The organism is Moellerella wisconsensis, assembly GCF_022592395.1.
GTDB lineage: Bacteria > Pseudomonadota > Gammaproteobacteria > Enterobacterales > Enterobacteriaceae > Moellerella > Moellerella wisconsensis.
In genome coordinates, this window is the sequence record NZ_CP093242.1 from 3,114,255 (window position 1) to 3,229,597 (window position 115,343).

General features: G+C 39.5%; 88 protein-coding genes (2 of these 88 cut by a window edge). 23 read left to right on the forward strand and 65 right to left on the reverse strand.

Going from position 1 to position 115,343, the window contains the following annotated elements:
- From MNY66_RS13640 to udp, 3 genes are all read right to left on the reverse strand, one after another.
- A protein-coding gene (locus tag MNY66_RS13640) for a DedA family protein (RefSeq protein ID WP_414738763.1) crosses the window boundary here: on the reverse strand, positions 1-373 show its 5' portion. The gene continues 188 nt to the left of window position 1, outside the view; the window shows 373 of its 561 coding nt (coding positions 1-373); it begins with the start codon at positions 371-373; its stop codon lies beyond the left edge, outside the window.
- A gap of 203 nt (positions 374-576) precedes the next feature.
- Complete coding sequence (locus MNY66_RS13645; RefSeq protein WP_241501077.1) at positions 577-1,359, reverse strand: tyrosine-protein phosphatase; 783 nt, start codon at positions 1,357-1,359, stop codon at positions 577-579.
- Positions 1,360-1,552: 193 nt separating this feature from the next.
- The gene (gene udp, locus MNY66_RS13650; RefSeq protein ID WP_047254674.1) at positions 1,553-2,311 is read right to left on the reverse strand and encodes a uridine phosphorylase; all 759 of its coding nucleotides are present in this window, start codon (positions 2,309-2,311) and stop codon (positions 1,553-1,555) included.
- Positions 2,312-2,656: 345 nt separating this feature from the next.
- Between udp and MNY66_RS13655 the strand changes: the two genes are divergently transcribed.
- The gene (locus MNY66_RS13655) at positions 2,657-3,046 is read left to right on the forward strand and encodes a YidB family protein (protein WP_053907539.1); all 390 of its coding nucleotides are present in this window, start codon (positions 2,657-2,659) and stop codon (positions 3,044-3,046) included.
- A gap of 263 nt (positions 3,047-3,309) precedes the next feature.
- On the opposite strand, the gene fdnI is transcribed toward MNY66_RS13655, so the two are convergent.
- The 4 genes from fdnI to metE all read right to left on the reverse strand — a co-directional run bounded on the left by fdnI (position 3,310) and on the right by metE (position 10,665).
- On the reverse strand, positions 3,310-3,975 hold the full coding sequence (gene fdnI, locus MNY66_RS13660) for a formate dehydrogenase-N subunit gamma (protein ID WP_047254672.1): 666 nt from the start codon (positions 3,973-3,975) through the stop codon (positions 3,310-3,312).
- On the reverse strand, positions 3,968-4,858 hold the full coding sequence (gene fdxH, locus MNY66_RS13665; RefSeq protein ID WP_167308876.1) for a formate dehydrogenase subunit beta: 891 nt from the start codon (positions 4,856-4,858) through the stop codon (positions 3,968-3,970). Before fdxH ends, fdnI begins: the two co-directional genes overlap by 8 nt.
- A gap of 11 nt (positions 4,859-4,869) precedes the next feature.
- A complete protein-coding gene (gene fdnG / locus MNY66_RS13670; RefSeq protein ID WP_241501078.1) occupies positions 4,870-7,917 on the reverse strand; it encodes a formate dehydrogenase-N subunit alpha in 3,048 nt (1,015 codons plus the stop codon).
- A gap of 468 nt (positions 7,918-8,385) precedes the next feature.
- Positions 8,386-10,665, reverse strand: coding sequence for a 5-methyltetrahydropteroyltriglutamate--homocysteine S-methyltransferase (metE, locus tag MNY66_RS13675; RefSeq protein ID WP_241501079.1), 2,280 nt, complete (start codon positions 10,663-10,665; stop codon positions 8,386-8,388).
- 108 nt (positions 10,666-10,773) lie between these two features.
- Between metE and metR the strand changes: the two genes are divergently transcribed.
- Positions 10,774-11,730 carry an HTH-type transcriptional regulator MetR gene (gene metR / locus MNY66_RS13680; protein ID WP_241501080.1) on the forward strand — a complete coding sequence of 319 codons (957 nt, stop codon included), beginning with the start codon at positions 10,774-10,776 and terminating at the stop codon, positions 11,728-11,730.
- Here the strand turns inward: metR and MNY66_RS13685 are convergent.
- The 3 genes from MNY66_RS13685 to MNY66_RS13695 form a co-directional block, all read right to left on the reverse strand.
- The gene (locus MNY66_RS13685) at positions 11,615-12,514 is read right to left on the reverse strand and encodes a carboxylate/amino acid/amine transporter (protein WP_072057317.1); all 900 of its coding nucleotides are present in this window, start codon (positions 12,512-12,514) and stop codon (positions 11,615-11,617) included. The genes metR and MNY66_RS13685 overlap by 116 nt on opposite strands.
- A gap of 17 nt (positions 12,515-12,531) precedes the next feature.
- Positions 12,532-14,181 (reverse strand): Na+/H+ antiporter, encoded by a 1,650-nt coding sequence (locus MNY66_RS13690; RefSeq protein WP_047254998.1) that lies wholly within the window; start codon positions 14,179-14,181, stop codon positions 12,532-12,534.
- Between the two features lie 261 nt (positions 14,182-14,442).
- Positions 14,443-15,789 (reverse strand): NCS2 family permease, encoded by a 1,347-nt coding sequence (locus MNY66_RS13695; protein ID WP_047254997.1) that lies wholly within the window; start codon positions 15,787-15,789, stop codon positions 14,443-14,445.
- 594 nt (positions 15,790-16,383) lie between these two features.
- Between MNY66_RS13695 and MNY66_RS13700 the strand changes: the two genes are divergently transcribed.
- Positions 16,384-18,069 (forward strand): ArnT family glycosyltransferase, encoded by a 1,686-nt coding sequence (locus tag MNY66_RS13700; protein WP_241501081.1) that lies wholly within the window; start codon positions 16,384-16,386, stop codon positions 18,067-18,069.
- Between the two features lie 98 nt (positions 18,070-18,167).
- Here MNY66_RS13700 and MNY66_RS13705 read toward each other — a convergent pair whose 3' ends face one another.
- From MNY66_RS13705 to MNY66_RS13730, 6 genes are all read right to left on the reverse strand, one after another.
- Complete coding sequence (locus MNY66_RS13705) at positions 18,168-19,358, reverse strand: MFS transporter (protein ID WP_241501082.1); 1,191 nt, start codon at positions 19,356-19,358, stop codon at positions 18,168-18,170.
- Between the two features lie 339 nt (positions 19,359-19,697).
- Positions 19,698-20,006 (reverse strand): acetolactate synthase small subunit, encoded by a 309-nt coding sequence (gene ilvN, locus MNY66_RS13710; protein ID WP_241501891.1) that lies wholly within the window; start codon positions 20,004-20,006, stop codon positions 19,698-19,700.
- A gap of 41 nt (positions 20,007-20,047) precedes the next feature.
- On the reverse strand, positions 20,048-21,745 hold the full coding sequence (ilvB, locus tag MNY66_RS13715) for an acetolactate synthase large subunit (RefSeq protein WP_241501083.1): 1,698 nt from the start codon (positions 21,743-21,745) through the stop codon (positions 20,048-20,050).
- A 108-nt stretch (positions 21,746-21,853) separates the two neighbouring features.
- Positions 21,854-21,949: an ilvB operon leader peptide IvbL gene (gene ivbL, locus MNY66_RS13720; RefSeq protein WP_134473623.1), complete on the reverse strand. Its 96-nt coding sequence runs from the start codon at positions 21,947-21,949 to the stop codon at positions 21,854-21,856.
- Between the two features lie 201 nt (positions 21,950-22,150).
- Positions 22,151-22,498 (reverse strand): N(4)-acetylcytidine aminohydrolase, encoded by a 348-nt coding sequence (gene yqfB / locus MNY66_RS13725; protein ID WP_082120768.1) that lies wholly within the window; start codon positions 22,496-22,498, stop codon positions 22,151-22,153.
- A gap of 329 nt (positions 22,499-22,827) precedes the next feature.
- On the reverse strand, positions 22,828-23,358 hold the full coding sequence (locus tag MNY66_RS13730) for a single-stranded DNA-binding protein (protein WP_047254992.1): 531 nt from the start codon (positions 23,356-23,358) through the stop codon (positions 22,828-22,830).
- Positions 23,359-23,907: 549 nt separating this feature from the next.
- On the opposite strand from MNY66_RS13730, the gene uvrA reads away from it, so the two are divergent.
- Positions 23,908-26,742, forward strand: a complete 2,835-nt coding sequence (gene uvrA, locus MNY66_RS13735) for an excinuclease ABC subunit UvrA (protein WP_047254991.1) — start codon at positions 23,908-23,910, stop codon at positions 26,740-26,742.
- A gap of 96 nt (positions 26,743-26,838) precedes the next feature.
- Here uvrA and MNY66_RS13740 read toward each other — a convergent pair whose 3' ends face one another.
- From MNY66_RS13740 to dnaB, 3 genes are all read right to left on the reverse strand, one after another.
- Positions 26,839-28,032 (reverse strand): amino acid aminotransferase, encoded by a 1,194-nt coding sequence (locus MNY66_RS13740; protein ID WP_047254990.1) that lies wholly within the window; start codon positions 28,030-28,032, stop codon positions 26,839-26,841.
- Between the two features lie 58 nt (positions 28,033-28,090).
- Positions 28,091-29,173: an alanine racemase gene (gene alr / locus MNY66_RS13745; protein WP_241501084.1), complete on the reverse strand. Its 1,083-nt coding sequence runs from the start codon at positions 29,171-29,173 to the stop codon at positions 28,091-28,093.
- A gap of 251 nt (positions 29,174-29,424) precedes the next feature.
- Positions 29,425-30,834 carry a replicative DNA helicase gene (dnaB, locus tag MNY66_RS13750; RefSeq protein ID WP_047254988.1) on the reverse strand — a complete coding sequence of 470 codons (1,410 nt, stop codon included), beginning with the start codon at positions 30,832-30,834 and terminating at the stop codon, positions 29,425-29,427.
- A 201-nt stretch (positions 30,835-31,035) separates the two neighbouring features.
- On the opposite strand from dnaB, the gene MNY66_RS13755 reads away from it, so the two are divergent.
- Both MNY66_RS13755 and MNY66_RS13760 read left to right on the forward strand, forming a co-directional pair.
- Positions 31,036-32,019: a quinone oxidoreductase gene (locus tag MNY66_RS13755; protein ID WP_241501085.1), complete on the forward strand. Its 984-nt coding sequence runs from the start codon at positions 31,036-31,038 to the stop codon at positions 32,017-32,019.
- A gap of 183 nt (positions 32,020-32,202) precedes the next feature.
- Positions 32,203-32,550: a hypothetical protein gene (locus MNY66_RS13760; RefSeq protein WP_047254986.1), complete on the forward strand. Its 348-nt coding sequence runs from the start codon at positions 32,203-32,205 to the stop codon at positions 32,548-32,550.
- Positions 32,551-32,665: 115 nt separating this feature from the next.
- Here the strand turns inward: MNY66_RS13760 and dusA are convergent, their stop codons facing one another.
- On the reverse strand, positions 32,666-33,700 hold the full coding sequence (gene dusA / locus MNY66_RS13765; RefSeq protein WP_047254985.1) for a tRNA dihydrouridine(20/20a) synthase DusA: 1,035 nt from the start codon (positions 33,698-33,700) through the stop codon (positions 32,666-32,668).
- A gap of 96 nt (positions 33,701-33,796) precedes the next feature.
- Between dusA and MNY66_RS13770 the strand changes: the two genes are divergently transcribed.
- Positions 33,797-33,961, forward strand: a complete 165-nt coding sequence (locus MNY66_RS13770; protein WP_156170977.1) for a hypothetical protein — start codon at positions 33,797-33,799, stop codon at positions 33,959-33,961.
- A 358-nt stretch (positions 33,962-34,319) separates the two neighbouring features.
- Here the strand turns inward: MNY66_RS13770 and MNY66_RS13775 are convergent, their stop codons facing one another.
- The 6 genes from MNY66_RS13775 to rbsK all read right to left on the reverse strand — a co-directional run bounded on the left by MNY66_RS13775 (position 34,320) and on the right by rbsK (position 56,643).
- Complete coding sequence (locus tag MNY66_RS13775; RefSeq protein ID WP_047254984.1) at positions 34,320-35,333, reverse strand: mechanosensitive ion channel family protein; 1,014 nt, start codon at positions 35,331-35,333, stop codon at positions 34,320-34,322.
- 363 nt (positions 35,334-35,696) lie between these two features.
- Positions 35,697-43,601, reverse strand: a complete 7,905-nt coding sequence (locus tag MNY66_RS13780) for a C80 family cysteine peptidase (protein WP_241501086.1) — start codon at positions 43,599-43,601, stop codon at positions 35,697-35,699.
- A 222-nt stretch (positions 43,602-43,823) separates the two neighbouring features.
- A complete protein-coding gene (locus tag MNY66_RS13785) occupies positions 43,824-52,793 on the reverse strand; it encodes a C80 family cysteine peptidase (protein ID WP_241501087.1) in 8,970 nt (2,989 codons plus the stop codon).
- Positions 52,794-53,077: 284 nt separating this feature from the next.
- Positions 53,078-54,091 carry an aldose 1-epimerase family protein gene (locus tag MNY66_RS13790; protein WP_047257115.1) on the reverse strand — a complete coding sequence of 338 codons (1,014 nt, stop codon included), beginning with the start codon at positions 54,089-54,091 and terminating at the stop codon, positions 53,078-53,080.
- A gap of 117 nt (positions 54,092-54,208) precedes the next feature.
- Positions 54,209-55,537 carry an L-fucose:H+ symporter permease gene (fucP, locus tag MNY66_RS13795; protein ID WP_047257114.1) on the reverse strand — a complete coding sequence of 443 codons (1,329 nt, stop codon included), beginning with the start codon at positions 55,535-55,537 and terminating at the stop codon, positions 54,209-54,211.
- Between the two features lie 185 nt (positions 55,538-55,722).
- Positions 55,723-56,643 (reverse strand): ribokinase, encoded by a 921-nt coding sequence (gene rbsK / locus MNY66_RS13800; protein WP_047257113.1) that lies wholly within the window; start codon positions 56,641-56,643, stop codon positions 55,723-55,725.
- Between the two features lie 322 nt (positions 56,644-56,965).
- On the opposite strand from rbsK, the gene deoC reads away from it, so the two are divergent.
- Together deoC and deoR are read left to right on the forward strand one after the other, a co-directional pair.
- Positions 56,966-57,634, forward strand: a complete 669-nt coding sequence (deoC, locus tag MNY66_RS13805; RefSeq protein WP_241501088.1) for a deoxyribose-phosphate aldolase — start codon at positions 56,966-56,968, stop codon at positions 57,632-57,634.
- 49 nt (positions 57,635-57,683) lie between these two features.
- Positions 57,684-58,463: a DNA-binding transcriptional repressor DeoR gene (gene deoR / locus MNY66_RS13810; protein ID WP_414738795.1), complete on the forward strand. Its 780-nt coding sequence runs from the start codon at positions 57,684-57,686 to the stop codon at positions 58,461-58,463.
- Positions 58,464-58,602: 139 nt separating this feature from the next.
- On the opposite strand, the gene rnz is transcribed toward deoR, so the two are convergent.
- Both rnz and rtcR read right to left on the reverse strand, forming a co-directional pair.
- Positions 58,603-59,517, reverse strand: coding sequence for a ribonuclease Z (rnz, locus tag MNY66_RS13815; protein WP_047257110.1), 915 nt, complete (start codon positions 59,515-59,517; stop codon positions 58,603-58,605).
- A gap of 29 nt (positions 59,518-59,546) precedes the next feature.
- Positions 59,547-61,148 (reverse strand): RNA repair transcriptional activator RtcR, encoded by a 1,602-nt coding sequence (rtcR, locus tag MNY66_RS13820; RefSeq protein ID WP_241501089.1) that lies wholly within the window; start codon positions 61,146-61,148, stop codon positions 59,547-59,549.
- A 283-nt stretch (positions 61,149-61,431) separates the two neighbouring features.
- On the opposite strand from rtcR, the gene MNY66_RS13825 reads away from it, so the two are divergent.
- Both MNY66_RS13825 and MNY66_RS13830 read left to right on the forward strand, forming a co-directional pair.
- Positions 61,432-61,647 carry a hypothetical protein gene (locus MNY66_RS13825; protein ID WP_047257108.1) on the forward strand — a complete coding sequence of 72 codons (216 nt, stop codon included), beginning with the start codon at positions 61,432-61,434 and terminating at the stop codon, positions 61,645-61,647.
- A gap of 18 nt (positions 61,648-61,665) precedes the next feature.
- Complete coding sequence (locus MNY66_RS13830; RefSeq protein WP_414738794.1) at positions 61,666-62,796, forward strand: slipin family protein; 1,131 nt, start codon at positions 61,666-61,668, stop codon at positions 62,794-62,796.
- Positions 62,797-62,960: 164 nt separating this feature from the next.
- Here the strand turns inward: MNY66_RS13830 and MNY66_RS18080 are convergent, their stop codons facing one another.
- The 3 genes from MNY66_RS18080 to relB form a co-directional block, all read right to left on the reverse strand.
- A complete protein-coding gene (locus MNY66_RS18080; RefSeq protein WP_420915526.1) occupies positions 62,961-63,167 on the reverse strand; it encodes a DUF7079 family protein in 207 nt (68 codons plus the stop codon).
- Positions 63,168-63,283: 116 nt separating this feature from the next.
- Positions 63,284-63,550 (reverse strand): type II toxin-antitoxin system RelE family toxin, encoded by a 267-nt coding sequence (locus tag MNY66_RS13835; RefSeq protein WP_047257106.1) that lies wholly within the window; start codon positions 63,548-63,550, stop codon positions 63,284-63,286.
- The gene (gene relB / locus MNY66_RS13840; protein WP_047257105.1) at positions 63,534-63,758 is read right to left on the reverse strand and encodes a type II toxin-antitoxin system RelB family antitoxin; all 225 of its coding nucleotides are present in this window, start codon (positions 63,756-63,758) and stop codon (positions 63,534-63,536) included. The genes MNY66_RS13835 and relB overlap by 17 nt, the downstream gene beginning before the upstream one ends.
- Before the next feature lie 189 nt (positions 63,759-63,947).
- Here relB and MNY66_RS17945 point away from each other — a divergent pair, with 189 nt between their 5' ends.
- Positions 63,948-64,076, forward strand: a complete 129-nt coding sequence (locus tag MNY66_RS17945) for a hypothetical protein (RefSeq protein WP_269430907.1) — start codon at positions 63,948-63,950, stop codon at positions 64,074-64,076.
- Between the two features lie 149 nt (positions 64,077-64,225).
- On the opposite strand, the gene MNY66_RS13845 is transcribed toward MNY66_RS17945, so the two are convergent.
- The 15 genes from MNY66_RS13845 to MNY66_RS13915 form a co-directional block, all read right to left on the reverse strand.
- Positions 64,226-64,603, reverse strand: a complete 378-nt coding sequence (locus MNY66_RS13845) for a hypothetical protein (protein WP_241501090.1) — start codon at positions 64,601-64,603, stop codon at positions 64,226-64,228.
- A complete protein-coding gene (locus MNY66_RS13850) occupies positions 64,581-64,919 on the reverse strand; it encodes a hypothetical protein (protein ID WP_241501091.1) in 339 nt (112 codons plus the stop codon). Before MNY66_RS13850 ends, MNY66_RS13845 begins: the two co-directional genes overlap by 23 nt.
- A 24-nt stretch (positions 64,920-64,943) precedes the next feature.
- Positions 64,944-65,630 (reverse strand): PAAR domain-containing protein, encoded by a 687-nt coding sequence (locus MNY66_RS13855; RefSeq protein WP_241501092.1) that lies wholly within the window; start codon positions 65,628-65,630, stop codon positions 64,944-64,946.
- Between the two features lie 311 nt (positions 65,631-65,941).
- Positions 65,942-66,160 carry a hypothetical protein gene (locus MNY66_RS13860; protein ID WP_241501093.1) on the reverse strand — a complete coding sequence of 73 codons (219 nt, stop codon included), beginning with the start codon at positions 66,158-66,160 and terminating at the stop codon, positions 65,942-65,944.
- Between the two features lie 237 nt (positions 66,161-66,397).
- Positions 66,398-67,168, reverse strand: coding sequence for a hypothetical protein (locus MNY66_RS13865; protein ID WP_241501094.1), 771 nt, complete (start codon positions 67,166-67,168; stop codon positions 66,398-66,400).
- Between the two features lie 202 nt (positions 67,169-67,370).
- Positions 67,371-67,589 (reverse strand): hypothetical protein, encoded by a 219-nt coding sequence (locus tag MNY66_RS13870; protein ID WP_053907512.1) that lies wholly within the window; start codon positions 67,587-67,589, stop codon positions 67,371-67,373.
- Between the two features lie 237 nt (positions 67,590-67,826).
- Positions 67,827-68,591 (reverse strand): hypothetical protein, encoded by a 765-nt coding sequence (locus tag MNY66_RS13875; protein WP_241501095.1) that lies wholly within the window; start codon positions 68,589-68,591, stop codon positions 67,827-67,829.
- Between the two features lie 202 nt (positions 68,592-68,793).
- The gene (locus MNY66_RS13880) at positions 68,794-69,012 is read right to left on the reverse strand and encodes a hypothetical protein (protein WP_053907512.1); all 219 of its coding nucleotides are present in this window, start codon (positions 69,010-69,012) and stop codon (positions 68,794-68,796) included.
- A 237-nt stretch (positions 69,013-69,249) separates the two neighbouring features.
- Complete coding sequence (locus tag MNY66_RS13885; RefSeq protein WP_241501096.1) at positions 69,250-70,026, reverse strand: hypothetical protein; 777 nt, start codon at positions 70,024-70,026, stop codon at positions 69,250-69,252.
- A complete protein-coding gene (locus MNY66_RS13890) occupies positions 70,007-72,241 on the reverse strand; it encodes a lipase family protein (protein ID WP_241501097.1) in 2,235 nt (744 codons plus the stop codon). The genes MNY66_RS13885 and MNY66_RS13890 overlap by 20 nt, the downstream gene beginning before the upstream one ends.
- A gap of 442 nt (positions 72,242-72,683) precedes the next feature.
- A complete protein-coding gene (gene arnT, locus MNY66_RS13895; protein WP_047256546.1) occupies positions 72,684-74,318 on the reverse strand; it encodes a lipid IV(A) 4-amino-4-deoxy-L-arabinosyltransferase in 1,635 nt (544 codons plus the stop codon).
- A gap of 374 nt (positions 74,319-74,692) precedes the next feature.
- Positions 74,693-75,967 (reverse strand): bifunctional O-acetylhomoserine aminocarboxypropyltransferase/cysteine synthase, encoded by a 1,275-nt coding sequence (locus tag MNY66_RS13900; protein WP_241501098.1) that lies wholly within the window; start codon positions 75,965-75,967, stop codon positions 74,693-74,695.
- A 559-nt stretch (positions 75,968-76,526) separates the two neighbouring features.
- Entirely contained in the window at positions 76,527-77,885 is a 1,359-nt protein-coding gene (gene dcuC, locus MNY66_RS13905; protein ID WP_047256548.1) for an anaerobic C4-dicarboxylate transporter DcuC, read from the reverse strand.
- Positions 77,886-78,419: 534 nt separating this feature from the next.
- Positions 78,420-79,838 carry a carbohydrate porin gene (locus MNY66_RS13910; RefSeq protein WP_241501099.1) on the reverse strand — a complete coding sequence of 473 codons (1,419 nt, stop codon included), beginning with the start codon at positions 79,836-79,838 and terminating at the stop codon, positions 78,420-78,422.
- A 492-nt stretch (positions 79,839-80,330) separates the two neighbouring features.
- Entirely contained in the window at positions 80,331-80,801 is a 471-nt protein-coding gene (locus MNY66_RS13915; protein ID WP_047256550.1) for a regulatory protein RecX, read from the reverse strand.
- Between the two features lie 159 nt (positions 80,802-80,960).
- Between MNY66_RS13915 and MNY66_RS13920 the strand changes: the two genes are divergently transcribed.
- The 6 genes from MNY66_RS13920 (at position 80,961) to MNY66_RS13945 (ending at position 87,566) form a co-directional block, all read left to right on the forward strand.
- Positions 80,961-81,158 carry a DNA polymerase III subunit theta gene (locus MNY66_RS13920; protein WP_241501100.1) on the forward strand — a complete coding sequence of 66 codons (198 nt, stop codon included), beginning with the start codon at positions 80,961-80,963 and terminating at the stop codon, positions 81,156-81,158.
- Between the two features lie 552 nt (positions 81,159-81,710).
- Positions 81,711-82,505 carry a protein bax gene (locus tag MNY66_RS13925; RefSeq protein WP_047256552.1) on the forward strand — a complete coding sequence of 265 codons (795 nt, stop codon included), beginning with the start codon at positions 81,711-81,713 and terminating at the stop codon, positions 82,503-82,505.
- A 145-nt stretch (positions 82,506-82,650) separates the two neighbouring features.
- Positions 82,651-84,069: an MBOAT family O-acyltransferase gene (locus MNY66_RS13930; RefSeq protein WP_241501101.1), complete on the forward strand. Its 1,419-nt coding sequence runs from the start codon at positions 82,651-82,653 to the stop codon at positions 84,067-84,069.
- Positions 84,056-85,228: an SGNH/GDSL hydrolase family protein gene (locus tag MNY66_RS13935; protein ID WP_241501102.1), complete on the forward strand. Its 1,173-nt coding sequence runs from the start codon at positions 84,056-84,058 to the stop codon at positions 85,226-85,228. The genes MNY66_RS13930 and MNY66_RS13935 overlap by 14 nt, the downstream gene beginning before the upstream one ends.
- The gene (locus MNY66_RS13940; RefSeq protein WP_047256555.1) at positions 85,200-86,423 is read left to right on the forward strand and encodes an SGNH/GDSL hydrolase family protein; all 1,224 of its coding nucleotides are present in this window, start codon (positions 85,200-85,202) and stop codon (positions 86,421-86,423) included. The genes MNY66_RS13935 and MNY66_RS13940 overlap by 29 nt, the downstream gene beginning before the upstream one ends.
- Before the next feature lie 855 nt (positions 86,424-87,278).
- Entirely contained in the window at positions 87,279-87,566 is a 288-nt protein-coding gene (locus tag MNY66_RS13945) for a hypothetical protein (RefSeq protein ID WP_241501103.1), read from the forward strand.
- A gap of 2,155 nt (positions 87,567-89,721) precedes the next feature.
- Here MNY66_RS13945 and MNY66_RS13950 read toward each other — a convergent pair.
- Entirely contained in the window at positions 89,722-90,687 is a 966-nt protein-coding gene (locus MNY66_RS13950) for an IS256 family transposase (RefSeq protein WP_241501104.1), read from the reverse strand.
- 477 nt (positions 90,688-91,164) lie between these two features.
- Here MNY66_RS13950 and MNY66_RS13955 point away from each other — a divergent pair, with 477 nt between their 5' ends.
- The gene (locus MNY66_RS13955; RefSeq protein ID WP_241501105.1) at positions 91,165-91,443 is read left to right on the forward strand and encodes a hypothetical protein; all 279 of its coding nucleotides are present in this window, start codon (positions 91,165-91,167) and stop codon (positions 91,441-91,443) included.
- 394 nt (positions 91,444-91,837) lie between these two features.
- Here MNY66_RS13955 and fghA read toward each other — a convergent pair whose 3' ends face one another.
- From fghA to gntR, 6 genes are all read right to left on the reverse strand, one after another.
- Positions 91,838-92,671, reverse strand: a complete 834-nt coding sequence (gene fghA, locus MNY66_RS13960; RefSeq protein WP_241501106.1) for an S-formylglutathione hydrolase — start codon at positions 92,669-92,671, stop codon at positions 91,838-91,840.
- Positions 92,672-92,802: 131 nt separating this feature from the next.
- Positions 92,803-93,921: an S-(hydroxymethyl)glutathione dehydrogenase/class III alcohol dehydrogenase gene (locus MNY66_RS13965; RefSeq protein ID WP_047256240.1), complete on the reverse strand. Its 1,119-nt coding sequence runs from the start codon at positions 93,919-93,921 to the stop codon at positions 92,803-92,805.
- Positions 93,922-94,190: 269 nt separating this feature from the next.
- On the reverse strand, positions 94,191-94,466 hold the full coding sequence (gene frmR, locus MNY66_RS13970; protein WP_047256241.1) for a formaldehyde-responsive transcriptional repressor FrmR: 276 nt from the start codon (positions 94,464-94,466) through the stop codon (positions 94,191-94,193).
- A 297-nt stretch (positions 94,467-94,763) separates the two neighbouring features.
- Entirely contained in the window at positions 94,764-96,101 is a 1,338-nt protein-coding gene (gene gntU / locus MNY66_RS13975) for a gluconate transporter (protein WP_167308877.1), read from the reverse strand.
- Positions 96,102-96,127: 26 nt separating this feature from the next.
- Positions 96,128-96,664 carry a gluconokinase gene (gene gntK / locus MNY66_RS13980; RefSeq protein WP_047256243.1) on the reverse strand — a complete coding sequence of 179 codons (537 nt, stop codon included), beginning with the start codon at positions 96,662-96,664 and terminating at the stop codon, positions 96,128-96,130.
- A 310-nt stretch (positions 96,665-96,974) separates the two neighbouring features.
- Positions 96,975-97,970, reverse strand: a complete 996-nt coding sequence (gene gntR, locus MNY66_RS13985) for a gluconate operon transcriptional repressor GntR (protein WP_047256244.1) — start codon at positions 97,968-97,970, stop codon at positions 96,975-96,977.
- A 1,756-nt stretch (positions 97,971-99,726) separates the two neighbouring features.
- Here gntR and MNY66_RS13990 point away from each other — a divergent pair.
- Both MNY66_RS13990 and MNY66_RS13995 read left to right on the forward strand, forming a co-directional pair.
- Positions 99,727-100,731 carry a winged helix-turn-helix domain-containing protein gene (locus tag MNY66_RS13990; protein ID WP_241501107.1) on the forward strand — a complete coding sequence of 335 codons (1,005 nt, stop codon included), beginning with the start codon at positions 99,727-99,729 and terminating at the stop codon, positions 100,729-100,731.
- Between the two features lie 2 nt (positions 100,732-100,733).
- A complete protein-coding gene (locus MNY66_RS13995; RefSeq protein ID WP_241501108.1) occupies positions 100,734-101,210 on the forward strand; it encodes a hypothetical protein in 477 nt (158 codons plus the stop codon).
- A gap of 68 nt (positions 101,211-101,278) precedes the next feature.
- On the opposite strand, the gene MNY66_RS14000 is transcribed toward MNY66_RS13995, so the two are convergent.
- From MNY66_RS14000 to MNY66_RS14030, 7 genes are all read right to left on the reverse strand, one after another.
- Positions 101,279-102,127: an MrpH family fimbial adhesin gene (locus MNY66_RS14000; RefSeq protein WP_047256247.1), complete on the reverse strand. Its 849-nt coding sequence runs from the start codon at positions 102,125-102,127 to the stop codon at positions 101,279-101,281.
- A gap of 7 nt (positions 102,128-102,134) precedes the next feature.
- The gene (locus tag MNY66_RS14005) at positions 102,135-102,674 is read right to left on the reverse strand and encodes a fimbrial protein (protein ID WP_241501109.1); all 540 of its coding nucleotides are present in this window, start codon (positions 102,672-102,674) and stop codon (positions 102,135-102,137) included.
- Positions 102,674-103,168 carry a fimbrial protein gene (locus tag MNY66_RS14010; RefSeq protein WP_241501110.1) on the reverse strand — a complete coding sequence of 165 codons (495 nt, stop codon included), beginning with the start codon at positions 103,166-103,168 and terminating at the stop codon, positions 102,674-102,676. Before MNY66_RS14010 ends, MNY66_RS14005 begins: the two co-directional genes overlap by 1 nt.
- Positions 103,169-103,186: 18 nt before the next feature.
- Positions 103,187-103,672 (reverse strand): fimbrial protein, encoded by a 486-nt coding sequence (locus MNY66_RS14015; RefSeq protein ID WP_241501111.1) that lies wholly within the window; start codon positions 103,670-103,672, stop codon positions 103,187-103,189.
- A 16-nt stretch (positions 103,673-103,688) separates the two neighbouring features.
- Positions 103,689-104,423, reverse strand: coding sequence for a fimbrial biogenesis chaperone (locus MNY66_RS14020; RefSeq protein WP_047256251.1), 735 nt, complete (start codon positions 104,421-104,423; stop codon positions 103,689-103,691).
- A 19-nt stretch (positions 104,424-104,442) separates the two neighbouring features.
- The gene (locus MNY66_RS14025; RefSeq protein WP_241501112.1) at positions 104,443-106,926 is read right to left on the reverse strand and encodes a fimbria/pilus outer membrane usher protein; all 2,484 of its coding nucleotides are present in this window, start codon (positions 106,924-106,926) and stop codon (positions 104,443-104,445) included.
- Positions 106,927-107,016: 90 nt separating this feature from the next.
- The gene (locus MNY66_RS14030; RefSeq protein ID WP_047256252.1) at positions 107,017-107,610 is read right to left on the reverse strand and encodes a fimbrial protein; all 594 of its coding nucleotides are present in this window, start codon (positions 107,608-107,610) and stop codon (positions 107,017-107,019) included.
- A gap of 1,084 nt (positions 107,611-108,694) precedes the next feature.
- On the opposite strand from MNY66_RS14030, the gene zur reads away from it, so the two are divergent.
- Positions 108,695-109,222, forward strand: a complete 528-nt coding sequence (gene zur, locus MNY66_RS14035) for a zinc uptake transcriptional repressor Zur (protein ID WP_053907475.1) — start codon at positions 108,695-108,697, stop codon at positions 109,220-109,222.
- 168 nt (positions 109,223-109,390) lie between these two features.
- Here zur and lexA read toward each other — a convergent pair whose 3' ends face one another.
- Both lexA and MNY66_RS14045 read right to left on the reverse strand, forming a co-directional pair.
- Positions 109,391-110,008 (reverse strand): transcriptional repressor LexA, encoded by a 618-nt coding sequence (gene lexA, locus MNY66_RS14040; protein ID WP_047257458.1) that lies wholly within the window; start codon positions 110,006-110,008, stop codon positions 109,391-109,393.
- Between the two features lie 148 nt (positions 110,009-110,156).
- Positions 110,157-110,534 (reverse strand): diacylglycerol kinase, encoded by a 378-nt coding sequence (locus MNY66_RS14045; protein ID WP_047257459.1) that lies wholly within the window; start codon positions 110,532-110,534, stop codon positions 110,157-110,159.
- A gap of 131 nt (positions 110,535-110,665) precedes the next feature.
- On the opposite strand from MNY66_RS14045, the gene plsB reads away from it, so the two are divergent.
- A complete protein-coding gene (gene plsB, locus MNY66_RS14050) occupies positions 110,666-113,170 on the forward strand; it encodes a glycerol-3-phosphate 1-O-acyltransferase PlsB (RefSeq protein WP_241501113.1) in 2,505 nt (834 codons plus the stop codon).
- Between the two features lie 125 nt (positions 113,171-113,295).
- On the opposite strand, the gene ubiA is transcribed toward plsB, so the two are convergent.
- The 3 genes from ubiA to pgi all read right to left on the reverse strand — a co-directional run.
- Positions 113,296-114,150 (reverse strand): 4-hydroxybenzoate octaprenyltransferase, encoded by an 855-nt coding sequence (gene ubiA / locus MNY66_RS14055; RefSeq protein ID WP_047257461.1) that lies wholly within the window; start codon positions 114,148-114,150, stop codon positions 113,296-113,298.
- Positions 114,151-114,185: 35 nt separating this feature from the next.
- Entirely contained in the window at positions 114,186-114,692 is a 507-nt protein-coding gene (gene ubiC, locus MNY66_RS14060) for a chorismate lyase (protein WP_420915489.1), read from the reverse strand.
- A gap of 391 nt (positions 114,693-115,083) precedes the next feature.
- Positions 115,084-115,343 carry the 3' end of a glucose-6-phosphate isomerase gene (gene pgi, locus MNY66_RS14065; RefSeq protein WP_047257462.1) on the reverse strand. Its footprint extends 1,387 nt past the window's final position, so only the last 260 of its 1,647 coding nucleotides appear in the window; the start codon falls outside the window, past its right edge; it ends in the stop codon at positions 115,084-115,086.

The window sequence follows — 115,343 nt, forward strand, 5'->3', positions numbered from 1 at the left end:
CCCATTTATCGAAAAAACGGTGTCCTCGATCAATCATTTGCGGCTTACGAGAAATCGGCCACATCCCCCGAACATTATCTTTATAGTGAAATCCAAACCAATAAGACAGCCAATCACCAAAGAAAGCACCAAGCGCAGCCACCAGCCAAATAGGCCAAAACGCTAGGCCACTTTCACCAATCAGCGCCCCCATGCCCAACAAAATGACCGTTGCAGGTAATAATAGTGAGATAAAAGCTAATGATTCACCGAAAGCGAGTAGAAATACAATCGGTAACGCCCATATTTCATGTTGCCGAGTAAAATCAGTGATTAGGGTAACTATATCGTGTAGCGTCAACGGATCTCTCCCAATGATAGGTAAATCATTCATTTGAATCAGCATAATTACTGGAAGTTAAATACGAGGAATAATTTATATTATTGATTAATAATTGGTTTATTCTAATTAATAGATTAATTAAACCTAATAGGCTACGCCAGCAATTTATATTGCATGGCGATAATCCTAACTTAACCTCAATGAACTAAGAATAAACAATCACATAATCCAAGAAAATATTATTCAAGAAAATATTATTCAAGAAAATAATCTTGCAGTGACTGTCTGGCAGCGGTATCGAGGGCAAAATCTGTCGCTAACCAAGTATCAATACTGCCGTAATGCCGATTAATGCTTTCTAGTGCGGTTAGCAAAAAATCTTCACGAACTGAATAAACATATTCGAATTTTTTTACGATACTTGCGCTCATCGTTTCGGCATGCTGTTCAAGTAAATGTTGACGATAAGATGCTAGGGTTTGATGAGTTAGCAAATAATCTTCCATCACTGTATCCAAATCCGCCCCTAGCGCCAATAAAACCAACGCTGAACCCACGCCTGTTCGGTCTTTACCCACCGCGCAATGTTGAACAATTCCCCCTTTTTCCGGCTGTTTAAGCAAGCTCACCAATTGATGATAGGCCGGGTTATTTAAAGGCAGTAATTCATATAATTTAAACATAAAAGCTTGGGGATCAAATTGTTCTAAAATATCCGGCGTGAGTTTTTCTAAGTTAGCACTCACTTTTTTAGCTAAAGGATTGGCCGGCGCATGAAAATAAGCCGCGCCGTCCCAAATCTTATCGGGTTTATCTTTGGTCTCTACCGCATCACGATAATCTAGAATTTGGTACAAATTTTGTGCCTGTAAGAAAACTAAATCATCGGAGGTCAATTGGTCTAAAGCTCCCGCGCGAAATAGTAAACCCGGCTTAATCTTCGTCCCATTGGCCAGAGTTTTGCCGCCTAAGTCACGAAAGTTAATTCCGCCTTGCAGAGGTAAGACCGATGAATGTAGCTCAGTTAATGTAGACATAATTCCTCTTATAAGATTTTATCAGAAATAATGACATTAACAGATTTTCTGCAGAAAAAAACGAGTGAGCGAGAGATAGAAAACAACAGATAGACAATAAATATTGAGGAGGATAGTTTCTTTTAATCAGGAATGTTACTGGCGACAAACTGAGCACAGTTAACCACCAGTAACCTAACCCGCTAAAAATTATTTATTTCAATAAACGACGAGCGGCGTCAACCACAATGCCTAACACATTGCTTTCGGTTTTTTTCAATAATTCTTCGTTGGGTATTTCTTGTTGTGTACGATTAACAATAACACCCGCAACCATACCTGAGCGTAAGCCTTGGCTCGAGCACATAGTTAATAATGTGGCTGATTCCATTTCGTAGTTCATAACACCCATTTGTTGCCATTCTTTCATTGAACCTTTGAAACGGCTAACAACACGACCAGTATAAGTGTCGTAACGTTCTTGTCCTGGATAGAAGGTATCTGAAGATGCAGTTACACCGACATGAACCACGGCACCGGCATCTTTTGCGGCAGCATACAACGCGTTAGTACATTCAAAATCAGCAACCGCCGGATATTCTAATGGAGCAAAATGTTGGCTAGCACCGTCTAAACGGACTGATGCGGTCGTAACTAACACATCACCAACATTGATATTTTCTTGAATTGCACCGGTAGTACCAATACGCAGGAAGGTATTAATCCCCAATTGTGCTAACTCTTCAACAGCGATAGAGGTTGATGGACCTCCGATACCGGTTGAGCAAACAATGACCGCTTTACCGTCAACTTCGCCACGCCATGAAGTAAATTCACGTAATGAAGCCAGATGAACAGGGTTATCCATCAAACGAGCAATTTTCTCAACACGTTTTGGATCTCCCGGAACTATCGCCAGTGTTGCACCTTGTAAGTCGCTTTTTTTCAAACCCAAGTGGAAAACATCAGACATTTCAGACTCCTTAACGCAGTAAATTCATAAAATTACATCTCATGTGGATAATATAACGTCACTCAGCCATAAAGTTAGTGACGCCCGTCACTAATTATAAAAAGTAATAAGTAACATTTTCATAAATATGAGATCTAAATCACCATAGTTCAGCTATCGTTCAGATTTAATTCAACTTTAGCTACAGAGAGTATAACCAGTTAAATCTCAAAATAAGTGTATATAAGTAAAAACAGTAAAAATTCAGTTTTCTGATTGACGCCAGCCAGAAATTGCTGAAAATAGCCCACTCTTTGACTCATTATTTAACATTTGAGTCACTCATTGCTTTAATAAGGAGTCAACATGGGCTTATTTGATCAGCTAGTCACCATGGTTGCTGGCGATAAAATGAACCAATTTCAATCAGTAATTAGTTGGATTGAAAAACAAGGTGGGATCCAAGGTCTGATTGAGAAATTTAATCAACAAGGATTGGGAGAATTAATTCAGTCATGGATTGGTAATTCAGAAAACTTACCTGTCAGTGTCAGCCAGCTAACACAAATCTTTGGGAATGTTGATATTCAGCAACTGGCGGATAAAGTCGGTATCGACACTACCGAAGCGACATCTTTAGTTGCAAAATATTTACCCCGCTTGATTGATAACGCCACCCCTAATGGTGAAGTTCCCGCTGATCTCGATTTATCCACAATTGGCATGAATATGCTGAAAGAAAAACTGTTCGGTTAACCTTGTGGCCTAAGTATTTTTGGGCTTAATAATATACTGATAGGGTAAATCGATAAAAAACAGAAACAGAATAGAGCTGAAAATCAATCCCATCGATTGAATAGCAATTACGTTAATGGTCGGTAATCTTCAGCCTATTCTGCACCACCGCTTGATTCTTGCTGGCCTGCCATCAGGCTCAGCGCAAAATAAAAAATCCGCCATAACCTTACTCGATAGAGCGTGAACAGCGGATCAATTATTAGCGGTTTAAAACATTCGATCTATTCTGCTTTTTCCTGCTGAGCTTCTTTAGCTTCGGCTTCGTTAGCTTCGACTTCTTTATACCAGCGCGGATGATGTTTTTTCGCCCATCGACGGCTCACTTTTCCTTCTACCATGCCTTTTATCGATCCCTTGACCCAGAAAGCCATATACATATGGATTAATATGGCGTGGATCAAAATGATCGCGGCGGCCGCGTGGATAAACAGGCTCCAGCGAACTGTCCACATAGGGAAGAAATCAGCAAAATATGGACGCCAGATAATCACACCGGTGATCAGCAAGACAAAAATCATGCTCATGATGCTCCAGAACATCATTTTTTGCCCGGCATTGTATTTCCCGACATAGGCAACGTGATGCTCATTGCCTTTAAGGACTTCCACAATATTTTTTATCCACGGTACATCTTGTTTATCGGGAATATTGTGTTTCACAAAGCGTGCAAACATGAACATCAGTACAATAAAAATCAATACACCAAAGAAAGGATGCAGGATCCTCCCCATTTGTGGCGTACCAAAAGTTTCAGTTAGCCATTGTAATGTCGGAAAAAACAGCGCCAATCCCGATAAGGCAACCAAGAAAAAGCAGATCACCACCAGCCAGTGACAGGCTCGGTCGATAAACTTCGTCCGAACAATCATTTTGCTCTGTTTAGTCATGATTATCGTCCTCCTCGTCTTCATCGCTGACTTCTTTATTCGGGCCAATGCCTACATAGTGGAAAATCAGCCCGGCAAAAGTCGCAATAAACCCGACGACTGAGAGTGGCTTCAAGATGCCTTTCCATAAATCAATCGGAGTATCAATGTGTGGATCTTTAGGTAACCCGTGATAAAGCTGAGGCTTATCGGCATGTTGTAGCACATACATAACATGCGTACCCCCGACACTGGAGGGATTATAAACACCTGCTTGCGCAAAACCGCGTTTTTTCAGCTTATCGACTCGTTCCTCTGCGATATCAAGCATATCCCGTTTAGTTCCGAAATGAATTGCACCGGTCGGGCAGGTTTTAACACACGCAGGCTCTTGCCCTACGCTCACCCTGTCGACACATAAGGTGCATTTATATACGCGATTATCTTTGGGATTAAGGCGTGGAATATTGAAAGGACAACCAGCAATACAATAACCGCAGCCAATACAATGCGCTGATTGGAAATCAACTATCCCGTTGGCATATTGGATTATCGCTCCCGCCGATGGGCATGCTTTTAAACAACCCGGTTCTGCACAGTGCATACAGCCATCTTTGCGGATCAGCCACTCTAATTTACCGTTTTCTTTGGTTTCACTAAAACGCATTACCGTCCATGATTTCGCACTTAGATCCGTCGGATTATCATAAACCCCGGTACAATGACCGACGTCGTCACGGATATCATTCCATTCAGAGCAAGCTACCTGGCACGCTTTGCAGCCAATACAGGTAGATACGTCGATCAGCTTAGCGACTTCAAATTTATCGTCTCGCACCTGAGGAGGAGGCGTAATGCTATTGGTCGCAGAACGTTTAATAATGTCTTGAGATTGCATGGACATAATTTCCTCCTCTACGCCTTCTCAATGTTAACTAAAAACGCTTTATACTCAGGTGTCTGAGAATTTGCGTCACCCACTGATGGCGTTAATGTGTTAGCAATAAATCCTTTTTGCGCCTGACCTTCAAAGCCCCAGTGAATAGGAATACCGATAGTTTCAATCGATTTTCCATCCACGTGCAAAGCTTGCAAGCGCGCGGTAACAACGGCAATAGCACGAATAAAGCCGCGTTTACTGCTAACCGTGACTTTATCGCCGTTATTGATACCTTTTTGTTGTGCTAACGTTTGGCTAATTTCAACAAATTGTTCTGGCTGAGCAATCGCGTTTAAGCGCGCATGCTTGGTCCAAGTATGGAAATGTTCAGTTAATCGATAAGTGGTTCCCACATAAGGATAATCTTGGTGGTTCCCCAAGCGTTGTTGATCTTCTAAGAAAATACGCGCGGCCGGGTTAGAGACTACATTAGGATGCAGTGGATTAGTCCCTAAAGGCGTTTCAACCGGTTCATAATGTTCAGGGAACGGCCCTTCAGCCATTTTATCAATGGCAAATAATCGTCCCAACCCTTCAGGTTGCATAATAAAAGGTGAAGTTCCTACATCTGGTGCAGAGGTATTAAAATCAGGAACGTCATTGCCGACCCATTTGTTACCCTTCCACTCGATAACAACCCGATTTTTATCCCAGGGTTTTCCTTGAGGATCCGCAGAGGCACGGTTATAAATAATTCGGCGATTCAATGGCCATGCCCAAGCCCAACCGAGAGTATTCCCCAGCCCCGATGGATCACTATTATCGCGTTTGGCCATTTGATTGCCCTGCTCGGTCCAGCAACCGCTATAAATCCAGCACGAAGAAGCGGTAGAACCGTCATCCCGTAATAAAGCAAAAGAATTCAATAACTGGCCTTTTTTAGCTTGTAAATTGCCATCGGCATCATACAAATCAACTAACGCTATTCCATTATTTTCTTTAGCCATTTCTTCTGATTCTGGATGAAATGGCTGTTTATAATCCCAACGCATACGCATTAACGGCTCAGTCCCTTTACCGCCTTCTGAAGCATACAATTGACGAATTTTGTCCAGTAATCCCGCTAATATTTGTCCGTCGTTACGCGCTTCGCCCGGGGCATCCGCAGCTTTCCAATGCCATTGCAACCAACGTCCAGAGTTAGCGATAGAGCCGTCTTCTTCAGCAAAGCAAGTCGATGGAAGACGGAAAACTTCAGTCTGAATGGTAGCAGGATCGACGTCGTTCATTTCGCCGTGATGCTGCCAAAAAGTCGAGGTTTCAGTGACTAAAGGATCAATAATGACCAAATATTTTAACTTACTGAGGCAACTAACCACCTTATTTTTATCCGGGAACGATGCGACGGGATTAAAGCCCTGACAAATATAACCGGTTACTTGGCCTTTACTCATCATGTCAAAATATTTAATCACATCGTAAGATTGATCCCATTTTGGCAACCAATCAAAACCCCATTGATTGTCTTTTTGCGCCGCATCCCCATAAAATGACTTCATTAAACTGACGAAAAATTTGGGGTAATTACTCCAGTAGTTAACCTGATTCGGTAAAGTAGCTACAGGGGTATTGGCCTGCAAATAGCTTTCAATGTTAGTTTGTTTTTCAGAAGGCAGGCTTAAATAGCCCGGTAGACTCGTGGAAAGTAATCCTAAATCGGTTAATCCCTGAATATTTGAGTGACCGCGCAAAGCATTAATACCGCCTCCCGCCATACCCATATTGCCAAGCAATAATTGGATCATTGCCATAGTACGGATATTTTGCGAGCCGACGGTATGTTGCGTCCAACCCAGTGCATATAAAAAGGTTGTTGTGCGATCAGCACTTGACGTTGTCGCAAGGATTTCACAGACTTTCAGAAAATCAGCTTGTGATGTTCCACAAATATTTTCAACAATTTCAGGAGTATAACGAGAGATATGCTGCTTTAATAAATTCCATACACAGCGAGGATGCTGCCAACTGTCATCGCGTTTGGCAAAACCGTTCTCGTCAAATTGATAATTCCAACTGGTTTTATCATACTGGCGTTTTTCTGCATCATAGCCGCTAAATAGCCCGTCATCGAAACTGAAATCGTCTCGAACCAACAAAGAGGCGTTGGTATAGTGCTTGACATACTCTACATTTATTTTGTTATTTTCAATGAGATAACGCAAAACGCCAGATAAAAAGGTAATATCTGTTCCGGAGCGAATAGGCACGTAATGATCGGCGACTGATGCCGTACGCGTAAAACGCGGATCGACGACAATTAATGTTGCATCATTGTTATTTTTCGCTTCCATGGCCCAGCGGAATCCGACAGGATGTGCCTCTGCGGCATTCCCACCCATCACCATGATAACGTTGGCATTTTTAATATCAACCCAGTGGTTGGTCATCGCACCGCGACCAAATGTTGGAGCAAGACTTGCTACCGTTGGTCCGTGTCAGACACGCGCTTGGTTATCAACCGCTAGCATACCGAGCGAGCGAGTAAATTTTTGAGTTAATATGCCTGTTTCATTACTGGCGGCAGAAGCACACAGCATACCGGTAGATAACCAACGGTTTACCGGGGTTCCTTGGCTATTTTTTTCAATAAAATTAGCATCGCGATCGTCTTTCATTAAACGAGCAATACGGGAAAAGGCATCATCCCAGCTAATACGCTGCCATTTATTAGACCCTGGAGCGCGATATTCAGGATAACGTAAGCGCCCTTCACTATGAATATAATCGATAAGCCCTGCCCCTTTTGGACATAATGCGCCACGGTTAACAGGGTGATCAGCATCACCTTCAATATGAAAAATAGACGATTTTGCATTCATCGCGCCATCGCCCATACTATAAATTAATAATCCACAGCCAACAGAACAATAAGTACAAGTATTGCGGGTTTCTTTCGATCTCAGTAATTTATATTCTCGAACATTGGCCATCGCCAAGCCGGGCATAAAACCTAGAGCTGCAATTGTGGTACTCGCCATTCCGCCGGCACAGATTTTAAAAAACTGTCTGCGGCTGAAATTCATTGCTTCCTCTTTTATTATTTTTGTAAAAATTGACCAGCAGAATATCAGCCTAGATCGCTTATATATTGTTTAAAATCAAAAAAAGTAACATTAGATATTTAATTATTATTAATAAAAATAAAACAGTCATAGGAATAAACTCAACCAATTGAAATAAAAGGGTTTTATAAGGATTAAGAAAAAACCTAAAATTCAAAAAATAAATTAAAAATAATATGAAAAAATAGAATTAATTATAATAAACAGCTCACTTTAATTATTAAACATATTAGAGCAATTAATAATACCACTAAAGTATTACATTAAACTCAACATACACAATATACATTTATATATAAAGTAAATTTTATTATTTAATATATAAAATAATGCCCATCAATAATATTGATGGGCATTGGGATAAACATATTAATTGTTACATGTCTCTATTATTAACCATTAATTCTATATTTAACTTTAATGTAAACTTCAAACTTTAGTTTCACTGCGCAATTGTTTTGCCGCTGCCACCATGTTAGCCAGTGCTTGACGCGTCTCTGTCCAACCACGAGTTTTCAAACCACAATCAGGATTTACCCACAACCGTTCAACCGCAATGCGATCAGAGGCTTTTCTCAATAATGCCACAATCCATTCTACGCTCGGGACATTGGGCGAGTGGATATCATATACGCCGGGGCCAATTTCATTTGGATAATCAAAGTGTTCAAACGATTCCAGTAATTCCATATCTGAACGCGAGGTTTCAATGGTTATCACATCTGCATCCAGCGCGGCAATCGAATCCATGATGTCATTGAACTCGCAATAACACATATGAGTGTGAATTTGAGTATTATCTTCAGCAATAGCGGCACTCAGTTTAAACGCATCAACCGCCCATTTAAGATAATCTTGCCATTCGTCCTGGCGCAGCGGTAACCCTTCGCGTAATGCAGGTTCATCGATTTGAATAATGCCAATGCCCGCTTTTTGTAAATCATCCACTTCATCACGCAGCGCTAAAGCAATTTGTTTAGCAATGGTTTCACGGCTAACGTCTTCACGTGGGAATGACCAACAAAGAATGGTCACCGGGCCGGTAAGCATGCCTTTAACCGGTTTTTCAGTCAGTGATTGAGCATACTTCGCCCATTCAACCGTAATCGCTTCAGGACGACTAATATCCCCGATAATAACTGGCGGCTTAACACAACGCGATCCATAACTTTGAACCCAACCATTTTGAGTAAATACATAGCCATCGAAATGCTCACCAAAATATTCGACCATGTCGTTACGTTCAGCTTCACCATGCACCAAAACATCAATATCCAGCAATTCCTGCTCTCTAATCGCCTGCTTAATATGTTCACTAATGCAGGTACGATAGCTTGGAATATCAACATTACCTTTTTTAAAATCTAAGCGCAGTGTACGAATATCAGTCGTTTGCGGGAATGAGCCAATCGTCGTGGTTGGCCATAATGGGAGATTAAAACGCGCGCGTTGTTGCTTCGCGCGTTCAACGTATGCACTATTACGCTCTACATCACCGACCTTTATCGCCGCTAAACGCGCGGCAACCGCCGCATTATTAACCCGTGTTGAGGTTTTTCTAGCACGAATCGGTGCGCTGTAAGCCTCTAATTTAGCAATATTTTCAGCATTATCATTATTTAATGCGGCCGTCAATAATGCTAATTCCTCACATTTTTGTAATGCGAAAGCAAACCAACTTTTTACTTCTTTATCTAAACTAGTTTCATCATTTAAATCAATCGGGCTGTGCAGTAACGAACATGACGTTCCGATCCAAATTTGACGCTTACCCAGCAATGTTTTAGCTTTTTCTCGTTTTTCGCTTAAATCTGCGCGCCAAACATTACGTCCATTTATCAAACCCAGTGATAGCAGCCATTCTGCGGGTAATGCTTTATTCACCTTCTGCAAGTCATCTTTACCGGCAACTAAATCAATATGTAGCCCTTGAACCGGTAATGATTTAATTAAATCAAGATGATGCCCAATGCTATCAAAATATGTGGTCAGCAATAATTTGGTTTTGCCTTCTAATGCAGCATAAGCCGTTGAATAAGCCGCTTGCCATTCTGGTGGCAAATCTAACACTAATGCCGGCTCATCAATTTGTACCCATTCAATACCTTTGGCGGCCAGTTTTTCCAACACTTGTTGATATACAGGCAGCAGTTTCTCTAACAGACTTAGGCGATCAAAAGCCACGCCTTTTACTTTTCCTAACCATAAATAGGTAACCGGGCCAATTAATACTGGTTTTACTTTATGACCCAACGCTAGAGCTTCATCGACTTCATCAAATAGCTGAGTCCACGACACGCTAAATTCTTGGCCTTGCTGGAATTCTGGCACGATATAATGATAGTTAGTATTAAACCACTTAGTCATTTCAGCCGCTGCTGCTGGCTCGCCTGTCGGCGCACGACCACGAGCAATACGGAACAATGTATCGAGGTCAATACTTCCATCTTGATTTGCATGGCGTGGTGGTACATTGCCGACCAATAAACTGGTGGTTAATACTTGGTCGTACCAAGCGAAATCACCCACCGGAAGTAAATCCACGCCAGCATCGTGCTGTTGTTGCCAGTGACGTGCACGTAATTCACGTCCAGTTTCAATTAATTGTTGTTGATTTATTTTACCGGCCCAATAGCTCTCTTGTGCTTTTTTTAGTTCTCTTTTCAAACCGATACGTGGAAAACCTAGTGTGTGATTAATAACTGACATAGTGACCCCTTAGAATATTTAGCCGTCTAGATGTTTACACATCTATAATCAACAGGTAGTGTATAAAGCTCAAGCGCAAATTATTCATTGTCACCGTGAAGGTTTCTCATGATCGAATTAAAACACTTAAAAACATTGCATGCGCTCAGCCAACACGGCTCATTAGCAGCAACAGCAATCCACCTGCATCAGACGCAGTCGGCTCTATCACATCAATTCAGTGATTTAGAGCATCGTCTCGGATTTAAATTATTTGTACGTAAAAGCCAGCCACTGCGTTTTACGCCACAAGGTGAAGTTTTATTACAGCTCGCACAACAGATTTTACCGCTGGTCAAAGATGCGATGAGAACCTGCAACGAGCCCGGTGTCTCAACACTGCGCATAGCGATTGAATGCCACAGTTGTATTCAATGGTTAACGCCAGCATTAAAACGATTCAGAGAAACATGGCCGCAAGTCTCGGTTGATTTTAAATCTGGCGTGACCTTCGAGCCACAACCCGAATTATTAACGCGAGAATTAGATATTGTCATGACATCCGACATTCTGGATGAACAAGCACTGCATTACACACCGCTGTTTGATTACGAAGTTCGGCTAATTGTATCGAACGACCATCCATTAGCGAATAAATTGCATATTACAGCGCAAGATCTGATTGATGAAACATTGCTTATCTATCCCGTTCAACGCCATCGTTTTGATATCTGGCGGCATTTTTTACAGCCAGCAGGAGTCTCTCCAAGCATAAAAACGGTCGATAATACGTTATTATTAATTCAGATGGTGGCGGCGAAAATGGGGATTGCAGCATTGCCACACTGGGCGGTGGACTCGTTCGAAAGACAAGGATTAATTGTAACCAAAACCTTAGGAGAAGGGCTATGGAGCCGGCTATACGCAGCCTGCCGTGAAGGCGAGCAGCGACAGCCAGCAATAGAGTCATTTACTCGCGCGGCTGGCCAGCACGCTGTTGAACATCTTTCTTATGTGAAACCGGTGAGAGGATCCAGCATCGATGTACCCACAGCGACGCGACAATCAGACTTGCACCCATGCTGAAACTTAACCAATCTGGATGCTGCTGCCAGATAGCAAAGTTAACCAATAATCCTGCCGGTACCATCATGTTATTCATGATAGCTAAGGTACCGGCATCGACTTGTGTGGCACCATAATTCCACATAAAATAACCTATACCCGAGGCACCAATGCCCAACCAGCACAGCACTACCCATTGTGCTGTCGTCGTTGGTAGCAGTGATTTATTACCGAAGAATATCCAACCAAGCAATGCCACCACGGTCGCGCCTAAATAAAACCATGAGAAGGCTTGTCGTTGTGGCATAGGATGAATTTCCATCATACGCTTATAGCCCACTTGACCTATCGCAAATGAAATATTGGCTAGCTGCACAAACATAAGACCGAGCCAGAATGATTCACTCAATTGATCATAACGAATAATCGCCGCACCAATTACCGCTAATGAGGAACTAAACACATAACCCCAACGTAATCGTTGCTTCTCAAGCAGATCATAAATTAAGGTCACATATAACGGTGTTAACACCGTGAAAAGTAGGAATTCTGCTACACTTAGATAGTTATAAGCCTGAAACACGAATAAATACATAATTCCTAATTGGCAAGCGCCTACCAGCATGTACAACGCAATGACTTTAAACGCAATACCTCGCCAACGTAAAAAAGGTAAAAATACCAACGCCGCCAAACCGACCCGCATTAAGACTGAAAACCAACTATCAACTTGACCGGCTAAATACTCGCCAATCAGACTAAAAGACGCTGCCCAAAGCAGCGTCGTGATGACTAATAACCACATTCTATATACAGCTCGTGTTAATGTTCTTTTTCAACTAACAGCGCTTCGAGTAAATCCAAGTCTGTTAACATCATATGTAGAGTTTCATTACTAATTTTTCGCGTTGCGCGTAAATGGTAAAGTTCCCCTCGCTCGGCTCTCAGCGCGGTTAGCCGGAATCTGCGCTCTAAATCTTCAATCAGTAAATTACGTTCCATTTCGTCCTGACCAGCGGTTCGCCGCCGGAGATTCCCTATCACCCGAGAAGCAACTTCACTGATATCTTCTGGATCGAGCTTTTCATCCGCATCCGCCGATAAACGCTCTTCCATTTTATTCATACTGACAATCGCCACTTCGGCCATAGCCGCTTTGGCCATCCGAATTTCATTAATATCGGCTTCTTTATCACCAAATTTGAAATTACGTAACAACAGTGGCAGCGCAATAACCCCGATGAAAATAGAAAATAAAATAACGCCAGCAGCAATAAATATTAACTGATAACGCGCTGGGAACGGCGACCCATCAGGTAAAAATAGCGGTACAGAGAGCGCACCTGCCAAGGTTATCGCCCCGCGTACCCCCGCAACGGAGGAGAGCATTAATTCGCGCGTGGTATAATTAGCAAATTGCAGCGGTTTCTTTTTCAAGAACAATAGGCTGAATTTTTTCATCAACCACAACCAACAGAAACGCAATACTAATAAGGCAAAATAGATAGCGACTACCGCAGTAAACAGCATCCACGTTTCGACACTTGGATCAAGCTCCGCTTGGATAACCGAGGTTTCCCAAATGCCCGGTAATTGCAGCCCCAACATGATGAATACTAAACCGTTAAACACAAATTCCAGCATCGACCATACGCTATCAGCACGTAGACGCATCGCCAAAGGTGCATTGCGAATAACCCCAGATTTAGTAATCGTCATACCCGCAGCCACGGAAGCCAAAATTCCCGACACACCGATATGTTCCGCAATCATATAAGAGGCGAAAGGTAACAGCAGCATGAAAACAATTTGGGTCGCTGGCTCATCCCCACTCCAGCGGCTCATTAAACGCAACGATTTACTGTAAATCCAAGTAACCGCAATACCAGCCAGCAAGCCGCCGACCGCGACTTTAAAGAATTCAATGGTCGCGCCAGTGACCGTAAATACCATGGTTCCCATGGCTATCGCGACGGCAAACTTCAAGGCAACCAAGCCTGAAGCATCATTCATCAATGCTTCGCCTTCTACAATGCTCATCATCCGTTTGGGCATTCGGCCTTTACCGACAATCGAAGACAATGCCACTGCATCAGTAGGAGATAATACGGCAGCCAGTGCAAATGCAGCAATCAGCGGAATACTTGGCATCATCCAATAGATTAAATAGCCAATTCCGACGACCGTTACTAAAACCAGCACTAGCACCAAAATGAATATTTCACGACCATTTTGGAAAAATTCACGGGTCGGAGTTTTCCAGCCATCAACAAATAACAGTGGCGGGATAAGTAATACAAGGAAAAGTTCGGGATCAAAAGTTACATGTAGGCCAAACTGAGGCCAAGCCAATGCAGCACCAATAGCAATCTGTACAATGGGTAACGGTATACGGAAGGGAAGAACCTTAGTTACCACTCCAGAAATAGAGACGGCCAAAATTAAAATAAGAATAGTAAAGAAAATTTCCATGTTGCCCTTACTGATAACGATACAACGACTTAAACCATGAATTGTGACCTGACGATTGCCTCTAAGATAGCAAAATCCAGCCATGAAACTTCAGTAAAGCGAGGAAGGGATGGAAAACGAATTTTCCCACGCTTTTCACTGCTGACTAATATTCTATCCTTAACGACTACTTTGGCGGGGAAATAATTTGAATTTTAAGATTAATCGCGATAATAGATGGGGGGATGCGTTTTTAAATCATCATCCCCCAGATAATATTTATTATATAGCTAGGTTACTAGCATAAAACGCTACTAAAAGCACAGCGATAATCACCGTGCCCAAGTTAAGTTTCTTCCACTCACCGGCACAAACACGCCCAATCACTAAAGCCGCAAATCCTAGCATGATCCCAGTCACAATATTACACGTTAGGACAATAAACACCGCACATAATAAACCGGACATTGAATCAACAAAATCATCAAAATCGAGTTTTGATACATTGCTAAGCATCAATAAGCCAACGTACATCAACGCCGGAGCTGTGGCATAAGCCGGCACCAAATAAGATAACGGAGATAAGAATAAAATCATTAGGAACAAAATGCCGACGACGGTCGCGGTTAATCCCGTTCTGCCTCCGGCGGCAGTACCTGCGGCTGATTCAATATATACCGCGGCAGGTGAAGCGCCAATTGCACCGGCAAAAATACTGCTAACAGAATCGGCGGTCAGTGCTTTGCCACCATCAATAATTTGCCCCTCTTTATCTAATAGATTTGCTTGTCCCGCAACGGCACGGATAGTTCCTGTGGCATCAAATACCGCGGTCATAACTAACGCCAATAAGCTAGGTAAAACAACCGGCTGTAATGCGCCCATAATATCCATGCTGAACAGCAAAGAAAGCCCGTCATCACCCAATGATGGCAGTTTAAAAAATCCTTGATATTTCACGTTGGGATCAAATATTAACCCAAGTATCGAAATAGCGATGATCACCAGCAGCACGCCGCCCGGAACTCGACGCTTTTCTAAACCAAAAATAACCGCCAGACCCGCTAATGACATTAATACCGGGAAAGAGACAAACTCACCTAATGCCACCGGTAAACCAGCTTGTGGATTTTTAACCACTAAGCCAACGCCATTAGCCGCAATTAATAATAAAAACAGCCCGATACCGATTCCAGTACCATGCGCTATCCCCATCGGCATATTGCGTAAAATCCATGAACGTATCCCCGTTACTGAGATCAAGGTAAAAATACACCCCATCAAGAACACGGCCCCCAATGCGACAGGAATACTAACTTGCTGGCCTAACACCAAACTAAAAGCGGTAAAAGCCGTTAATGAAATCGCACAGCCTATTGCCATCGGCAAATTGGCCCACAGCCCCATCAATAAAGAACCAAAGCCTGCCACCAAGCAGGTGGCAATAAATACGGCAGTCGGCGGAAAACCGGCTTGCCCCAACATTCCTGGCACCACAATAACGGAATAGACCATCGCTAGAAATGTTGTGAGTCCAGCAACAATTTCACGGCGTACAGTGGTTCCGCGTTCAGTCAATTTAAAATACTTATCCAGCTTGCAATTTGTTGGAGCCTGATGACCAGACATGGTGTTCCCCTGCTTAAATGTTCAATGTCGAAATAACAACCGTTATATCTACTACGTAATCGATTACGTGGTTAAATATCAAATCAGTGAAACCGAGGTAAATTCAGTTTCACCACTCTACGCAATCGTTTGGCTTTAGCGATAAAATACGGGAATAAATCGTGAGGCGAATAATTATCGGTTGAACCGCCCCCAATGATCAAGTGTTTTAACTCAAAAAGATGCTGTGTAAGTAAAAAAACTGTCAGCCTAGCGCTAAAAAAGCTTATCTCAGTGCTGTCCATTCTAATTATTTAATGTTTGTGGATAATTAATAATATGTTTGATTCTTATTTTGATTGATTTTATATAAAAAATAAGAACGCTAGAGGAGTAAAATAAATTTTTAGCGCCTATATTTAACGCCTCTAAGTATTATTAGAGATAATTAGCTCCATTTAACTAATAACTCACATAAATGAAAAAATAACCTTTAAAATCAATAAGAAAATGTCTTAAAAATAAAAACAAACTGATTTTTTTGATAGAAAATATAAATTCACTCTCTATAATGTGCGCAAAACATACCACCTAATTAACTGACTCAATATCGTTATGCTAGCCAATATAAAGAAATTAACGACTAAAGAAATATTCATTCTGGTTTTATTTTTTATATTTTTAATGATCTATTTACTGCCTGGAATTTATGGTCATACCCCCTGGAAGCAAGATGAGAATTATAGTTTTGGCATTATCCAAACCATGTATGAAACCTCAAATTGGCTAGTACCCACTAATGCTGGCGAGCCATTTATGGAGAAACCGCCGATCTATTATTGGACGGCGACCATCATGCTTCATCTATTGTCAGATATTATGCCAATGCATGATGCCGCACGCACCGCGACTTTATTATTTTCTCTGCTCAATTTTAGCTTCTTTATGCTGCTGGCACGCCGTGTCTTTGATGCCAGCAGCTTTAATGATCCACGGATTTGGCTCGCATTTTCTTTATATGCCTGTGCCCCAGGTTTACTGCGCCATAGCCACGATATGTTTACCGATACTGCGCTTATTGCAGGCGCTACCATGGCACTTTATGGTTTATCTGGGCTAATAAAAAGCCAAAAATTAGGCTATTCCATCCTGTGGCTCAGCTTAGGCCTAACCCTCGCCATGCTGGCAAAAGGAGTCTTTGTTCCCGGTGTTATTGGGTTAACTCTGCTAATTATCCCTATTTTCCAGCCTGATTGTCGTCGCAAGAGCTACTGGTTATCAGCATTAATAGCCGGAATTATCGCCTTAATCTTGATCTTACCTTGGCCTGTCATGTTGTATCTTTCACATCCAGAACAATTTTATGAATGGTTTTGGATCAATAACTTCGGCCGTTTTTTCGGTTTTTCCGTCGATAAACTAGGTGCAAAAGCTAATCTGACCCGTATCCCTGCCGCCGTGTTATTTTTTGCTTTTCCCTCAGGCATCTTAGCCATTTGGGCTTTATTACGTTCACCGCGAAAAATTTTATTAAGCCCATCATTAGCTCTACTGGCTATTTTTGCGGCTTTAGGGGTGATCTTATTGCAAATATCGGCCTCAGGACGCGCACTGTATTTATTACCTTTTATCGCCCCCATGGCAATTTTAGCCGTACTCCCTGTCAGCCAATTACCCATAAAAATATTAACTGCTATAACCCGGTTTAGTACTATTTTCTGGTCTATATTGATCATCTTGGTATGGGTTTTATATTTTTTATCGCTATCAGATTCAACCAAACCATTATTATCAATATTCAAAAAATGGCTACCGATGAGTTATGAAATGCATTTCTCTGTTTTAGCTTGTGGGGGAGCATTATTACTTTCCCTGATTTGGCTATTTCGGCGTTATTTTATTTCAGCCGATCCAGCATTGAAATCAATGCAGCATTGGTTACTGGGAATGACGGTAGTCTGGGGAATTATTTATATTTTGTTGGTTGGTTGGATTGATTATGCCAAAGGCTATAAGCAAGTATTTATCGATATGAAGCAACATATCGCCACGCATTATCAAAATACCGACTGTATGGCTTCATACAATATTGGCGAATCTGAAGCGCCTATGCTCTATTATTTTGCGGGTATTTTACATCATCGACAACCGCAATTTAATCGCCCGCAACACTGCCGCTGGCTAATTACTTTTTCAAAATATATCCAGCCAGCGCCTGAAGGTATGAAATTAATTTGGGCCGGTCATCGACCAGATGAAGAACATAAAAATCTGGTGGTCTATCAAACTATAACGCCATAAAAATATATTAGGCCCCTACTTTAGATAAAAATAGGGGCCTAATTGAAGAACTGTAATGATGAGAATGATTAATTATTAACGGCAAACTTCTAGATTTATTAACGGCAAACTTCTATAGTTGGACTACATTTCCCTCGCACTATCCACAGAAATAATCCAGCCATAATAATTAATAAAATAGGTAAACCACTCGGTGAAACCGAAGTCGCAACACCTGATAATAATGGACCAGAAAGATTACCAACCCCCCATAGCATCGCCGCCGCCGCATTAGCTACAATTAAATCATTACCGCTAAAATATTGTCCTATTTGTACCAGAGCAATCGTATAAATAGCCCCAGCAGTCGCGCCTAAAATAATTAACAGCGGCCAAATAAGATAATGATTGGTGATAACAAACGGTAATAATAAACTGGCTAGCAACGTAATGACCCCGCACCAGCGGTATAATTTCCCGCGGTTCATATGATCAGCCAGCCAACCAAACGGCATTTGCATTACTGCATCTCCGGCTAAAATTGCACTGATCATCATTGCGGCTATCGTCTCGGTATGCCCCATACTGATACCATAAATCGGGAACATGGATAAAATAGTGCCATCAAAAAAGGCAAAAAATAAGATCCCCGCACACAACGCAGGCGCAACTTTGATAAATTGAATAATAGAAAATTGAGCATGGGTTGCGGTTGCAGGAATTTTATCACCAACCTTTTGCTCCATTAATAAAAATAATACGACGGAGAATAGATGAATTAGCGTACAGATAAATAAAGGGGATTTATCTTCAACGCCATAATATGCAATAAAAGAAGGGCCTAATAACTGGCTAATGGTAAATACTGTCGTATAAATAGCTAAAATCCGCCCACGACGATTTTCTGGCGATAACTCATTAATCCACGTTTCTCCCAAACAAATCATCACGCCACTGGCTAATCCAGTAATCAAACGTAAAGGAAACAACAGCCAAAGTGGTAATGAGCTTAATAAAGGTAATAAGCTAATCGCCGATATAATTGTCGCAATTAACATGGCGTAACGCTTGCCCGATAATTGGGCTATTTTTTGTACCGCGGGCGCAATGAGTAGCATCCCAAATGCCGGCGCCGCAGAAATAAGCCCAATATAAAATTCGCTAATACCGTTGTTATTGAGCCGTAAAGCAACCATTGGAATACTTAATCCAATAACGATGCCGATAACAGCAATACTGGCGGTGATGGTAAAAATAGCAAAAAAGGGGGAACGACGGAAATTCTGAAAACGACGACTATCACTATTCATTTTGAAATAAACCTGCTTATCCAGCAAGTACCTATAGTTTTTTATTCCATTAATAATGCTATTACCAGCAATATCAAAGGGGAAATATCTTTAATTAAGAGAATATGTTGGTCATAATATCACTCTGATCACTGTAAAGCATCAGTAACCAGAGCGATAAAATAAATAGAATAGAAAATAAAGCATTTATTTAAAGGTGCGATCAAATATATAAATATTAATTTAACCGATCCCATAATCTAGTAGAGATTTACGCCTTATTTTATTAGTGGACTATATCCATAATAGTGAATAGCAAAATATTTTTATCCATCCTAATAAGAATATCCAAACTAAGAATTAGTGCAGATAATTTTCCATGATGTCAAAAACAGTTAAGTCATCACTAAAACTAACTTGCTTTACATCTTCAAGTTTTTCTACCTGATTAACCATCTGAGATAATCGCTCATCATTCTGTACTAATAACCAAATACGACTTTGATTAGTGTGCTTTAGCGGTAAACATAAAATGGCATCGACGTTAAAGGCACGACGAGCGAATAGCCCACAGATATGCGACATGACACCGGGGTGATTACTCACAATCAGCTCGAGAGCGATAGCGCGCGAATCAACAGATTGGAGATCTACCGGCTCGGCAATCATAGCGTCAGCTTTTTGTATATCGGTCGATTTTATCGTCATAATTATGCTCCAATCATATCAATATTTGCGGCACCCGGCGGAACCATAGGATAAACATTTTGCTTAACATCAATTAACGCATGGATCAAACACGGTCCCGGCTTATTCATCATCTCTTTTAACGCGGTTTCAGGATTTTCTTGCTGATTCAAATCGCAAGTTTCCAGACCAAAACCCGCAGCAATTTTAATAAAATCCGTTTGATAAGGATAAGCAGCAGCATAAATTCGATTTTCAAAAAATAATTCTTGCTGCTGATGTACCATACCTAATGCCTGATTATTCATTAAAATAATTTTGATATTCAATCGATGTTCCGCAGCAGTAGCTAACTCTTGAATATTCATCATCAAGCTACCATCACCAGAGAAACACAGCACGGTAGCGTCTGGATTTGCCAATGCTGCACCTATTGCGGCAGGTAATCCAAATCCCATCGTTCCTAATCCTCCTGACGTCAACCACTGCCGGGGGCGAGATAAAGGATACACCTGCGCAACCCACATCTGATGCTGGCCAACATCCGTGGTAATAATGGCCTCATCACCCGCCGCTCGAGCCGCGGCTAACACTAAACCATAATGATGCAAGGGATTATGTGCCTCAGATAAATCAAGCGAATAATCTTGTTTTAATCTATTCACCCGAGTTAACCATTCCGCACGTGAATTACGTTTGACTAAGGGTAATAACAGCGCCAAAATCTGCCCTGCATCGGCATTAATCGCAATATCTGGCTTTCTAATTTTACTGATTTCAGCTTTATCAATATCAACGTGAATTATCTTAGCATTCGGGCAAAATTTTTCGGCGCGGCCTATCGCTCGGTCATCAAAGCGTGCACCAATAACGACTAATAAATCCGATTCTTCCATGATCATATTGGTACTTCTTGCCGCGTGCATCCCTAACATTCCCAAATATAAAGGATGTTGGTTGGGTAAAATACCCAGCGCCATTAATGTCATCGTCGCCGGTAAATTAGCTTTTTCAGCTAAGGCAATCGCCATCTTGGTTGAATTAGAGCTAATAATTCCTCCGCCATAATAAAGCACCGGAGATTTGGCGGTGTTGATCATATTGGCCGCGCGGATCACTGCTTCCATATCAAAGGTTGGGGCTTTATCCTTTTCTTGAACTTTAGCCCATTGATCACTGGTGATAGTCGCAGTTTGTACATCTTTCGGAACATCTATCCATACCGGTCCCGGACGCCCTGACTCCGCAATACAAAAAGCATCAGTTATCACTTGGGGTAAATCTTTAATATCCCGAACCAGATAGTTATGTTTAGTAATTGGTATTGAAATACCATAGGTATCAACCTCTTGGAAAGCATCTGTACCTATCATCGATAAAGGAACTTGCCCAGTAATACAAACCAAAGGAATCGAGTCTAATTTAGCATCCGCAATGGCAGTAACTAAATTGGTCGCGCCGGGGCCACTGGACGAAATACACACCGCCGCCTTGCCTGTGGTTCTGGCTATTCCCTGCGCGATAAATCCAGCGCCTTGCTCATGCCGTGCAAGAATATGACGGATTTTTTTACTTTTTCCTAAAGCATCATAAAACGGTAATGCGGCTCCGCCAGGAATACCTGACACCGTGGTAATGCCATGCTGTTCCAGTAAATAAACAATTAACTCTGCACCGGTAAACTGTTTTCGCTGTTCTGATGTTATGTCCGACTCGCTCATAGTTACTATCCTTTCACGCTGGCCGGCACATTTTTGCGGGGGGATAAAAATAAAAAACCCCGCTCGGTGTGCGCCGGCGGGGTTTCGAAATCTGAGTGATCCAACCCGTTACGGCGCATTGCCGACCACCACCACCACGCGCACGACTACCGCAGCACGTGGCGCGGTGAATAGTAGAGCTGAATGATGGGGAGTTAAATTCACGGGTCAATCCTGTTTTAATGGCGTTTAATTTTAATGGCATTAGTTACTTAATCTTGTACTAAAAAAACACATCTTCTTGGCAATGACAATGCTTTTTTAGCATCCATAAAAAATAAACTAAAAAACACGATGAACATCACATTTATTATTCACTACCTACCTCGATATAAAATATCGAGTCACGATAAGATAATAGATAAATCAGTCATTCACTAATTCAAAATTGATGACATACAGTTTTTCAATATTAGGATAAATATCACTAATTAATGTTTTTAATTTATCTAACGGCAAACATTCTTGCTCCGCATGAAATTCAGAAATCTCATCAAAGGCTAAAGGTGCAACAGAGAGTATTTTAATAAAACAAGCAAACTTTCCTGTTTCTAATGCAGAAACTTCAACTATAGTTCCCGGAACATAGTGGCTTTCCGCTTCATCACGAATAGTGATAATCTTTTTCCCTGAGATAACTAATGGCAGCAACCATTCAAAAAAAGTTATTTTTGTAGGTATCGACTTTGTAGGCATCGGTATAGATATCGGCATATTTACTCCTCTATATTTAATAATATTAACGATATTGTCTTTAATGAAAAAATTATTTTTCACAGATTAAAATTAATAATTATTAATTTTTTTAATTAAATAATAGTGATTATATGAAGACCATTAAATAAAAAACATAAATAATGCAGGCAATTAAATAACCAAATAAATTAAATAATTTAGTCATAAATTCTATCACTAAAAATATTCAATACGATATAACTATCTCAAGCCATATAGATGATTATTTTTTTCTACGCCCTCAATAAAAAACCCCGATAAATCGGGGTTTCATACAATATTATTAAGCCAATATTTTTACATTTAACTCAGAATGGAATATCGTCATCGAAGTCCATTGGAGGTTCATTGCTCTGTGGCGCTGATGCTTGTGGACGAGATGGTGCACTACCCCCGCTAAATTGTGGCGCAGACGGCTGTTGAGCTTGTGGCTGCTGAGGTTGTCCCCATCCGCCTTGGTTGCCTTGGCTTTGTGATGATGACTCTGAACCACGGCCTCCCAGCATTTGCATGCTGCCGCCGATATTAACAACAACTTCTGTTGTATAGCGATCTTGACCGCTCTGATCTGTCCATTTACGCGTTTGCAGAGAACCTTCAATATAGACCTGAGAACCTTTCTTCAGATATTCACCAGCCACTTCGGCTAATTTTCCGAAGATTACCACACGGTGCCATTCGGTTTTTTCACGCATTTCACCAGACGATTTGTCACGCCAGCTTTCAGAAGTTGCCAGAGTCAAGTTGGCTACAGCGCCACCATTTGGCATGTAACGGATTTCTGGATCCTGTCCTAGATTACCGATAAGAATAACTTTATTTACGCCTCTGCTGGCCATTTAACACTCCTGATGCAATAAAATAGATCGTTCATACCCTAAATAATCCAACGCATTAGAAAGCCCAAAATGACGGTGTCTCAAGAAGATAAGACTTAGTAAATGCATCACTAAGTTGCCTGCCTGAGGATCACCACAACATTTATAATAGCAGTCTGCAATTTGACCTATGATGGGTATAGCTTGATGATTAAGTTTATCACGCGAGCCTGATATTGAACATGATAACAATTCAGTTTGCGTAGCGGATGGCAAAAATTTATTGAGTATTCATTATTCACTAACTCGCATCGGTGATAAATTAAAAAAACTAACTCTGTAATTTAAGCTGTCACTGATGACACAAGCTATTATCTCGATAAGTATACAACCGCTGATGATCAGGGTAGCCTTATGCTTAGATAATATATAATCAATGCAGTTGTCGTTTGAAAATAGAGTGAGAATTCAACCAAATTCACTAATAGCACTGTATATTCATTCAGTCTTAACTGTGTAATAATAGTTCGCTTATAACTGCTTACTATCAAATCATCTGGGAAGTGGTAAATGGATAACATCGAAGTTCGTGGTGCCCGCACCCATAATCTGAAAAATATCAATCTCATCATCCCCCGGGACAAACTGATAGTCATTACTGGCTTGTCTGGCTCAGGAAAATCATCATTAGCTTTTGATACACTGTATGCCGAAGGTCAACGCCGCTATGTAGAATCACTTTCTGCCTATGCCCGCCAGTTTCTTTCATTAATGGAGAAACCGGATGTCGACCATATCGAAGGTTTATCGCCGGCAATTTCTATCGAGCAAAAATCTACGTCGCATAATCCGCGATCTACGGTTGGGACTATTACTGAAATTCATGATTATCTGCGTTTATTGTTTGCCCGTGTAGGTGAGCCTCGCTGCCCAGATCATGATATCCCGTTAGCCGCACAAACTGTTAGCCAAATGGTGGATAATGTCATCGCCCTGCCTGAAGGTCAGCGCTTGATGCTATTGGCGCCGGTGGTGAAGGATCGTAAAGGTGAACATGTTAAATTATTAGAAAATCTGGCAGCACAAGGTTATATCCGTGCTCGGATCGACGGTGAAGTGTGCGATCTTTCTGATCCCCCTAAGTTAGAACTACAGAAAAAACATACCATTGAAGTCGTGGTTGATCGCTTTAAAGTGCGCGACGATATCGCCCAGCGCTTAGCTGAATCCTTTGAAACTACGTTAGAATTATCCGGCGGTACTGCGGTGATTGCTGATATGGACGATCCTCAAGTTGAGGAGCTCATATTTTCAGCTAATTTTGCCTGCCCAGTCTGTGGCTATAGCATGACAGAATTAGAGCCGCGCTTATTTTCATTTAATAATCCCGCCGGGGCTTGCCCTAGCTGTGATGGCTTAGGTGTGCAACAATTTTTTGATCCTGAGCGGGTGATCCAAAATACGGAAATATCGCTCGCGGGTGGCGCAATTAAGGGCTGGGATCGTCGAAATTTCTATTATTTTCAAATGCTACAATCGCTAAGCAAACACTATAAATTTGATATTGAAGCACCTTATAACACTCTTGATCCCACTATCCATCAAGTTATTTTGTATGGCTCGGGTAAAGAAAGTATTGAGTTTAAATATCAGAATGATCGTGGTGATATGACCGTTCGCCACCACCCTTTTGAAGGGGTGCTAAATAACATGGATCGCCGTTATAAAGAGACTGAATCCTCAGCCGTACGTGAAGAACTGGCTAAATATATTAGTAATCGTGCATGTGTCTCTTGCGGCGGAACCCGCTTGCGTAAAGAAGCCCGCTTTGTCTTTATTGAAAATACCACCTTGCCTGAAATCTCAGAATATAGCATTGGCCATGCACTGGATTTCTTCCGTAATCTCAAATTAAGCGGACAACGAGCTCAAATTGCTGAAAAAGTATTAAAAGAAATTAGCGATCGATTAAAATTTTTAGTCAACGTCGGGCTAAATTATCTCAGTCTTTCACGCTCTGCAGATACATTATCCGGTGGAGAAGCTCAGCGTATTCGCCTCGCGAGTCAAATTGGTGCAGGCTTAGTCGGCGTGATGTATGTATTAGATGAGCCTTCGATTGGTTTGCATCAGCGCGATAATGATAGACTGCTAGAAACCCTAGTCCATCTGCGTGATTTAGGCAATACCGTCATCGTGGTTGAGCACGATGAAGATGCGATTCGCGCCGCCGATCATATTATTGATATTGGCCCGGGCGCGGGAGTACACGGCGGTGAAGTGGTCGCCCAAGGTAATCTGCAAGATATTATTGGCAACCCTGAGTCATTGACCGGTAAATTTCTGAGCGGCGAAAGACGAATTGATATCCCACAGCAACGCGCTATCGCTGATACATCCAAAATGCTAACCGTCATTGGGGCGACAGGAAATAATCTCAAAGATGTCACCATCAAGCTGCCCGTTGGATTATTTACCTGTATTACAGGGGTTTCAGGTTCGGGTAAATCAACATTAATTAATGACACTGTTTTCCCGATAGCTCAACGTCAGCTAAATGGCGCGACAACGATTACTCCCGCGCCTTATCGCGATGTCGAAGGGCTAGAAAATTTTGATAAAGTTATCGATATTGATCAAAGCCCGATAGGCAGAACACCACGCTCAAATCCAGCAACTTATACCGGCGTTTTCACCCCGATCCGCGAACTGTTTGCCGGTGTTCCAGAATCAAGAACCCGAGGTTACACGCCTGGGCGTTTCAGTTTTAACGTGAAAGGTGGCCGTTGTGAAGCTTGCCAAGGTGACGGTGTTATCAAAGTTGAAATGCACTTTTTACCGGATGTCTACGTGCCGTGCGACCAATGTAAAGGCAAACGCTATAACCGTGAAACCTTAGAAATTAAATACAAAGGTAAAAATATTCACGAAGTACTGGATATGACTATCGAAGAAGCGCGTGAATACTTTGATGCGGTTCCGGCGCTGGCACGTAAGCTGCAAACGCTTATCGATGTTGGCTTGTCTTATATTCGTTTAGGGCAATCAGCGACTACCTTATCTGGCGGGGAAGCTCAGCGAGTAAAACTAGCGCGCGAATTATCCAAACGTGGCACTGGGCAAACATTGTATATTCTGGATGAGCCAACCACTGGATTGCATTTTGCGGATATTCAGCAATTACTCAAAGTACTGCATCAGCTGCGAGACCAAGGCAATACCATCATCGTCATTGAGCATAACTTGGATGTTATCAAAACCGCTGACTGGATTATCGATCTCGGGCCTGAAGGCGGAAGCGGAGGCGGACAGATCTTGGTTGCGGGTACTCCCGAAGAGGTTGCTGAATGTGAACAATCACATACCGCACGTTTCTTAAAACCTATTTTACAGCGCGGATATTAATCAGTATAAGCCCGCATTAATTTGGCTTGAATGTGACTATCAAAATCCCCCGCTATGCGGGGGATTTTATAGTTAAATTAATTACTTAGTATTACCTTAGCACACCGCAGCAAATGCTTCGACAATACGCTGAACATTATGCCGATTAACTCCCGCCATACAAACTCGGCCGGTACCGACTAAGTAAACGGCATGTTCATTTTTCAGTCTATCAACCTGTGCTTGGCTAAAACCGGTGTAGCTAAACATTCCGCGTTGTTGCAGCAGATGATCAAAATTCATGTGGGGTAAGGCGCGTTTCAATTCATCGACCAAAACCGTACGCATTTCAATAATACGCAAACGCATTTGTTCAACTTCTTGTAACCATTGCGCTTTTAATTTGTCATTAGTCAACACCTGCGCCACAATTTTTGCGCCATTAGATGGTGGGCTAGAATAAAGACGACGCACTCCGGCTTTTAATTGCCCTAAGACACGTTCACACTCATCTTTATCTTTACAGATAACCGAGAGTCCCCCCGCGCGCTCACCATAAATGCCAAAAATTTTGGAAAATGAATTGCTCACAAACACCGGTAAACCGGCTTGAGCCATCGCTCGAATGGCATAAGCATCTTGCTGTATACCTTCAGCAAAGCCTTGATAAGCAATATCCATAAACGGAATTAATTGACGCTCTTTAGCGACTTTGACGACCTCATCCCATTGGCGAGAAGTTAAATCTGAACCGGTTGGATTATGGCAACAAGGATGCAGTAAAATAATACTATTTGCCGGTAATTTCTGGAAAGTTGCCAGCATTTCAGCAAATTTCACCCCTTTAGTCGCTTCATCAAAGTACGGATAAAAATGGACTTTGGTGCCCGCACCGGCAAAAATTGAGCCGTGGTTTTCCCAGGTTGGGTTGCTGCACCACACCTCGGAATCAGGGAAATAACGATTTAAAAAATCAGCACCTAATTTTAATGCTCCAGAGCCACCAATGGTCTGCACTGTCGCAATACGCTGCTCGGCGATGAGCGAGCAATCATCCCCGAATAATAATTTTTGAATTTCTGTTCGGTAATCTTTCAAGCCTTCCATGGGTAAATACAGGGAGGCACAAGCAGGCTGTCGTGCTAATGCCGCTTTCGCTTCACCTACCGTGGCTAATTGCGGTGTTTGACCTTCACCATCATAATATAATCCGATACTTAGATTAATTTTATGGCGGCGAGGATCTTTATTAAACTCATCCATTAACGAGAGGATCGGATCACCCGGATAGGCTTCAATATTTTCGAACACAGAAATTTCCCCTGATTTATTTTTTTAACTTCGTTATTTGAAAATAACGCTTTGCTAGCTATTCGTCCAGATATTCCATTGATACTCTTGATGTTAATTTAGTCAATAACTCGTAATCGATAACCCCAGTATGTGCTGAGATTTCTTCTACCGGCAGAGATTTACCCCATAAGATCACTTCATCGCCAACCTTATCGGTGGCCTCTACCCCTAAATCAACGGTGATCATATCCATCGAAACACGACCAACAATCGGCACTTTACGCCCGTTAATCATTACTGGCGTCCCCGAGGGCGCACAACGTGGATAACCATCGCCATAACCAATTGCAACAACGCCTAGACGGGTATCCTGTCGGCTGCACCACGTTTCGCCATAACCCACACATTCACCAGCCGCATGTTTACGTACTGCGATTAGGGTAGATTTCAGGGTCATCACTGGCTGTAAACCAAAATCAGTCGCAAGTTTGCCTTCTTGCGGCGACGCACCATACATCATGATCCCCGGCCTAACCCAATCGTAATGTGCTTGTGGCCACAGCAAAATCCCGGCAGAAGCAGCGATTGATTTTTCGCCCGGTTTATCACGAATGAATTGCTCAAAACAAGCCAGTTGGCTGGCTGTAGTGGTGAGTTTAGGATCGTCAGCCTGACAAAAATGGCTCACGATATTTACGGCGGGATGCACATTATGGCACTGAGTTAAGCGTTGATAAAATGCCTCTGCATCTTGCGGCAGAACCCCCAGACGATGCATGCCCGTATCCAACTTCATCCACACTTTTACTGGCGATTTCAGCGGTAATTGCTCAAGCATCTCAAGCTGTTCGATACTGTGAACCACAGTATCAATGCGTAAATCGACAATGTGTGGTAAATCGTCAGCTTCAAAAAAACCTTCAAGTAAAACAATCGGTTTCTCTATCCCATGGTCTCTGAGCGCAATCGCCTCTTTTAGCCGGGCAACACCAAAACCATCCACACTATCTTGTACCGCCAAACCTACTTTTGTTAACCCATGGCCATAAGCGTTTGCTTTAACAATTGCAATAAGACGGCTATTCGGTGCCAGTTCTTTAACGCGTTGCAGATTGTGTCGCAGAGCGCGGCGGTCAATTGATGCGGTTGCCGCTTTCATGATTTTACCGTTGTTCCTATCTATTATTTAGTTAAATATCTATTATTTGGTTAAATATCTATTATTTGGTTAAAGATCTAGTATTTGATTAAAGATCGATTCTAGCGTCAAAATAATTCAATCAGCAAAACGCGGCACAAAAACATCAGTTCATCAACAGAGCGACCTTAGTCTACTAAATCTCTGATCACCACCAATCTACAACGACTGAGCCTCTGACTTATCGATAACAAATTAATATCAACTTGAGTCTATTCATCACTATAAGCAGGGCCGGCATAGTTATCAAATCGCGACCACTGCCCATTAAAGGTAAGACGTACGGTACCAATTGGGCCATTACGCTGTTTACCAAGAATAATTTCGGCGACACCTTTCATATCACTGCCTTCATGATAAACTTCATCACGATAAATAAACATAATTAAATCAGCATCTTGCTCAATAGAACCGGATTCACGTAAATCAGAGTTTACTGGGCGTTTATCCGCACGTTGCTCAAGGCTACGGTTTAACTGAGAAAGTGCGACTACCGGCACTTGTAACTCTTTAGCTAAAGCTTTTAATGAACGTGAGATTTCCGCAATTTCCAACGTACGGTTATCAGACAATGAAGGAACTCGCATTAATTGCAGGTAATCTATCATGATCAGACTTAATCCACCGTGTTCGCGATAGATGCGTCGCGCTCGAGAACGCACTTCTGTCGGGGTTAATCCTGAAGAATCATCGATATACATATTGCGTTTTTCCATCAATATCCCCATGGTGCTGGAAATACGCGCCCAATCTTCATCATCTAACTGTCCGGTACGGATCCGAGTTTGGTCGACCCGGGATAACGACGCCAGCATACGCATCATAATTTGATTGCCGGGCATCTCAAGACTAAAAATTAATACCGGTTTATCTTCTGTCATGGCAGCATTTTCACACAGGTTCATCGCAAAGGTGGTTTTCCCCATCGATGGACGTGCGGCCACAATAATTAAATCTGATTTTTGTAAACCCGCGGTTTTCTTATCGAGATCATGATAGCCCGAAGAAACCCCGGTAACGCCATCATGCGGCTGTTGGTACAACTGCTCGATTTTCTCTACCGTTTCAGACAAGATAGCTTCGATGCCTTTCGGTCCATCTTCTTTATTGGCGCGGGATTCCGCAATTTGGAACACCTTACTTTCGGCCAAATCTAATAAGTCTTCGCTGCTGCGTCCTTGAGGATCATAACCGGCATCGGCAATTTCATTGGCAACCGAGATCATATCTCTGACCACCGCGCGCTCACGCACAATATCTGCATACGCATTGATATTGGCCGCACTTGGGGTGTTTTTCGAAAGCTCGGCTAAATAAGCGAAACCACCCACGCCCTCTAACTCACCCCGTTGCTCTAAAGACTCTGACAAGGTGATTAAATCTATCGGATTTCCCTGCTCAAGCAGACGCTGCATTTCAGCAAAGATAATCCGATGCGGACGACTAAAAAAATCTGCCGGAGTCACACGCTCGGAAACGGTATCCCAGCGTTCATTATCCAGCATCAACCCTCCCAGCACCGATTGCTCTGCTTCCAGAGAATGAGGCGGCATTTTCAGCCCTTCCATCTGTTGGTCTCTGGGTCCATTCATCGATTTATCTGAAGGATATTTTTTAGCCATACATTTTCACCCATATTTCAATACTGATAACAGCGCAATAGTATACGCTAATCTAATCTGTTAAGGGATGTTCTTTCGCCCCTAACCCCATTTTGATAACGCCGTCGGTAAAACCAGAGATAAAGATAATCTTAAATAAAATCGCGTTATTATTATTCTATTGATATGGTTAATGCAGACAGTTTTTTTCAGGAGGGCGAAATGGTTAAACGTATTGAATTTACTGAGTATGGTGGCCCCGAGGTATTATCTTTCTGTGAATATACTCCCGCACCTTTAGGCCCGGATGAAATCCGCATCGAAAACTATGCGATTGGGGTCAATTATATCGATACTTATGTCCGTAATGGATTATATCCTACCGCGCAATTTCCTAGCGGTTTGGGGACAGAAGCCGCAGGCCTGGTGGTTAAAACTGGAGCGCACGTGCTCGGTTTCAACCCCGGTGATCGCGTGGTATATGCCCAATCTCCTTTAGGGGCTTATAGCGAGATCCATCAAGTTGATCAACATGCGGTTGCACATTTACCTGACCATATTTCCTTTGAGCAAGCCGCAGCCAGTTTCCTCAAAGGCATGACTGTTTATTATTTACTCAACCAAACTTATGCGATTAAACAAGATGAAATTTTTCTTTTTCATGCTGCCGCAGGTGGGGTGGGGTTAATTGCTTGCCAATGGGCGAAAGCACTGGGAGCAAAAATGATCGGCACCGCAGGATCCGCCGAAAAAGTGCAACGAGCAAAAGCCGCCGGGGCTTGGGAGGTGATTGATTACCAAAAAGAAAATATTCCTCAGCGTGTTTTCGAACTCACACAAGGCGCTAAAGTTAATGTAGTTTATGATTCTGTCGGTCAAGCCACTTGGCTTGATTCACTGGAATGTTTAAACCAACGCGGGCTGATGGTTAGCTTTGGTAACGCTTCGGGGCCGGTTACTGGGGTCGATTTAGGCATCTTAAATAAAAAAGGCTCGCTGTATGTGACTCGCCCTTCACTTTCAGGCTATGTGACTAACAGAGAACAACTCAATCAAGCCAGTCGCGCATTATTTGACATGATAAGCAGCGGTCATATCAATGTCGATGTGCCTGAGCGCCAAAAGTTCGCCCTAAAAGATGCGGCTAGCGCCCACCGATTATTAGAACAGCGTCAAACCCAAGGGGCGTGTTTACTGATCCCGTAACTAAAGATAAAACCCCCTAAATAGAGTGAACCGCTGTCATGAAATAGCCCATCATATAGTCATCACAGCGGTTGATTATCTTAGTTTTCAGATTGTTTATCGTCCGCATTTTTAGTAGTTTCTTTTCCTTCCATGATTTCAATGGCAATAATATTTTCAGCCACGTTAAAAGGAATTAACCTGATGAACTCTTCTGCGAAATTAAGCCATCTGCTTGACCATTTATATGCCAATAAAAAACTCGCTGCCCTAGATATAGAAATAATTCACGATTTTTCCCAACAAAAATATCTGACATTACTGAAGCAAGAGAACGTATTGCCGCAATTTATCGCCATTCAACAATCGATGAATTTAACCTTAAAAAGTATGGATAGTGCATTTTTAACCCTAAAAAGCGCTAACATGCCCGTGGCAGAACAACAAATAATGAAGATGGCGATGCTCAGTCAAATGTTCTATCAATTTTCCAGTTTCAGACAACAATTTGAAACTCTGGTAGATAATAATCAAATAACCATAAAAGAATAGAAGAATAGAAGAATAGAAGAATAAAATTGAGGCCTACAGATTTTATTACTGAAGGCCCCATTAGCTGATTTACATGAAAAATCATTGAGAATAAATACAAAATCCCACGGATGAATTAATCACGAATAACAAATTGTAGCGCTTGTTCTACCACCGCTAAATCAGCGCCCGCTTTGTGGGCATTTTCACTGAGATATCGACGCCATTGGCGGGCACCAGGTATACCTTGGAAAATTCCCAACATATGTCGAGTTATATGGCCTAAATAAGCCCCTTTCGATAATTCAGCTTCAATGTACGGATACATTTTACGTACTGCATCTATCGGATCAGTCACTGGCAGCTGAGGATCAAATAACTGGTGGTCAACATGGGTCAATATAGTCGGATTCTGATAAGCCTCACGCCCTATCATCACGCCATCCAGATGGGCTAAATGGTGCTTGGCTTCTTCCAACGTTTTGATCCCCCCATTAATCGCCATGGTTAACTGAGGAAAATCACGTTTTAATTGATAAACTCGCGGATAATCTAACGGCGGAACTTCGCGATTTTCTTTTGGGCTCAATCCGGACAACCAAGCTTTACGTGCATGAATAATAAACATTTCACATTCGCTTTTGGTCGAGACCGTATCAATGAAATCGCATAAAAATTGATAACTGTCTTGTTCATCAATCCCAATCCGAGTTTTTACCGTAATAGGAATCGAAGCGCTATCTTGCATGGCTTTCACACAGTCAGCGACTAAATTGGCATCTCCCATTAAACACGCACCAAAACGCCCATTTTGTACTCTATCTGATGGGCAACCGACATTTAAATTAACTTCATCATAACCACGCTCTTGCGCTAATTTAGCACAGGTCGCTAATGCCATCGGATCGCTTCCGCCCAATTGTAAAGCTACCGGATGCTCTTCAGAGCTGTAAGCCAGATAATCACCTTTGCCATGAATAATCGCGCCAGTTGTCACCATTTCGGTATACAGCAAGCTATTTTTAGTCAAAATTCGGTGAAAATAGCGGCAATGACGATCCGTCCAATCGAGCATAGGCGCTACAGAAAAACGATTTAAATTTTTATAACCTGTAATACCTTGGAGGAGCGTGTTTTCGCTGTTGTTTGTATTTGTCGTATTTCCGTGCATTTTGACCTATTTGGGTATATTTGAGCTTGATCAGGACACCGCTGAGGACACCTTAAAGTGAGTGTGCTTAGTGTCTAATGCTTGGTGTCTAATGTCATGAGTAATATTAAGATGGCTGATTATAGCATAGACCAAACAATCAGAGCAGATGCGACTGTGCGATATGGCACGATGACGGGCAATAAGACAGCAATATCGGCGCTCGGTTATAGCGCGCGGTTAGCATTAAAAACCTGCGCCAATATAAATATGGGGATTTGAAAACCATGATTATTTATCTGTTGCTATTCCCCTACTAACGCATCTTCAACAGAAAGAACCACTGCCGCAATCTAAGTTAATGGGGCATCAGCGAAATCGATAACATTCAGTTGGCTGACAAAATAGGGTGCAACACCTTGGCTACAGGCAACATTCATTGGCTTCATTTCAATTTGGCTCATGATTATTAGGGGAAAATTTGGGTCTCAATGTACTTGATTGCCAACAAGATTAAAATTAGTAATTTATGCAATCAAAATGAATATTTATATATTAGGAGTATAAATGATTAGAACCAATCGCAAGATCATAAATTAATCCTAGATGGGCATTAATTTATGACCCTACGCGGAGGAAATTAATTATCTTTTTCGATATATAGAGTTCTGGATGGGAAAGCAAAATCCGCCCCATGACTATGAACAATTTCAATAATTTTTAAATAGACTTCTTGCTGTGCGGCTAACCACTCTGCCCATACGGTGGTTTTAGTAAAACAATAAACCATAATATTAAGTGACGAATCGGCAAATTGATTAAAATAAACCAGCAATGTCTGACTCCCATCAATTTTGTCGTTCTGTTTTAACATAGTTTGAATATCTTCGACGATAGCACCAATTTTATCAGCGTCTTCATAACGTAAACCTAATTCTGTTTCGATCCGGCGATTAGTCATTCGTCCCGGATTTTCCACACTAATAGATGAAAAAATTGAATTAGGAATATACAAAGGGCGATGATCAAACGTCATAATTTTTGTTAAACGCCAGCCAATCTCGACCACAGTGCCTTCTATTTGTCGGTCTGGAGAGCGTACCCAATCGCCAATATTAAATGGGCGATCGAAATACAGCATCACACCGGAGAAAAAGTTACTTAGAATATCTTTACCCGCCATACCGATAGCAATACCGCCAATACCGCCAAAGGTCATCAAACCGGATAAACTCATGCCAAAATGTTCACCGAATAATAAAATAACCACCACAAATATCGTGATTTTAAACACCCGAGAAATAATACGTGCCGAAGTGGGGTCACTGCCTTTTTTAATCTGTGATTTTTCCAGTCGATTAATCAGCAAAAACAGTTTTTTGACTAAAATTAAGGCGATCAGTGAAATAGTAATTAAATTAATAATCTGGGGAGTAATTAAATGCAGATTAAAATCGGTAATCGCCATTTGTGCATATTGTCCCATTACCATAACCAGCGTACATAAGATAATCGCTTGGGTAATGTGGACAATAATATTGCGACTTCTCGCTTTTCGTAAATGCGTAAAATATTCTAAAACTAAAAAAGCCACAAAACAGGCACCGATAATTCCCGCGCCAATAGAATATTTGGCAATAAGTGCTTCGTTCATAAAGTAACTCCAGAAATAATAATACGGCTGTTTTTATTATATCGTTAATATCTGAAAATCTATTTCACCGATAGCGATATCAACCGTCATAAACCTGCTCATCCGATGATATGAAAGGTATTATATAGTAAACATAAAGTTATCATAATCTTATGTTGATTTTCTCTATGGCTCGATTGCATCCCCTGATGACTGATTACTCTTGAATCAAGTAAAAAGCAGGGTATAAATAGAAAAAACAAGATAAACAACGCTTAAGGACAGTAAACCATAAGCGTTTTTTCGGCTAACTAACGAGATTATCAGCTCACTTGATAGCCAATCGATGATTATCAGTTGAAATAACGATCAAAAAAATAGCGATCAAAATAGGCGCTCAAACATAACCGTTGGCTGCCAATCTGCCGCCGCAGCTCTGGATAATTCAGCGGTTCCCGAGGCAGTTTCAATCCGCCAGCTGACCATATCACTGATCAATTGATCGATCGTATTCTCGGTGACATTATCAATCGTATTCTCGGTGACATTATCAATCGTATTCTCTGTTGCATTATCAATCGTATTCTCAGCGCTATTTTTAATAGCCGCGGTTAAATTAGCTGGCATAGCCGAATGATAATGCAGATTGACGCCATTGATCACGGGGGCAATACTTTTACGTAAAAATACTTTTCGCCCGTGATAAGATTCATAGGTTTCTTCAATCTGGGTCGCTGATAATTGGATGACATTACCTGATATTCCCGGCTTAAAATTAATTAAATGCAGCTGGTTTCTGCCCCAAAAATCGATAATAGTGACATCGCCCATCCCCTGACCATCAACCAAATAGCTGTCATCGCCTTCTCCCCCATTGAGCAAATCGCGCCCATCAAGCGAAATTAATAAATCATTGCCTTTCCCGGTAACCGCCACCAGCTTATCGTCCCCCGCTCCGCCATACAGCACATTATTTCCATCACCAAAAGTGAACAGGTGATCATTTCCCGTCCCGCCTTTAAAAACGCGCCCATGGCCACTATTATCGGTCACGGTATTATTTCCCGCTTGAGTGTTAATCAGCCAGTCTCCCCATCGATGAGTATGGCTTAATATCATGCTGTTATTTAACTGATTAAATAGAGGTGAGCGCTCGGTACCAATCAACGCACCTTGTAAACTGTCTACCGGCTTCCAAGATGCAAACTCTCCGCTCATTTTGGCTTGAGAGGATTTATCCCGTAAATCATCGACCAATGGGGTAAAATTAACCTCGGTTAATCGAGATAGCGCTGCGGATAATTGTGCATAGTGATGCACTTGATTACGCGGCTGTTGATTATGCGGCTGTTCGCTAGGCACATAATCAGACAGCGTAGGCTGTTTAATTTTGACTGTACGCCCCGTGGATGAAGTATAGCAGTGTAATCGCTCACCTTTAGGGGTCGTTTCCGTGGTAAATATGTCAGAAAAATAGAGCAAATGGATCCGATTATGTCCCTTTTCATCATCAATGTTGACCTCACCTTGCCCTCGGCCATCAATCAAATAGTGATCGTTACCGCCGCCGCCAACAAGATGGTCATTGCCATTATCAGATAATAGAAAATCTTGATGTTCACCACCATACAGAAAATCATTGCCCTGACCACCGTACAACGAATTATAACCGGCAAGCACCTTAACGATATCATCCCCCTCACTGGCATTGATTACTCGCCCTATTCGGCTATTATCGGTGACGACATCATGACCTGATTGACTATTAATCGCGTCATGAGAACTCAAATAGCCTTGCGGCAAGAGGATCACATCATCATCTTCGGTGCCCAGATTAAGCGAAAATAAGGGGGCGACATGGCTTCCCGTCGAACTTAAATTAACCTGAAATACATTGCTGTATTGATCCTGAATAAGTACATTTTTGGCCATGGAAGCCTCAAAATGCGTAAAACGAACCGCTAACTTTTGCTGCCCAAATCGATCCATTAACTGCAACGTATGATCCTGCATCGACAGTTTATAGCCATTCATATTAGGCAGTAGCAAAATGACTTTATCGTTTTCAGAATAACGGCCACTAACGGTAGAAAAATCAAACACGACTTCGCCGTTTTCCACCGGTTGATTAAATTGATAAATATCTTGACCACGGCTAACATAAATCTTATTGCCCGCACTGAGATAACTGATTTGATTATTAGAATCATCGCCGGAATAAAACACATTTTCGCCCTGACCGACGAGGTTAAACCGTCCCCAACTCGGTGGAGTGTAAGTTCGCGTCTCATCAATGATCAACGTGCCACGCTGCTGATCAAAATCAATACATTTAACCTCGCCAAGCGATAACTGATCATTATTTTGTAAATAGGTAATGTTGAACAATCCCGTCGAGAGCGGCTGACTGCTATCTGGCGCTAAATCGACTAATTGGCTGGTTAGTAAAAATCCATCCCGCGTACGCAGAGTATAGTCATGACACAGCACCCGCCCATTACTGCGAGTGATATAAACATTTTTTAATCTAATTTGGATGCGACTGCTTATCGATGAAAAATCAATGCCGTCAATCTCTGGAGTAGAAATAGAAAGTGTGATTAATAAATCGCTATCATCAATAGATATTTGGGTAATTTCATTCAGTGAATATCCTAAATCCACGCGACTGGCCGATTTACTGCGTTCATCAATCACTATCTGGCAGCTATATATCGTGGGGGAGCGCTGTATATAATCGGCATTAATAATTTGATGGTCGCTGAATTTATGCGTTTGAAAATCATAGCGTTTCTCTATCTGATAGAAATCATCACGCTGTTTATGCCACTCAAAACGGCGCAAATAATAGCTATCATTACCTTCACCGCCGTTGGCATAACCGGTGGCTAACATTAATCGATCGTCGCCAGCCTCGCCATATAATTGATAATTTCCGTAGGCGCCATCAAGCAAATTATGCTGCTCATCGCCGCGGACAATATCGGCATAATTTCCGCGCACAACAATATTTTGAATATTTTCAATATGGGCAAAATTAATAGACCGGTTTTGATCAGCGTGGTGATAAATTACCGACTTATTTTTTAAATCTATCTGTGCCGAATATCCTAGCGGGCGATCAACAATAATCAAACTATCGTTGCCCCCCTGACCGTCTAAATATTTAGACGGTATATCAGGATCCTGCGCCAATAAATTCTCAATATCGCAGTCGGTTAAATAGAAATAATCCATTTTGTCGCCACCGACAAAAAATTTCTGTCCCGATAAAATTTGAAAAGCATAAAATTCATCTTTATTGCCAATAAATATATCATTGCCATTAGCCAAATTAACACTCTGACCGGTTAACACTCGATTTTGCAGATAGTCGGCAATCGTAGGTAAATCGTGTTCAATCACTTGGCTATAACGCTGAATATTAGCCAATAAATTAGGATGACGATTTGCCGCAAATTTTGACTGTAAACTAAATAGATTCCAGCCAATCGTCGCTGACAATGAAAGCTGATTAGCTACTGACTCGGTGAATTGGGCTGTACTCCAACGGTGTCGTTGCTTAAATTCTGCCAATAAAGGATGTTGATAATTAGCATCAAAAATGAGGGCTTCATGACTTCCAAGACTTCCCGCTCGATAGTAATTGATCGGCCTTTTTAATCGTTTAGTCCATTTATAATCGCAATCACTATCATGCTGATCCGCAATACGCACTGAACCATCAACCCATAAATGATAATTTTCTAATAAGATATCGGCTTCTTGTTCAGTAAATGAGGGAGCGCCGCGCTGGGTATATCCGAGCTGATAACCAAAATGCGGAATGAAATGTTTGCCTATTTGGCCGGCAAAATAGTTTCCTTTAGCATCAACCAAATAATAACGCCGCATTTCTGCCAGCGTCGGCGTTTCAACCACACTGAGATGCCTATCAAATCCCGCGGGGAAAATCAGCGCTTGAAAACGGGCTAAATCGGTTTCCCACGCGGCATTTTTAAACGCCTCACTATAACGATGAAGACTTAATTCATGCTGCGATCGCTCGGTGGGGGCTAATCCTACCGCCCCGCGGAATCCCTCTTCGATTTTACGCCCAAGCGACAAATTAATTTCATCATTCAATCGTTCAACAGCACGAACACCGTTATAAATCATTCCCCCGACTAATATCGCACCACCGAGAGCCAATCCAGCGACCGGGATCACTGCCGAACCGGCTAAAATTCCGACGATTGTCACGCCGCCAACCATCGCGCTACCGAGAGATAATCCGGCGCTAACAAATATATCCTGACGCATTTTAACGTCGGTAATTCCGTCTAACTTAGACAGTGCATCGTACGCCTGATAAATATCTAATCCTATGCCCACCAAATTAAATAAAATCACCACTTTAGCCGCAAGAGTATGCGCTATATTAAATGAACCCGTTTTTGCATATGCGAATTCTAATAACATCGGCTGTATCATCATGTCGCCATAATTAAAAAAAGCAGACGCGCAAGTGATATAAATATTTTTCTCTATCTCTGCCTGCTCATGGCGCGTTAAATCGGGATTATCGAGTTGCTTAAGTAAGGTGGATAATGTTATCAGCGACAAAATAACGCCGGCGCCGCCCATAACTTGTCCGGCACGATTAGCGACACGTAAATAACGTGGTAATTTTAGCCCCATATGGTGCAAATTTTCCAACGTTGCAGCAGCGATTATGCGCGCATCAGCATCAACATGGCGCTCAATATAATTAAGCTGCTGGATAGCAATCGCGGCTTGCTGAAAATCAGTCGTAGAATCGATAATTTGACCTACACCCACCTGATTAATCTGACGTCTAATCATTCGCAATAGGGTTATATCGTGTTTTCCACCGTCCATTAGCGTCAAGGCTGCCGCGAGTTTTTCAGCATCAAAACGTACATTTTTTAAATTATCTGCCGATTGAAGATCATGAATAGTCACAGGTTTTCGGGCTATTGATGCCCCTAAACGCTGTAATGTGTTCAGCGTGATTGGCTCGCCATTAAAATCAATCAATCGATGAGATAAGGGGTCAAACTCGGATGACTGGGGGATGATATCAGGGCGATGAGATGGCTCTAAAAACAATGAAAAGTCTGTTTGATCGGTATAGTCATAATTAACTTGCTGAATATCTGCTCTAAAATCATTGCCCTTGCCAGGCTCAAAACCGGCTAGTTTACCGCGTGAAATAAAACGCCCATCCGGCTGCTCAATCTGCTGATTAAAATAATTGAGTACGCTATCGATAAAACCATGCCAAGCAAAAGCTAAGTTATTATTTCTAACCCGTAACTCCACCCCGGTAGGATCGAAAAAACTGATATCATGTTGACCGTTTTGCCAGGAATAATTTACGCTATAGGTAATCGATTTTCCCTTTAATAATAATGTTTGCTGGGGATCTATGGTCATCATGGCGTATTTAATCGATTGGTCTAAACGGGTAATCATTCGTTTTTCTGACATCTCAACCGAATGTTGATAAAACGCTTGCATCTGAGCCAATAACTCAGCCTCCGCCGGTAATAATGCGCCTTGCCGTTGCTGTTGAAGCAGCACGGACATTCGCTCAATATAATCGACGGTATATTCTGGAGTTAGATAACGACGTAACGCGCCATATAAAAATTTAAATTTATTATCTAATGAGGAAAAAGAAGCCTCGCCATAATATAATTGATGATTAAGTCTACGAATTTGTGAATCCGGGGCATGATTATCGGTGGCGCGGACTAACTGACCAAAATTATTTAATTGTAACTGGCGACTGCTGGTATATTTTTCTATGGCTTGAGATAAAGTCAGATCTTTTAATGGCGCGTTTTCGCCAATAAAGTGATGATCATTTAATTTAGCAAAATGATGTAAAATATCTTCAAATAATAAAAATACCTGCGGTTGATTCATCAGAGCTAGCACCTCCCCATAATTAACGCCATTCAATGCAGGGAATAATAGCCCGAGACGTTGAAGTGAGGTTTTACTTAATGAGCGTAATATTATCGGATTATCCCGAATAGCCACCATCACTCGACTTATTTCACGCGCATGCTGTTGCAAGGTACCCCGATAATCAACCTCAAATAGGCTTGCCCACTGAGCAAGAACATCCACCGGATTACGGGATTTATCATTAAAAAATTGATGAGCTTGCGGACTAATCAAGGGATCACTAAGCACAATATTTAATTTATACTGATCTAATAGGCCGTCAGCATCGGTAAAATAGAGTTTAAGAAACGGGTATTTAGCCAAAGTAACTTCCGAAAGATTAATCTTATTTAACACCAGCTTTCTGAGCAAACTATCAATCTGCTGACGAACAGTTTTAGTTTGAGCTACCACTCCTTCGACCGTCGCAAAATCCTCCCCCCCGCCGAGCGGCGGTGATATTGCAGGAATATCGATCAATCCCACCGGCTGTTTCATTCCCTGTTGTTCGAGTAAAGTCGAGAATTGCTGGATAAAGCGTTCCTTTTGCGCTAAAGGCAATAACCCATGCTGGTCAGTAAACCATACCGAAATATCCTTCGGTTCGCTTAAAGCATACTGCTGTTTTAATGCGTTGAAACTACTCGCTAAATTGTGCTTAAATTGGCTGTTCTCATGCAAACTATGTAATAACAGCCATTTTTGAGGTAACCCAGCTAACTTTTCTATATCGCCATATTCCACAGCCATTTGCTGAGAATTAGCATTCAATTGAATAATTAAAGTGTTATCTGGATAATCTGAGGTAAAGTATTCGGCAGCGAGCCGAGAGAAATTTCCATTACCTGCACGAATAACAACATAAACTTCCTTCGGGGGAATTGCATGAATATCGCGCTGAATAACTAAAGGTTCTATCATCGGCCATATTGGCGTCTCTATGACTCCAGCAATATTTAATTTCTCTAATAATTTCTGTTGAAATATATCATTTGAAAGTTGTTTATTTTCATTAATTAAATCCAAGAAACATTGATAGCCTTTATTATTAAATGAGATTTTTTTGATTAAATCAAAATCTAATGTCGCATCAGGTTTTTTTAATAAAAATAAAGGATCTAATTCTGTATCACCAATCAGTTGCCATATTTTAATTTCACCTCGCCTTAATTCATCAATAAAGTGTAATATAGCCAGTTTATTATTTATATAAACTTGTTCTGTTGCTAGATCATATTGATAAGTAAATTTATATTCTTTACTACTTGTCATTTCTGGCTCGTAATCACTTTCCCAAAAGACGCGGTGCCCAGTAATTCTATGCCCTACCGTTCGATTATATGCCACGATAGGCATATTCATGCCATAATTAGCAAATCTTTTGGTCGCTTTTAGCGCGAAGTTTTCAATAATACCACCACGGGATAAATGACATCCCATCAGCACTATTTTATCCGGGGTGTAATTGATTAATAAATTATTTCTTAAATCATGCATACCCTTAACAAATTCAACGGCGGTATTTCCTTGAAAACGTATTTCTTTTCTATTATCAAATCTATTTCCATGCCCAATCACCACCCATCTAATTTTTCCTGTAATTTGAGTATTTAGCTCACCGTATAATACTCGCCACTGTTGGCTATCAATATCATACTGAATAATAATTGATTTATCTGGATGCTTAGACATGGTTTTTAATGCGGCTCGCGATGAACTTAAATCACCGGCAATTTGTACGATAATATTATGCTCATACTCGGTGGATGTTATAGTATATCTTTCTAATCGCAGTAATTGATTTAAAGCATCAAGATCATCTAAAGGGTTATTCCAGTGGTCTAATTTATCCGTTGATGTGGATTGCTCTCCCGCCAAAGGTTCCGCAGTCTGAAGGCCAAAATCAGATAAATAAATATCACTAAAATCCGTATCTAATTTAGCAATAGGCTCTCCAAGTGTTGGAGCAATATTATTAGTATCAATAGACATTAAATCATCTTTATTAACCATCGGATAAATTAAATAATTATTTTTACTAATAAATAAAGCCTCGCCGAGTATACTTAATGTCGTAAAATTATCTCTAAGTAAACGCTTAAAACTCATATCCTGAAGAATATCACTGTAAATATTAATTTCTTTATTATTTAAGACTAATGTTGATAAGGTGATATTTTCATTTATCGCTGTCGGTAAATGCGTGACTTCTACTGGCGGGTTACTTATAGACTTAGCATCGTCTAATAATAGATTTTTTCGTGCATGAGGGATAAAATATATTTTTTCTTTTTTATTAACTATATTAGAATTATATTTATTAAATAGCATAATCATATCCTTATGAATTATTACTTAATTAAAAGTTAACAACAAAAACCATATCGATAAATATTATTAATACCAATGCGCTTTCTTATGTTAATTTAATATAATACAATAAAAAATACTATTTACTCGATATAAAATAAAAAAAACGACTGAATTAATTGAAATTCAATCGTTTATGAAAAATATAGTGATAATTTAATTATCAAGCTTTAAATTAATTTGTTAGCCTGCATTCATTCTATGCTCAAAGACCGCTGCAGGAGACCAAACTTTCTTTTCTGCTTCAGATGCTGCGGCATGACTAATTTCTACTGCTTCACGTAAACTGACCATATTACTGATCAATTTATCTATCACCTCGTCGGTGGTCTGTCCTTTACTGTCGGGAATACTGTCGGGCATTTGCTGATAATGATGAACCTGGATATCACTAACTACCGCCACAAAACCTCGACTTTTACGAATAAAAACTTTCCGTCCACTGTTTGACTGATACATCTGTTCTATCCGATTACCGGATAATGATTTCGTTCTACCGACAGGCTCAGATTTAAAATTAATTAAATGCAGATGATTTCTGCCCAAGGTATCTTCAATAATAACATCGCCTTGACCATTACCATCGACTAAATAGCTATCATTCCCTGCACCACCATTGAATGTATCTTGCCCTTGAAGCGAAATGAACAGATCATCACCGTCACCCGCCGTGAAGTGATCATTCCCTGCCCCACTGTATAGCAAATTATTTGCGTTGCCCGTAATTTGTAATTGATCGTCTGCGTCACTGCCTTTAAAAACTCGACCTTGAGCACTGTTATCGACAATGGCCATAGGATGATTATCAAACTCAACAAGCCAGTCGCTGCGACGATGATCTTGAGTTAAAGTCAGTTTATTATCAACAGCATAAGTAGTTAATAACTTATCGCTGCCGATTAATACTCCGTCCATTCCATTCGCGGGTTTCCATAACAAGAATTCACTACTGATTTTCTTTTGTTGTGACTTTTCAGTTAGATAATTAACCAGCGGCGATAAATTAACCTCGACTAACGTTTGGAATTTCTCAGGGAGCTGTGCATAATGATGGACTTGATTATGGGCATTTTTAGCTTCCGATAATTGAGAAACCGAAGGCTGTTTAATTTTGACTGTACGTCCAGTCGTGGAGGTATAACAATGCATCAGAGCGCCATTTTTCAGCACTTCGGTGGTATAACCCTCGGTGAAATTAAGCAAATGTATGTGGTTATCGCCGATATCATCGTCTATTTCAACCGTCCCCTTACCGCGGCCGTCAACCAGATAATGATCATCACCGCCTCCACCCGCCAGTAGCTCATCACCGTCATCTGAGAGTAAAAAGTCTGATTGAGCGCCGCCATACAGAAAATCATTGCCTTGCCCACCATAGATAACGTTATAGCCTCCCAAGACCTTAATAATGTCATTGCCAGCCCCGCCGCGAATAATTCGCCCTTGCTGACTATTATCGCTAATAACATCATTCCCTTCCATACCATCAATAACACCACTAATATCTTGATAACCTTGCGGCAAAGTAATCACATCGCCATGCTCAGTACTTTGATTTGGTGAATATAATGGCGTTACATTACTCCCTTCAGGGTGTAAATTAACCTTAAATACGTTGCTATATTTATCCTGAATAATTACTTTTTTGGCTATTTTATCATCAAAATTAGCAAAGCGAACCGCCAATCTTTGCTCACCAAAGGCATCGATTAATCGCAGTGTCTGACCAGACATTGAGAGCATATAGCCATTCTCATTCGGTAGTATCAATACGATAGTATCTTTAGCGGTATAGCAATCTTTGACTCGATAAAAATCAAAAATAATTTCTCCGCGATCAAAGGCTTGATTAAGCTGATAAATATCTTGCCCATGGCTAACGTAAATTTTATTTCCTGCACCAAGATGGCTCATTTGATTATTATCGTCATTCCCGGTGTAAACAACATTCATTCCCTGCCCGATAGGATTAAATTTCCCCCAGCTTGGCGTGGTATACGTCCGCTTGTTATCAATGGTTAATTTGCCGAGAGATTCATCAAACTGGATAGATTTTTCTGGGTCAACTGACAGCTGATCATTATTTTGCAAGTAGGTAATACTGAATAAATCACGGTCAATATTAGCCGTATTATCCTTAGCTAAATCACCTAACTGGCTGGTTAATAAAAATCCATCGCGCGTTCTAAGCATATACCGATGACGAACTTTTCGCCCATCACCGGTATTGATATAAACATTTTTCAATTCAAGCCGTAATTTACTAGTTACTTTTGAAAAATCAACACCTTCAATAGTGGAAGATGGCATATTAAAGGTAATAAATAGACTGGTGCCATTAACTGACATCTCAGTAATTTCATTCAATGAATATTCTAAATCAACGGTACTTTCAGAGAGTGTATCTTCATCTAACACCACCTGTCTCATATATTCAGTGGAATTCAAATCACGATATTGGGAATTTATTACCTTATGTTCGCTAAAACGTTTAGTTTTAGCGTCATAACGTTTCTCGATACGAGAAAAATTATTTAATTGGCGATGCCATTCATAGCGACGTAAATGATAACTGTCATTCCCTTCGCCGCCATTCGCATAACCGGTTGCCAGAATTAATTTATCATCACCGTTATAGCCATAAAGCTTATCGTCTCCTAACGAACCATCAATAACATTATTTTGCTCATTACCTCGAACAATATCATCGCTATTACCGCGGATAATAATATTTTCAATATGTTGGATATGTGCAGCATCGAGCGATTTTTCTCGATTTTCACTGTGATAAATCACTCGGTTATTGTCCAAATCAACCTCGACTGAATAAGCCTCTGGGCGTTCATTGATAATCAGGCTATCACTGCCACCTTGACCATCAAAATATTTAGTCGGTCTATTCTCACCGCGGGCAGATAATGAAATCAGCGAATGATCTCTTAAATAGAAATAATCGTTCCGGTTACCCCCAACCACAAATTTTTGCCCGGCAAAAACTTGCACCGCATTTATTTCATTCATTTTCCCTATGACTACATCATTACCGGTCGCGGTATTAATACTCAGCCCTTTCAAACGCTGGCTCGTTAAATAGCGCGCGACATTAGGGATATCATTCTTAATTTGTTTAAAATAATGGCGAAGAATTTCGTCCATGGATAAATTAGGGCCAAGGACAGTAGCGTATTTATCTCTTAAGGAAAATATATTCCATGCCAGTGCCTTTGATGAGGCTAATTGACGCTCAATAGGTTGTTCAAGCTGAGATTGGCTCAGCCCTTGGCGCTGCATAAATTCAGTTAATAATGGATTGTTATACGCCGAATTCAAGACTAAAATATCATCACTTTCCTGACCACCCACCCATTGATAATCAATTAAATCTTTTTTCAGCTTAGTAAATTTATGATCGCAATCTTTATCGACAGCACGCGTTAAACGGGCATTACCATTCTCCCATAAATGATAATCCGCTAATAAAAGATCGGCTTCTTGTTGGCTAAATGTGGGGGCTTCATGCTTGGTATATCCAATTTGAACACCGTGGTTAGGTGTTGCATGCCGACCTAATTTTCCCCCAAAATAATTGCCTAATTTATCAATTAAATAATACCGTGGTGCATCAATTAATCGTGGTGTTTCAATGACACTGAGGTGGCTTTCAAATCCAGAGGGATAAATCGCTGTCTTGAAATAGGCTAATTCATGTTCCCAATAGGCCTTTTGGGATCCTTCGCTATAACGTTTTAAGCTCATTTCTTGTTGTGAGCGCAGGGTTGGATCGAAACCCAACATACCACGGAATCCTTCTTCAATTTGGCGCTCCAGTGAAATATTAATTTCATCAGTAATACGTTCGACTGCACGCACACCATTATAAATCATCCCCCCGACTAACAGTACACCACCAATGACTAACCCCACGACGGGAATAACAGAGGAACCGGCCAAAATACCCACCACAGTGAGCCCCCCCACAACCGCACTGCCGATGGATAAACCGGCGCTAACGAATAAATCCTGGCGGGTTTTAACATCAGTCACACCATCTAACTTAGATAAAGCATCATACGCCTGATAAATATCTAACCCGATACCCACTAAATTAAATAAAATCACCACTTTGGCGGCGATCGTACTCGCAATATTAAAAGATCCGGTCTTAGCGTATGCCAGTTCTAATAACATCGGCTGTAAAATCATATCGCCATAATTAAAGAAAGCCGAAGCACAGGTCAGATAAATATTCTTTTCAACTTCAGCCAGTTCTTCGGGGGTTATATCTGGATTATCTAGCCGCTTTAGCTGGGTAGCTAATGAAATCAAGGACATAATAGCCCCTATACCGCCCATCACTTGCCCAGCTCGATTAGCAATTCGAGAATACCGAGGGAGTTTAATCCCCGAACTGCGTAAATGGTCTAAAGTTGCCGCACTGACAGTGACACTGTCTACATCAATATTTTTCTGAATATAACTCAGTTGCTTACCAATCACCGCACTGTCTGTAAAATCAGCATAATGATCAACGATTCGGTTAATACCCTGAACATCAATTTGCTTGCGTATAATTTTTAACAGAGTGATGTCGTGCTCACTGCCGTCCATCAACGTTAATGCCGCCGCCAACTTTCCGGCATTAAAACGTATATTTTTTAGACCATCAACCGTATAAATATTGTCACCCGTCAACGGATTACCGGCAATTGTTGCGCCTAGATGTTGTAAAGTATGTAATGAAATTTTCTCATTATGAAAATCAATGAATCGGTTCTGTGGCTCATCAAAATGAGCATGAGTAATAATAAGATCACTTTTATCTAAGAAAGGATCAATTAGCTTAAAATACTCATCATCAAAACGGTGATGATCCACCTGCTGAATATCTGTTCTGAAGTCTTTATTTTCATCCATATCAAAGCCCGCGAGCTTACCGCGTGAAATCCGACTTTTATCGGCTTGTTCAATCTCTTCATTGAGATAGCTCATCACCATTTCAGCAAATTTATACTCCGATGCGCCTTGCTGATGAATATTGAGGCGTAACTCCACACCACTGGGATCAAAAAAGCTTAAATCATCCTTACCATATTGTGAGTGATAGCTCACGGTATAAGTGGTCGATTTACCTTTTAATAGTAAGGTGCTGTTACGAGTCATCGCCAATAATTGATGGTGAATTGATTGATTTTCGATTGTAATAGATAACTTATCTAAGTGCGTTGTGGCCGATAGATTCAATTGTTGCATCTTGGTCAGTAAATCATTTTCTGTCGTCGATAATGTTCCTCGACGTTGCTGCTGCTCGAGTTGAGTCATGCGTTCCAAGTAAGCTAAGGTGTAATCAGGTGACGCCCCCTGACGTAACATGCTGTAAAATACCCCTAATTGATGATCACTATGAGGCGTTGCACCAGTTTTTTGATAAATTCCGTGATTAATCAAGCGAATCTGGCTACCAGGCGCATATTTCTTGGCGATATTAACCAACTGAGAAAAATCATTTAATCGAGCCCCAAGGCTCACCGCATGCTTTTCTAGCGCTTGAAATAAAGTCAAATTTTTCAAGGCGCCCTGTTCACCGGTAAAATTATCTGCACTCAACTCAGCGAAGGTAGCTAAATTATGTTTAAACAAGGATAATTTCTTGGGATGATTAATTAAATCGATAATATCTCCATGATTAACACCATTATTGGCAGGAAATAATAAACTCAGGCGTTGAATCGAGGTTTCACTGAGTACTGGCAATATGCCCGGATTATCACTAATTGCCGTAATAATTTTAGTAATATCAGCGGCATGTTGTTGTAATGTTCCCGCTGTATCGACCGCAAATAGTGCATCCCAGCGACTCTGCGCTAAACCAGCATCATCGATATTCTGATTAAGAAACTGATGTATACGCGAACTCAGCAGCGGATCATTAAAAGCCACCTGTAATTTGTGATTATCTAGCTGACCTTCAGCATCCGTAAAATAGTGTTTAAGATAAGGGTGACTCTCCAGAGTCATTTTAGACGGCAATATATCATCTAAAGCTAATTTTTTTAGTAAACTATCCACCTGTTGATGTGGTGTTTGATTATCCTGAGACAACTCCCCATCAATCACTACCTTGCCATGTTCATCCACCGCTAAATCAGGAGGGCTATCAACGATATGCTGCACTTCAATCGGTGTATTGAAGCCTTTTTGCTCCAGTAACTCGGCTAATTGTTGGGTAAATGGCCCTTGATCAATGTTCGCGGGTGAACTTTTTTCAGTTATTGATGCAAAAACGATTTTCTCCGGATTACTCAGCAAATAGTGTTGTTGCAGTTTTTTTAAGCTGTCGGCCATCAGCTGAGCTGAATTTTCCGCTGATGAAGAATTTTGCAACAATAACCATTGTTGTTCTGGTAATAATGCCAGTTTATGCACATCACCATACTCCACCATCATTTGCTGATTATTGGTATTTAGTTGAATAACTAATGTATTTTCAGGGAAAGCCGCAGCCACACGTTCTGCTTGCGAGCGTGAAATATCACCATCACCAGTACGGATCACCAGATATAATTTTTTATTATCTTTCGCAGTCACGGCCTGATTACCGTCTGATAGAGGCTGCGGGTCGATCATTCTCCACAACGGTATGTGCTCAATATTAAGCGGCTCTAGTTGAGTCAATAATTGCTGCTGTAATTCTTGGGCGGTTGAAAATTGCGGCTGCGTAATCACCTGCAAGAATTTTTTATATCCCTCATTATGAAATGCCACTTTTTTAATTAAGTCAAAATCTAACTGATTATTGGAATTTTTAAGTAACTTTAATGAGTTGGTCTCATCAGCACCCACTAATTGCCATAATTCAATTTCACCGTGTCTTAATTCATCGATAAAATGTAAAGCCGCTGGCTTATTATTAATAGATACTTGCCCGCTGACTTTATCGTATTGATAAATATATTTATGCTCTTTAGTTTGTGTGGTTATATCTGAACTATCATGATGCCAAAAGAACTTATTCCCTGAAACGTCGATCCCTACTTTGCGATTGTAAGCAACCAACGGTATCTCCATTCCTTGTTGTGAAAATAACTGAGCTGCTTTAAGCGCAAAGTTTTCAACAATACCACCACGTGCCAAATGACAACCTAATAACACCATTTTATTAGGCTCATAATTGGATAATAGCGTGGTGTTTAAATGTTTGATCCCCTCAACAAATTCTAATGCTGTATTGCCTTGAAAAAGCGTGGGTGTTTTTTTTCCAGTACGATTACCATGGCCAATAACCACCCATCGTATCTTTCCTACCACTGGGGTATCTAGTGCCCCCTGTAAAACCTTCCACTGTTTAGTTGGGATATCATATTGAATAACCGTTGAGTTATCTGGATGTTTAAGCATCGCTTTCGCTGTACCTAATGCCGCATCCTGATCACCCGCGATTTGGATAAAAATATTATGTGCATATTCAGTGGGATTAATCACTCTCTTAGTCATTTGTAGGCTAGTATTTACGGCATCTATATAATCCAGCGGATTATGCCAGTTATTTATATTCTCCGTGGAAGGTGTATGCTCGCCGGCAAAAGAACCAGGGTGATGAGATGATAAATCAGCTTGATAAATATCACTAAACCCTTTATCTAACTGGGCAACTGGTTTTCCAAATAATTGAGAGGTATTAGTAGGATCAATTTTGTTGATCAGTGACTTTTTATTAACGTTATAAACTAAAGCATCATTTTTACTAATAAATATTTTATTTTTTGTTTTTTTTAATGTTTCTAAGTTTGCTTGAATACTGGATTTAAAATCAACACTATCTAAAATATCCGTATAAATAGTGGTTTTTTTATTATCTTGAGTAAGTGTTAACTGGGCAATTTTAGTTTCAGGGTTGAAACTTTCATAGGTTAATATTTTAGTCTTATCACCATTAAGGTTAACCTTGATTTTTCTTTCCGCCAACAATGTATTCTCAGTAATCTTAATATCTAATTCATTTAATTGAGTTAGCTTTTTTCGGGTGCTGATTTTAGTGTCTAATTCATAACTAGAATAATAGACTAAGTAGTCACCATTGCCTAAATCAGGAAACCCATAATTCTCACTGTTTGATTTTACAACATCTTTTATATAAGAGATGAAATTTTTCTTGCTACTAAAATTCTTTAATCCAGTATTTGGATCAAAAAAACTGTATTTCCATAATCCTTTATTATAATCAACTTTAATCGCCATAACATGCTCATCACTAAGGAATTGATATAAAAGAGGTTTTTCTTTATTAGTATAACTGGCTATTTTTCTTGTAAATTCACTAAGTTTAACTCTTATCTCATAATCATTGCTTATTTGATGAGGATGCTCTTTACTATCAAATATAATCCCATTGGTTTTATTTGATGATATCATTCTATTAACAATTTCTTTTTGCGTGTCTATAATCAAAACTTTAAGAAATGTTTTAGTATCCTCCATAGTAAAGTTTTTTTCTAAGCTACTTAACCGTTCACCAAAATGAGTCTGAAGTTCAATTAATAAAGGATCCAATCGTAATTCTCTACCTTCATTGGTTAAATCAGAATCTTTTTTAGCTAACAATGCAGGATAATACTTTTTCAATGATACTTTCATTTGTTCGATAAAAGATTTATAAAGTAAATCCCCTTCATCACTATACATACTTTGATATTTATCTAATACAGTAACTAAATGTTTTTCAAAATCATCATGAGTAATCATTATATTTTCAGAGTTATCTATATATCTATAATAATTGGCCATTTTAACCGTATTTACATGATTTGTTTGAATTGAAACCACTTCATTAATTAACTTTACAAATAATGATTTAGCATGTATTTCTTTGGCTTCTTCTCGAATCCTATAAAGATCACCAAAATACACGTCTTTTTTATGGGTTATTGTATATAAATCACCTAATAACTTTAAATATTCCTCACCCTGCCCATTAGCAGCATATAACAAATAGGATGCAGAAAAACCAAAACAAAACCCATCATGAGCTGCTTTGTTTTGACCATGTTCAGTCATTAATTTTTTCACATAAGCAGATTGATTATTTGCTTGTATATACATAATAGCATCTGATTGATTAAAACCTATTTGCTTAACAGATTTATTATTAACGGGCATATTATATCCTTATAATTAGAGTGATAATTTAAATATTGTCTCATTTAAATTACCAAACAATTAATAAAAATAAAATTAGCTAATTAACAATTAAGATATAATGTTTATTACGATTTAATTTAGATTGAATCAAACCAAGCATGTTTAATTTGAATTATTATACACATCAATTAAATTTACATATGAAATAACTTAAGCATTAACATAAAGTAATACTAAAAAACAAAAAAGGAGCCTATCAGCTCCCATTTTGTTTTATCTCAATTAATAATGCATTGAAAATATTACTTTATACCAGTAGTTACGGTAAAACTCTTGGTTTCTCCCGCAGCCAGCATAATTAAGCTATTATTGCGCTTTGCCGCTAAAAAACCTTCCGGTCGGCAGGTAGCAGGTAAAACAAAAGCAGCGACTTTTTGATCTCCATTATACAGCAGCCAACGCGTCGCATAATTCAGTTCCGCTGAATTAAAACGCGTCATAAACTCAGTACCATCAGGTGCTTGCATGATAAATTCAGGTTGCTCAGTATATTGCGCCAACGCATCCATAAAGAACACAATTTCAGGATCGCATAACGCCGCTTGATCCAATACATCCAGCTTAACGGCACCGGTTTTAATCGCTTGATTAAAGGCTAACCATTGCTCAGTTGGTTGAACATGACCCGGGATTGATTCGCGTAAACTAATAGCTTCAGACGGAATATTTTGGCTTAATTGAGCATTATCAATATAGGCATAATTCATATGGCACATATATTGTAACGGCATCGCCACCGATGCCAAATTAGTCACCGACATTTTTATATCAAATAAAGCACTATTAGCCTGTAACGTAACCGATGGAGAGGCACAATAATGGTGCCCAAAACCCATCACATATTCATATTCACCATGAATAGCAATACTGTCTTTATCCAATACTAACCATGCCGAGTTCATCTCCGCGCAAGGCATTTCACCGTGCAATGGATGGGTATCTTCAGGAGATGGGCAACCATTACTAATTAAGCCAGAATGAAATGCAAAACAACCATAGGTTTCCACCACAGTTTTCACTGCTTTTGGCTCAGCAAACATATTTTCCATTTTAAGATTTTTGCCACAAAATTCAGCATCCCAAATCATCTGGCCTAAAAAAGGTAAAATTGTCAGATAGCCTTTATTATTTTCAATTCTTAAGCCTTCAACACCTGAAGAATATTTAAAGGCAGTGACTTTAAAATCATCGTTATATAGAACAGAGGTAGGATTTTCAGTAAAAACCGTTTTATGTAGAGCGATTATAGTTTTCATTTTATATGTCCATCAAGAGTAAGATAAGTTCATACTGCTGACTAAGTTTTTGACGGGGAGTGATGTTTTCTCCCCGTACTTTTATTCATTAATAGCTAGATTAATCACTTTAGCGAACTATTTTATTGCAGGAACAACCGCGTCAATCGGATTAGCCACTTTATATTTATGTTCACCAAAGAAATAGAATCCAACATAAATAAAGCACGCCATAGTGACTAAGAACGATAATTGTAACGAGTGCAATGCGTCAGCAACATAACCTTGAATTGCAGGAATAACCGCAGCCCCGACAATCGCCATCACAATAACCGCTCCCGCCATTTCAGTATGTTCATTATCCACAGTATCTAATGTGCCGGCATAAATCGTTGCCCAGCAAGGACCAAACAAAATACTGACAGCAACCGCGGCATATACCGCCGTGAAACTAGGAGTAAAGGCAACATAAGCCAATACAGCCGCACCAATGACCGAATACATCATTAACACTTTATTAGGATTAAAACGGGTCATCAGAATATTGGCCACAAATTTACCAATAAAGAAACACCCAAAGCTATACACCATAAAGTTTGATGCATCACGTTCATTAATATCGCCCATTTCTAATGCCAAGCGAATAGTAAATGACCATACAGAAACTTGCATACCAACATATAAGAACTGAGCAATAATACCTTTTTTGAAACGGCTATTTTTAGCCAAATATTTTAAGGTTTCAGACGCAGAAGGACCTTTATGATGAGTAGTTTCTGCCACTTTACATTTAGGGAATTTAGTTAATAAGAACAGCGCCATTACCACGATTAAAACAAAAATCATATAACGATACGGTTCTAGAGTATTTTCCAGCATCATCAGACGGAAATTATGAATTTGTTCCGCAGACATCCCCGCCATTTGATTTTGTAAACTTTCACCTTCAGAGAAAACCAAATATTTTCCTAATAAAATACCGCCCGCGGCACCAAGAGGATAAAACGTTTGACTGACATTAAGGCGCAATATTGCATATTGTTTAGGGCCAATCATGGAACTGTAGGTATTAGCGGCGGTTTCTAAGAAACTCAACCCAATGGCAATTGAAAATATCGCCGCTAAAAACATGGTGTAGGTCGCCATGTGTGATGCAGGGAAAAACAGAGAACAACCCGCAATATACAATATTAATCCAATTAAAATTGCCGTTTTATAACTGCTTTTTTTAATTACTAACGAAGCAGGAATGGCAATTAAAAAATAACCGCCATAAAACGCACTCTGGACTAATGCAGAAGCGAAGTTGCTGAGTTCAAAAACACTTTTAAACTGTGTGATTAAAATATCATTAAGTGCCGCAGCGCAGCCCCATAGCGGAAATAAACACGAGAGTAGGATAAATTGAAACAGAGGTGTTCTACTCAAATAACCGTCAGGTAATTGAGTGATATTTTTAATGTTCATAGCAAACCTTATATTTATAATTTATTACCCTATCTATTTATATTCGAGAATATATATGGGAGCAGATTTATTTATTATGGGTACAGGCATCCATCCCGAATTATTTCGGGATATTGCTGCCGTTCTTCTGCTTACCTAAATATTAGGGTATAGGGTTATTAACTATTTTAACTATTTTAACTATTTTAACTATTAAGCTGAACAAACTCGGTAAATTGCTCAATACTTGGATATGAAGATTGTGTTCCTTTGCCTGTCACACTTAATGCGGCAAATAGTGACGCTTTTTTCAAAGCCTCTTCGATATCACCAGTATGGACATAATAATGTGAGAAACAGCCAATAAAGGCATCACCTGCACCACTGGTATCAATCGCATTTACTTTGATAGCCGGAACATGAACTTCACTATCTTTGGTCATCCACAACACCCCTTTTTCCCCCAGAGTGACGATGACGTTTTTCAATCCTTTATCCAACAAAGATTGTGATGCTCGACGAACATCATCAATTGAATTAACCGGCATATTGGTCAGAATTTCTAACTCGGTTTCGTTAGGCACAAAGAAATCACAACGGCAAGCGTACTCTAAATCTAACGAACGTTGAGCCGGTGCCGGATTCAATAAAACAGGGATCTTGTTTTTATTACCAAAAGCAATGGCGTGATAAACTGTTTCTAATTGAACTTCAAGTTGCAACACGATCAGTTTACATTTTTTGAGATCTTCAGCCGCACGATCAATATCTTCCGGAGACAGGAATTTATTGGCCCCTTTGATGATCAAAATACTGTTGGCCGAGTTTTGATTAACAAAAATCGGGGCGACACCACTTGAAGTACAAGGAACTTTCTCGACATATCGAGTATTAATGCCATAAGATTCCAAATTACGAATGGTATTATCAGCAAAAATATCATCGCCAACTTTGGTCAGCATAATAACTTTTGAATTCAATTTTGCCGCAGCAACCGCCTGATTCGCCCCTTTACCACCGCAACCAATTTTAAATGACGGCGCTTCTAAGGTTTCGCCCTCTTTTGGCATCTGATTGGTATAAGTGATCAGATCAACCATGTTTGAACCTATAACTGCTATATCCATTTTATCCCTCGTGTTAAATAAATCACATAATGATATAATAATAACATTATCATGTTGCAAAAATATCATTTGTGATTAGGATCTCGAATACCGAATGTTGAAGTGTTATATACGACACATTTTTACATTCCTAATTAACTTATCTATCCCCGACAATAATTCGAAGGGCAGGAAGACGGAAATCAAGCCATTTACATCGACTTACGCTGCAATAGCCAAACAGGTAATTGATTAAGTGACTGAACGAAGCCAGCTATCTCAGTAAAAAGACTGCAACTTGAAGTATGACGGGTTATCTCACTTGTTTATAGGACGGTTTAACATGCAAGATTTAGCGAAATATATTGACCATACTCTTTTAGCTGCCGATACCACGCCCGCGCAAATAAAAACCCTGTGCGCTGAAGCGGCGCAATATCACTTTGCCTCTGTTTGTGTCAATACCTGTTATGTCCCCTTGGCAAGCGAATGTTTAACCAACAGTGACGTCAATGTTTGTTGTGTTGTTGGCTTTCCTCTGGGAGCTTGCCTAACAGAAGCTAAAGCCTTTGAAGCAGCTGAAGCTATTCGTCGTGGTGCCAATGAAGTTGATATGGTTATCAATATCGGCATGCTAAAAGCTGGAGAATTAGACTTCGTTAAGCAAGATATCGCTGCCGTATCTGCCGCTTGTGGTGATACTACGCTGAAAGTTATTTTAGAAACTTGCTTACTGACTGACGAAGAAATTGTTCAAGTTTGTGAAATTTGCCGCACAATTAATGTCGATTTTGTGAAAACTTCAACAGGATTCAGTACAATGGGCGCAACAGAACAGCATGTTGCTTTAATGCGTAGCATTGTCGGTGACAAAATCGGGGTTAAAGCTTCTGGCGGAGTACGTGATCGCGAAACAGCCATAAAAATGGTTAAAGCAGGTGCTAACCGGATCGGTGCAAGTGCCAGCATATCTATCGTTTCCGGAGAAAATACCGCCCAGAGTGACTACTAAACAACCCGGCGCGGCTTGTCCGCGCCCCCTTAAAAAGGATGACTCGGTGATAGAAACAAAACAAAAAGAACGCCTTCGCCGCTTAAGTGAATGTTTAAAACGTTCAGGCAGAATTCATTTAAAAGAAGCCGCACGAATTTTAGAAGTCTCTGAAATGACCATTCGTCGCGATTTAAATGCGGAGACTGAAGGCCCTATCCCCATGTCATTACTTGGCGGATATATTGTTTCTGTTGCTCAACCACCTATCCTCCCGGCTGATGGACAACCAATAGCACATGTTTTTACCCCCGATAAAACCGCGCAATTACATATTCCCAATTTAGCTGCCGGCATGGTACGTGAAGGTGATGTGATCTTTTTTGACAATGGTCTGGAGATGGCAACGCTGATCGCCCTGATCCCCGATGAAATAAATTTCACAGGAATTTGTTACTCACATAACGTATTTTTAGCCCTCAGCCAGAAGAAAAATGCCACCACCTTACTGTGTGGCGGTGAATATCGACCTAAAAGTGATTCTTTTTACAGTCCTACCCAACCCAGCTTACTCGACTCGATCAATCCTAAAAAAGCTTTTATTTCCGCCTCCGGCATTCATACCAGCTATGGGGTAACCTGCTATAATTTGGATGATTTACCGATGAAAAACAAAGCCATGGAAAAGTCGATCAGGAAGATCCTGCTAGCGCAATATAATCAATTCGATGAAGTTGCCACCGCGAATATGGGCGATCTCGCACAATTTGATGTCGTGATAACCAATCGTAAACTGAGCGATGAATATGAAGAATATTGCCGGAACGGTTTCGTAAAAATCATTTATTGAAAACTTGATCATTCGACTCTTTTTTATAATCGGTATTGATCACTTATCACGCTAATATCGATAGGTTAAAACAATAAATTAATTTATTTATCGCTTAAATAGCCATTGCTTAAATATAAAACTATTAGATATCTCTCGCTTAGATATCAATAGTTAAAAAATCTTCGGCTATTTCCGTGGCGGGGAAAATAGCCTGACACTCCACCAGCAATCGACCAATATCCTCAGGTCCATAACGCCCGCTAATATGGGTCGCGATAAAACGTTTAACCCCAGCATCTCGAGCTAATTCAGCCGCCTGCCGAGTCGATGAATGCCCATTATGATTGGCTTTTTCTTCCATCGCTGTTTCCAACGTCGTTTCATGGATCATGACATCAGCGTCTGCCGCTAAATGTATCGCCTCGCCTGTAGGCTGCGTATCACCAAAAATAGCCAAGATTTTCCCCGCTTGCGGTGCGCCTAAATAATCTCGCCCATCAATAGTACGCCCATCGGTTAACGTGACACTTTTACCTTGCTTTAATGCCTGCATCCACGGCCCTCTGGGAATATTTTCCGCAGCTAATTTTTGCGCATCTAATGGACCAGGCTTATCATGTTGTTGGATCCGATAACCGAAACATTCAACACGATGAGTTAAAGGGTAAGCGCTAACTATCAAATCACCATCATCGAAAAGTTGTCCCGCCTCAATTTCAATAATTTCTAACGGGTAAGTCATATAGGATGCACTTAGCGCTAATACCGTTTCAAGATAGTTTTTTAATCCTTTCGGGCCATACACAGTCAAAGGATCGGTAGAACCCCCCATCGAGCGGCTACACAACAGCCCCGGTAATCCAAAAATATGATCACCATGCAGATGAGTAATAAAAATCTTCTCAATTTTTGGGGTTTTTATCGGTGTATCAAGAATGCGATGCTGGGTGGCTTCCCCACAATCAAACATCCAGTAGGCTTTACGGATCCCGGCTAAATTTAATACCATGCTAGTCACATTGCGCCGTTTAGTTGGCACGCCGGCACTCGTTCCCAAAAAAGTCAGTTGCATTGGTTTTCCTACCTTAATCTTCTATGTTACTACTCACTAGGCTGTTTAATCGTTTCCCAATCTAACGAAAAACGTGCCAGATACTTACGCAATCGATCCGCATCATTCGGCTGTTTTTTCTGTTGACGAGAAATAGCAAATAATTTTCTACCGGCTTCCGATAAACTCGAAGATTGCAGGCAAATCTCCAGCACCTTTGCCAATTGGCATTGATCAAATAGATCGATCTGCGCTAACTCATCGGAAATCATCGGAGAAATCGCCAACCTAGAGTTAGCCCCGTGCCACTGATATTGTAAACGCTCGAGTTCTTCTTGCACTAATTCGACGGTGATCCGCCCCGCCTGCGCAAAAGTCGCCATCCGAGTTATCGACGCGCTGAGCTCACGAAAATTTCCACGCCATAATGCAGTATCTGAACAGGCAAATTTTAAATATAACCCACGAGCCTCAGTATCAAAACGAATTTTAGCTTGTTGTAATTGGCTAAATTTGGCCAATTCATAATCGACATTAGGCTCAATATCCTCGCGCCGCTGCGCTAATCCGGGCAACATAAACGTCCACATATTGATGCGCGTATAAAGATCTTCACGAAACTTTCCCTGTTCAACCCACTGCGCCAGATCTCGATGAGTTCCAGCAATTAATTGGAAATCACTGGAGACTTCAATATCAGAACCGTAAGGGAAAAAACTTTTTTCTTCAATCGCTTTCAATAGCATTGCTTGTTCGTCTAAACCTAATTCAGCTATTTCATCGAGAAACAAAATACCGTCATCAGCTTCTTTTAGTAAGCCACTGCGGGGATGGATCGCGCCAGTAAATGCACCTTTAATATGGCCAAATAATGCCGACATCGCATTATCACCGCGTAATGTGGCACAATTAACAGCAACAAATCGCCCATTTACCTGATGACGAGACTGGCGTAACTGATAAATTCTACGCGCTAAAAATGATTTCCCTGCCCCTGTCGGGCCATTTAATAAAATTGGCGCGGTTGATAATAATGCCACTCGCTCAATTTTCTCGATCATTTGATTAAAAGCCACATTACGTGTCGCTATTCCCGACTTTAAAAAAGCCACTTGTTGTTGCTGCTCATGCAGGAATCGACTGGTAATATGGCTATATTTACTCAAATCTAAATCTATAATGGTATAAATACCCGCCGGATTTTTTTCAGCGTCATTTTGGCTAGGCGCGCTCTGAATTAATTTCGCCGGTAAATAATAGGCTTCGGCCAATAAAAACCAACAAATCTGCGCGACATGAGTACCTGTCGTGATATGCAGAAAATAATTTTCTTTCTCGGTATCAAAGGAATAGCGGCTAGAAAAATCATGTAACGCGCTATATACCTGCTCAAAATCCCAAGGATCGCCAATCTCAATGTCAGTCAGTACCACATCAGTTCTTGGCGAAACTTGTTCAATATCTGCTTTTACTCGCTCCGCCAATGAAAAATCATGACTCTGATAAATTAAATCAAAGCGATCAATAACTAATTCAGGTTGTTGGCATAAGCCAATTGTCGGCCTCCATTTATGCCAACGATCTGCTTTTTTCCCCCGCTTATCCAGCTGAGTGCCCAACATTCCAATCACCACATTACGCTTATGCTGCATAATAATTAACCCATCAAAGTTTATAAAATATTATAAATAACGATATCAAAAGATAATAAAAAATAATAAATAGCGCGCCCAAATAATATCACAAAAAAAACAAAACTTATTTTTTCTTTATAAATCATAAAATTAAAAATATTTTTCCTATTTATCCAAACTTGGCACGTTTATCGCAATTACTAAAACTCTGGTCCGCGACTGGAAGTGTTTGGGCTAATCCCCCCAACCGGTGCATGGATGACGATTTCAATCGTTACATCGCAGGTATTCCGCCCGTCGAATGACTCAGCGAACAATGGTTAACTCAGGTTCGATTCCTGAATTCGCTTCATATGTGTTTAACCCCTTCAAGGGTAATTTTCTGTGGCTAGAGTATTTAGCCACCACCGACAGCCCGGCCTCAATACCGGATGCTCGGCAAGATTTCAGACAACGTTTTCGTCCTCTGTTATCTCCCCAAGCATTTCGCATTGGTACCCGGCTGGCGGATGATTAACATTTAAAATGAGATAAAATAATGAAAAAAATCACCATTGCCCAAGGTCAAATCGGCTTATTAGCTAAATCAGGTACCTATCAGCAACTGTTACCCGCTGGTGAATACCGTTTTTCTGATTGGTTTAATAAATTAACCGTCACTTTATTTGAGGTTGATTATCAACCTATTGATAGCAAATTAGCCGAGCATTTCAGACAGTATCATCCAAAATGGATAGAACAATATTGTCTTGATATCCAGCTCGGCGATGACCAAATGGGATTACTCTATTTACACGGAAGTTTAGTGGAGATTTTGCCCCCAGCGACGCGACGCTTATATTGGAAAACCGGCAATGCTATCACCCTTGAACAACAAAACATCGAGAATGTGGTTATCGATAGCAATTTGTTATCTCGCTTAAACACACGCCAAGAGGTTAAAGGGCTAGAAAACACCCTAATTTGCCAAATCCCGGCATGGCATGTGGGGGTGCTTAAAATCGGGGGGGAAGTTCAGCAATTATTAGCCCCTGGATTATATGGCTACTGGTGTTTCTCTCACACAATTGAAATTGACACTATAGATACACGCTATCAATCAATTGAAGTGAGCGGACAAGAAATATTGACTCGCGATAAAGTCACATTACGGATTAACTTATCCGCTAACTGGTGCTATGCCGATATTCTGCAAGCCAGTTCTCGCTTAAGCCAGCCAGTTGATTACCTGTATCGTGAACTGCAATTCTCATTGCGTGAAGTCATCGGCACTCGTTCATTAGATGAATTGTTAGAAAGCAAACAAGTTATCGATGAATTAATGATGGCGCAACTTAGCCAAAAAATGCAGGAATTTGGCTTGAACATTGAGTCTATCGGGGTGAAGGATATTATTTTGCCCGGCGATATGCGTAATCTTTTATCTCAAGTGATCGAAGCCGAAAAAGCCGCACAAGCTAACGTTATCCGTCGTCGAGAAGAAACCGCAGCCACGCGTTCGCTGTTAAATACTGCCAAAGTGATGGAAAATAATCCGGTGGCGCTACGGTTAAAAGAGCTGGAAACCTTAGAGAATATCGCGCATCGGATTGATCAAATTTCAGTTTATGGCGGACTAGACGGAGTATTAAATGGATTAGTTAATATTAAAGATACCCAACAGTGATCGGTATAATGTTGTTGCTAATGGTGCCTTTATTACCCAAAAATAGCCTGTTTAACATCAATGGGCTTATGAACACCATAATTTATAATATTATTTTTATATAAGTGACTTCAATTGAAGCCATTCATCTTTAAATTCATATTTGAGATAACGGACAAATAACTTCATCCATAGCTTTCCATAGATAGTTTTTCCCTTTTCATGATGGATTCGATATTCAAATGCAACTCATCAGGATCAAAAAAGCAAATCACTGAAGGAATAGGAGTGACTATATTATAGTAGCAAGATGGAGTTACATAGTTGAAAAATAAGTATTCAATATGTTTTACAGGATAATTTTTGGCTACAGAAGCTATATATAGTCGGATATTTCAGCACACTCAGGCCTCACGAATATAACGGCGGGTTACCCCCAAACGGATCTGAAAAAAGATATTGGAAAAACTCTAAAGCGGTGGCCAGTTTTAGTTGGCCATTACAGTTTTTACTCATATATCTCACGACGATGTCCTATTGTAGCAGCCAAAATGACAAGTTCATCATCCCTTATCTCGCATAGTATCCGATAGTCACCAACTCTATAACGCCAGAACTCACCTAGTTCACCTTTGAGTGATTTGCCTAACTGTCGGGGATCATCTAAAGCTGCAATGCGTAAACCCATAAAATCGACAATACGGCGAGCACTCTGTTTATCCATTTTTCGTAGAGATTTTAACGCCCGTTCAGAATAATTAATCGTCCAGACCAAGTGTTTTTCTCACCTCTTCAGACGAATGAATCAACTCTTCACCGCTACGAATTTTTGCAATGGTTTCAGCGGATAAATAGTAGTCTTCCAAGTCTTCCAAGTGGGTGAGAATAGCTTCTCTCGCATAGAACGTTTTGGTTCTTCCTGTCTGTTTTGCAAGTGACTCCAGACGTGTTTCAATGTCATCAGATAAACGAATAGCTAACATACTTACCCCCTACTCTATCTTTGATATACTTGTATAGCAACTGTAGTCGAAAACCATTAGAAAGACCAGAATATCCTTTTTTTGTTTGATATTAAGCTGGCGATATACTACCCACCTTGGTTATTTTTAATACGCCCTCATATGTATATATTGAGGGCTTTCCTCTAAGAATAATAAAAGGAGATTACTATGGGTCTTAAACCTGGTCCGAAACCCATCGCAAAATCGACGGGTAAACCAGATCAACGTCGGCGCGATAATAAAGAGACTCCGGGGAATACACCTGAGTTAAAACCGAGTAAATCCACAGGTAAGTGAAGTAATCAGGGTATAGATGACTTAATTCTATACCCTGACCATCATTAGATGAGCGAATAATGTAGGATTCAATCCCGAATTTACAGAGTTCGGTGTCAGTTAAATTGGTTATATTACATGTCATCTAACATAAAGGTGCTTATCGGAACCTAATTTATGTAAATAATATCTTCATTGTTGCTATAACAAACTATGTCAACATGACCATTAGTGATTCCTGTGGCAAAAAATCCTGATATTAAGCAATCTAGCTCTTTAGTTGTCAGTTTTCTCTTATTCTTTAAATACCATTTGTCATGTGGATTTATGTCTTCCTTTCTTAGTTCCATTGTTTCTTTGCTATCATCGTAAGTAATACCGCCTATCGATAGTGCGTTATCATCCCATATTTTTATGAGGATAGATGGCTTATCACTAATAGCTGAGAGATATAAATAGTCTCGAAAAAAAAACTGATAAAAAGCAAAGCATATTAAAATAAACACACTCACCTTCACTAAGCGATTAAAAATTTTTGAATATTTCATCGAGGGATTTGTCTATTTTTTCAGAATTACCACCTGATACAGGAAATATGGGATCAATTTTTCCCATACCTAAGTAATCCAATTTGGGTGGGGTATAAAAAGCATCAAACCTTACTTGTTCGGTTGCAAACTTAGTTAATGCTTTTAAGCAACGGTTATCATCGACATTTTTAAGCAAGTGACCTAACGCTGAACCTGCTACAGTAAATGAATAATCATACCAGTCGAAGCCGATTTGATAAGTTTTTCGTGTATTAGTTAATTCACCAAATATAGCTTTGTAACTATCTATTTTTTCAACTGACCATGCCGTCATGACTCCTGAGGCATCGGTGTAGTTTTAGCCGAGCCATAACCCTGCAATAATATGCTGTACTTTGTCATAACCTGGATCATCTTTTTGAAGACTGTATTTATCACCATAAAATAGAGTATTGTCTTGCTTGCCATGTAAAAGCCAAAATCGTTTCTGATCTGCCTTCTGTAAGGAATAAAAGTTTTTCCCAATGACTTCATGTAAATCTGAAAACATAGTATCAATGTATGTTGTTTTCCAGATATCAAAATGCTTGATGTAATAGTCACAGAGTTCTTTAAATACGCCATTGATATCATTTCCGGCATCAATAAACTCTCTGATTATGTCTTGAAATTGAGGCTTACAAGCATTGCTGAGTGTTATTGGGCGATGGCAATATCGACACACTTTCTGAATAGGTAAGATGAAAGGAGATGCTTCTTGTTGAGGCGATGTATTGGTAATTTCCTTTACAGGATTAATAATCTCATTTGTGGCACTAAAAGATTTAGCTTGAGCAGGCTCATCATCATTACTATAACAATCAGGTATTGAGGGAATAAATGTTGAATGGCAGGGACAAGAACTGAAGCTTTCTAATGTGCCAGCATGTTTCCTATCTTCAAGCCACATGTCACTCATACCACCGATAATATGATAAGCCCCAGAATGCTTACCGCAACTGACCAAATCCCCTTCTTGAGCGCCCGCAACGCCATACCATTGCATGCTCTGATCGCCCGTTAGAATTTGACCACCGCACGTTGTTTTATCGCCAACCCGTAAAAAAATCCTAGAACCATTCCTTATCCTTAACTGATTCGTTTAAAGAGTTATTTTTGATCTCTTAAGCTATATTTACAAGTTAATCGTTCCGTTATTGAGAATGTGGCATGAGTTAATCATTAATTGGATTAATCGAGGCTTACTAGCACGGACAACAACGGAGGAATAACTTCACGCATTGCCGTTTTCTCTGTTTCATTCCCCATCAGCGATAAAACATGCTCGCGACACTCGTAGACAACATCATCGGCAGACTAACCAAACGCACCACCTGCGACAATGTTGTATTCCAATTCGGGTGTTTTAATAATCGATAGACGATAGCCACCAACGGTTATCGGGGGATTATAGACACCTTGGTTCAAATACAGCCCAACGGCTTTAGCAGCAAGTTGAGCACGCTCATCATCATTTTGATGAGGCTCTAATTGACCACATTTCGCAAGTGCTTGTTTAATCTGTGCGATACTCATTTTTGTAAGGGGCAACTAAAATTGGAGATTGTTTTAGGCAGTTTTTTTGTAATTTATGCTCATATTGCACTGGCGATATATTTCCCAATCTTAAATGTTTTCTTTTTTGATTATAGAACATTTACCATTTCTTTTAACACACACGAAATCGTGAGGCCGTAATTATATGTAATGAATATTTTAAGTTAATGGGCATGCCCCACAAAAACGCGGGATACAAACCATTCGGATACTATATTATTTAATATTGCTTGATTCTGATATTTCGATCAGTTTTTTGTATTCGGGTTTTGTATTTCCATTATATATTACGGTTCCGTCGGGATATATCATTGATGTATCGCCATCTTGGCTTTTCCTTCCTTGCCAATGAGTTAAGAAATTTTTTTTATATAAAATAGTTAGATTAATTTTTTTACCGTTATATATTTTGTATGTAATGACATCATATTTGCCTATCAACCAAAAATTTTTTACATGCTCTCCCAAAAAACGTTCACTAATCAATGGGAATAATATTAACTGCTCATTGATATTTCCTGATTTTTTCTCATAACCTCCATCAAAAGTCGCTGGAGCGTTATTGTCCAGCACAAAAGTGGCTTCCGCGCCAAAGTTTTTTGATATTAATGGATCTATCTTAGACGGATCTTTGAGTTTAACTTCAAACGTTATATTACTGAGTTTCCAATCGCATTTACCTCCCCCATATTTGGGTATATTGGCTTTCACTTGATTTAACTGCCCCGTTAACAGTGTATACGTCGCTCGATGAAAACCAGGGACGCTATTCGACGCCATATTGGCGGTTCGTCGGGCTTTTCGGCAAATTTCAGAACGGTACATGGCGGAAATGGGTAACGCTTCCAGTTCAGTGGGAACAGTGGCACTGAAATGAAGATTTTCACCACTCACTGGCGGTGAAAAGACCTCACTTTGTGCGCATCCGGATAAAAAAAACAGACTGAATAGCGATGTTAGCGCAGATTTAGGACACGGAAATTTCACGGACACTCTCCCTATAGCGCAAAAGGGCGCGCTTTAATGATTCATTTTGATTGACGTTTTGCGCAAAATTTTCGTGCAACTTGCTTTCGACTAGCACGGACAACAACGGAGGAATAACTTCACGCATTGCCGTTTTCTCTGTTTCATCACCCATCAGTGATAAAACATGCTCGCGACACTCGTAGACAACATCATCGGCAGACTAACCAAACGCACCACCTGCGACAATGTTGTATTCCAATTCGGGTGTTTTAACAATCGATAGACGATAGCCACCAAAGGTTATCGGGGGATTATAGACACCTTGGTTCAAATACAGCCCAACGGCTTTAGCAGCAAGTTGAGCACGTTCATCATCATTTTGATGAGGCTCTAATTGACCACATTTCGCAAGTGCTTGTTTAATCTGTGCGATACTCATTTTTGTAAGGGGCAACTAAAATTGGAGATTGTTTTAGGCAGTTTTTTTGTAATTTATGCTCATATTGCACTGGCGATATATTTCCCAATCTTAAATGTTTTCTTTTTTGATTATAGAATATTTACCATTTCTTTTAACACAAACGAAATCGTGAGGCCGTAATTATATGTAATGAATATTTTAAGTTAATGGGCATGCCCCACAAAAACGCGGGATACAAACCATTCGGATACTATATTATTTAATATTGCTTGATTCTGATATCTCAATCAGTTTTTTGTATTCGGGTCTAACTTCTCCATAAACGATATCGCCATTGGGGTAAGTCATAAAAGGTCTATTATTATTTTGTTTACCAGTCCAAACTGAAAGCATCTTTTCTTTATAAACGATATTTAGGTTGATGCTATTCGACATACTAACTTTATATGTTAATGGATCACTTTTACCAATTAGGGATGATTCAAAAATATTACCACCCATAAAATCTTTACTTAAAAGAGGAAAAAAAATTAATGTTTCATTGATATTTCCTGTCTTTTTTTCGAACCCCCCATCAAAAACTTGAGGGGCATTATGATCAACCACAAAAGTGGCTTCCGCGCCAAAGTTTTCAGTAATTAAAGGATCTATCTTAGACGGATCTTTGAGTTTGACTTCAAACGTTATATTACTGAGTTTCCAATCGCATTTACCTCCCCCTGATTTGGGAATATTGGTTTTCATTTGATTTGACTGTCCCATTGATAGTACATAAGTGACGCGATGAAAACCAGGGACGCTATTCGACTCCATATTGGCGGTTCGTCGGGCTTTTCGGCAAATTTCAGAACGGTACATAGCAGAAATGGGTAACGCTTCCAGTTCACTTGGAACAGTGGCACTGAAATGAAGATTTTCACCACTCACTGGCGGTGAAAAGACCTCACTGTGAGCGCATCCGGATAAAAAAAACAGACTGAATAGCGATGCTAATGCAGATTTAGGACACGGAAATTTCACGGACACTCTCCCTATAGCGCAAAAGGGCGCGCTTTAATGATTCATTTTGATTGACGTTTTGCGCAAAATTTTCGTGCAACTTGCTTTCGACTAGCACGGACAACAACGGAGGAATAACTTCACGCATTGCCGTTTTCTCTGTTTCATTCCCCATCAGTGATAAAACATGCTCGCGACACTCGTAGACAACATCATCGGCAGACTAACCAAACGCACCACCTGCGACAATGTTGTATTCCAATTCGGGTGTTTTAACAATCGATAGACGATAGCCACCAAAGGTTATCGGGGGATTATAGACACCTTGGTTCAAATACAGCCCAACGGCTTTAGCAGCAAGTTGAGCACGTTCATCATCATTTTGATGAGGCTCTAATTGACCACATTTCGCAAGTGCTTGTTTAATCTGTGCGATACTCATTTTTGTAAGGGGCAACTAAAATTGGAGATTGTTTTAGGCAGTTTTTTTGTAATTTATGCTCATATTGCACTGGCGATATATTTCCCAATCTTAAATGTTTTCTTTTTTGATTATAGAACATTTACCATTTCTTTTAACACACACGAAATCGTGAGGCCGTAATTATATGTAATGAATATTTTAAGTTAATGGGCATGCCCCACAAAAATGCGGGATACAAACCATTCGGATACTATATTATTTAATATTGCTTGATTCTGATATCTCAATCAGTTTTTTGTATTCGGGTAAAATATCTCTAGTTTTTTCTTGCTTTCCATTAGGATAAATAAGTGTAGCCATAGCACCATCTTCTTTCTTTTTTATACCAATAAAGTAACTTTTCATGTCAGATTTATAGTCAATGTTGATATTGATATTTTGAGCGTTCTTTACTTTAAAAGTCATCGTTTCATATTTTGCTATTAATCTGAATTGTTTAACGTATCCATTTAAAAAGAAGTCACTGATTAAAGGAAATAAAACTAAGGTTTCATTGATATCCCCTGTCTTTTTTTCGAAACCTCCATCAAAAGTCGCTGGAGCGTTATTGTCCAGCACAAAGGTGGCTTCCGCGCCAAAGTTTTCAGTAATTAAAGGATCTATCTTAGACGGATCTTTGAGTTTAACTTCAAACGTTATATTACTGAGTTTCCAATCGCATTTACCTCCCCCATATTTGGGTATATTGGCTTTCACTTGATTTAACTGCCCCGTTAACAGTGTATACGTCGCTCGATGAAAACCAGGGACGCTATTCGACTCCATATTGGCGGTTCGTCGGGCTTTTCGGCAAATTTCAGAACGGTACATAGCAGAAATGGGTAACGCTTCCAGTTCACTTGGAACAGTGGCACTGAAATGAAGATTTTCACCACTCACTGGCGGTGAAAAGACCTCACTTTGAGCGCATCCGGATAAAAAAAACAGACTGAATAGCGATGTTAGCGCTGATTTAGGACACGGAAATTTCACGGACACTCTCCCTATAGCGCAAAAGGGCGCGCTTTAATGATTCATTTTGATTGACGTTTTGCGCAAAATTTTCGTGCAACTTGCTTTCGAGTGCCATGAACGTGATATTTCGTTGCGCATTCAATTTATAGGCATCGTCATGATGGACTAACCCATCAAATCGTTGTCTTGATGTGACTTGTAGTGGGGTTTTTGTCGGCGCTAAGACACTGAGTAATTGGTTACTGATAATCGCTTGATACTTACTGCCCATGAAATGGTCAGTTGCCATCGTCATGATGGTATCTAATGTCGGGTTATTTCCTTGAGGGAAAATTTCATCGAGGATAGTGGCGTTCCCTCGGATGGATTGCACATAGGCATGCTGTTCTTTTTCCAGTCCTCGTTCTAATGCGTTAGCGAGACTCGGCACTAAATAAAACTTATAAGCCCCATTCATGCGCCAGCGTTTTTTACCCACCGTTGCCCCTGTGTGGGTATATTGTATTTCCTCACCAATTTGCCGGGCTTCAAAGAAACTGACCGTCTTGCCGTGGTGGTAATAGACTTCCCCGATATCGGGAAGGACTTTTTGCAGTGGCATGGTCGGTAGCGTTGCTAATGTCCAGCTAAACCCAAAAATGGTACCCAGTAACCCATAGGCTTCAAATAACCAGTTATCCATGTTGGTATCAAAGGGAACACTGGTGACCGTATCGGCATCGTTGATGTGCCGAAAGTGGATGAGTGACAATAAGGCTTTGACACCGCTCCCTGTGAAAACGCGCGGGCTGCCATAGGTGTATAAGAGTGGATTATTGTTCCTTAATTCGGTGGCGTGCAATAACGCAAGAGCGCCGCCTAAGCTGTGTCCAGTGATAAATAATTTTTTATATGCTGATTTATTTTTAGCATCTGTAATTTTAGTTTGAAAATATTTTTCAATACACTGATACGCTTCTAAGAAGCCTTTATGAACTTTAGCTTTGTCAGCGGACAGAATATTTTTCGGGCAAGGGATCGGCCGATAAGTTCCGTCGGTGAGTGCATCTCTCGCACTGGCAGTTCCTCGCCATGCGGCAATAATTTGCGTGTCGTTTTCCACAAAAAACATTTGCGTGTCATGTTCGAATTTCTCGGGCGAGTCGACTTGAGCTATATCTAAGTAAATAGCCGGTTGATAGCGTGCACTAAATGGAACATCAGTGACAATCGCCGGATACACGGACGCGTCGTTAATTTCGGGGGCTTTGGATAAATCAAAACACTGCTGATAGAAAAACGACGTCGTGGTATCCGGTGTGCGGATAAATTCACGCATGTCTTCGATTTCATCAGGGTCAATCATGACTTCATTTTTATACACGAGCAATGACATTAACCCTAAGTTATAGGCATTAATCATATCGTACTCGGGGGTATGATTAAGGACTAAAGACCACGCTCTAAAGGGGCAAACTTCAATGACATTGCACTGATTAAAATGGTCATGACTAAAGGCGAATCCGCTAAAGTCATTGTCTTTTGGGAAATGGTAATAAGGTAACCCAAATTTTGATTGTTCCCATTGGGCGATATCTGGAGCGCGGTCACACAATTCGCCAATGACGGCGTAGTGATAATGATAGCCGCTGGATTCTGCTTGCGGTTTGACGGACGAATGCGCTTCACCACGTAATACTCGCAAGGGTCTATTTTCCATTTCATCCGTGAGTTTTTGGGCTGAAAGCGTTAATGTTGCTTGTGTTCGTGGGAGGTTTTCTTCACGAAAATATCCAGTAGTGCTTGTTGCTCCGTGTTTTATGATGCGGTCGCCCACCTTTAAGGTGTAGGGAATTTCAGATAAAGGCATGCCGGATTCGTCAAGGAGTACGCATTCAATCCAATGGCTTAGTTTGTCATTATCTTTGTCTGAAGAGGAATTCTCGTATTCGGAATAAGGTACAGACTCACTGGAAGACAACGGGGAATAACTATCAGAGATTGAAGGGATAAAACGAGATTTGCATGGACAAGAGCTAAAGCTTTCTAATGAACCCGCATGTTTCCTATCTTCAAGCCACATGCTGCTAATACCACCGAGAATACGATACATTCCTGAGTGTTTACCGCAACTGACCAAATCCCCTTCTCGAGCGCCCGCAACGCCATACCATTGCATGCTCTGATCGCCCGTTAGAATTTGACCACCGCACGTTGTTTTATCCCCGACTCGCAAAAAATATCCGATAGCCATAAATTTACCTTAAGTTATTTTAATGTGATTCTCCGAGTCTTTATTCATATTTGCAACTTTTTTCGTTCGGGATATCCCTTTTATGTTAAACGGGCGAGTTAGATAGACAAAACCGCCCGTTCATCCGCATCAGAGCACCTCAGCACGATTTTACGCATAAATCCCCCCCATAAAACTCAATCCCCCCTAAAAGTTTAGAGCAGTTTCTGTGGCGTTTGATGGCTTGTTAATATTTCTTTTTTGGAGTGTATTTTGAATGTATTTTGAGTATGAAGAACGTGAAAATATTAGTATTTGAATATAATAGCGAGGTAATATCCCGCGAGTTTAACAGACATTAGATACCTGAACTTTAGTGAAAGATGGCCACATAGTAACCAGTAAAAGGATAGCCTGCAAAAGCAGGCTATGTAATACATCTCAGTCACTGACTATCACGTTATTAATCATAAAATATCAGCATTAAATCCCCTTCGCGGATCACTCGTGGCTGATGAGGTAATGCGGCTAATATCGTCTTCTGACTGGCATCAATCACAATAGCAACATGGCGATAATCATTTTTAGCTAATAATTCATTCAGTTGTGATAATGAATAAAAGCGATCATTGACATCAGGATATGCTAATCCATAAGCTAACTCGCCTTTTTGGTGCAGCATAGTAATATCTGAACGTTTTAATACCCACGCTAAGCTAGTACCTAACCCTACATTATTAGTCATCAAATACTGTTTATCTGCTAACTGATGCTGATATTTTTCAATGACTTGCTGAGGCGTATTATTACTGGCAATTTTTTGAGGAATAGCATAGCCCACGGTTAAACTTAGCACTAAAGTACACGCTCCCGCGAGATACCAAAAACGTTTCTTGAATGTAAACAACGCCACAATCGCCCAGAATAAGAATGAACCGACGGCTAATAATATTTTATCACTTTCTTCGGCACCATAAACTCGCCATTGTGTAAAGTAATTAGAGAGGATAATCGCGGTGGCTCCCGCTAAACCAATCAGTAAATTAATTATTCCATTTAATTTAATCAGCGTGGTTTTATGTTGGGATAAATAGCTCTCTAAATATGAAGCAATTAAAATAGAAACGGGCGCAATACACGGCAGAATATAAGTTAATAGTTTGCCTTTAGTAATACTAAAAAATATAAAGGGTAAAATAAACCAAAGAAGATAATAATAATTTATGCCTTTATTCTTAAAGGCTCTATATAACGCATTGAAAAAATACCCTAACCACGGCAATAAACCCACTAATAATATTGGAATATAAAACCAAAAAGGAGATTTATTTTGTGCATTATCCGACATAAAACGCTGAATATGCTCAACCCAGAAAAAATAATTCCAGTAATCAGGCTGTTGCTTAGCTATTAACCAAACCCAGGGTAAACAGACCAAACACGCCGAAAATAATGAGACCAAAGAAAATAAAATTACCTGTTTAAACTGCCGGTAATAAATAGCCGCAACCCCCATAATTAAAGCAGGAAGTAAAAAGGCTAAAAAGCCTTTGGTCAAGAAACCGCCCCCACAAGCGACCCCTAACAATAGATATGCAGCCAGCTTGTGCTTAATACTGCGGGCTGCAAGCCCCCATTGAAAGCAGAACATCATCATGGTGACAAATGCGGTAAGAATAGGATCCAGTACATTATAAGTACCAATCGTAAATACAATAAAGGTGGATAAATAAATAAATACGGCGTTATAGGCTAATCGACGATTATTCCAAGCCAACATTGCCGACAAATAAATAAACAATCCACTAATTAATGTACTAAATACTACCCCGAGGCGAACAGAAAGATTACTTTCACCGAATAATACTTGGAAAATAGCATTAATCCAGTAGCCCATTACTGGCTTCTCAAAATAACGAATATCGAGTAATTGTGGAATAACCCAATTATGGCTTAAAATTAATTCCCGGCTAATTTCAGCATAACGAAGCTCATCGGGTTGCCAAAGTAAGCGCCCATTAAGCGGTAAGAAATAAGTTAAAATGACAAAGATCAGTAATAATAACCATTTACTCCATTCAGATGTTCTTTGTTGCATACTCTCTCTAAACCCTTCTTATTTTGAAGAATAAAAATATGAAAATATAAAATACCGCATACGACTTGACGATGAGTGACGTCAAAAGGAAACGTCGATTAAACATAAAGGCATTTTTTGCTAAGCATAACCTGATTATAAATAATAGAAATAAATTTTTGCTAAACCATTTTTGCTAAACCATGATTAATTTTAAATTAGGCTTAGCTTATTAGAACCAATAACGGCAGATATTGAGCAAATATTAACTTAATCTGTGGGTATTAATCGCATGACAATACGATATATTGAGAAATAGAGTACACCTAAACCAGCCCCAAAATAGTAATAAACAGGATTAGCCGCCTTCAGAATAAAAAGCGGCGAGAGAAATATTAGATTGTTGCATCAAGGGCTTGCTTAAGATCTGCTAAAATATCATCGATATGTTCGATACCAATCGATAGACGGATCATATCGCGTGAAACGCCAGCCTGAGCTAATTCTTGATCATTCAGTTGACGATGCGTGGTGGAAGCAGGATGACAGGCTAAAGATTTAGCATCACCGATATTAACTAATCGTACGATTAATTTTAGCGCATCAATAAATCGACTCCCCGCGGCTACGCCACCTTTAATCCCAAATGACATGATTGATGCAGGTTTGCCGCCCATGTATTTCATCGCCAATGCATGCTCAGGATGGTTTGGCAGTCCCGCATATTTAACCCACGAAACTTGTGGATGTGTTCCCAAAAATTCAGCGACTTTTCGCGCATTTTCAGTATGACGTTCCATCCGCAAGGCTAAAGTTTCTAATCCTTGGAGAATTAAAAACGCATTAAACGGCGATAACGCCGCACCTGTTCCGCGTAAGGGCGCTACCCGGCAACGAGCAATAAATGCCGCCGCGCCAAAATGTTCGGTATAACTCACACCGTGATACGAAATATCAGGCTCGTTCAAAATAGCAAAACGCTGTTTATGCTGCGCCCATGGGAATTTACCCGAATCAACGACCATGCCACCAATAGAGGTTCCATGACCGCCTATATATTTGGTTAATGAATGCACCACGATATCTGCGCCAAATTCAAATGGACGGCATAAGCATGGCGTCGCCACGGTATTATCAACAATCAACGGAACACCATGGCGATGAGCAGCTTCGGCGAGGGCTTGAATATCCACAATAAAACCGGCTGGATTAGTGATTGATTCACAAAAAACTGCTTTAGTTTTATCATCGATTAAAGCTTCTAACGCCGCGATATCATCATGTTCAGCAAAGCGCGTTTCAATGCCAAAACGTGGCAGGGTATGCGCCAATAAGTTGTAGGTTCCACCGTATAATTTAGCCACAGAAACCATATTATCCCCCGCTTGAGCAACAGTTTGAATAGCATAGGTAATTGCTGCCATGCCCGAAGCTACCGCTAATCCAGCAATTCCGCCTTCGAGTGCAGCGACGCGTTTCTCCAGTACATCATTGGTGGGATTCATAATACGAGAATAAATATTGCCAGCTACTTTTAAATCAAATAAATCAGCCCCGTGCTGGGTATCATCAAATGCATACGAGGTGGTCTGATAAATCGGGACGGCAACAGCTTTAGTGGTCGGGTCTGGCGAATAACCTGCATGAATAGAGAGTGTTTCTAATTTCATTACGATGTCCTTTAATTACCCATATTCGTTATTTTTATTGATGCTATTTATGCTGATCTCAGAGACTAAACTTGAAGAAAATAAGCGAATAAACCGGAAAAGTGCAGTTTAAATAATTATTTTTTCATTAATAAATAGCCACATGAATAGCTAAATAAATAGCTAAATAAATAGCCAGATGATTTTTTCAATCAGTCAGATAGCTAATCGAATCGAATAAAATCTAAGATAAGCCGGTTAATTGATATTACCGGAGACTGTCTGGGGCGCAATCCTAAAACATGTTGAAATTATTTCACTTTAAATTGATGTCATATTCATAATATCAACGTTGCCGCTTATTTTTAGCCCGCTAGGCTATTTCCTCCCCCTGACTAAAAAATTAACCATTAACCATTAACCATTAACCATTAACCATTAACAATATTTATCCTCGCTGGGGATAACATTTAGCGCAAAAAAAGAACAGCCTATAAATAGACTGTTCTTTGTTGTACTGTTCTTTGTTGTACTGTTATTTTTACTGTCGTTTCTACTGTTGTTTCTACATATCAGTAGATTATAACGCTATTGGTACTAATATTTCCGTCGCGATAATCACTACCACCAGCCCAACTAAAACAGGCACCGACGTTCTTTTCACCACTTCAAACGGGGAAATTTTAGCCATACCAGATACCGCAACTACCACACCAGACACCGGCGACATAGTACGTCCAAGATTGGAAGCTTGTAGCATAGGGATGACTAAATAAGCCGGATTAATATTCATTTGGGTGGCTAAACGCGGGATTAATTCGACAAAAGCATAAAATGGTGCATTGCCTGAGCCCGTAGTCATCGCGGCCAGCATAGTAATAATAACCAATGCAATCATCATTACGATAGCGCCGGAGCCAAATGACTGAGCCATATCAATCAGGCCGCTGATAAAGCCCACGGTACTTAATCCTTGGGCAAAAACTCCAGCAGCCACCAATAACATGACCACGGTAGCAAATGCATCCGCCATGCCGCGGTAACAGACATCTAAGCCGCCATAAACGTGCTTAGCACTGAAACTTCGCACAAATTCTATTAATGCCGTCAGAATAATGCACCCAACGATAATAGTGACAATATGCAGTTCAGGCGCCCATTTACCATCAAAAACTAATACACCAATAATGGGGGTAAAAGGTAAAATGGCATAAAATTTAGGGGCATTAGTTGTTATATCTTTAACATCCAGCATTTCTGTTTCGATATGCTCGCGTCTATCCAGAAAGCGCTGCCAAAAGAAATGGGCAATCGCCATTGCGATAATCGCTACGATAGATATCGGTAACGTGGTCTTAAAGGCAAAATCAATCAGTGGCATTTTAGAGGCTTCGGCCGCAAGGATAACATCCCCCGACGTCGGAGCTAAAATGATCGCCGCCGGTGAAGCACATATTGCCGCCGCTGCGCCGCGACTAATGCCTACATTCACCATAATTGGGAATAAGGTGGCCATTAATAACACGCCTAACCCTGTCGCGGATGAAACCGCTAATGACATCAAACAAGCGATAATATAGGCCGCAATCATCAAAATGTACGGTGAGTTGATCATTCTTAGCGGTTTTGAAGCGATTTTAACCACTACATCATTGGCGCCAATATGGGTCATGTAAGATGCAAAACCACATAGCACCATGATCATCATTCCGAGATCGCCGCCTCGGCTCATCAATAAGAACTTGATGTATTCTAAAATATCAGTCGCTTTCCAGCCTGTCGCGGCGGCTTTGGCCGGTAAAATATCTTTGCCAAGAAACGCACTGATAATTAATAACAAAATCCCACCGGTCATCAATACGCCGGTAGCCGAATAGCCTTTAATGATGTATCGCCCAACCCCTATCGCGACAATCACGCCTATTAATAGATCGATCATTCCTGTCTCCTGCCCATAAATTTTTTATAATAAATAAATTGGTACTTAATGTGCCTAATAAATCAATTGCGCTTAATGATATTGATCATATCCGCGGTGTGTTTTCACCAGAATATTTTCGGGTCTCTTTTTATAAAAATACCGCAATACAATATATTACTACGCGAGATTTTACTAAACACCACATCATAATCCGGCGGTAAATCACTAAATAGCTCATGCAATCCGATTACCGTATAAATTAATTTAATTTAACTTAATTTAGTTTTAGTCCGTTTGCTAAGGTTAGGCTGTGTGCATGTTACGTGCATATTATGTGCATATAAAGACAGGGGTTTTTATGGGTAAATTATTGATAAATAATAAAAAATAGATAATGATAAATAGATAACCCGTTAGACATAACGGATTGGGAAATAAGGCTTGAAGAATAACGCGATTAAACCTATAAAAAAACTCTCTTCAGCCACATAATGCTAACTAAAGAGAGCTAATATGAAAACGTAATCTATCAATAATTAGATAAATGACGAATTAAAAGAAGTATTTAAAGCGTGCACGCACTCCGTAGCGGTCATCATCTCGGCCAGAAACCATATCTTTCTGATCGGCATCAATTTTCGAGTAATATCCACCCAGATAAATTTTATAGTTATCCAAATCTAGGATTTTAGGAATTTCATACGAAACAAACACGGTATGCAGATCATATTTGCCAGGAACCGCATTCAGCGACGAGTTATCGCTATTAAGTACATCGGTATTAAATGTACGGATATCATTATGCGCGTAAATATAACCTAACTGTGCTTTACGCCATAAAATATTTCCTCCCGCAGTGAAATCTTTTTCACCGGTGGCATCCATATATGCCGTACTCAAGGTCGCAACTATACCGTTGTCAGGATCGTTCTCTAACGTGTCCCATGCCAAGGTTAAACCATAACCATTACGCTTGGACATATCTTTCCATTTGCCTTCGACATTATTTGCATACGCGCCATAGGCATTATTGATGACTTGTGATTCCATACCGGCCGCCACTTTAAAGCTATCTTGTTGCCATGCAATAACTGGACGCATATAAATAACATTTTTCTTATTTTTCAATTCATAGCCGTGATAAGTTGGATCTTCACCGCCAAATAGCGACGTCCCTTCTTCAACTAACGCATTTAACTCAAAATACCAATTATCAAGCGATTTGCTAATCTGAACACTGCCCCCGTCACCAGAACGACCGCGGCCTTCTTTCATCATATAAATATAACCGAAGCCATCCTCATACAAATCGTTTGAGGTATTCCCGGAATATTCAACAAACGTATCTTGGCCTAATGGGAACATGTCATAGGCTTCATAGCGGCCTAATTTAACTTCCCAGTTATCTTTTTGACCAAAATAAAAGGCGGCATCATCAAGATTCATTGAGCCGGATAAATCGGCTAATGGCTGAACGGTAAAGCCGGCATAATTACCGTTATGTAATTCACGCTCACCATCTAAACCAATCAAAATGCGCCCATTAATATCCCAATTATCACTTTTTCCAGCGTCAGAATTTTTACCTAATGCGGTTCTAACCGAGCTAATTTGACCCTGTTTACTGGCGCCGTCCATATTAAACTCAACATCACCGTATAATTTTAGTTCGCCAAGTTTATCGTCATGCAGCACCATGCCTTGCGCGGGCTGTTGATCGTGACTTGCCAATACAGGGGCAGAAGCGGCGACGGTCGCAGGAGCCGCAGGGGCAGGGGCTGCCATCATCATCTGCTCTAATCGCTGGGCTTTCTGCTCTGCGGCCGTTGCACGAGCTTCGGCCTGAGCGGCACGCTGCTCTAATACTTGCAATCTAGCTTCAATACGACTTAAATCGGTATCTGCAGTTGCAGACATAGATAACGCAGCCAGTACACTCCCGGCTACCATAGTTAAACTAATCGCCTTCATGATACATCCCTATGTTTAATTACATATATATCAATTTATTATGATGCCATAGCATCATGCTATTATGGCCAGTTGACTCAGACTCGTCGGATACATGCTTTTATTTGTTCCAATAGAAACACCAACAGTACATATAAAAGGATGTTAACGATAACAGCACTAAAAGCCAAAGGCAGATTAGCCTATTTTTAAAGCTTTTCAAGATAAAAAATGACGTTTTTTGACCAAGCTTACAAACTTATTCATTATTGCTTAGCTAAGATAACTAATTATTAATATTGAAATAATATAGATATACAGATTAATAATTCTTGGAGGGAGTTATAACATAAAGATATTTATACAAAATAATGACGATCACTATTTTAGGGGGTGAGATATAAAACGATGGGTTGGCAAAAAGTAGCCACTCGCATGGGTAATATAGAGAACGCAAAACATCAATTTTTAGATAATAAGAATACAGGCAAAATTGATGTTTTATCCGCTGAGTTAATCCGCTGAATTAGCATTAAATTGTTCAAAAATCATATCGCCAGAAAATCCCTTATATTGCAAATAACGGATCTGTTTAGCTTTCTCTTTAAAATCTTTAGGTATATCAGTACCAAATTTCTTGATACGGCTTTCTTCTGCGAGCGCAAACCAATCAATATCACAATGCAGAAAAACATGATCAATCAACTCTGCCGCAAACCCTTTTTGGCGTAAAGTTTGTTTGATACGGTTCGGCCCATAAGGCTTGCGGGCATAACTGCGTAAATACACCTCGATAACGCGCTGATCATCCAGATAATTTAATTCCATTAGGCGCTGAATCACATTATCAATAATTAGATCATCAACTTTACCGTCATTTTTTTCATAAACACGTTGTCTGATCCGGGTTCGTAATTCGCCGGTCGCATAATCACGCCGAGAAAGTAAAAATAACGCGTATTGATAAAGCTCGTTTTCTTTCATGATAATACTCTGTAGATATCCATGTTGATCACCATAACAGCTAACCCCCTATCAAAGTAGCCGGGACTGTCTTAGCAATTCAATAATGCCGTTAACTAAGTTATATTACGAGAATTAAAATGACATCACATTAATAACGTAATTCGAGGTAATATAGATATGTCTGACTTGACTGAGAAACAGAAAGAATTTGTTGATGATTTGGCTATGCAGCAAGTGAATTCCATGAATAACGATGATGTTTTTATTCATGCCGTCGAACAAAAAGTCAATGAGATGGAAACCCATGTAAAAGAATATTTTCATCAGCGACTGCACTTTCATCGACAAAATAAAAATAATCCATCGACAAAATAAAAATCATCGATCAATCCGAGATTATTCAATAATGGGGAATCGCTCCCCATTATTTCAGCCTAATCACATTCCTTTTACACGGCAAAAATCGCCCCCAACTATTTCGCGATAAAAACCATTCCCTAAATCAATTAAATAAAATAGCCACCACAAAAAAAGACAAATCACGATCTGCATTGGATTATTTTATATCGCTAAAGTTGCATAAATTATAAAAAATAACCGGTTAAATAAAAATAAAATTACATAACTGATTAAAAAAAACGCATATTAACCACTTTATAACTGGGGTTACCTGCCTAATAACTCATCAAATTTACCTTAATTCATCAGGTTAACGCCCGAAACAATTAAAATAAACTAATAAGTTTATGGGTGTTATTATGCGCATATAAAAATAAATAACTAATTTTTAATATAATTAAAGTTACTTTACATAGATAATAAAATTATACAGAAGTTTACCTTAAGCGAGAGGGATAAAAGTAGCTCAGAAAAATTTTATCTGCTACCATTCGCTCGATTTTTGTTCAGAGCAACCGAGGAGAAGCTATGCCCTCTCGAACGATGGGGACAAATGCCGTCTTCGCTTTCTTGATTTTACTGTTTTTTGCGGGAGCCAGTTATGGCTCAACCAGCACAAGTACACGATTAACTAAAGAGTATTCGACGAAAACCACAGTGGCACAAACTGCCTTGCCGGATTTACGACAATACCCGTCAGGTACACCGCGTAAGAAAGCGTTTTTAAAAGTTATTGTCCCGGTGATTGAAATGGTCAATCGCGAAATTATGCAAGATCGTAATTGGTTACTTTCTGTGCGTAAAAATAAAAAATGGAGTGCTCGAGAGCTAAAGCGCTTGGCGCAAGTGTGCCAAAGCTACGGACTCACGTGTCATTCCCCAAAAAAGATCAATTGGAATAAACTGTTAAGCCGTGTGGATATCATGCCAACTCATTTTGTCGTCACACAGGCAGCCACAGAATCAGGTTGGGGAACCTCTAAATTAGCAATACAAAATAATAATTTGTTTGGTATGCGTTGCGGTCGCGGTTGTAAAGCTACCCCGGGCAAACTAAAAGGTTATTCGGCTTACGGATCAGTGTATGAATCTGTCTCAGCCTATATGAAAAACATGAACACCCATAATGCCTACGAGTCACTGAGAACCTCGAGAGCAAAACAACGAGAAACCTTAGATTCTTTGGATACTGAAAAATTAATCCGCGATCTAAAAGGTTATTCTCAATTAGGTTCATCTTATAATCGCTACTTACAAGAAATCTATTCGAGTAACGAAAAATTGATTACACAAGCACAAAAAATTGCATTAAATCGTATTTAACCGGCAAAACATCCGCGGAAATATGATTAGAAATCCACTTTGAGAAATTAAAGTGGATTTTTTCTTTTACCTTATTGCAACTATGTTGATTATTCATAATATGGTGGAAACTTTTTAGTACGATGCTCAACAACCAGAGTCTGATATGAATTTTTTCTCTTTTGAGTTTCTTGGCTGTTTTCTGATCTTCTTTCTACTGTATTGGGGATGCCAACCCAGTGCCAAATTACAAAATGGCCTGTTAATTACCGCCAGCTATTTTTTTGTTTATTCCTTTAGCCCTGACTATGCGTATATTTTATTCGGCTATACACTATTTATTTATATTTTAACTCATTGGCTCACTGATAGATTACCCACAAAATGGATTTATACATTACTAGCCATCGCTATTATCGGCTGTTTTACTGTTTTTAAATATTATTCATTCTTTCAGGAAACACTATTACAGACACTGACCAAATTTGGTTTAAGCGTAGAGCTGCCAGTCATCGACCTGCTGGCTCCATTAGGATTGTCATTTTATGCTTTCCATTCAGTAAGCTATGTTGTTTCAGTCTGCCGTAAAGAAATGCCCAAAGCCGACTTTTTTGATGTCGTTCTCTATTTGAGTTTTTTCCCTAGTATTGTGGCTGGGCCGATTAATCGCGCCAAAGTTTTTATTCCGCAAATACAGGTCGACACCCGCACTATTTTAACGGCTCGCAAAGCGATTTTATTAATCACACTAGCAATCACTAAATTATTTCTATTTAGCTCGTGGTTATCGGATAATTTTGTTACGCCAGTATTTGATGCCCCCTCCAGTTTTAATGCGGGAGAGATAATTGTCGCCGTTTATGCATATGCATGGCACATCTATTTTAATTTCTCCGGGTATACCAATCTCGTCACCGGTATCGCCTTATTATTGGGCTTTAAAGTACCAATCAATTTTAATGCGCCTTATATGGCTTCCAGTTTGAAAGATTTTTGGGGGCGCTGGCATATTAGTTTATCGACCTTTATTCGCGATTATATTTATATTCCGTTAGGTGGGAGTCGCAAAGGATTTTCCCGAACAAATATCAATCTATTACTAGCCATGGTTATTTCCGGATTATGGCACGGCGCAGCGATGACTTTTATTATTTGGGGAGCGATCCACGGATTAGGCATGGTATTGCTGAATATTAAGCATTTCTGTCTGGATAAGCTCAAACTGACTGGGCGGTTTATTTCTCCCTCGATATCTGTAATAACTTCACGCGTCATCACTTTTCATTTTGTTTGCTTCGCGTGGATTTTCTTCCGTAGTCAAACCTCTGACGACGCATTAATGTTATTACGCCAGATTGGGGCACCGGGTTTCCTTGAGGCGTTAAGCACAAGTATCGTGGCGCTAAGTGGATTCTGGTTACTGTTTATTGGCTATCCCTATTGCGTTCGCGGCTATCATTTTATGGCTAAATATCATCAAAAAGTGGCGTGGTACTTCTACCCTGTTCCTTTAGCCCTTATCTTGACTATCGTCTTTATGTTATCTCCCTCTGGAATGCCAGGATTCATTTATGCCAATTTCTGAGACAACGTCTGAGTTTTCTAAAAACTGTATAAAAGCCGGACAAATACTGGTTATTGTTGTCATTGCGGGGCTATTGCTTATCTGGCTGAACCAAAGTTCATTAGAACGTTTTTGGCAACAACAATATCACCGTAGTGCGCCTTGGATCAGCTTATCCGGTCATCCCGTCTGGGATTATGGCGCCTACTTGCAAGAGGGCGCATTAGCCGCAGGTGAGGCTTTTGCCTATCATGCTTCAGGGCAACAAGCCGTCGATCAAAAACAACAAAATCAAATAGCCGAAACCGCAACGCATCAATCATTTACCTTTCCTGCGGCCTTTATCACTGGGTTACATTTTATTAATGGCTATACACGCCCAGCAACCAGCCTATCGTTAACCTTTCCTGAATTGCTTAATCGAAAAACCTCATTACCCGCAACAAATATTTTGCTCACCGGCAGCTCCGTACACACACGGCCGATTGAGCCAAAAACACAGGTGGTATTAGCCCCGGGAGATAAAGTCCTGTTTGCTGGGGATTCGATGATGCAAGGTGTGGCACCACATTTAAAGCGCATGCTGTTTAAAAACTACGGTATTGATAGCCTGAACCTCAGCAAACAAAGTACAGGGCTGGCTTATCCGCGTTTTTTCAATTGGCCACAAACCATTACTAATGCCTTAGAAAACAACCCAGATATTCGATTATTAGTGGTATTTTTGGGCCCCAATGACCCGTGGGATATGCCGCCAGACACCGGCGGCAAATATGTCAAATTTAAAAGTGAAGCTTGGGAGTTAATGTATAGACAACGCATTAATGCTATTCTATCGACTGCTCGCCAGCATAATGTAGATGTTATCTGGATTGGCCCACCGAATATGAAGAAAAACTCTCTCTCTGAGGGAATGAAATATCTGCGCGCATTGTATCAATCTGAAGTCGAACAAAACGGCGATATCTATCTCTCGACAAATGATATATTCAAATACCAAGATGATTCATATTCAGACTACTTTGGTGATGGCAGCAGCCAAATCAAATTACGCAGTGGCGATGGCATCCATTTCAGTTTGAAAGGGCAACAAGCCATTTCAGACCAAGTCTTCTCATTCATCAAATTTAAACCGCAAGCTGAAGGAACCAATGAAACTGAACAGACAGCCTCGCACTAAATACCGTCTAGGGGCAGCAGTGATTATTTCTGTTATGTCTCTGGGGTTACTTTCTTGCCAGAAAGAGCGCATTAATACCCCTATTCTGCCTGAAAAAACAGTCAGCGGTGATAAAACTCAGCAACTGATCAACTACGCTGAACCCAATTTACGCCGACTCGCCACTAAGCTACATCAAGGCCATCAGCAAGTTCATATTGTACAAATCGGCGATTCACATACCGCCGCTGATTTTTTTAGCGGAACATTAAGAACGCTGTTTCAGCAACGTTATGGCAATGCCGGCCCCGGTTTTGTGCCCCCGGTGTCTATCCCCGGGCAACGCACTGCCACCATTAATCGCATCACCGCCGATAAAAAATGGACCCTATTTACCAGCCGTAAAGACAATCGCAGTGATTACCCCCTCGGAGGATTGGTTGCTCAGCCCCGCACCAAGAACGCTGAAGTTCAGCTCAAAGAGTTTAAGCCGACCGGTGATCGCTATCAATTACAAGCTCTTTATCAATCACCACTAAACGCGAAGCTAAGCGTACAACCTTCCCCTAATGGCGCGGTTTCTTTACCGGCCACTGGCGCTGAGTGGCGTTTTTCTGCCCCTGTAAGTACTCAACTCCCGGCAATGGCTACGTTTTCTCAATATGATGAGATTAAACTGGGTGGATGGTTTATCAAATCCCAACATCCCGGCGTCATTTTATCCGCCTTAGGCATTAATGGGGCCACCATTAATATGCTGGATAAATGGCAAACCGGCTGGGAACAAACCTTAGCGCAATTATCCCCCGACATGGTGATTTTAGCCTATGGTACCAATGAAGCGTTTAACGATAATTTAGAGATCAGTGCCTATCGCCAAGGGCTGAAAGATAAAATCCGTTTAATTCGCCAACAAATGCCTAACGCAGTGATTTTATTAGTCGGTCCCAATGATTCACTGAAGTTTAAAACCGCCAACGGCTGCGCCGCCCAGCAACCGGTACATCTTAATAATGTGATTGCCGCACAAAAAGCCGTCGCCAGTGAAGAACGGACATTATTTTGGGATTGGCGCGAATTTATGGGCGGATCATGCTCGATTAAAACCTGGTCAGCCCAAGAGTTAGCCCGTCCGGATGGAGTTCATTTATCCGCCTCTGGATATGAAAAAAGTGCCCAAGCGCTTTATTCTCAATTAAATCAATTATTACGCTGAGTTAACTCTCGCGTTTAAACCGATTCGCATCGATGAAATAACTAAAAATACCGCCACCGTTTGGATTTTTCCGGCGGTGTCGCAAAATTCTGGTGGTCGCTATCTGGATAGCGCATATACACAACGATGCTAGCGAAAAACACTCGGGTGGCGGACAGTCATAATCTAATCATTCAGGACACTTTATTAGAGGTTTATTAGACAACATTCACCGACTCATAAAAGAGATCATTGAAAAAGGGGTTGCCTTGAGCGGCTGAATCTACCTCCGCCGTCTGTACCATGTCAATGAACAACGACAAAAATCACACTGAAATTTAATAAGCATCAGAACAAAAATTCAACCGGGCTGTCGCCGTATGTGGATTAAATTACGATAGCTAGATTTTTATCTAGCTATTAACGTAGGCAGATACCGCATTCGGCAGATGATAACGGTATTACCACTGGTTGCTAATTATCTATAATAGAAAGCTAACTCATTGAAGATATATATATTATTCAAAATATCGAGATATATTATCATGCCAATAATACGCCAGTAGAAATGACGATGTTGAATAGCTTATAACCAGAAACATTAATCTTGTAATTTTATTGGATATGATACCTAATAGGCTTTAGGATTTTTATCCTTATATTTAAAGTAGAAATACCGATTTCGCTGTTACGTACAGAAAAATATCATTGCGGATCTAAATTTTCTTTCTTCGTATTTAAGTAAACATCTAATATATTTATGTTAAAATTATTTATCAACTAATCAAAAACTAATCAAAAACCATTCAAAAACCATTCAAAAACCATTCAAAAACTATTTATCAACTAGTTAAAATAAAAATCGGACTCTAAAATATGGTCGTCTTTCTCATTATGTTGAAATATACCGATATCTATCCCTATAAAAACGACAAAAAAAATACCGATTTCTCGGTATTTTGGTTTCAGAGTAATTATATTCGAGTGTTTAACTTAAATAATGGTGTTACTGATAAATTAAATAATGGTGTTACTGATAAATTAAATAATGGTGCTACTGATAAATTAAATAATGGTGCTACTGGTAAATTAAATAATGGTGCTACTGGTAAATTAAATAATGGTGCTACTGCTAAATTAAATAATGGTGCTACTGCTAAATGAACTAATGGTGCTACTGCTAAATTAAATAATGGTGCTACTGCTAAATGAACTAATGGTGCTACTGATAAATGAAATAATGGTGCTACTGATAAATGAAATAATGGTGCTACTGCTAAATGAAATAATGGTGTTATTGTTAAGTTATATATGATACTCATACTTTATTAGATAAAAATTTTAAACTTATCGATTAATCTTACGTCTTTTACCCTACTAGTATTATTCACTGGTGATGATATGTAATAATATATTCAATAATATATTCAAATAATCCGTGCGCTCAGCGAGAATAAAGATAAAAATCTCTTTAAATTCTTCACTCTCTACCGTAATAATACCGTGAACCCATGCCCGATATTAATTAGAAAGCTGTTCTGTCGTGAGTTGATTGATATTAAACATCTTGATGCTGCTTCAAGAAAAATACGTCATGTTCTATATATTATCTAGAAGCTTATTATCTAGAAGCTTATTATCTAAAAGCTTTCAATCTTCAATTTCCGACTGTCTATTTCTGAACCACGAAATGATAGTAACCCGAGCCCTCCCAACAAGCAAGCTAAATTTTTAAACTAAGTCATTGTATTTTATATAATTTAAACTACATTTAATTAATAATTACTATCTTTGAATTTAAATCATTAAAATTAAACTTGGGCTCAACCTGTATCCTGCCATTATTCAGCAACAAATCATGCGATAATAATGTTATTAGACAAAAGGTTATTCAACAAAAAGCCATTGAGTAAAAAGTAATTCTCCAAAAGACTATTAGCTAAAAAATCATTCGACAAAAGCGTATTCGATAAAATAACCCAGTTAAAATTTTTCATTCAGTGACTAAAATAAATGTTCGGTCACTGGATAATCAACCTTAATCAACATCGAATCAATATAAATACCCGATAAATAATACAGCAGGATAGTCAAACAATATAATTAGCCGGTAAATACTACAGCAGGATAGCCAATAATATAATTAGCCGGTAAATAATACAGCAGGATAGCCAACAATATAATTAGCCGGTAAATAATACAGCAGGATAGCCAATGATATAATTAGCCGGTAAATAATACAGCAGAATAGCCAATAATATAATTAGCCGGTAAATACTACAGCAGGATAGCCAATATAGCTGTCTAGTCAATATAGCTATCTATTAGTTAGGTTGTGTAATATAGATCATGCTCCAGAGCAGATAATCGCAGAATAAACATAATCAATAGAGTGCACACTTGTCCCGTTAATCCAACAAAAGTGAGTAGCTCCAAACTACTTTGACTAATATTAGCCCACATTCGCTCGCGATCACTGACAGATCGCACCAATTGATCGCCATCGCGTACCATTAACAGCGTTGATAGCACATTTATCGATGATTTATCGCCAGTTTGTCGATGATTAGTCAGTCAATATCTCCTATTTCTTCTCTAGATCACGCTTTATCGACAAAATATCAGTATAAAACCAAATAGAACAAGGAAAATCGAGGTAAATTGAGGCGAATCGAGGTGAAACGAGGCGAAACGAGGCGAAACGAGGCGAAACGAGGCGAAACGAGGCGAACAATAATAAAATAAAACCCTATAAAATCATAATGTTAAAAGCACCCCTCGCGAACGCCCTCATTTCAAGCCGATCAAACGCCAATAGAGTGAGATTATCCGCTATTTACCCCCGATTTTAATCCCCACTGGCTGTATTCACCTATTTTTTAATCCTCGTTTCATACTATCTGCCATAATTAACCTCCATCGTTAAGATCCGGCATTAGATATGCCTAAAATCAATAATCGACAATCGACAATCTCCATAGCGTAAAAGCCATATAGATTAAAAGCCATATAGATTAAAAGCCATATAGATTAAAAGTCATGACAAAATATAGTTTAGGTCCGGCAGCGTAAAGTCAACATTAAGAACATTCGCCGCCCAATAAGGAGCGATTAATCAAAGCGCCCACAGAATCCATACCTGAATAAAAACATCAATAATAAAAAAAGGATTGTGCAGCCTGTTGCCACACAATCCTCAAGGGATAAACCTATTTCTGTTAGCCCGTGTCTTGAAGCTATGTTTTTATGTTCTTATGTTCTTATGTTCTTATGTTCTTAAGCTATTACCTTACTAAAACTATATTCTTAATGCATCGCCTTAAAAGAGCACTTTATCTAAACGCCCTTCAAAATGAAGCACCAACTGGGATAATACCGGATGCCACTCTTTAACCGAGACTCTGGAAGATTTCTCGGTTTTCATAATCCCAAGATAAACTAGCTTCATTAGGTTATTTTCATTGGGGAAAATCATCCTTGAGTTAACTAAAAAACCTAATTTTTTATGAAAAGACTCAATCATATTGGTGTTATAGATCCCTTGACGGATCCGCGAAGGATAATCGAAATACTCCTCAAACTGCGGCCATTTGCGACGCCACGATTGAATAATAGATGGGTAAATCTCTTCCCATTGCTGCTCAACAATCCCCCATGCGAGGTCTATTTCAGTGCGCGAAGGTGCACAAAGCATTTGATTTACATCGATCATAAAGGATTGACGCTGGGCAGCCGCGATATTCTTCAGCGAGATATGCAGCTGATCCATAATACAAAGTGGCATTTTTGACTGGGGATAAACCGCACTAATGCCTTCAGAGACCCCCTCACTGCCGTTGTGATTAACAACTAAAATATCCTCGACCCCGCGACTTTTTAGATCACTAAAAACCGATCGCCAAAAAGCCATTTGGGACTTTTCGCTAAAGTACACCCCCAAAACTTGTTTTTTGCCTTTAAGATCTAACGCTAAGACACAATAAAATATTTTATTCACATAACGCCTGGCTTCGCGGGTTTTATAGCTCGCCCCATACAGCCAGACAAAAGGATAAATCTGATTTAGTGGTCGCGTTTGCCACCGATGCATCACGGGTATTAATTTAGAAATAATTACACTGATCTGTTTGGTACTAACGCTCACTCCATACTTCTTATTCATCTCTCGCTGAATAATCGCGTAATCTGGATTGAGCATAAATAACTGCGTAATTTTTTCAGCTATATTATCTGCACTCATATCTTGTGATTCAATTAATTCACCATCTATATTTCTTATTTCCATAAAATAATAACTTCCTTCTGTGTGGGTTATTGAATTATTATTTTACGGAGAACTCTGATAAATACGAGCCATCGGCTAATTATATGACCATTAATAATTAAATTTGTTTTTAAAACAGTTAGTTAATATATTACCCCTGTAATATAGGATATTTTTTATTATTTACAAATCACCAATATAATAATTATATTTGCGAAACACATCGCAATAATAAATTTTATATTTAATCATATATTCATAAGAGATTCAGTCAGGCGAGGCTATCATCATTTAAATAAATAATTATATTTTTCCAAATTAAGACATTTTCTAGCGATGAGTCTAAAAATAATTGCTTATAGATTGCCTATAGATAAGTATTTAAAGATAGGCATTGATAAGTTGCTGGCTAAAAATAGCTATCTATACACAGATATCCATAAATAGCAGTGTTAAAAGTGAGTCAGAGAAAAATAAAAAGATAACATTAGCGCATCCATGATTAGACAAGCAATCAACGTGATTATGGCTAAATCCAACTTAACATCTGCGGGGTTAAATAAACAACAGCTTATCGCATTGATGGCGGACAGTGTTAATGAGAGCAATCTCAACAATTTTGGACGCTTCGATGCGTTAAAAGATTCTGTCGATAAAGCCAAAGCCAAGATCTATTTTGAAACACAAGACCGCGTAACTCTGCCGCCATTTAAACTAAATATTCGCATTGAACAGTACTTAAAACAGTTGATCCTTGCCCGGCAGGATGATGAGTAACCCGAGATTATGGGTATACTCGGTGGGTCAATGATAAAAGCCTGAGAGCCTGAAATCTAAGCGCCGGCGATATTGAAAGCGTGATGGGGCGAGTCATCAACCCTCACGCGTTATTCAATTGAATTTTAGTTGACCTCGACAGTAATAAAAAAAGCACCCACGGTGATAACCGCAGATGCTTCTGTTTTTTAACCGAGACTTTCGAAGCTTTCTATCATCGCTCGAATTTTTCGGTCTGCAGTACCCCAAGCTAAACTAACTTCATTCCGTGATTTTGATTGAAAAAATCAGGTTTAAGTTAACCCTATTAGGGTCATTTTATGGGGTCACTTGGTATTTCTCGCCGGTGTTGTTTCTGCGGCATCAGCCTCAGGATCGTGCTCAATGTTTTCGATTAAGCGCGGTTTAATGCCCGTGCATGGTGGGCAAAATGTTCACCGATAAAACTGGCGATAAAGTAATAGCTGTGGTCATATCCTGCGCGCATATTCAACTGGTACGGATACTGTTTTTGCTCACATATTGCTTGTAACAATTCAGGTTTTAATTGTTCATTTAAGAACGGATCAGCACTGCCGATATCAATTAATAGCGGAATTTCCTGCGCATGATCAGCCAGTAGTTGCAAAGTGTCGTAGGGCTGCCACTCTGTTTTATCGGTCCCTAAATAAGCGCTAAACGCTTTTTGTCCCCACGGAACTTGTGAGGGAGCAATGATCGGCGAGAAAGCGGAAACACTTTGATAACGCAGAGGATTGCGCAGCGCTATCATTAATGCACCATGCCCGCCCATTGAGTGTCCTGAAATCACTCGCTGTTGGTTTGCCGCAAAGTGCTGTTCAATTAAGTCTGGCAATTCGGTGACCACATAATCGTACATACGGTAATGGGTCGCCCAAGGTTGTTCGGTGGCGTTAAGATAAAATCCCGCCCCTTGGCCTAAATCGTAGCTTTCGCTATCAGCTACGTCACTGCCGCGTGGGCTGGTATCTGGCGCAACGATGATCATGCCGTGTTGAGCCGCAAATTGTTGCGCGCCCGCCTTGGTAATAAAGTTTTGTTCGTTGCAAGTTAGCCCGGATAACCAATACAGTACCGGGCAGGCTTGATACTCTGCTTGTGGCGGCAGATAAACCGCAACATTCATAGTGCAACCCAATACTCCCGAAGGATGCTGATACACGTCTTGCCAGCCACCGAAACAGGCGTGGCGTTCGATTCTTTCCATGATTTACCTCGGTATAAAATCAACCATAACGGAGGTCAACCCGCCGTCATGGTTTAATTAATCCAGCCAAGTGATGGTTACGGCACAGCTCACGCAGAAATACCTAAGCTATATAGCCGTTATTAGCCTAATTATTTAGGCTGAAAATGAATAACTGTACGAATAGATTTACCTTGGTGCATCAGATCAAAAGCGTGATTAATTTGCTCTAAAGGTAATGTATGGGTCACAAATGGCTTAAGTTCTATTTCACCACTCATCGCCTGTTCAACCATTTGCGGTAACTGGCTACGGCCTTTTACGCCACCGAACGCGGTTCCACGCCATGAGCGGCCCGTCACTAACTGGAAAGGCCGGGTAGAAATTTCTTGTCCCGCGCCCGCCACTCCAATCACAATTGACTGTCCCCAGCCGCGATGTGCGCTTTCAAGCGCAGCACGCATGACATTAACGTTGCCGATGCATTCAAAGGTGTGATCAACGCCCCATTCTGTCATTTCAATCAGAACCTGTTGAATAGGTTTGTCGTAATCTTTGGGATTCAAACAGTCAGTGGCACCAAATTGCTGGGCTAACGCAAATTTTTCAGGGTTAGTATCGATAGCAAAAATACGGCCGGCTTTCGCTTGGCGCGCACCTTGGATCACCGCCAGACCAATGCCGCCGAGACCAAAAACAGCCACAGAATCTCCCGGTTGTACTTTTGCTGTATTATGTACCGCACCAATCCCGGTGGTTACACCGCAGCCTAATAAGCATACTTGTTCATGGTTCGCTTCGGGATTAATTTTCGCTAAAGATACTTCAGCAACTACGGTGTACTCACTAAAGGTTGAGCAGCCCATATAATGATAAATCGGCTCGCCATTATAAGAAAAACGCGTGGTGCCATCAGGCATGACGCCCTTGCCTTGGGTGGCGCGTACCGAGACACACAGGTTAGTTTTGCCTGATTTACAGAATAAACATTCGCCACATTCTGCGGTATATAGTGGGATCACGTGGTCACCCGGTTTTACGCTAGTCACGCCTTCGCCGACTTCAACCACGACGCCGGCACCTTCATGGCCCAGAACCGCTGGGAATACGCCTTCAGGGTCGTCACCGGATAATGTAAAGGCATCGGTATGGCAAACCCCGGTATGGCTCACTTTGATCAGCACTTCGCCGGCTTGTGGGGGCATAACATCAATTTCAACAATTTTCAGGGGTTGTCCTGGGCCGAATGCTACCGCTGCGCGTGATTTCATAAATGCTCCTTGTAAAGAGGCTCAACAGGGTAATGAATACAGCGCATAGACATAAAACGTATAGACATAAAGCACATAGATATAAAGCACATAGGCAGATTGTTACCATTGTCTGGTAAAACTGCGCGGTGCTAGGCTACTGATATGCTGCCGATAGGCTACGGTTTGTATGCTATGGCATATTGCGCGATGTTGAGTCTCTCTATGAGTTATTGGGTGAATTGTGGGGGGTTTATCCGAACAGAGGTCGCTAGAAAAACCGCCCAAACTTAACGTAAATATGTTCGAATCAACGCGACCGCATCTTCGATAGAATCTTGTTGCTGTGCTGGATCAGGATGAATATTGGTTAATTCTTGGCGCAAGTGGCTTTCCAATACTCCCGCCATTAAGCCATTGATCGCCCCACGAATAGCTGCAATCTGCTGCAATACTGCACGGCAGTCTGCATGGGCTTCTAACGCCACTTCCAAGGCATTCATTTGCCCTTTAATCTTACGAACGCGGGTCAAAACCGCTTTTTTTTCTTTCGGTGAATGTGGCATCGTGATCCCTTTAATATACTCGGGGGGAGTATACATATTTACTTGCAGTATAGTATAAGATTTACCGACTGTCACGGTGTGAGCCTCATTGGCGCAGAGTTAACACGGGGCGAGTACTGAATGGGGCTCACATCGAAATGCGTGAACTGTATGAAATTAGCTATAAAAAATGGCTCTGTCGGTGATTAACCTAACAGAGCCATGTTTTGAACTCGATTGAATCAATGAGATGGATATAACTGTCTCATCTAGCCTCTGGTTTCAGTGCTTAGCTTATTAGCCTATAAGAAAGTTAGCTTATAAGAAAGCAAAGAAGATCATGCCGACAATCGCTCCCGTGGTGCCCAAAATGGTTTCCATCATGGTCCACGTTTTCAGGGTTTGAGCTTCCGTAGCGCCGGTAAATTTACCGAATAGCCAGAAACCTGAGTCATTGACGTGGCTAAGAATTAAAGATCCCCCAGAGATACAAATGGCTAATGCGGCTAGCTGTCCGCCAGAGTAACCTAATTCACTAATCACCGGCAGAACCAAGCCTACTGTGGTTAAACATGCGACTGTCGCAGAGCCTTGGATCACTCGCACGGCCCCCGCCAAAATAAAGCAAGCAAATGCAATAGGCAGGCCGGCACCAATCAATGAATCACCGAGTGCTGGGCCTACACCCGAGTCAATCAGGACTTGTTTAAATACCCCACCCGCCCCAGTGACTAACAGAATAATACCTGCCGGTTGGATAGCCGAGGAGCACACTTCCATCACTTTATCTTTGCTCATACCGTAGCGGAATCCAAGGCCATAAATCGCTAATAGACACGCTAATAATAAAGCGGTAAAGGGATGGCCAATAAATTCTAACCAATGTTCAACCGTAGAGCCTGCGGTGACAAAATGTGTACCTATGGTTTTTAATCCGACTAACACTAATGGGAATAGCACTAAAGATAAACTAAACCCAAAACTTGGCATTTTAGTGTGGTCTGTATTGGGCGCCTGATAATCTGCTGGAATATCAATAGTCACAAATTTACTAATAAAGTTACCGTATAATGGACCGGCGAGGATCATACCGGGGATCGCGGCACACGCCCCAATCAAGATCATCCAGCCGTAATCAGCCCCCATTTGTGAGGCAACCAGCATCGGTGTTGGTCCCGGTAATAAGAATGCGGCGGCCGCCGCAACTCCTGCAAACAAGGGGATAGCCAAGCGAACCACGTTATGGCCGGTACGATTTGCTACCGCAAAAACCACGCCAATCAATAGCACCACAGCCACATCAAAGAATAAAGGTAATGCACAAATCAGCCCGGCAATACCGACGGCATAGTGAGCGCGTTTTTCTCCGAAGGTATTCAATAATTTGGCGGCGATTTGGTCTAATGCTCCGGTTTCATGCAGAATTTTACCGAACATAGCGCCTAATGCGACCACAATGGCTAAAAACCCTAAGGTACCTGCCATTCCTTTTTGCATGGTTTCAGTGATTTGCTGTACTGGCATGCCGGAGAATAACCCCGCGCCAATCGATACAATCATCAACGCCACAAATGCATGTAAACGGGCATACATGACTAAAAATAAGAGTAAAACAACCGATCCAACCGCGGTTAATACCAGTGTCATGGTACTCAGCGCTTCAACTGTGGGGACTGTCATAATTATTCTCCAGAAACAATATGTTGGATGACAGCACCCGTATTCGCGATCACTTCATCGAGTGGTAAACGAATATCTATTGCGCGGACATCAGTTTCATCCTGACTAGGTTCTTGCAACGTCTGAAATTGAGAAACTAACATTTCAGGTTTGAAGAAGTGTCCTTTACGGCTTTTAAGGCGACTTTCAATCAAGTCAAAATCGCCTTGCATATAGAGGAAAAACAAGTTCTTATTGCCGTCTCTTAGTCTATCTCGATATTCTTTTTTCAAAGCAGAGCAGACAATTAAAGACACTTGATTGGTGCGTTGCATGGCAAAAATGGCATCGTTTAATGCGGTTAACCACGGTGTACGATCTTGGTCATTGAGTGCATGGCCCGCGGCCATTTTCTGAATATTGGCCCTTGGATGTAAAAAATCGCCATCTAAAAATGCGGCACCCAGCTGTTGTGCAACGCCATTTGCAACCGCTGATTTACCGCTGCCTGATACCCCCATCAGGACAAATGCATAGTGTTGTTTTTGGGTATCACTCATTAAGAACTCCTTGGTATTTTTTTAATATCCAGCAATCTTTGCCTGTAGATAGCCCACTTTCTTGGTAAAACTAGAGCTAATCCATCAAGAATTAACCTGAGTGCTAGGAGCAGTTAGTCTTATTTGGCTGTCTGCAACGCAAATTATCGCGGCTATAAATACTTTTTTAGTTAATTTTTTATTTTTTGTTACCGGTAACAGTAGCGAGTACATTATCAGTAGCCAAACTATATTTGGCAATCAAAGACCCTAAAAAAGAGATGGAATTGTGATGGTTATCTCACTAATCAGCGGATAACCGTCTTGCTAATTAGATACTTTCCCCTGGCAGCAACTCAAAACCGACGTCAAATAATTTACGGGGGAGTGATTTCCCTTTTATTCTGGCTAACAACACTTCTGCGGCTTTGCGTCCTAATTTATCCCTGGGCGTTAGAATACTCGCCAGTTTTGGGCTCATGACTTGTCCAACATCGTGACCATGAAAACCGGCAATAGCTAATTGCTTGGGAATTTTGATCCCCAGCCGCTGACACTCAAAAATAGCACCAATCGCAATATCATCATTGGTACAAAATAGACCGTCAACATCAGGGTATTTTTCACGGGCGGCATGCAGTAATTCAACCCCTAATGAATAGGATGAACTGACCGGCGTCATAACATTACCAGCCACTAATCCGGCATCGTGCATCGCCTTTTCATATCCTGCGAGTCGAATTAATGTACGTTCATCTTGACGCGCCCCTAGATAGATCACCCGCCGACATCCTCGTTTAATCATCTCTGTGGTCATTTGTTGCGAAGCCGCAAAGTTATCGATCCCTACCGCAACATCAAGGCAAGGAGACACGCTATCCATGATTTCCACCACCGGAATACCGGCAGTTTTCAACATTTTCAAGGTGCGCTCGGTATGCGTTCTTTCCGCCAGAATGAGTCCATCTATATTGTAAGACAGTAACGATAATAAGCGTTCTTCTTCTTGCTCTGGTCGATAGCCATAATGAGCCAGCATGGTCTGATAACCGTGACGGTCGGTCACTGATTCAATACCTCGAATAACTTCCGCAAATACTTGGTTGGTTAGTGATGGAAGCAAAACACCGATAGCATGGCTGGTCGCATTGGAGAGTAAATCGGGCGCTCGATTAGGAATATAACCTAATTCATCAACCACTTGAGCGATACGCGTACGCAATGATGCCGAAACTTGTTCCGGATTACGTAAAAAGCGGCTGACGGTCATTTTGGTGATCCCGACCTGATCAGCAACATCCTGTAAAGAGGGTCTTTTTTTCTTCATATAATATTTTAGTTATCCTGATACCACACCTTTAGGCGCATGTTATGCTATCTGAAAGTAGATTGTCCTATCTGAAAATAGATTGTCCTATCTGAAAATAGATTGCGCTATCTGAGCGTATATTCTGTGCGCTGAAAGTCTATGATCACAGAACAGAAGAGTATGTTCTGTGATCATAGATGAGATAGCAATTCTTACTTGCTGATTTATATCACATAACCTTGTTATTTCTTGTTTTTTCAATTAACTCTGCTACTCATCTCAGTTAATTCCACTCGCTATATAGATTAAATCATAACGATACTCACTTTCACTGATTAATGAGCGGTCACCTCCCGATGAAAATAAAGAGAACAACCTTTGTGACCTCCTTTGCAGCCCAGCCGCACTGAATTATCTGTCCTCATCTATAGATCTGGCGTCTAATCATCAACCTGAGTTATTTGGAAGATTATCCACGAGTCATTATGATGATGACAGTAACGCAACCGATTTACGTTTAGATATTAGTTGACGTGAACGCGCTCGGCTCTTTTTTGCCGCGCACAGGAAAGAAGATATTCATCGATCACTCGGTCGTCGAACGCCCCGATGATCGCCATCAAGATGAAAGTGGGTCTTTAGCTACAAATACCAATGGGTAGTATCTGATCGGCGGGATATTATCGGCGGTCTTGGTTATGACTGGCGTAAAAGTAGCGAAGGTATGGCTAAATATCATTTAGATAATAGTGATACTGTACAATTGTTCATCTCTGATAGACGCCGAGTTGATTATAGGGGGCTGGGTGTCGCAATTAATGGACAAATATCAAATTGGATACAAACAGATGTCAGTTATCATCATAGTTATAGTTATAGTTATAGTTATAGTTATAGTTATAGTTATGCCGAGCCTAAACATGAAAGCATAAAACACGTTTCTCAATTACCTTCCCATAAAATCTTTTTATAGAGAAAATTTATATCCATTAAACCATTAAGGAAGCCCGTGCTTGGGCATATAATCAGGGGGATTGTCATGAGAAAATTGCAGGTTCCTCTAAAATTGATCTACCAGTAGATTATGATTGAGTCAGGGTCTATCAACCTATGCCTCAGTTAATAATTTGTTTGATAAGTCATATTCATTGACCAATGGCTATATAGAGGTAGGAGGTAATTATTGGCTAGGAATAGAATGTGAATATTAAAATCCATTTAATTAACTCAAGATGACATTTTAACACCCGTTATGAGTAAATAAACTATAATATGCTAAACGTTAAACTTTTATAATCAACAAAACTGAGAGTCACCACACAAAAATAACAATTCAAATTAAAATTAAATAAATTTAATTTAAATCATTTCTTAACGCTGGATATCAAGATATTTCAACTTATTACTCTGAAGCATATCAATTACAGAATAATAACAAACACAGACTAAAAGACCATATATATCACATAAATTAAATGATTTAGCCAAAACAAGTCACCATTCAATCAATCAAGTTAACATTTATCTATCCCTGACAAAATTAATAACTAAAACCAGCAAGATATTACATATTAGAAAACTTGAAGTTGTATATTATAATAACTAGACTAGGAAGATAAAAACGCTAATAATTAACAACAACCATCCAATGGAATTAATTTTTAATAAAAGTAATGGATGAAATGAATCATTTCTTTCTATTATTTAAGATGATTATTTTTATTTAAGATGATTACTTTTCTATTTTCACTAAACAGAGATATAGCATATCACCATGATTAATAATTTAACCTATATCATTAATAATACACTATTATTCTCACCTGAAGACTGTACCTTAAGTCAACAAAGTGATCAGAATAAAATAGAGTTATTATCTAAGCCTGCGGCAAGATTATTTAACGAATTAATTACGTTATATCAGAATGGACACTTAGCGACTCGAGACGAATTATTAACCAACGTCTGGGAGAATCATGGATTAGTAGGTTCAAATAATAATTTAAATACTTATATTAGCGAGATAAGAAAAAAAATAGAAAAATTAGGTGAAAACCCTAAGCTTATAGTAACAATACCTAAAAAGGGATTTCGATTAGACGGTGAAATAAAGCAATATTTTTCTACCGAACATAATAATCAAGAATCGGTGAATACTGATAGTATCGATCATCATGATGAAATTTCATTTCAACAAAATATAAAAACTAAAGATAATAATGAAGTTTCCGTAAGCTCAAAACAAGAAATAGCGGCATCTAAAGATCAAGATTTAAATAATGAAAAAACAGATAATTGTGTAAAAACATATCAGCCGATTATTGATAATAATGATGAAAAATCTATTACTATCGTACCTGAGATAAAAAAAACTCCCTTTTATCCACATAAAATAAGGGTTTTTAAAGACAGCAGAAAAACTAAAACCGGGGCAGTTATTATAATCATAGTGTTTTTTTTATATTGCTTATTTTTGTTCACTTCAAAAAATAGTTTTTCATTTAGTCAAATAGCCAAGTATAATGAAATAACTAAAATAGATCATTGTAGTTTACAGATATCATCACAACGTCATAGAAATCTAAATGATTATGATATCACAATGATAAAAAAGATATTTAATGATAATAATATATCTTGTACTCAAGGTGATAAGTTTATTTTTCTTTCGCATAATAATACTAGCATTGATATAAATGGAGATTATTTCATCGGAGTTTGTGATGAAATTAATAACAAAAAAATGAATTGTATCTCTATTAATCAACAGAGACTATAAAGATGAAAAAAAGCATACTTACTGCGATGGCTATTTGTATACCAATAAGCTTAATATCATTTACTTTTTATTACTTAAAGCCAAAAGTCTATACTTGTGAAGTTAATAGTGTGTGGTATAAAAAAATAAATCATACCGCTCCCTTGGTTATGTCAACCAAAAATAAAGTCATCCTATCTGATAATAAACAAGGCATACTTAGTATTCATGGTTCAGTAAGCAAAGGTGAGCAAGATTATATAATCAATAGAAGTATCAATGTAACATATGAAGAAATAAATAAAAAAGGAAATTATAAAATAAACTTCACTAGCTCAACAGTGAAATCTAATGATAATATTCCTGATAATGTATTAGGTGAATTCATACAAATTGGAGCTAATGATATCAGTTATTATGCTCGACTTTTTAAATATGAAGATGGTATTTATATATTACGAAGTGAGGATTCATCAAGGTTTATTTGTTATTCTGAATAATATAATCCTTACAATGAATAAATTGATATTATCAATAATGCTATTGATAATATCAGAAATAAATGAAATTAAGGAATAGTAAGTACCAATGTAACTACGCCAGAAAATTTTCCAGGGGGTAAAATTCCACTGTTACTCGTAATAAGTTTAGATGTAATATTAACTATTCGTCTATCATTAGCCTTTAATCTAATAGTAGAACCAATATTTGCTGCAATATTATTGATTTTAATCTCTGAACCAATGCTACCATCGGGGCGTAAATTTAATACCGGACCGTCCATGTTCGATCTTATTTTCAGTGTCATTGGTTGATTACAAATAACCTCAAAAGTACTGCTTTGAAAATCTCCATCAACATCAATATCACTCAAAAGCCCATGATCAATTTCCATTCTACCTGATCCTGCGAAATAACATTTCCCTGTAGGGGGAGGAGCAATACCACAAATACCATTTGACACCATAATGCCATAAGCCGCACTTTTACTTTTGTTCAAAAAGAAACCAATGCATTCATCTGCTTGGATTTCGCCATGATGCTCTGTAGTCCCTTGAAATGGTAATCTTAAACCACATAAATTAACTGCATCACTATAAACATCGCTCAAAGATGAATAGTCTGAAAAATCTATATCACATTTCCAAGGGGTCGATTTTACTCTTCCTGATCCCCCCTTATTGGGTAATGAGTGTAAATGATTGATAGATAAATAACATTTATAACCAGGTAAATCTGTTTTACATGGATTAACATCATAAGGCGATACTTTCCAGTATTCTAGAATAAAAGAATAACGCCAGTTTTTTCCTGATAAACGTTCAATATCTGTAACATATGAAAAATAAGAAGCAGCGAAACAATAATATGGAAGAAATAATAAACTTATGATTATTGCTGTTTTTTTTATTTTCATAATATCCTCAATTGTAAGCGAAAGTAAAAATAGCTTTTGCTGAAAAATTACCTTTTTTTATCTTTTTACTGTCTATAGCTTTTTTTGTTGGTTTTAAATATGCCCGAAAAACCATATCATTGCGGCCATTTTTTGCTATTTTTATTAATGAAGAGAATTGGTTAATTGGTAAAAAAAAACCCTCTCCCGTTTCTATTCCAATAGCTACATCTTGTTTTAAATTATCTTGATCTACAGCTAGAAAACCTTTCATAGTTGGACTTTCAATACCTGAGAATTTAATTTTAAAACTATTAATTACTGAAATATCGCATTCAGAAAAAACAATTATAAACTCTTTTTTTTCCCAGCCTTGATTGTTTTCATATAATTCTTTAAGAATAAAATTATTAAAAATTACATTAATATCATCATCACCAGGTAATAATTTGCAAGGTGAATTAATCAAAGAACCATGTATTTTTAAATTTTCAGCTTTAGTTGAACGTAAAGAATCACAACCAAAAAAAAAGATAAAAAACAAAAAATAAATAAACGAATTGTTCATTATTTGTACTCCACCAACAAAGTACCAGTGGCAAAAAAATAACCTGAAGGTAACTCACTATTTTTTTTCTTTATTAAGATAGCCCATAAGGTTCCAAGTGTATTTTCATTAATACGATATTTCTTTCCTAGTTCTAACATTTCATGGTCAAGAGAAAATTTCACGGCTAAATTATCTATATTAGTTTTTAACCCATTTTTATCAAAATTACTTTTTATGCCATTTACACTCAAATACATATCCCAGTTATTATTATTATAGCCGCATTCAATCTGATAATTAATTTCTCGTTTTTGCTCAAGACCTTTAATTGACTTTGTTAATACATCCCTAAAGTTAACATCAACATTAGATCCTTGATTTATTTTACAAGGTGGTGGAAGTAAAATATTTCCGGTTATCTTTAAATCAACTTCATTATCTCTAGCTGAAACTGTTAATATTAAAAATAAATTTGAAAATAAAATAACATAAATAAATTTTCTAAATTTCATAAATATAACTACCATTATTTATTGATATTCCACTTGCAAAATTGCACTTGCGGAAAATGCACGGCCAGGCAAATCAGCATTATTTTTTTTCACTAAAAAAGCAGAAAGTTTAGGTGGCTTTTTATATCTAAATGAAATCTTATCTTTTATAGCAAGATGTTTTTTATTCACTTTAAATGCTACACCTAAATCATCTATACTAGTTTTCAATAATTCATCATTAAATAATGCACTTGAGCCAATAATGCCTAATTTCATTGTCGGATTTAACGCCCCTTTACATTCAACATTATAATTTATGTCTTGTATATACGTCTCACCGTCTATATCTTTAGAATATACATCACCAAAATTTATCTTGATAGCCTTTCCATTATTAATGGTACATGGACGTGCTAAGATTTCACCTTTAACTTCAACATATAAAAAACCAGCAAACGAGAAGGCAGCTGAAGAAACAGAACATAATAATATAATACTTAATAATTTTTTTATCATGTTCATCATAACTTCCTATTATTTACTTAGATATCACTAAACATTGTTGGCCTTGACATTTAAATCTTAACTCGGCTAAACCACCAAAATCATTTAAATAATAAATAAATGGAGAATCACCTAAATTATTACCGGCTAACTCTAATTTCTTTTGACTAAATGGTTCAATCATTATTCCTTCAAAGCTATCTATGCTTTTATTATTAACATCAATTTTAATTACCGTTAAATTATATGGCGTTGGGTTTTTCATTGTGTAAATATTATTTGTCTTTATAAGGCTAATTTCTTTTGCTAATGGATTTTCTTCCATACGTTCATTTGAGCCTAAACCTTTAGGGCGGTAAAATAATTTTATTCTTGTTTGTAAAGCTATTTGCAATACATTTACATCGCTACTTCTCGGTGGGATTTCTCTAACATTTATATAGAAAACACTTTCTCTGTCTTGAGGTAATTTAGATACCGCTCCTATTGCTTGAATTTTAACTTGGCTTTTACTATTAAACTCTATTCTTTGTACTGGGGGAGTAATTATAAAGGGGGTATTTAATTTCTCTTCTTGTTCGTTTTCTAACCATGTCTGTGATAAATAAGGTTTATCTTTACTTTCATTAGTTAATCCAATGCTAACTGATTTTTGACCTTCATTATAAATCACACGTGTTCTATCTAATGCTATTGCACTAAAAGATGGAAATGATAAAAATAAAAGTGTTGTGATTAATGAATTAATAGCTAGTTTATTTAAATTCATATAAATTCTCCTTGAAAGGTTAAATATTACACGGAAGTAACATTGTAGTAGTTAATTCCTCTTCAATTAAATCGGGTAATGATATTTTGCATTCATTATTTCCCCATAAGACAATTAAGTTTTCTTGTGGTTTTATACCTGATATATAAGTAAATCCACTATCTGCCACAATACCGACTTCGATATTATTTTTATTACGTACAGAAGCTCCGAAAGGAGGATGTTGGTTATTTTTATCTGTAATTATTGCCATTAGTTTTTGGCCCTCAATTACTTGAAATTTTCTATAACCAATAGCTCCTTCGGTTAAAGTAATATTTTGCATAGAATTAAATGCTTCAATATCATCAGGAAGGCTCTCTAGATCAATACGAATATTACTACGGCTATAATCTGAAGCTGAATTTATAACCGCTTTACCAAAAATATTAGTTCTTGTTGGAACTATACCAATAGATACTGGAACTCTAGAGACACCATCAGTATCCACTAAAATACGTGAAGAACCTGCTGACATCATTCGATGAAAAGCAGCACCTTTAGGCGTTACAGTTAATCCGCCCCTTAATTGCATTGATAATGAGGTCTGATTATTTTGGATATAATTACCATTTAAAACCATGTAAGAATTATCACCTTCATAATTATACCCTCCACTAGCAACGACCTCATTACCATTATAAGTTCCACCTGATAATGAGTAGCTGCTGGTTTTATCAATGCGATTATAGTAATTTATTGAGCTATCTAAAACACCACTATTTAGTGATGAGGCATAACTTATATTTGAATTACTTTCTTTTAATGGAATATTTAAGTTAATATACATCCCATTATTATTGGTATATTTAGATCTGATATTATAAGCGGATAAATTCACACTTAAATTTTTAAATGATCCCATATCGAATATTTTTGATATAGTTAAGCTATATTGATCTGTAGTTGGCTTATTCCAATAAGTTTGGTATGAGTAGTTCAAATATATATTAGTATTTAGCTCTGGTAAGGCACTACCAAAAATAATCGAGTATAGTTCTTTCCCATTATCAGTAGATAATCCTTTGTAACGGCGATCAATAAACTGATTCATATTCATATAGTTTTTTTCTGAGAATCGATAACCCGCAAAAGTAATTTGACTATTTATTTCATCAAATCGTTTGGAATAGTTAATATTATAAGAGTTACCCGATAATATTTGGTCATTAAATACACTTCCCATTTTGGCTCTTGAATGGGAAATATTTGCAGATAGCACACCGAATGGGGCTAAATCTCGTCCAATACCTAAGGCCATATTTTGATACTCAACAGACGCGAGTAACCCACCATAAATCGTTGTATTATTAGTTGCCCCCCAAGAAAATGATCCTAAAGAAAATGGTGCCCCTTCCGTTTTATGTTCATTCTTCGAGGGTTTACCAAGCACTAACTTATAAATAAATTGTCCAGGACGAGTCAATGTACCTAACGATGAGGTTTCTATTTTAAATGTCTGAACTGAACCATCTTGCTCTTCAATTGACACATCCATAGTCCCTCCCCCAAACGAGTTTACATCTTGGATCCTAAACGGTCCGGGAGATACTTCAGTTTGAAAGATAATACTATTATTCTGTCTAACGACGACGGTCGCGTTGGTTTTTGCAATTCCTGCCACCTCAGGCGAATAGCCAACAAGATGAGGAGGAAACATTGATTCATCAGTTTCCAAACTCGCACCAATATAAAGGAAGCTATCAAATAAGGTTGATGATAAATATTGCTCTCCAAAAATAAATCGTGAGCTTAATGATCGGATAGCTCTAAAAATATAAAGCTGATTCCAGCGCCAAGATTTATCCCCAGTATTTTTATTCCCAATTTGTGATTGCCAATCAGCCCTGGCACGCCAAGGTCCAATATTCAATCCCATAACCCCTATCATAGTCGCTCCTGTTTCACGACCTGTAGAGTGGGTATTGCCTTGATATTTAGTAATTTTACTATTCGCATTATAATCAATAAAAAAGCCTGGAATACCGTCATCCCAACGGGAAGGGGGGTCCCAATAAGGGTCACTATATTCCATATAAGCTTGGGCTATACCAATATTTAAAGAGTTTTTGCCTAGATCTGTAAATAATGTCATTTCTGGTATAGAACGAGGATCTAAGCAAATACCATTATCTAGCCACGTTATTTTCTTATTCCATTCGGATTTTAAGCCAAATAAATTAAATAATTCTCTGGTGATACAAGGAATAGAGTCATTTTCATTATAATTAGGAATTATAAATTCTATTTCTTTTTCATCAGAAACTTGCTGTTTATTAACGAATAAAGAGAGAGAGTAAGTATCTGGCAAAACATAATTAGCCACAGAAAACTTACTAAAATCAGTATCTTGTGAAGAAGTGTCATCTAAAAAATCGGTATTAAAATCAACCGGCTCTTCAGCGAATACGAATGTAGGTATAAGTAATAGCAGCATGATTTTTGTTATTTTATTTAAGTTCATGCTTTTCACTTATCATCACTTTAAATTAATATGGCTAATAAAATAACTAAGAATATATGACACAAATGTGCCATATATCCTTAAATGAAATTATAGGTAATTAATTTTAAAATTAGCTACAGTATCAAAATTACCGGTAGTTGCTTTTTTAGCTGTATCTTCACTACCTTTTACATAAGCAGAAAATGATAATTTAGTTTCTATTCCATCACCATTATTCAATGTATATTCACTTCCTTTGGCAGGGAAAGATTGACCAAAAACAATCTTAGTTCCTGCACGGTCAGTAATTGCAATACCTGCATTTTCAACTTTACCGCCTAAGCCCAGTAAATCGCCAGTAAAGCCCTTAATGCCACTTACCGTTGCTCCACTAAAGGTGATTTGAGCATTTTTATAGGTTTCTGTTGAGCAATTCTTTAAAACTATATCGAAGTTCTCACTGTCTGAACGGAATTTATTAGAGGTCAGTTCATGCAAAGCAATATCACCGAATTTAACGACTTGGTTTTTATTTGCTTCGTCAATTGAACATGGTACATCATTAATTGACCCTTGAAATTTTACTGTGCCATATGTTGCACCAGGCGCTAGAGGGCGATCAACGGCACCCTCATCTTCAGCTAATGCTATGCCAGATAAAATCATGGCTGATAAACCAAATACTAATGCTTTTGCTTTCATCATATAATTCCTTCTACTCTCTCATAAAATATTGTATTAATTCTAATCTAGTCATCCTTATCTCAGTATTTGAAGCTGAATATCCTTATGAAATCTATTAATTTACTTTTTTTGGTATAATAGAATTTCTCTAGAATCGAAATAATTCATCTATAAAAAGCAATGCTGCCTCTTATCTTTCTTTTACCTAATCTCAATTAAAATTTTTACTTTTTAGTAAATACTCATTTAGTCAGTGAAGATATGTTTATGAATTTCAATTTATAATGCTGAAAATCATTTTTAATGATTACATCAAAATAATGAAATATTTAGAAACACTTATTTTCACTTGGCATTAATAATATAGTTTTAGAATTATTTGTCAAAAAAGTACATTTACTGATAGTCAATAATGTACAAATATACTTAAGGTAAAAATACAGGTTTAAAACCTAAATATTGCCGAACGGCAGTGGTTTATTGGCTTAATTTAGCTCAGGCAATATCAATGCTATTCATTGATTAAATTTAATGTGATTTTTTTATTTTGTTTAATATAACAGCAATCAAAATCATGAACTGAATAAATGAGATTATTTAGATTAAAAATTCGATAATTCAATATTTATCTTTATTTATATATAACTCATATCATATTAAACAAACTTAAAAAGTAAGTTATAAAAATCAGCTAAGAAAAGTCTTATTCGAATAATTTTTTTTATTCATTAATATATATAAGTTATAAAAATTTAAAAAGTACGTATAATTACTCCCCCGTCGTGCTATCATTAAACAATAAATTAATACTTAACGTAATTTAAATTAATGAGTTATTAATAAAATACCTTTAATGTTATTTTGTCGATAGTTTGAATTTAAATTACTGTTAATAATGTTAAATATAATTCAAATACAACTTTATTGTTATCTTGTGGTATCTCTATTAATAATTTTTGTTTTCTTTTTGTTATATGTTATTTGTTTTTATTCTCATTTTCATTACCTACAACTCCCCCTCTTTAGCTATCTGTCAGCTATCTGTTTTGGCTGAGATCTGTGATAGCATATCGGCAGACTTCTGTTTCCGGATACCCACGTAATGAAAGATATCGTCGGCAATAAATTACTCGTCATGGCAGAGACTATTTGCCAATCAAGAGGCGTCAGACTAACGCCACAACGTGCAACTGTATTGCGCCTCATTGCAGAACAACCGGGCGCGATTAGTGCTTATGATCTTCTGGATTTATTGCGTGAAATAGAGCCGCAGGCTAAGCCACCGACGGTTTATAGAGGGCTGGAGTTTCTACTAGAACAAGGATTTATCCATAAAATAGAATCAACAAATAGTTTTGTTATTTGTCACCATCTGGATAATCCTAGCCATATTTCCGTCATGTTAATTTGTGATGGTTGTGGCAGTGTCACCGAGAGTGATTGTTCAGTCATTGAAGCGGCGATTGTTAACCTTGCAGAAAACGCTAATTTTCATATCCGCCATACGGTGGTTGAAAATCATGGTTTATGTCATCAGTGCTACGAAAAAGAAAATTGTGCTCATCCGGAACATTGTGGGCATGATCATAGCCATCAACAACGTCAGACCAATATAAAGAAGAAAATCTAAGATAGTTGGCAGATGGTTTATTTTCACTGAGGAAAATAGCGCATCTGCCTCGGAACATAATTTATGTGATAACCTTAACTATGCCTCAATAACTATACATCAATAACTATACATCAATAACTACAATGCATTTATCGCGGTTAATTAGGTTATTTTTGCTATCAAAAACTAATACCAATCTGCGTTACGAATAACACCGACAGCTAATCCTTCGATAGTAAAGCTCTGCTCACGCAGATCGACAACAATAGGCTCAAAATCAGGATTTTCAGCTATTAGTTCAACTTTATTACCGACTTGTTTAAAACGTTTTACAGTGACTTCATCTTCAATACGCGCAACAATAACCTGCCCGTTATGAACATCCTGAGTTTTATGCACAGCTAGCAGATCGCCATCCATAATCCCTATATCTTTCATCGACATACCACTAACCCGCAGTAAAAAATCCGCGTGTGGCTTAAACAATACTGGATCGACCTGATAATGGCTCTCAATATGTTGCTCTGCCAATAATGGTTCGCCCGCAGCCACGCGGCCAATCAGCGGTAGTCCTGGCGTTTCTGTTGGTTCTTCTAGCAGCAAACGAATACCACGGGAGGCGCCAGAAACGATTTCTATCACCCCTTTTCGTGCTAATGCCTTAAGGTGTTCTTCTGCCGCATTCGGCGATCGGAATCCTAAACTTGTCGCTATTTCAGCACGCGTTGGTGGCATACCCGTTTGCGAAATGTGATCACGCACCAGCTGGTAAACCTGCTGTTGCCTTGCAGTTAATGCTTTCATCTCGCCCCCTGTTTGTTTATACAGTCTGACTGTGAGTATATACAGGTAAATGGCGATTGGAAACCGTTAAATACGTGAAATCTCTGGATTCCTATGCATTATTGATATAATAAATGAACAATAAGCGTCAGTAATAATTATTATTGATTTAATAACTCATGCCATAACGCTGCCACAGAATCATTGCCCAAATAAATAATGCCAAGCCAATCGACACAAATACGGCGGCTGAACCAATATCTTTGGCTCTCCCGGATAATTGATGGTATTCACTGCCAACACGGTCAACAACGGCTTCTATAGCACTATTAATCAACTCAATAATTGCCACCAAAACTACGGCGCTAATCAATAAAATTCTTTCGAGATAATTTATATCGAGGTAAAAAGCTAAAATAATGGCTAAAATTGCCGCAACTGATTCTTGGCGAAAAGCCGCCTCATTAATCCAAGCCGCTTTCAACCCTTTCATCGAGTATCCTGCTGCTTTTATAACCCTTGTTAACCCTTTTGTTTGGTTTGCCATCAATAAATGCTCTCTTTAATAAAGGAAAATAAAATCTATTAAGTGATAAAAAGTTGTCTCGGTTCAACAGATCTACGGGTTGATTTCTGGTATGCTTGCGCAGTATTGCTAACAAGAGGCTATAACAATTTATGTCACTTTGGCGTAAACTATATTATAACATGTTGAATTTACCATTAAAGTTTTTGGTAAAAAGTAAACTTATTCCGACTGATCCCATTACAGAATTAGGACTCAATACCACGAGCCCGACGCTGTATGTGTTGCCGTATCATTCAAAAGCTGACTTATTGACGTTAAGACAACAATGTCTGGCTATTGGATTACCGGATCCGTTAAATTCTGTCGATATTAATGGCACTAAATTACCGGCTTATGTCTTTATTGATGATGGCCCGCGGGTGTTCCGCTATTATTCCCCAGATCCTCGCAAAGACTCGGTCAAAACCTTTCATGCGTATCTTGATTTGCATCGTAATAATCCAAATCTGGATATTCAAATGCTGCCGGCTTCGGTAATGTTTGGTCGCTCGCCAGGTCGAGAAGGACATAACTCAGCCCCGCAATTACGCTTACTTAATGGAGTGCAGAAATTTTTTGCCGCTCTGTGGCTAGGTCGAGATAGCTTTGTACGCTTCTCCCCGCCAGTATCAATGCGCGTTATGGCTGAAGAACACGGCACCGATTCGATTATTGCCAATAAATTGGCACGCGTCGCCCGTATTCACTATTCTCGTCAACGGTTAGCTGCCGTTGGGCCAAAACTGCCGGTACGCCAAGATTTATTCAATAAATTGCTAACGTCAAAAGCGATTGAAAAAGCCGTTGAGGATGAATCTCGCAGCAAGAAAATTCCGCTTAAAAAAGCGCAACAAAATGCTGTAAATATGATGGAAGAAATAGCCGCTAACTTCTCTTATGAAGCTATTCGTCTGTCAGATAGGGTATTAAGTTGGACATGGAACCGTTTATATCAAGGTATTAATGTTCAGCACGCTGAGCGCGTTAGGCAATTGGCACAAGATGGACATGAAATTGTTTATGTTCCTTCGCATCGTAGCCATATGGATTACCTTTTATTATCTTATGTGCTTTATCATCAAGGGCTTGTGCCACCGCATATCGCCGCGGGGATTAATCTGAACTTTTGGCCGGCAGGCCCTATTTTTAGACGTTTAGGCGCCTTTTTTATTCGCCGTACCTTTAAAGGCAATAAGCTTTATTCGACTGTTTTCCGTGAATATCTAAGCGAACTGTTTGCTCGCGGCTATTCGATTGAATACTTTGTTGAAGGCGGCCGTTCTCGTACCGGTCGATTATTGCAGCCGAAAACCGGCACCTTGTCGATGACATTACAGGCCATGTTACGCGGCGATTCTCGCCCTATCACTATCGTGCCTATTTATATCGGCTATGAGCATGTGATGGAAGTTGCGACCTATGCGAAGGAGCTTAAAGGCGCTGAGAAAGAGAAAGAAGGCTTTTTCTCTATGATCCGTGGTTTGCGTAAACTGCGTAAACTAGGCCAAGGATATGTTAACTTTGGTCAGCCTATTTCCTTAAGTCACTATTTAAATCAGCGGGTTCCAAACTGGCGTGAATCTATCGATCCTATCGAGCCACAACGTCCAAGTTGGTTAAACCCAGCGGTCAGTGATTTAGCCGAAAGCATTATGGTAAATATCAATAATGCAGCCGCAGCTAATGCGATCAACTTATGTTCAACCGCATTATTGGCATCACGACAACGCGCATTAACCCGTGAGCAACTGGTGGAACAGGTGGATTGTTATCTGCAATTACTGCGTAACGTGCCGTATACCGCAGATGCTACTACGCCAAATAAAACCGCGGATGAACTGCTAAATCACGCATTACAGATGGATAAGTTCGAAGTCGAAAAAGACAGCATGGGCGATCTGATTATTCTGCCGCGAGAAAATGCTGTTCTGATGACTTATTATCGTAATAATATTCATCATCTCTTGGTTTTACCATCGTTGATAGCCTGTATTATTCTGCATCATGGGCGGATCGGACGCGAAGATATTCATTATCAGGTTGAGTTAATTTATCCATTCCTGAAAGCTGAATTGTTTATGCGTTATGATAAACAGTCACTGTCTGAAGTTATTGATATTCTGCTAGATGAGTTAGCTAATCAGCGGTTAATTACTCTAAAAGAAGACGATATGTTGGTGCATAATCCGCATCGTATTCGTCCACTTCAATTACTGGCGGCTGGCGTTCGTGAAACATTACAACGGTATGCTATTACCTTGTCGTTATTAAATGCCACGCCGGAGATTAGCCGTAATACGCTGGAAAAAGAGAGCCGTATTCTGGCTCAGCGTTTATCGGTACTGCATGGGATTAATGCCCCGGAGTTCTTCGATAAAGCGGTCTTCTCTACTCTGGTCGAAACACTGCGCTCCGAAGGTTATATTGATAATACCAATAATGATATCTTTACAGCCAACGCTAAGTTGCTCTACAGCGTGATAGCTAAACTGATGTCACCAGAAATCAGATTAACTATTGAAAGCGTGAGTCAACCTGAAGAGATATCCCCCAGCGAACTCTCTGTTACCCCTCAGGATGACTCGATAGCTACCCGTGATAAAGACGAAAAATAGTTAATTTATAAAGTATCATCACATTAACTCTATTTTAATTGATGAATAAAAAAGGTCTGGCATCTGCCAGACCTTTTTTTATTGATAAACTAGCTTAATAGCTACTGCGCTTAAATTGGCTTAGCTTAGATATAGCTAAATATAATACCAATTAACAAAACTAATCCGACATAATTATTATTTTTAAATGCTTGAAAACACGGAGCTCGTTCTCGATCGGTCATTAATTTTTGCTGATAAACAAACAAGGCCATCACCAATAATAATGTCCAATAATAAATCCCCGCTAACCCAGCCAGCTGACCAATCACACATAGGATCCCTAGCATGATTAATTGCAAAATACCGATAATAATTTTGTCGTGTTGACCAAATAAAATAGCCGTCGATTTAACCCCTATTTTTAAATCATCATCACGATCAACCATCGCATATTGGGTATCATAAATCACAGACCAAATAATATTGACCATAAACAGCAGCCAGCAAACGAGCGGTAATGTTCCACCAACGGCAGAAAATGCCATTGGAATAGACCAACCAAAAGCGGCGCCTAATACCACTTGTGGTAAGTTACTCACTCGTTTAACAAAAGGATACATCCAGGCTAATGCCAACGCCGCAATCGATAGCCAAATAGTCATCGTATTCAGTGTTAAAACTAATAAGAATGAAATCAGCACCAGCGAGATAAATAATATCTTGGCTTCTTTTTCAGTTACATGCCCGCTAGGTAAAGGTCGATGTTTCGTTCTTTCAACGTGACCATCAAATTTTCTATCTGCAAAATCGTTAATAACGCAGCCCGCAGCCCGCATAAAAAATACCCCGGCAGTAAATACCACCAGCAGGTGAAAATTTGGCATTCCTTCGGCCGCCATCCATAAGGCCCAATAAGTCGGCCATAACAGCAATAATGAGCCAATAGGCTTATCAATACGCATTAAACGGCTATATGCCTGCCATTTGCTCAGCGTCATACGTCCCTCCAATTTATTGCGCTCCTTAATCTATTCTATTTATACGCAGGTGATTCAGGTAAAAATAATTCAGTTAATAACAAGGGCTTATTTGAAAGCCGTAACAGAGAACGTCTAACCCAGCGATCACACTGTTTGCCTATATGAATATAATCTCGTGTCAGATTGTTGCCGCTAAAAAGATATTTTCCTAACGGAATCGTGCCTAAATCAACTAATCGCTGTTCATCCCCGACTAATGTTTCTTCAGGAACCAGAGTTCGCCCTAATAACCAAGGAATATTATCACCATATAGGATAACTTCTCGCAGCCAGTATCGCTGACTGATAGATAAACAATCGGCCTCACCCGGATTTAATTCAGCCGCAGTGATAAATTTTTCTTGGTATGGCTCGACAGTCACTTGTTGACAATATTGCTCAAAGCGTCGAGTCATCGACCCTAATTCCATTAACCAGTCGTGTATTTTTTCCGGTACGGATATTTCTTCGGCTACCTGCCATGCTATAGGACGGGAGGTCAAAACCGTTTCATCTATCATCATTCATTCCACTACTAATATAAGTCTGGCCATTATAACTATCTAAATGTTAATTGAATTTAAAACTAATGACTAAAAGTCGACAAAATGCCATCTGATAAGTTTTATGAAATAGGCTCTCTGTCGAATAAGTTATCTCACGTAGATCAATTAATTAACGCTTAATAACTATATTATTTCAATACTAAAAGGATATCACGTTGCTTCATCACACGCTTAAAGATTGGCAATAAATTATATAAAAAGTTGATAACAAAACAATTTGTTAAAAAAAAGTAAACAAGCTATATGAGTCTCAAAAAATAATAGAATGGAATGGTGAATGCACCATAAAAAAAACAGCCTGAACTGAGTCAGGCTGTTTCTATTTAATCAGGCATGATTTAATCGATTAACGCCATGCTTTATAGCTATTAATCAATCCATTAGTTGAACTGTCATGACTGTCGATTTTAGCTTCATTTTCTAATTCAGGCAGGATACGGCTGGCTAATTGTTTGCCCAGTTCAACCCCCCATTGGTCAAAGGTGAAGATATTGAGGATCGCACCTTGAACAAATATTTTATGCTCATACATAGCAATCAATGCCCCCAGTGAATAAGGTGTGATTTCCTTGAGCAAAATTGAGTTAGTTGGGCGATTACCTTCAA

Bases quoted from the DNA above. Each gene is read 5' to 3' on its own strand.
- MNY66_RS13645 (WP_241501077.1), bottom strand. From the start codon at position 1,359: ATGTCTACATTAACTGAGCTACATTCATCGGTCTTACCTCTGCAAGGC.
- udp (WP_047254674.1), bottom strand. From the start codon at position 2,311: ATGTCTGATGTTTTCCACTTGGGTTTGAAAAAAAGCGACTTACAAGGT.
- MNY66_RS13655 (WP_053907539.1), top strand. From the start codon at position 2,657: ATGGGCTTATTTGATCAGCTAGTCACCATGGTTGCTGGCGATAAAATG.
- fdnI (WP_047254672.1), bottom strand. From the start codon at position 3,975: ATGACTAAACAGAGCAAAATGATTGTTCGGACGAAGTTTATCGACCGA.
- fdxH (WP_167308876.1), bottom strand. From the start codon at position 4,858: ATGTCCATGCAATCTCAAGACATTATTAAACGTTCTGCGACCAATAGC.
- metE (WP_241501079.1), bottom strand. From the start codon at position 10,665: ATGTCAGTTATTAATCACACACTAGGTTTTCCACGTATCGGTTTGAAA.
- metR (WP_241501080.1), top strand. From the start codon at position 10,774: ATGATCGAATTAAAACACTTAAAAACATTGCATGCGCTCAGCCAACAC.
- MNY66_RS13685 (WP_072057317.1), bottom strand. From the start codon at position 12,514: ATGTGGTTATTAGTCATCACGACGCTGCTTTGGGCAGCGTCTTTTAGT.
- MNY66_RS13690 (WP_047254998.1), bottom strand. From the start codon at position 14,181: ATGGAAATTTTCTTTACTATTCTTATTTTAATTTTGGCCGTCTCTATT.
- MNY66_RS13695 (WP_047254997.1), bottom strand. From the start codon at position 15,789: ATGTCTGGTCATCAGGCTCCAACAAATTGCAAGCTGGATAAGTATTTT.
- MNY66_RS13700 (WP_241501081.1), top strand. From the start codon at position 16,384: ATGCTAGCCAATATAAAGAAATTAACGACTAAAGAAATATTCATTCTG.
- MNY66_RS13705 (WP_241501082.1), bottom strand. From the start codon at position 19,358: ATGAATAGTGATAGTCGTCGTTTTCAGAATTTCCGTCGTTCCCCCTTT.
- ilvN (WP_241501891.1), bottom strand. From the start codon at position 20,006: ATGATTGCCGAGCCGGTAGATCTCCAATCTGTTGATTCGCGCGCTATC.
- ilvB (WP_241501083.1), bottom strand. From the start codon at position 21,745: ATGAGCGAGTCGGACATAACATCAGAACAGCGAAAACAGTTTACCGGT.
- yqfB (WP_082120768.1), bottom strand. From the start codon at position 22,498: ATGCCGATATCTATACCGATGCCTACAAAGTCGATACCTACAAAAATA.
- MNY66_RS13730 (WP_047254992.1), bottom strand. From the start codon at position 23,358: ATGGCCAGCAGAGGCGTAAATAAAGTTATTCTTATCGGTAATCTAGGA.
- uvrA (WP_047254991.1), top strand. From the start codon at position 23,908: ATGGATAACATCGAAGTTCGTGGTGCCCGCACCCATAATCTGAAAAAT.
- alr (WP_241501084.1), bottom strand. From the start codon at position 29,173: ATGAAAGCGGCAACCGCATCAATTGACCGCCGCGCTCTGCGACACAAT.
- dnaB (WP_047254988.1), bottom strand. From the start codon at position 30,834: ATGGCTAAAAAATATCCTTCAGATAAATCGATGAATGGACCCAGAGAC.
- MNY66_RS13755 (WP_241501085.1), top strand. From the start codon at position 31,036: ATGGTTAAACGTATTGAATTTACTGAGTATGGTGGCCCCGAGGTATTA.
- MNY66_RS13760 (WP_047254986.1), top strand. From the start codon at position 32,203: ATGAACTCTTCTGCGAAATTAAGCCATCTGCTTGACCATTTATATGCC.
- dusA (WP_047254985.1), bottom strand. From the start codon at position 33,700: ATGCACGGAAATACGACAAATACAAACAACAGCGAAAACACGCTCCTC.
- MNY66_RS13770 (WP_156170977.1), top strand. From the start codon at position 33,797: ATGAGTAATATTAAGATGGCTGATTATAGCATAGACCAAACAATCAGA.
- MNY66_RS13775 (WP_047254984.1), bottom strand. From the start codon at position 35,333: ATGAACGAAGCACTTATTGCCAAATATTCTATTGGCGCGGGAATTATC.
- MNY66_RS13780 (WP_241501086.1), bottom strand. From the start codon at position 43,601: ATGCTATTTAATAAATATAATTCTAATATAGTTAATAAAAAAGAAAAA.
- MNY66_RS13785 (WP_241501087.1), bottom strand. From the start codon at position 52,793: ATGCCCGTTAATAATAAATCTGTTAAGCAAATAGGTTTTAATCAATCA.
- MNY66_RS13790 (WP_047257115.1), bottom strand. From the start codon at position 54,091: ATGAAAACTATAATCGCTCTACATAAAACGGTTTTTACTGAAAATCCT.
- fucP (WP_047257114.1), bottom strand. From the start codon at position 55,537: ATGAACATTAAAAATATCACTCAATTACCTGACGGTTATTTGAGTAGA.
- rbsK (WP_047257113.1), bottom strand. From the start codon at position 56,643: ATGGATATAGCAGTTATAGGTTCAAACATGGTTGATCTGATCACTTAT.
- deoC (WP_241501088.1), top strand. From the start codon at position 56,966: ATGCAAGATTTAGCGAAATATATTGACCATACTCTTTTAGCTGCCGAT.
- rnz (WP_047257110.1), bottom strand. From the start codon at position 59,517: ATGCAACTGACTTTTTTGGGAACGAGTGCCGGCGTGCCAACTAAACGG.
- rtcR (WP_241501089.1), bottom strand. From the start codon at position 61,148: ATGCAGCATAAGCGTAATGTGGTGATTGGAATGTTGGGCACTCAGCTG.
- MNY66_RS13825 (WP_047257108.1), top strand. From the start codon at position 61,432: ATGACTCAGCGAACAATGGTTAACTCAGGTTCGATTCCTGAATTCGCT.
- relB (WP_047257105.1), bottom strand. From the start codon at position 63,758: ATGTTAGCTATTCGTTTATCTGATGACATTGAAACACGTCTGGAGTCA.
- MNY66_RS17945 (WP_269430907.1), top strand. From the start codon at position 63,948: ATGGGTCTTAAACCTGGTCCGAAACCCATCGCAAAATCGACGGGTAAA.
- MNY66_RS13845 (WP_241501090.1), bottom strand. From the start codon at position 64,603: ATGAAATATTCAAAAATTTTTAATCGCTTAGTGAAGGTGAGTGTGTTT.
- MNY66_RS13850 (WP_241501091.1), bottom strand. From the start codon at position 64,919: ATGACGGCATGGTCAGTTGAAAAAATAGATAGTTACAAAGCTATATTT.
- MNY66_RS13855 (WP_241501092.1), bottom strand. From the start codon at position 65,630: ATGCAATGGTATGGCGTTGCGGGCGCTCAAGAAGGGGATTTGGTCAGT.
- MNY66_RS13860 (WP_241501093.1), bottom strand. From the start codon at position 66,160: ATGAGTATCGCACAGATTAAACAAGCACTTGCGAAATGTGGTCAATTA.
- MNY66_RS13870 (WP_053907512.1), bottom strand. From the start codon at position 67,589: ATGAGTATCGCACAGATTAAACAAGCACTTGCGAAATGTGGTCAATTA.
- MNY66_RS13880 (WP_053907512.1), bottom strand. From the start codon at position 69,012: ATGAGTATCGCACAGATTAAACAAGCACTTGCGAAATGTGGTCAATTA.
- MNY66_RS13890 (WP_241501097.1), bottom strand. From the start codon at position 72,241: ATGGCTATCGGATATTTTTTGCGAGTCGGGGATAAAACAACGTGCGGT.
- arnT (WP_047256546.1), bottom strand. From the start codon at position 74,318: ATGCAACAAAGAACATCTGAATGGAGTAAATGGTTATTATTACTGATC.
- MNY66_RS13900 (WP_241501098.1), bottom strand. From the start codon at position 75,967: ATGAAATTAGAAACACTCTCTATTCATGCAGGTTATTCGCCAGACCCG.
- dcuC (WP_047256548.1), bottom strand. From the start codon at position 77,885: ATGATCGATCTATTAATAGGCGTGATTGTCGCGATAGGGGTTGGGCGA.
- MNY66_RS13910 (WP_241501099.1), bottom strand. From the start codon at position 79,838: ATGAAGGCGATTAGTTTAACTATGGTAGCCGGGAGTGTACTGGCTGCG.
- MNY66_RS13915 (WP_047256550.1), bottom strand. From the start codon at position 80,801: ATGAAAGAAAACGAGCTTTATCAATACGCGTTATTTTTACTTTCTCGG.
- MNY66_RS13920 (WP_241501100.1), top strand. From the start codon at position 80,961: ATGTCTGACTTGACTGAGAAACAGAAAGAATTTGTTGATGATTTGGCT.
- MNY66_RS13925 (WP_047256552.1), top strand. From the start codon at position 81,711: ATGCCCTCTCGAACGATGGGGACAAATGCCGTCTTCGCTTTCTTGATT.
- MNY66_RS13930 (WP_241501101.1), top strand. From the start codon at position 82,651: ATGAATTTTTTCTCTTTTGAGTTTCTTGGCTGTTTTCTGATCTTCTTT.
- MNY66_RS13935 (WP_241501102.1), top strand. From the start codon at position 84,056: ATGCCAATTTCTGAGACAACGTCTGAGTTTTCTAAAAACTGTATAAAA.
- MNY66_RS13940 (WP_047256555.1), top strand. From the start codon at position 85,200: ATGAAACTGAACAGACAGCCTCGCACTAAATACCGTCTAGGGGCAGCA.
- MNY66_RS13945 (WP_241501103.1), top strand. From the start codon at position 87,279: ATGGTCGTCTTTCTCATTATGTTGAAATATACCGATATCTATCCCTAT.
- MNY66_RS13950 (WP_241501104.1), bottom strand. From the start codon at position 90,687: ATGGAAATAAGAAATATAGATGGTGAATTAATTGAATCACAAGATATG.
- MNY66_RS13955 (WP_241501105.1), top strand. From the start codon at position 91,165: ATGATTAGACAAGCAATCAACGTGATTATGGCTAAATCCAACTTAACA.
- fghA (WP_241501106.1), bottom strand. From the start codon at position 92,671: ATGGAAAGAATCGAACGCCACGCCTGTTTCGGTGGCTGGCAAGACGTG.
- MNY66_RS13965 (WP_047256240.1), bottom strand. From the start codon at position 93,921: ATGAAATCACGCGCAGCGGTAGCATTCGGCCCAGGACAACCCCTGAAA.
- frmR (WP_047256241.1), bottom strand. From the start codon at position 94,466: ATGCCACATTCACCGAAAGAAAAAAAAGCGGTTTTGACCCGCGTTCGT.
- gntK (WP_047256243.1), bottom strand. From the start codon at position 96,664: ATGAGTGATACCCAAAAACAACACTATGCATTTGTCCTGATGGGGGTA.
- gntR (WP_047256244.1), bottom strand. From the start codon at position 97,970: ATGAAGAAAAAAAGACCCTCTTTACAGGATGTTGCTGATCAGGTCGGG.
- MNY66_RS13990 (WP_241501107.1), top strand. From the start codon at position 99,727: ATGATTAATAATTTAACCTATATCATTAATAATACACTATTATTCTCA.
- MNY66_RS13995 (WP_241501108.1), top strand. From the start codon at position 100,734: ATGAAAAAAAGCATACTTACTGCGATGGCTATTTGTATACCAATAAGC.
- MNY66_RS14000 (WP_047256247.1), bottom strand. From the start codon at position 102,127: ATGAAAATAAAAAAAACAGCAATAATCATAAGTTTATTATTTCTTCCA.
- MNY66_RS14005 (WP_241501109.1), bottom strand. From the start codon at position 102,674: ATGAACAATTCGTTTATTTATTTTTTGTTTTTTATCTTTTTTTTTGGT.
- MNY66_RS14010 (WP_241501110.1), bottom strand. From the start codon at position 103,168: ATGAAATTTAGAAAATTTATTTATGTTATTTTATTTTCAAATTTATTT.
- MNY66_RS14015 (WP_241501111.1), bottom strand. From the start codon at position 103,672: ATGAACATGATAAAAAAATTATTAAGTATTATATTATTATGTTCTGTT.
- MNY66_RS14020 (WP_047256251.1), bottom strand. From the start codon at position 104,423: ATGAATTTAAATAAACTAGCTATTAATTCATTAATCACAACACTTTTA.
- MNY66_RS14025 (WP_241501112.1), bottom strand. From the start codon at position 106,926: ATGAACTTAAATAAAATAACAAAAATCATGCTGCTATTACTTATACCT.
- MNY66_RS14030 (WP_047256252.1), bottom strand. From the start codon at position 107,610: ATGAAAGCAAAAGCATTAGTATTTGGTTTATCAGCCATGATTTTATCT.
- zur (WP_053907475.1), top strand. From the start codon at position 108,695: ATGAAAGATATCGTCGGCAATAAATTACTCGTCATGGCAGAGACTATT.
- lexA (WP_047257458.1), bottom strand. From the start codon at position 110,008: ATGAAAGCATTAACTGCAAGGCAACAGCAGGTTTACCAGCTGGTGCGT.
- MNY66_RS14045 (WP_047257459.1), bottom strand. From the start codon at position 110,534: ATGGCAAACCAAACAAAAGGGTTAACAAGGGTTATAAAAGCAGCAGGA.
- plsB (WP_241501113.1), top strand. From the start codon at position 110,666: ATGTCACTTTGGCGTAAACTATATTATAACATGTTGAATTTACCATTA.
- ubiA (WP_047257461.1), bottom strand. From the start codon at position 114,150: ATGACGCTGAGCAAATGGCAGGCATATAGCCGTTTAATGCGTATTGAT.
- ubiC (WP_420915489.1), bottom strand. From the start codon at position 114,692: ATGATAGATGAAACGGTTTTGACCTCCCGTCCTATAGCATGGCAGGTA.